This is a genomic window from Microcoleus sp. T3_A4 (assembly GCF_036700465.1).
Classification (GTDB): domain Bacteria; phylum Cyanobacteriota; class Cyanobacteriia; order Cyanobacteriales; family Microcoleaceae; genus Microcoleus.
In genome coordinates this window covers 1-115,343 of record NZ_JAUBOY010000022.1, presented here as the reverse complement: position 1 = coordinate 115,343, position 115,343 = coordinate 1, and the positions used below count along the sequence as shown (strand labels likewise).

General features: G+C 46.7%; 83 protein-coding genes and 5 pseudogenes (1 of these 88 running past the window's edge). 44 read left to right on the top strand and 44 right to left on the bottom strand.

What is annotated here, in order from left to right; all coding sequences use genetic code 11:
* Positions 1-782, bottom strand: the 5' portion of a protein-coding gene (locus tag QUA07_RS14355) for an NAD(P)-dependent alcohol dehydrogenase (protein WP_333326165.1). 226 nt of this gene lie to the left of the window's left edge; the window shows 782 of its 1,008 coding nt (coding positions 1-782); the start codon lies at positions 780-782; its stop codon lies off the left edge, out of view.
* A 176-nt stretch (positions 783-958) separates the two neighbouring features.
* A complete protein-coding gene (locus QUA07_RS14350; RefSeq protein ID WP_333326162.1) occupies positions 959-1,762 on the bottom strand; it encodes an SDR family oxidoreductase in 804 nt (267 codons plus the stop codon).
* Between the two features lie 448 nt (positions 1,763-2,210).
* Between QUA07_RS14350 and QUA07_RS14345 the strand changes: the two genes are divergently transcribed.
* Positions 2,211-3,137, top strand: a complete 927-nt coding sequence (locus tag QUA07_RS14345) for a DMT family transporter (protein WP_333326160.1) — start codon at positions 2,211-2,213, stop codon at positions 3,135-3,137.
* A gap of 163 nt (positions 3,138-3,300) precedes the next feature.
* Complete coding sequence (locus tag QUA07_RS14340) at positions 3,301-4,158, top strand: Hpt domain-containing protein (RefSeq protein WP_333326158.1); 858 nt, start codon at positions 3,301-3,303, stop codon at positions 4,156-4,158.
* A gap of 134 nt (positions 4,159-4,292) precedes the next feature.
* Here the strand turns inward: QUA07_RS14340 and QUA07_RS14335 are convergent, their stop codons facing one another.
* Positions 4,293-4,667: a hypothetical protein gene (locus QUA07_RS14335; RefSeq protein ID WP_333083474.1), complete on the bottom strand. Its 375-nt coding sequence runs from the start codon at positions 4,665-4,667 to the stop codon at positions 4,293-4,295.
* Positions 4,668-5,156: 489 nt separating this feature from the next.
* On the opposite strand from QUA07_RS14335, the gene QUA07_RS14330 reads away from it, so the two are divergent.
* The 3 genes from QUA07_RS14330 to QUA07_RS14320 all read left to right on the top strand — a co-directional run bounded on the left by QUA07_RS14330 (position 5,157) and on the right by QUA07_RS14320 (position 10,325).
* Entirely contained in the window at positions 5,157-7,682 is a 2,526-nt protein-coding gene (locus tag QUA07_RS14330; RefSeq protein ID WP_333326157.1) for an ATP-binding protein, read from the top strand.
* Between the two features lie 122 nt (positions 7,683-7,804).
* On the top strand, positions 7,805-9,268 hold the full coding sequence (locus QUA07_RS14325; protein ID WP_333326155.1) for a CIA30 family protein: 1,464 nt from the start codon (positions 7,805-7,807) through the stop codon (positions 9,266-9,268).
* Between the two features lie 178 nt (positions 9,269-9,446).
* Positions 9,447-10,325: a sugar ABC transporter permease gene (locus tag QUA07_RS14320; protein WP_333068427.1), complete on the top strand. Its 879-nt coding sequence runs from the start codon at positions 9,447-9,449 to the stop codon at positions 10,323-10,325.
* 197 nt (positions 10,326-10,522) lie between these two features.
* On the opposite strand, the gene QUA07_RS14315 is transcribed toward QUA07_RS14320, so the two are convergent.
* On the bottom strand, positions 10,523-11,224 hold the full coding sequence (locus QUA07_RS14315; RefSeq protein WP_333326153.1) for a DUF4079 domain-containing protein: 702 nt from the start codon (positions 11,222-11,224) through the stop codon (positions 10,523-10,525).
* A gap of 453 nt (positions 11,225-11,677) precedes the next feature.
* On the opposite strand from QUA07_RS14315, the gene QUA07_RS14310 reads away from it, so the two are divergent.
* Positions 11,678-11,953 (top strand): winged helix-turn-helix domain-containing protein, encoded by a 276-nt coding sequence (locus QUA07_RS14310; RefSeq protein WP_333326151.1) that lies wholly within the window; start codon positions 11,678-11,680, stop codon positions 11,951-11,953.
* Between the two features lie 94 nt (positions 11,954-12,047).
* On the opposite strand, the gene QUA07_RS14305 is transcribed toward QUA07_RS14310, so the two are convergent.
* Complete coding sequence (locus QUA07_RS14305) at positions 12,048-12,470, bottom strand: DUF6335 family protein (protein ID WP_333326149.1); 423 nt, start codon at positions 12,468-12,470, stop codon at positions 12,048-12,050.
* 238 nt (positions 12,471-12,708) lie between these two features.
* Positions 12,709-12,915, bottom strand: coding sequence for a hypothetical protein (locus QUA07_RS14300; RefSeq protein ID WP_190740439.1), 207 nt, complete (start codon positions 12,913-12,915; stop codon positions 12,709-12,711).
* 165 nt (positions 12,916-13,080) lie between these two features.
* Here QUA07_RS14300 and QUA07_RS14295 point away from each other — a divergent pair, with 165 nt between their 5' ends.
* Complete coding sequence (locus tag QUA07_RS14295) at positions 13,081-13,494, top strand: peptide chain release factor 1 (RefSeq protein ID WP_333326147.1); 414 nt, start codon at positions 13,081-13,083, stop codon at positions 13,492-13,494.
* A gap of 247 nt (positions 13,495-13,741) precedes the next feature.
* On the opposite strand, the gene QUA07_RS14290 is transcribed toward QUA07_RS14295, so the two are convergent.
* From QUA07_RS14290 to infC, 3 genes are all read right to left on the bottom strand, one after another.
* Positions 13,742-14,218, bottom strand: a complete 477-nt coding sequence (locus QUA07_RS14290; protein ID WP_333326145.1) for a Crp/Fnr family transcriptional regulator — start codon at positions 14,216-14,218, stop codon at positions 13,742-13,744.
* Positions 14,219-14,396: 178 nt separating this feature from the next.
* Positions 14,397-17,441 carry a HEAT repeat domain-containing protein gene (locus QUA07_RS14285; protein WP_333326143.1) on the bottom strand — a complete coding sequence of 1,015 codons (3,045 nt, stop codon included), beginning with the start codon at positions 17,439-17,441 and terminating at the stop codon, positions 14,397-14,399.
* A gap of 107 nt (positions 17,442-17,548) precedes the next feature.
* The gene (infC, locus tag QUA07_RS14280; RefSeq protein ID WP_006635262.1) at positions 17,549-18,085 is read right to left on the bottom strand and encodes a translation initiation factor IF-3; all 537 of its coding nucleotides are present in this window, start codon (positions 18,083-18,085) and stop codon (positions 17,549-17,551) included.
* 417 nt (positions 18,086-18,502) lie between these two features.
* On the opposite strand from infC, the gene QUA07_RS14275 reads away from it, so the two are divergent.
* From QUA07_RS14275 to QUA07_RS14255, 5 genes are all read left to right on the top strand, one after another.
* Positions 18,503-19,525 (top strand): alpha/beta fold hydrolase, encoded by a 1,023-nt coding sequence (locus QUA07_RS14275; protein ID WP_333326141.1) that lies wholly within the window; start codon positions 18,503-18,505, stop codon positions 19,523-19,525.
* 697 nt (positions 19,526-20,222) lie between these two features.
* The gene (locus QUA07_RS14270; RefSeq protein WP_333326139.1) at positions 20,223-20,666 is read left to right on the top strand and encodes a hypothetical protein; all 444 of its coding nucleotides are present in this window, start codon (positions 20,223-20,225) and stop codon (positions 20,664-20,666) included.
* A gap of 456 nt (positions 20,667-21,122) precedes the next feature.
* A complete protein-coding gene (locus QUA07_RS14265) occupies positions 21,123-22,919 on the top strand; it encodes an N-acetylmuramoyl-L-alanine amidase (RefSeq protein ID WP_333326137.1) in 1,797 nt (598 codons plus the stop codon).
* A gap of 135 nt (positions 22,920-23,054) precedes the next feature.
* The gene (murI, locus tag QUA07_RS14260) at positions 23,055-23,894 is read left to right on the top strand and encodes a glutamate racemase (RefSeq protein ID WP_333326135.1); all 840 of its coding nucleotides are present in this window, start codon (positions 23,055-23,057) and stop codon (positions 23,892-23,894) included.
* A 180-nt stretch (positions 23,895-24,074) separates the two neighbouring features.
* The gene (locus QUA07_RS14255; RefSeq protein WP_015176151.1) at positions 24,075-24,629 is read left to right on the top strand and encodes an NYN domain-containing protein; all 555 of its coding nucleotides are present in this window, start codon (positions 24,075-24,077) and stop codon (positions 24,627-24,629) included.
* 690 nt (positions 24,630-25,319) lie between these two features.
* On the opposite strand, the gene QUA07_RS14250 is transcribed toward QUA07_RS14255, so the two are convergent.
* The 3 genes from QUA07_RS14250 to QUA07_RS14240 form a co-directional block, all read right to left on the bottom strand.
* Positions 25,320-26,525: a glycosyltransferase gene (locus QUA07_RS14250; protein WP_333326133.1), complete on the bottom strand. Its 1,206-nt coding sequence runs from the start codon at positions 26,523-26,525 to the stop codon at positions 25,320-25,322.
* 591 nt (positions 26,526-27,116) lie between these two features.
* On the bottom strand, positions 27,117-28,745 hold the full coding sequence (locus tag QUA07_RS14245) for a polysaccharide biosynthesis protein (RefSeq protein WP_333326131.1): 1,629 nt from the start codon (positions 28,743-28,745) through the stop codon (positions 27,117-27,119).
* Positions 28,746-29,315: 570 nt separating this feature from the next.
* Complete coding sequence (locus tag QUA07_RS14240) at positions 29,316-30,599, bottom strand: PilT/PilU family type 4a pilus ATPase (protein ID WP_333326128.1); 1,284 nt, start codon at positions 30,597-30,599, stop codon at positions 29,316-29,318.
* A gap of 281 nt (positions 30,600-30,880) precedes the next feature.
* Here QUA07_RS14240 and QUA07_RS14235 point away from each other — a divergent pair, with 281 nt between their 5' ends.
* The 3 genes and pseudogenes from QUA07_RS14235 (at position 30,881) to QUA07_RS14225 (ending at position 34,094) form a co-directional block, all read left to right on the top strand.
* Positions 30,881-32,050: a DUF58 domain-containing protein gene (locus QUA07_RS14235; protein WP_333326126.1), complete on the top strand. Its 1,170-nt coding sequence runs from the start codon at positions 30,881-30,883 to the stop codon at positions 32,048-32,050.
* 139 nt (positions 32,051-32,189) lie between these two features.
* Positions 32,190-33,461, top strand: a pseudogene (locus tag QUA07_RS14230) (IS701 family transposase).
* Positions 33,462-33,638: 177 nt separating this feature from the next.
* Positions 33,639-34,094 carry a TerB family tellurite resistance protein gene (locus QUA07_RS14225; RefSeq protein ID WP_333224981.1) on the top strand — a complete coding sequence of 152 codons (456 nt, stop codon included), beginning with the start codon at positions 33,639-33,641 and terminating at the stop codon, positions 34,092-34,094.
* Between the two features lie 27 nt (positions 34,095-34,121).
* On the opposite strand, the gene QUA07_RS14220 is transcribed toward QUA07_RS14225, so the two are convergent.
* From QUA07_RS14220 to minC, 6 genes are all read right to left on the bottom strand, one after another.
* Positions 34,122-34,607, bottom strand: coding sequence for a zinc-dependent metalloprotease family protein (locus tag QUA07_RS14220; protein ID WP_333326123.1), 486 nt, complete (start codon positions 34,605-34,607; stop codon positions 34,122-34,124).
* Positions 34,608-34,877: 270 nt separating this feature from the next.
* Complete coding sequence (locus tag QUA07_RS14215) at positions 34,878-35,480, bottom strand: TerD family protein (RefSeq protein WP_333326121.1); 603 nt, start codon at positions 35,478-35,480, stop codon at positions 34,878-34,880.
* A gap of 12 nt (positions 35,481-35,492) precedes the next feature.
* Complete coding sequence (locus QUA07_RS14210; protein ID WP_333083448.1) at positions 35,493-36,068, bottom strand: TerD family protein; 576 nt, start codon at positions 36,066-36,068, stop codon at positions 35,493-35,495.
* Positions 36,069-36,689: 621 nt separating this feature from the next.
* Positions 36,690-37,061, bottom strand: a complete 372-nt coding sequence (minE, locus tag QUA07_RS14205; protein WP_333083446.1) for a cell division topological specificity factor MinE — start codon at positions 37,059-37,061, stop codon at positions 36,690-36,692.
* Between the two features lie 206 nt (positions 37,062-37,267).
* Positions 37,268-38,074, bottom strand: a complete 807-nt coding sequence (gene minD, locus QUA07_RS14200) for a septum site-determining protein MinD (protein ID WP_006635273.1) — start codon at positions 38,072-38,074, stop codon at positions 37,268-37,270.
* A gap of 331 nt (positions 38,075-38,405) precedes the next feature.
* Positions 38,406-39,209: a septum site-determining protein MinC gene (minC, locus tag QUA07_RS14195; protein WP_333326118.1), complete on the bottom strand. Its 804-nt coding sequence runs from the start codon at positions 39,207-39,209 to the stop codon at positions 38,406-38,408.
* A 129-nt stretch (positions 39,210-39,338) separates the two neighbouring features.
* Between minC and QUA07_RS14190 the strand changes: the two genes are divergently transcribed.
* From QUA07_RS14190 to QUA07_RS14180, 3 genes and pseudogenes are all read left to right on the top strand, one after another.
* Positions 39,339-40,268: an ADP-ribosylglycohydrolase family protein gene (locus tag QUA07_RS14190; protein ID WP_333326116.1), complete on the top strand. Its 930-nt coding sequence runs from the start codon at positions 39,339-39,341 to the stop codon at positions 40,266-40,268.
* Between the two features lie 102 nt (positions 40,269-40,370).
* Positions 40,371-40,901 (top strand): annotated as a pseudogene (locus QUA07_RS14185) (hypothetical protein).
* 284 nt (positions 40,902-41,185) lie between these two features.
* Positions 41,186-42,916 carry an NAD(P)H-quinone oxidoreductase subunit 4 gene (locus QUA07_RS14180; protein ID WP_333083440.1) on the top strand — a complete coding sequence of 577 codons (1,731 nt, stop codon included), beginning with the start codon at positions 41,186-41,188 and terminating at the stop codon, positions 42,914-42,916.
* Positions 42,917-42,983: 67 nt separating this feature from the next.
* Here the strand turns inward: QUA07_RS14180 and QUA07_RS14175 are convergent, their stop codons facing one another.
* The 4 genes from QUA07_RS14175 to QUA07_RS14160 form a co-directional block, all read right to left on the bottom strand.
* On the bottom strand, positions 42,984-44,606 hold the full coding sequence (locus tag QUA07_RS14175; RefSeq protein WP_333326114.1) for an NB-ARC domain-containing protein: 1,623 nt from the start codon (positions 44,604-44,606) through the stop codon (positions 42,984-42,986).
* A gap of 421 nt (positions 44,607-45,027) precedes the next feature.
* Entirely contained in the window at positions 45,028-46,992 is a 1,965-nt protein-coding gene (locus QUA07_RS14170; RefSeq protein ID WP_333326113.1) for an ABC transporter ATP-binding protein/permease, read from the bottom strand.
* A 221-nt stretch (positions 46,993-47,213) separates the two neighbouring features.
* Complete coding sequence (locus tag QUA07_RS14165; RefSeq protein ID WP_333326111.1) at positions 47,214-48,053, bottom strand: DUF1361 domain-containing protein; 840 nt, start codon at positions 48,051-48,053, stop codon at positions 47,214-47,216.
* Between the two features lie 249 nt (positions 48,054-48,302).
* Positions 48,303-52,580 carry a PAS domain S-box protein gene (locus QUA07_RS14160; RefSeq protein WP_333326109.1) on the bottom strand — a complete coding sequence of 1,426 codons (4,278 nt, stop codon included), beginning with the start codon at positions 52,578-52,580 and terminating at the stop codon, positions 48,303-48,305.
* 520 nt (positions 52,581-53,100) lie between these two features.
* Here QUA07_RS14160 and QUA07_RS14155 point away from each other — a divergent pair.
* A complete protein-coding gene (locus tag QUA07_RS14155; protein WP_333106075.1) occupies positions 53,101-54,468 on the top strand; it encodes a TldD/PmbA family protein in 1,368 nt (455 codons plus the stop codon).
* Between the two features lie 556 nt (positions 54,469-55,024).
* Positions 55,025-55,183 (top strand): hypothetical protein, encoded by a 159-nt coding sequence (locus QUA07_RS14150; RefSeq protein ID WP_333085104.1) that lies wholly within the window; start codon positions 55,025-55,027, stop codon positions 55,181-55,183.
* A gap of 193 nt (positions 55,184-55,376) precedes the next feature.
* On the opposite strand, the gene pirA is transcribed toward QUA07_RS14150, so the two are convergent.
* Positions 55,377-55,526, bottom strand: coding sequence for an arginine synthesis PII-interacting regulator PirA (gene pirA / locus QUA07_RS14145; protein WP_172185012.1), 150 nt, complete (start codon positions 55,524-55,526; stop codon positions 55,377-55,379).
* Positions 55,527-55,803: 277 nt separating this feature from the next.
* Positions 55,804-56,976 (bottom strand): 8-amino-7-oxononanoate synthase, encoded by a 1,173-nt coding sequence (gene bioF, locus QUA07_RS14140; RefSeq protein ID WP_333326107.1) that lies wholly within the window; start codon positions 56,974-56,976, stop codon positions 55,804-55,806.
* Positions 56,977-57,042: 66 nt separating this feature from the next.
* On the opposite strand from bioF, the gene QUA07_RS14135 reads away from it, so the two are divergent.
* On the top strand, positions 57,043-57,978 hold the full coding sequence (locus tag QUA07_RS14135) for an exopolyphosphatase (protein WP_333085106.1): 936 nt from the start codon (positions 57,043-57,045) through the stop codon (positions 57,976-57,978).
* 123 nt (positions 57,979-58,101) lie between these two features.
* Here QUA07_RS14135 and QUA07_RS14130 read toward each other — a convergent pair whose 3' ends face one another.
* Both QUA07_RS14130 and QUA07_RS14125 read right to left on the bottom strand, forming a co-directional pair.
* The gene (locus tag QUA07_RS14130) at positions 58,102-58,335 is read right to left on the bottom strand and encodes a hypothetical protein (RefSeq protein ID WP_333326105.1); all 234 of its coding nucleotides are present in this window, start codon (positions 58,333-58,335) and stop codon (positions 58,102-58,104) included.
* A gap of 11 nt (positions 58,336-58,346) precedes the next feature.
* On the bottom strand, positions 58,347-59,468 hold the full coding sequence (locus QUA07_RS14125; protein ID WP_333326103.1) for a glycosyltransferase family 4 protein: 1,122 nt from the start codon (positions 59,466-59,468) through the stop codon (positions 58,347-58,349).
* Positions 59,469-59,521: 53 nt separating this feature from the next.
* Between QUA07_RS14125 and QUA07_RS14120 the strand changes: the two genes are divergently transcribed.
* A complete protein-coding gene (locus QUA07_RS14120) occupies positions 59,522-59,737 on the top strand; it encodes a hypothetical protein (RefSeq protein WP_333326101.1) in 216 nt (71 codons plus the stop codon).
* A gap of 768 nt (positions 59,738-60,505) precedes the next feature.
* Here the strand turns inward: QUA07_RS14120 and QUA07_RS14115 are convergent.
* The 3 genes from QUA07_RS14115 to QUA07_RS14105 all read right to left on the bottom strand — a co-directional run bounded on the left by QUA07_RS14115 (position 60,506) and on the right by QUA07_RS14105 (position 64,917).
* Positions 60,506-61,633, bottom strand: coding sequence for a type II secretion system F family protein (locus QUA07_RS14115; protein ID WP_333311836.1), 1,128 nt, complete (start codon positions 61,631-61,633; stop codon positions 60,506-60,508).
* A gap of 87 nt (positions 61,634-61,720) precedes the next feature.
* Positions 61,721-62,818 carry a type IV pilus twitching motility protein PilT gene (locus QUA07_RS14110; protein WP_333085111.1) on the bottom strand — a complete coding sequence of 366 codons (1,098 nt, stop codon included), beginning with the start codon at positions 62,816-62,818 and terminating at the stop codon, positions 61,721-61,723.
* Between the two features lie 92 nt (positions 62,819-62,910).
* The gene (locus QUA07_RS14105; RefSeq protein WP_333326099.1) at positions 62,911-64,917 is read right to left on the bottom strand and encodes a GspE/PulE family protein; all 2,007 of its coding nucleotides are present in this window, start codon (positions 64,915-64,917) and stop codon (positions 62,911-62,913) included.
* A gap of 1,656 nt (positions 64,918-66,573) precedes the next feature.
* On the opposite strand from QUA07_RS14105, the gene grpE reads away from it, so the two are divergent.
* The 8 genes from grpE (at position 66,574) to QUA07_RS14065 (ending at position 75,435) form a co-directional block, all read left to right on the top strand.
* Positions 66,574-67,368 (top strand): nucleotide exchange factor GrpE, encoded by a 795-nt coding sequence (grpE, locus tag QUA07_RS14100; RefSeq protein ID WP_333326097.1) that lies wholly within the window; start codon positions 66,574-66,576, stop codon positions 67,366-67,368.
* A 296-nt stretch (positions 67,369-67,664) separates the two neighbouring features.
* Entirely contained in the window at positions 67,665-69,770 is a 2,106-nt protein-coding gene (gene dnaK / locus QUA07_RS14095; RefSeq protein WP_333326095.1) for a molecular chaperone DnaK, read from the top strand.
* Positions 69,771-69,902: 132 nt separating this feature from the next.
* On the top strand, positions 69,903-71,033 hold the full coding sequence (gene dnaJ / locus QUA07_RS14090; protein WP_333224957.1) for a molecular chaperone DnaJ: 1,131 nt from the start codon (positions 69,903-69,905) through the stop codon (positions 71,031-71,033).
* A gap of 291 nt (positions 71,034-71,324) precedes the next feature.
* Positions 71,325-71,615 (top strand): sulfurtransferase TusA family protein, encoded by a 291-nt coding sequence (locus QUA07_RS14085; RefSeq protein ID WP_333326093.1) that lies wholly within the window; start codon positions 71,325-71,327, stop codon positions 71,613-71,615.
* The gene (gene rsgA / locus QUA07_RS14080; RefSeq protein ID WP_333326092.1) at positions 71,612-72,862 is read left to right on the top strand and encodes a ribosome small subunit-dependent GTPase A; all 1,251 of its coding nucleotides are present in this window, start codon (positions 71,612-71,614) and stop codon (positions 72,860-72,862) included. The genes QUA07_RS14085 and rsgA overlap by 4 nt, the downstream gene beginning before the upstream one ends.
* Positions 72,863-73,103: 241 nt before the next feature.
* Positions 73,104-73,889, top strand: coding sequence for a MotA/TolQ/ExbB proton channel family protein (locus tag QUA07_RS14075; RefSeq protein WP_333326090.1), 786 nt, complete (start codon positions 73,104-73,106; stop codon positions 73,887-73,889).
* A gap of 15 nt (positions 73,890-73,904) precedes the next feature.
* On the top strand, positions 73,905-74,633 hold the full coding sequence (locus QUA07_RS14070) for a biopolymer transporter ExbD (RefSeq protein ID WP_333326088.1): 729 nt from the start codon (positions 73,905-73,907) through the stop codon (positions 74,631-74,633).
* 604 nt (positions 74,634-75,237) lie between these two features.
* Positions 75,238-75,435: an NblA/ycf18 family protein gene (locus QUA07_RS14065; RefSeq protein ID WP_006635253.1), complete on the top strand. Its 198-nt coding sequence runs from the start codon at positions 75,238-75,240 to the stop codon at positions 75,433-75,435.
* 438 nt (positions 75,436-75,873) lie between these two features.
* Here the strand turns inward: QUA07_RS14065 and QUA07_RS14060 are convergent, their stop codons facing one another.
* From QUA07_RS14060 to QUA07_RS14035, 6 genes are all read right to left on the bottom strand, one after another.
* Positions 75,874-76,323: a hypothetical protein gene (locus QUA07_RS14060; protein ID WP_333042233.1), complete on the bottom strand. Its 450-nt coding sequence runs from the start codon at positions 76,321-76,323 to the stop codon at positions 75,874-75,876.
* Positions 76,324-76,403: 80 nt separating this feature from the next.
* The gene (locus tag QUA07_RS14055; protein ID WP_333326086.1) at positions 76,404-77,606 is read right to left on the bottom strand and encodes an anhydro-N-acetylmuramic acid kinase; all 1,203 of its coding nucleotides are present in this window, start codon (positions 77,604-77,606) and stop codon (positions 76,404-76,406) included.
* A 76-nt stretch (positions 77,607-77,682) separates the two neighbouring features.
* Positions 77,683-78,414 carry a protein phosphatase 2C domain-containing protein gene (locus QUA07_RS14050; RefSeq protein WP_333326084.1) on the bottom strand — a complete coding sequence of 244 codons (732 nt, stop codon included), beginning with the start codon at positions 78,412-78,414 and terminating at the stop codon, positions 77,683-77,685.
* Between the two features lie 416 nt (positions 78,415-78,830).
* Positions 78,831-80,597, bottom strand: coding sequence for an AarF/ABC1/UbiB kinase family protein (locus tag QUA07_RS14045; RefSeq protein ID WP_333326082.1), 1,767 nt, complete (start codon positions 80,595-80,597; stop codon positions 78,831-78,833).
* Between the two features lie 111 nt (positions 80,598-80,708).
* Complete coding sequence (locus QUA07_RS14040; RefSeq protein ID WP_333326080.1) at positions 80,709-81,041, bottom strand: DUF6825 family protein; 333 nt, start codon at positions 81,039-81,041, stop codon at positions 80,709-80,711.
* 519 nt (positions 81,042-81,560) lie between these two features.
* A complete protein-coding gene (locus tag QUA07_RS14035) occupies positions 81,561-83,132 on the bottom strand; it encodes a serine/threonine-protein kinase (protein WP_333326078.1) in 1,572 nt (523 codons plus the stop codon).
* 787 nt (positions 83,133-83,919) lie between these two features.
* Here QUA07_RS14035 and QUA07_RS14030 point away from each other — a divergent pair.
* Together QUA07_RS14030 and QUA07_RS14025 are read left to right on the top strand one after the other, a co-directional pair.
* Positions 83,920-84,534 carry a hypothetical protein gene (locus QUA07_RS14030; RefSeq protein ID WP_333326076.1) on the top strand — a complete coding sequence of 205 codons (615 nt, stop codon included), beginning with the start codon at positions 83,920-83,922 and terminating at the stop codon, positions 84,532-84,534.
* A gap of 489 nt (positions 84,535-85,023) precedes the next feature.
* The gene (locus QUA07_RS14025; protein ID WP_333326074.1) at positions 85,024-86,682 is read left to right on the top strand and encodes an ABC transporter substrate-binding protein; all 1,659 of its coding nucleotides are present in this window, start codon (positions 85,024-85,026) and stop codon (positions 86,680-86,682) included.
* Between the two features lie 52 nt (positions 86,683-86,734).
* On the opposite strand, the gene QUA07_RS14020 is transcribed toward QUA07_RS14025, so the two are convergent.
* A complete protein-coding gene (locus tag QUA07_RS14020) occupies positions 86,735-88,813 on the bottom strand; it encodes an SBBP repeat-containing protein (RefSeq protein WP_333326072.1) in 2,079 nt (692 codons plus the stop codon).
* Positions 88,814-88,842: 29 nt separating this feature from the next.
* Between QUA07_RS14020 and QUA07_RS14015 the strand changes: the two genes are divergently transcribed.
* Entirely contained in the window at positions 88,843-88,977 is a 135-nt protein-coding gene (locus QUA07_RS14015) for a hypothetical protein (RefSeq protein ID WP_333326069.1), read from the top strand.
* A gap of 87 nt (positions 88,978-89,064) precedes the next feature.
* Positions 89,065-90,075, top strand: coding sequence for an ABC transporter permease (locus tag QUA07_RS14010; protein ID WP_333326067.1), 1,011 nt, complete (start codon positions 89,065-89,067; stop codon positions 90,073-90,075).
* A gap of 11 nt (positions 90,076-90,086) precedes the next feature.
* On the opposite strand, the gene QUA07_RS14005 is transcribed toward QUA07_RS14010, so the two are convergent.
* Both QUA07_RS14005 and QUA07_RS14000 read right to left on the bottom strand, forming a co-directional pair.
* A complete protein-coding gene (locus QUA07_RS14005; RefSeq protein ID WP_333326065.1) occupies positions 90,087-90,497 on the bottom strand; it encodes a hypothetical protein in 411 nt (136 codons plus the stop codon).
* Positions 90,498-90,601: 104 nt separating this feature from the next.
* Positions 90,602-90,911, bottom strand: a pseudogene (locus tag QUA07_RS14000) (IS1634 family transposase); the annotation flags it as partial.
* A gap of 503 nt (positions 90,912-91,414) precedes the next feature.
* Between QUA07_RS14000 and QUA07_RS13995 the strand changes: the two are divergent.
* The 3 genes and pseudogenes from QUA07_RS13995 to QUA07_RS13985 form a co-directional block, all read left to right on the top strand.
* Positions 91,415-91,693 carry a hypothetical protein gene (locus QUA07_RS13995; protein ID WP_333326063.1) on the top strand — a complete coding sequence of 93 codons (279 nt, stop codon included), beginning with the start codon at positions 91,415-91,417 and terminating at the stop codon, positions 91,691-91,693.
* Positions 91,690-92,325 carry an acyltransferase gene (locus QUA07_RS13990; RefSeq protein ID WP_333326061.1) on the top strand — a complete coding sequence of 212 codons (636 nt, stop codon included), beginning with the start codon at positions 91,690-91,692 and terminating at the stop codon, positions 92,323-92,325. The genes QUA07_RS13995 and QUA07_RS13990 overlap by 4 nt, the downstream gene beginning before the upstream one ends.
* Positions 92,326-92,616: 291 nt before the next feature.
* A pseudogene (locus tag QUA07_RS13985) lies at positions 92,617-93,765 on the top strand (IS5 family transposase); the annotation flags it as partial.
* Between the two features lie 71 nt (positions 93,766-93,836).
* On the opposite strand, the gene QUA07_RS13980 reads toward QUA07_RS13985, so the two are convergent.
* Together QUA07_RS13980 and QUA07_RS13975 are read right to left on the bottom strand one after the other, a co-directional pair.
* A complete protein-coding gene (locus QUA07_RS13980; RefSeq protein ID WP_333326060.1) occupies positions 93,837-94,748 on the bottom strand; it encodes a transposase in 912 nt (303 codons plus the stop codon).
* Between the two features lie 8 nt (positions 94,749-94,756).
* Positions 94,757-95,146, bottom strand: a complete 390-nt coding sequence (locus QUA07_RS13975; protein WP_333326058.1) for a transposase — start codon at positions 95,144-95,146, stop codon at positions 94,757-94,759.
* A 239-nt stretch (positions 95,147-95,385) separates the two neighbouring features.
* Here QUA07_RS13975 and QUA07_RS13970 point away from each other — a divergent pair.
* Positions 95,386-95,739: pseudogene (locus QUA07_RS13970) on the top strand (transposase); the annotation flags it as partial.
* Positions 95,740-95,799: 60 nt separating this feature from the next.
* Here the strand turns inward: QUA07_RS13970 and QUA07_RS13965 are convergent.
* The 3 genes from QUA07_RS13965 to QUA07_RS13955 all read right to left on the bottom strand — a co-directional run bounded on the left by QUA07_RS13965 (position 95,800) and on the right by QUA07_RS13955 (position 101,198).
* Positions 95,800-96,774 (bottom strand): hypothetical protein, encoded by a 975-nt coding sequence (locus QUA07_RS13965; RefSeq protein ID WP_333326056.1) that lies wholly within the window; start codon positions 96,772-96,774, stop codon positions 95,800-95,802.
* Between the two features lie 80 nt (positions 96,775-96,854).
* On the bottom strand, positions 96,855-98,633 hold the full coding sequence (locus QUA07_RS13960; RefSeq protein ID WP_333326054.1) for an ABC transporter ATP-binding protein: 1,779 nt from the start codon (positions 98,631-98,633) through the stop codon (positions 96,855-96,857).
* A 6-nt stretch (positions 98,634-98,639) separates the two neighbouring features.
* Positions 98,640-101,198, bottom strand: coding sequence for a glycosyltransferase (locus QUA07_RS13955; RefSeq protein ID WP_333326052.1), 2,559 nt, complete (start codon positions 101,196-101,198; stop codon positions 98,640-98,642).
* 277 nt (positions 101,199-101,475) lie between these two features.
* Here QUA07_RS13955 and QUA07_RS13950 point away from each other — a divergent pair, with 277 nt between their 5' ends.
* The 5 genes from QUA07_RS13950 (at position 101,476) to QUA07_RS13930 (ending at position 111,062) form a co-directional block, all read left to right on the top strand.
* Positions 101,476-103,344 (top strand): efflux RND transporter periplasmic adaptor subunit, encoded by a 1,869-nt coding sequence (locus QUA07_RS13950; RefSeq protein ID WP_333326050.1) that lies wholly within the window; start codon positions 101,476-101,478, stop codon positions 103,342-103,344.
* A 221-nt stretch (positions 103,345-103,565) separates the two neighbouring features.
* Positions 103,566-104,783, top strand: a complete 1,218-nt coding sequence (locus tag QUA07_RS13945) for an ABC transporter permease (protein ID WP_333326048.1) — start codon at positions 103,566-103,568, stop codon at positions 104,781-104,783.
* A 117-nt stretch (positions 104,784-104,900) separates the two neighbouring features.
* Entirely contained in the window at positions 104,901-106,121 is a 1,221-nt protein-coding gene (locus QUA07_RS13940) for an ABC transporter permease (RefSeq protein ID WP_333326046.1), read from the top strand.
* 320 nt (positions 106,122-106,441) lie between these two features.
* The gene (locus tag QUA07_RS13935; protein WP_333326044.1) at positions 106,442-108,169 is read left to right on the top strand and encodes a chemotaxis protein CheB; all 1,728 of its coding nucleotides are present in this window, start codon (positions 106,442-106,444) and stop codon (positions 108,167-108,169) included.
* 682 nt (positions 108,170-108,851) lie between these two features.
* Positions 108,852-111,062 (top strand): S8 family serine peptidase, encoded by a 2,211-nt coding sequence (locus tag QUA07_RS13930; RefSeq protein ID WP_333326042.1) that lies wholly within the window; start codon positions 108,852-108,854, stop codon positions 111,060-111,062.
* A 274-nt stretch (positions 111,063-111,336) separates the two neighbouring features.
* Here the strand turns inward: QUA07_RS13930 and QUA07_RS13925 are convergent, their stop codons facing one another.
* Positions 111,337-114,360: a glycerol-3-phosphate acyltransferase gene (locus QUA07_RS13925; RefSeq protein ID WP_333326040.1), complete on the bottom strand. Its 3,024-nt coding sequence runs from the start codon at positions 114,358-114,360 to the stop codon at positions 111,337-111,339.
* Between the two features lie 211 nt (positions 114,361-114,571).
* Between QUA07_RS13925 and psb35 the strand changes: the two genes are divergently transcribed.
* The gene (psb35, locus tag QUA07_RS13920; protein WP_333326173.1) at positions 114,572-114,784 is read left to right on the top strand and encodes a photosystem II assembly protein Psb35; all 213 of its coding nucleotides are present in this window, start codon (positions 114,572-114,574) and stop codon (positions 114,782-114,784) included.
* Positions 114,785-115,343 lie beyond the last annotated feature (559 nt).

Sequence of the window (115,343 nt, the reverse complement as noted above, 5' to 3'; positions counted from 1 at the left end):
GGAACTCCCACAAAAGCAAGCGCCCCGTCAGAATCGAGAAAATCAATGTACGGAACCCAATCTAAAGCAGCAGGAACAGTGCTCAACAAAATATCTAATTTGCTGCTAGGCGCTTGAGGAATTTCGCCTTTTCCTACTACAATAGCTTCGTCCGCCCCCATTTTTTCTGCAAATTCTGCCTTATCTTGGGAAGTAGTAAAAACTGTAACGCGGTTGCCTAATTTTTTCGCAAATTGCACCGCCATGTGTCCCAAACCGCCGATGCCGAGAATGCCAATTTCTTGCCCTGAACTCATCCCCGCATTCCGCAAACCGGCGTAAACCGTAATTCCGCCGCACAACAGCGGCCCCGCTATTTTGGAATCGATGCCTTTGGGAATAGGAAAAGCAAACCGGGAATCTACCATCAAATAATCGGCAAAACCGCCCGGGCCCGTAACAATTAATCCCTGATTTTCATCGCAGAGATTTTCGTTACCGCGCAAGCAGTCGCGGCACTGCAAACAAGACGACCTTTGCCAGCCGACACCAACGCGATCGCCCACTTTTAAGTGAGTCACTTGCGGCCCTATTTCTGCCACTTCTCCGATAACTTCGTGGCCCGGAACGAGGGGATATTTTGATTGACCCCAGTCGTTGTCAATCATGTGCAAGTCAGAGTGACAAATGCCGCAAGTTAAGACTTTTATCAGACATTCATGTACTTTTGGAGATTCGACATCGAATTTGTATTCTTCAAGCAATCCCCCTGTTTTTTTAGCTGCTAGTGCTTTGATTTGCATGGTGGTGTTTCCTGGTTTGTTTGCCATTATAGTGTTCGGGCCGGGTTTAACACTCTCTTTCTTGAGTTGTATATATTCAAGTGGAGGGACCCCTAGGACTCAGGCGCGTTACTAATAATTTTTCCGGTGCGCCCTGGGTACTTTACTAATTACCAATTATCCATTACCACTTAGGATTATAACTTGCCCTTTTCCATTGCCCACTGCATCAAACCGGGGAACAACCGATAAGCTTCCGATGCCAAAAAAGCAGGGCCGACGGTAACTTCTGCACGCTGATTTTTCACAGCATCCCAGATAGCTTTAGCAATATCTTCTGGCTGAGTTGCCCACTCAGATTTCAGCATTTTGCTCATTTGCTGGCGGCGCAATTCGACTGCGGGTTCGTCTCGATCGCGAAATTGAGCTCTTTCTAAAAAATCGCTGTTAATCAAGCCCGGATGCACGGCGCAAACGTGAATACCTTGAGGCGCTAATTCCAATCGCAAAGTTTCTGTTAAACCGGTGACTGCATATTTGCTCGCACAATAAGCAGTCATTTGAGGCAAAGGCATTTTGCCGCCAATGGAACCAACATTGACTATTGTCCCTGTTTTTCGTTGCAAAAAATGTGGCAAAATTTCTTGAATTGTGTTAACGCATCCCCAAAAATTGGTATTCATTAATTGCTGCCAGTCTTCGGAGGTAGTTTGCTCGATCGCCCCCGTGAGACAAATGCCAGCATTGTTAACTAAAACATCGATGTTGCCGCAGGTATCTAGGGCTTTTTGGACGATCGCGCGCACTTGATGAATGTCGCCGACATCGCCCGGAATAGCTACAGCGGAAGTGCCTTCTCGCTGCACTTGAGCCACTGCTGCTGCCAATCTCTCTGGCTGGCGAGCTACCATCACTACATCGTAACCTTTACTTGCAAATAAAATTGCTGTTGCTTTGCCGCTTCCTTGAGAAGCGCCTGTAATCAAAACTGTAGGAGCCATAGATAGTTATAAATTGTAATATCAATTCCGGCTGAACCGGAATGAGTGTTGACTGTTGACTGTTAACTGTTGACTGTTAACTGTTTGAATAATACCGATGTAACCGGAAACGAGATGATTCGGACTTGTTTGATGTTGAATTTTGTAGGGCGGGTTCGCAAACAATAATTGCCCGTAATATACAATTTCATAAACCCGCCCTGCCCCTACTATACATTAATATTTCTTGGAGATGGGAATTTTTTAAGAATGGCGATCGGTTTTTTTTAAACGAACCACGAAGACGCGAAGGACACGAAGGAAGAGAGGAGAAGAGAAGGGAAGAGAAAGTCTTCAGAAAGTGTTCAGCATTATGTGAAAATTGCTATATAAATTTTCCCGATGCCCGATGCCCAATGCCCAATGCCCGATGCCCGATGCCCAATGCCCAATGCCCAATGCCTAAAAAATGAATCTTCCGAAACAACCGCCTAATTGGTCGATCGCCCTAGTGTTAATTATTGGGGTTTTAGCCGTCTCAACTTCCTCAATCTTAATTCGGCTGGCTAACTTTTCCGCAGGGGCGGGCGGTTTGGGTTTCAGTCTGGTGCTCGCGGCCTCTCGTCTGACTTTATCTGCTTTAATGCTGCTTCCGGCTTGGCGGAAAATTCAGTGGAACGCCCTGCAACCGGGAGCTCGGCGCTATGCGGCTGCTGCGGGTTTGTGTCTCGCCCTGCATTTTGCCCTTTGGATTACCTCACTTTCTTATACTTCGATCGCCGCCTCGACTGCCCTCGTCACCACTAATCCTGTCTGGGTAGCGCTGTTGTCGCGCTTCTGGTTCGGGGAAAAACTCAGCAAAATGTCGATCACTGGCATTACTATAGCCCTGACTGGAGGAATGGCGATCGCTGTGGGAAGTGCGGGCGCAGCGGATGCTGGCAGCAGCCAACTGCTGGGCGATTTCCTGGCTCTGACTGGTTCCTGGGCTGTCAGCTTGTATTTGCTGCTGGGCCGGGAAGCTCAGCGGCGGGGACTGGGAATTGGTGGCTATATCGCGATCGCCTATACTGTTGCTGCGATCGTACTGCTGCCTCTCCCCTTCGCCTTCGGCACTACTTATACTAATTACCCCGACATTGTATATTTTTATATTTTGTTAACGGCCGCTTTGCCTCAGTTAGTCGGCCACACCATTTTGAACTGGGCCGTAATGCAGATTTCCCCAACTCTGGTAACTCTTGCCATCTTGTTTGAACCGGTTGGGGCGAGTTGGTTGGGTTATTTGCTGTTTGGGGAAGTGCCTGCGCCGGCGGTACTCGCAGGTGCTGGGGTGCTGCTGTTGGGGGTAGCAACCGCTACCGTCGGAGCAAAAAAAATTACTGTCAACAGTTAAGAGTTAACAGTTTTCGACATTGCCACTACAGTTGCCGTGAGTCAGAATAAAACAAATTAGGGCTTAAAAATCCCAATAACTGATCGGTGAAATATCGATTCAGGACTATCAAAGGTTTGAGTAATGACTAATAATACTCGGTTGCCTTTAGGAGAATAAAATTATGCTGCCAGAACAACTACAGCGGATCATCGGCTACTTTATCGAAGAAGCCACAGAACAGATCCAAATTATCGAACCAGGCTTGCAAGATCTGCAAAATACCGTGCCAGATCCCCAAAGAATACACCAGCTCATCCGAGCCTCGCACTCGATTAAAGGGGGAGCAGCTATGCTCGGATTTAGCAGCATTCAGCGCATTGCTCATCGTTTGGAGGATTATTTAAAGCTGCTGAGAGAATGTCCGATCGCCATTGATAGCAGGCTACAATCCCTCTTAAGCGAAGTTTTTGATATTTTAGTAGCCCTTGTGTCAAAGGTTTCTAAGGGTTTTGGGCTCAAGCACGAAGACGCAAACCAAATGCTATCAATCGCCGAACCAGTTTTTGACGAACTCGACGCTTACCTGAGATTGCGAATTCCCACTCGCCTGACGGTGAGAGCTACTACGGACGAACATATTCACGTTTTCTCCGGTTACTGCACCTCCCTGAGCGAATTTTCCTCGACTATCGCTTCGCGCGTCGGTTTGCTCGGAGGCACTATTACCCGCCACGATCAGGATAGCCAGGGTCTACGCCTTTGTATTGACATTTACCTGCCGCCTTACACCCGGATCGAAAACATCCGCCAAGCTGTCGAACTCTCCGGCGCTATTATCGGGAATGTTCAGACGCAGCGGGACTTTTCGCTGCTGGCGACTGCGGATTATCCGGTTTACCAAAGTGCGATCGAACCTCCCGCAATTTGCATCGGATGCCGCTACTATTACGGCAGAAGCGATGGCGGCTACCTGCTCAACTGCACGATCCATCCCCGTGGCCCGGAAGCAGAAGATTGTCGCGATCGCGAACCGGAATAAGCGCTGAAAACTCAGCCCTCAGAAGCACGATTTGTCTTCCGACAAACTCTTCTGAAGCCCATATTTTCCCTGATTTTTTTCACATTACCCCCTGCCATTTTTTGTTGAGTTCTAGATAGCTATATCTGTCTCTCTTAGACAACTACATCCTTCTTCCTTCTGAAATATCCCCTAACAACTGATACCGCAACTCGAATTAATTGCATCATGCTTGCAGGATGAGCGATCGCCCAGACATTAATTGTCAGACAAGTAATTGCCATAACTAGCAAGATGTATGTCGGAGGCATTACTACCCCGATCGCGAACCAGGTAAAAACGTGAAATATCATTGCTGTAGCCCAAAGGCTGGCCACAGCGACAGACGCCCAAATTTGCATTCGAGGTCGGTTTAGTCCTATCAAAATCGCTGTATGCAAAGTAGTCAGCAAGTTTGCCGGAACTAAAAAGGCACAGATAGCTATGCAGTAGGTATGAGAAAATTCAGTAACTGTATTGAAGTCGATCATCAGTCTAATTGTCGGGCCTGTTGGGTATACTTAAAGAGCTTAGCGTGACTTGACTTTCAGATCTTGTCACCCTTACCTTAACTTAATATTTCAGTAAGTAGGTCGCTCTGGAGACGCATTTCTCTCCCCCTTTTCCAGCAGGCAAAATTTTACCACAAATATTAAAGTTTTGGGAAATTATTAAACATACTTGAAGAATGGCAACAATTGCTATGATAATTAACATCGGGAAGGGATAGTATAGAAGAGCCAAGTCGGTAAAAATTCTAGAACGCTGAGGCGGCTTAAACAGCAACACATACTGCAGGCTGGTTTTCGACTAAATCATTTTTGATTCGCTGAGTATCGGGTGATTGATTCTCCGTGTCCGTCAAGGGATCGAGCCATTATGCGATCGAACAATATGAGATTATTATGGAAAAGCCAATTTGCTCTCAAATCTCAAATCAATAGAACCCTCTCCAAATTTCACAGCGGAAGACAAAGCAAATGGATCAACAAATCACAATTCCCGCACTCGAAGAAGTTGACTTGACAAACTGCGACAGAGAACCAATTCACCTATCGGGGCACATTCAGCCACACGGGGTGCTACTTGTTGTACGAGAACCTGAACTAGAAATAGTCCAAGTCAGCGAAAATACGCAAGATTTGTTAGGAATTGATGCAGCAAGTGCGATCGGTAAAAATTTGAGCTTATTATTCAATCGAGTTCAATTAAAAAAACTCAAGCTTTGTTTGCTTAATGAAAACTTAAAAACCGTTAATCCCATTAAACTCACTGTTGTCAAAAACCCAGGTAAATATTTAGAATTTGACTGCATACTTCACCGAGTAGAAAAAGTATTGATGGTCGAATTAGAATTAGCCACCAACCCAGAAAATCTTTCTGTTTTTAGCTTTTATCATTCAGTGAGAGCCACCGTCAGCAAAATTCAAAGCGCCCAAACTCTCAAAGAATTATCTCAAATAACTGTAGAAGAAGTCAGAAAAATATCTGGTTTTGATCGAGTTATGCTCTATCAATTTGACCACGAAGGCAACGGCGCTGTGATCGCTGAAGACAAAGCAGAAAATCTAAGTCCTTTCTTGGGATTAAACTACCCTAGTTCAGATATTCCCAAACAAGCCAGACAACTGTATGCGTTAAATTGGCTGAGGTTAATCCCAGATATTAATTATCAACCCGTCCCCGTTGTTTCAGGAAACAATGCTGTTACCCCCCAGCCCCTAGACCTGAGTTTCAGCGTGTTGAGAAGCGTTTCTCCCATTCACATAGAATACCTCCAAAATATGGGCGTTGCAGCTTCGATGTCAATCTCGTTAATCAAAGACAAAAAACTGTGGGGATTGATTGCTTGCCACAACTATACACCAAAACACCTTAACTATGAATTGCGCGCCGCCTGCGAATTTATCGGGCAAGTAATGTCCTTAGAACTGCAATCAAAAGAAGGCAACGAAGACTACGACTACAAACTACACTTAAAATCGATTCAAACCAAGATTTTTGAAGACATATCCACGTCCGACAACTTGTCACAAGTGTTAGTTAAATGTCAGCATAATTTGCTAGAAGCAGTCAACGCGCAGGGAGCCGCAATAGTATTTGGAGACAATTGCTATCAAGTAGGGCACACACCTCACGGAGAATCCCTCAAATACTTAACTCAGTGGGTGCAAAAGCATTTAAATAAAGAAATTTTTTATACAGACTCGCTCACCCAATGCTATCCAGAAGCTGAGGAATTGAAAGACACAGCCAGCGGGTGTTTGGCTATAGCAATATCGCCGACTCAGAAAATATACGTTTTGTGGTTTCGCCCGGAAGTAATTAAGACGGTGAATTGGGCGGGCAACCCCAACAAACCAGTTGAAACCGATGAAGATGGCAACCCTCGACTGTCTCCTCGGAAATCCTTCGAGCTGTGGAAAGAAAATGTCAGGTACAAATCGTTGCCTTGGAAACAATGCGAAATAGACGCTGCATTGGAACTGAGAAAAGCAATGATTAATATAGTGCTGTGCCAAGTCGATAAACTCGAAAAATTAAATACAGCACTAGAAGCATCAGTCGCCAGAGAACGGGAAAAAACTGCTAATTTAAAAACAGCGATGTCCGAGCTGAAGCGGGCGCAAACTCAATTGGTGCAAAGCGAAAGAATGTCAAGTTTGGGACAGTTGGTGGCGGCGGTTGCTTATGAAGTCACTAACCCGATTAACTTCATCTACGGCAATCTTAGCTATGCTAATGAATACAGTCAAAAAATGATCAATTTATTGCAGCTTTACGAGCAGCACTATCCGTCGCCTTCGCCAGAAATTCAAGCACAAATAGAAGCAGTTGAATTAGAGTTTATAGTTGAAGACTTACCGAAGTTACTGGGTTCAATGAAAGTAGGAGCTAACCGTATCCGCGAGATAGTTCAGTCGCTGCGAAACTTCTCTAGAATTGACGAAGCAGAGATTAAACCAGTTGACATTCACGACGGATTGGACAGCGCTTTATTGATTTTGAGCAACCGGCTCAAACCGAAGCCCGATCGCCCCGCAATTCATCTCATCAAAAAATATGGTTCTCTGCCTTTGGTTGAGTGTTACGCAGTTCAAATCAACCAAGTATTTATGAATGTGCTGACAAATGCAGTTGATGCTCTCGAAGAGGCCTTTATCAACAAGAATTTATCGTCCCAAGGCGGGGACAAAGAAGAGCCAGTTAAGTACGGACAAATTCGGATCATGACTGAACTTTGTCCCGGAGAAAAAGCCGTAGCAGTTCGGATCAAGGACAACGGTTGGGGCATGGAAGAAGAAGTTCGCCAGAAAATTTTTGAGCCTTTTTTTACCACAAAACAGGTAGGCAAAGGTGCAGGGATAGGTTTGGCGATTAGCCACGAAATTGCGGTAGAACAACACGGTGGCAAATTGACTTGCATTTCTGCCCCCGGAGAGGGAACCGAGTTGATTATTGAGATTCCCTTGAGCCAAACTCATCCCACACCCATTGTCAAGTAAACAAAGTCCGCGCTAGCGAAGCTATCCCGAATGGTAGGGAATCGCCCAAATTCAAAAATCGAAAATTCGATTAAAATACAAAAGCAGCTAAGTAGATTTGAGCCAATTCAGAGGAAGCTAGTATGACTGAAAAAAAGACCGCCCAATGGGATGCCGGCCGGTTTCTCAAAACCTTGGCTTATTTCGGCGTCATTCCCTTCATTGGCAGCATTAGCTGGCTGCAACAACTCTTGGGAAGCAGCAGCAAAACTAAAAAAGACCAACCCAAACTGATACTGGTAGCCGGTGCTACCGGCGGCGTCGGGAAACGAGTTGTTAAGCGGCTGCAACAGCGGGGATATAAAGTACGCTGCCTCGTCAGAGATGCTAAAAGAGCAACAGAAATTCTCGGCAATAATGTCGAATTAGTCGAAGGAGATATCACTCTGGCAGAGACGCTAACACCGCTAGTAACCGAGGGTGTGGAAGCAGTTATCTGCTGTACCGGCACTAAAGTTCAACCGATAGAAGGAGACACCCCAACGCGGGAAAAATATTATCAAGGCATCAAATTTTATATGCCGGAAGTTGTGGATGTTCCCGAAATAGTCGAATACAAAGGCCTTAATAATTTAGTCCAAGCTGTTCGCCGCCAGCTAATTCAACCAGGCGACAAAACAATTTTTGACTTCACAAAACCCAGCCAAGATTTAAAAGAAACTTGGGGGGCCCTGGACGACATCGTGATGGGCGGCACTAGCGAAAGTTCGATCCGGCTGACAGACAATACAGCTATATTCACAGGCAATGTTTCTACTGCCAACTCGGGTGGCTTTGCTTCGGTGCGTACCCGCAACTTTGATCCTCCGCTCAATCTCACAGGATTTAGCGGCCTCCACCTGCGCGTCAAAGGAGACGGCAAGCGCTACAAATTGATTGTTCGCAACGAAGCTAAATGGGATGGAATTGGCTATTGCTATTCGTTTGATACTGTTTACAATACCTGGATTACTATCACCGTTCCTTTTGATGAGTTAATTCCAGTATTCCGCGCGAAAACTGTTAAGGATGGCTCTAAATTTGATGGCAGCAGTATTTTTTCTTTTCAGTTAATGTTGAGCAAGTTTGAATATGATGGCGCGCTCAACCCGAAATTTACACCGGGTATTTTTCAACTGGAGTTAGAATCTATTAAAGCTTATGGGGGACAGACTTTGCCGCGATTTGTGATGGTGAGTTCGGCAGGAGTTACCCGCCCGGGCCGCCCTGGAATTAACTTGGAAGAAGAACCGCCGGCAGTCAGAATGAATGATATGTTGGGGGGGATTTTGACTTGGAAGTTGAAAGGGGAAGATTGTGTGCGATCGAGCGGCATACCTTATACTATTGTCAGACCTTGCGCTTTAACTGAAGAACCGGGAGGCAAAGCTTTAATATTTGAGCAAGGAGACAATATTAGGGGCAAAGTCAGTCGGGAAGATATTGCAGAATTGTGCGTGGAGGCTTTGGAACAACCGCAAGCTTGCAAGGTTACTTTTGAGGTGAAAGAGGGGGAAAATGCCAGTTCTCCCGGAGACTGGCAGGGTTTGTTTGCGGGAGTTAAATAATTATTATTTGTAGGGTCAAAGTCTAGATCCCCCCTAACCCCCCTTAATAAGGGGGGGACAAGAAATATTTTCAAGGACTCAGCGCAGGTGCGCCGAATAGCACCCTACAAATGCGAGTTTTATAACTGGTTCCCAGGCATAGCCTGTTAACGAGTAAAGTTACCAATTACTAATTACTATGTCTGTGACTTTTTCCCGACGCTCCTTGACGCCTTATTTGTTTTTGCTACCTGCTTTATTTATTTTGAGTTTGACTGTTTTGTGGCCTGCGGTGCAAGCTTTTTATTTGAGTTTTACTAATTACGAATATGATTTAACTCAAATGCCGCAGTGGGTGGGTTTGAAGAATTTTAACAGGTTGTGGGGCGATCGCACATTCTGGCAAACTTTGACGAATACGCTGCTGTATCTCACCTGCGTTGTGCCTGTATTGGTTGTTCTACCGTTGGGAATGGCGATTTTGTGCAACCAAAAACTTAAGGGGATGAACTGGTTTCGAGCAGCATACTACACGCCGGCGGTGATTTCAATGGTTGTCGCCGGGATTGCTTGGAAGTGGCTGTTTGCTGAGACTGGACTGCTGAATCAGTTGGGGGAATTGTTGGGTTTGCCTCCTGTTTCTTGGCTGGCTAATCCGAAGTTAGCAATCTTTAGCGTCATGGCGGTTACTATCTGGAAAGGATTGGGTTATTACATGGTGATTTATTTGGCAGGGCTGCAAGCTATTCCTGCAGAACTTTATGAGGCGGCTGCTATTGACGGTTCTGATGGTTTGGGAAAGCACTGGGATATTACTGTGCCGCTGATGAAGCCTTATTTAGTTTTGGTAGCCGTGATTTCGGCGATTTCTGCTACTAAGGTTTTTGAAGAAGTTTATATTATGACTCAGGGCGGGCCGCGAAATAGTTCTAAGACTGTTGTTTATTATCTTTACGAACGGGCTTTTAAGGATTTGGAAATTGGCTATGCTTGTACGATCGGGCTGGTTTTGTTTTTGCTGATTTTGGGTTTGTCGATTTTGCAAGTTAGCCTTCAGGGTTTGACTCGCAATGATTAAGATTGGTGACTGATTGGTAGTGACCCAGATATTGCAACATTCTCGTCTCAAGAACAGGCAAGATGCCTGCTCCACAATACATAAAATCTCAAAAACAGGCAAGATGCCTGTTCCACAATACATGAAATTCCTTGTGGGGTGTCCCGCCCTCTCTAATTTCTACTAATTTTAGACTTGAATATCGATAAGGCCATCGCTCACGACTTTGGGCAGGTCTTATTGGCGAAATCACAGGTATAAATATAGGGTTTCTGCCAGTTCAAAGGAATTTCTAATAAATCCCTGGTTCCGGTCATTCCCTGTCCCAGAAAGAGCAGCACAGCGATCGAGTTCAATATCACATGGATAGTGCGCCAGCGATTTGAGCGGTCTTTGTAAATGTCTTGAATGATGGCAAGGGAGAAAACCATAATTAGCGCCGCGGCGATGCCAATGTAGTAGTGAGACCAATACCATTCATTGGTTCGCCGATAAACGCCATCTTGAGTGCCAAGAATCACCAAACCAGTACCTGTTAGGGTCGCAAATATGCCGCGCCATAAAGCGGGTGTCGCTCGATATAGCATGACCAAAGAGGCGATCGTTGCAACAAACATCAGCACAATGAAAATGACCTGAAACGAGTTTTTGCTCCAAACATCCTTGCTCAAAATATGCTCAAAAATCGGGTAGGCTAGACCCACCAACGTCACTCCTACCACAGAACCTGACAGAATTCGACCTGCTTTGACGTGTTCTGGACCGACTACAGGTGGAATTTTGCTCTTGGTGTCGATCGCAATTTGCTTGCGACGCTGCATGGTTTGCCACGCCATATTGAGAACAATACCAAGCATAGGAAAAACAATCGCTACAGCTAAAATAGGATGCAGCAAAGCCAGAAAATCTTTAAATTCCATACAGCACCTTTTTGTTAAGGAGGGTTGGCTTCATCAACCCGGTTTTTGCGATACATAATATCATACCCGGTGATCTAAGCACAGTAAGTTTGTAGTCAGGACTAATAGTGATTATTCACCCGCATATAGAGGGCTAAAGTCCTGACTACAAACACACTTTATGAGGGGTAATTCACCGGAGATGTTGAGCAATAAGAAGATATAGCAGTTGTCAGTTGGGTGAGGTACAGCTTTCTCAATTACGCAAGGGAGGAATTACAATTACCTTGTTCTCAGGGAAATGAAAACTGCTGGCGGTAAAGTCAGTGCCGGTTAGCCACTAATTCCCTGCATCACTTTGAGCCTATATTTTACTAGCCTTTCAGTATTGAAGAACTCCTAGCGAGAGTCAAAGCCCCTCGGCGCCAAACTCAAGCAAATGACCCGGGTAATTTACAATTTGAAGACCTAATATTGAACGGTTTAACCCGTGAAGTTTATCGAGGCAGTCAACTAATTGAACTCACTGCCAAAGAGTTTGATTTGTTAGAATTTATGCTACAAAATTCCCGTCAAGTCGTTACCCGTAACCGAATTTTAGAAAAAGTTTGGGGTTACGATTTTATGGGAGAGTCAAACATTATTGAAGTGTATATTCGTGCGTTACGGATTAAGTTAGAAGCAAGTAACTCAAAACGCCTACTGCATACTTTTCGGGGAGTTGGATATGTGTTGCAAAAGCCAAAGTGAGGAGGCGCGGATTTACAAATACTTCGGATATGAAGTATGGATACTGGTGAACCCGCTCCTATTATACTACCTATTTTTTTTGTACCACATAGACCTAAAAATCCGGTCGTTCCTGATAATCTTCCGCAGAACTCGGGTCTAATTCCCACCGATTTTCATCTCGATGTTCAAGCATATCTGTTGTGTGCAAAATAGCGCCATCTGGCATTTCTATGCCCGCCGCGGCTCCGAGCTCGTCAACAATATCCAGGTCGGGAGTAGGCGCGGTTCCGCCCACCGATTGTTCGCCAGTGGCACTTTCTTGTTCCGCAGCAGGATCGCCATCCTCGCTGCCGATTTGGGAACTGGTGGAAGAGTATTCCGAACTGATGTCCTGCAGGGTTGTTATGTCGTCTTGGCTCAATCCCGGTTGATCGATGACGCCGGTACCGTAAGATTCGGTAATTTCTTGAGGCAATTCGCCCAAATTATCACCATCTATTGTTGTTTTTGCCTTGCGTTCCTTTTGCTGTGCCACGAGACTTGCTCCTGTTTGTTTTTGAACTCAATTAAATTAAAAATGTCCGAATTTCACTTGAGCTGAATTATTTTTAGTTATTGCCAATGGGTGTCATTAACTGGCATCATAATTGCTATTTAAGCTCAAAGCTTCTATCCCAGGAAATATATGGATTACGATCGGCTATTTCATTGGGAATACAAAAAGCGATCGCCATTTTGCAACGGGCGATCGCTTTTTAATGTGGATGTTAATTCTATTCGGGAAAATCAGGAATTATCCATTTGGGGGGTTCCGTCCGTTTCCTTCTCACCGCTTCCTCTGCTATTTCTAGCATTTTATCCAGAGAAGTATTTTCAATAAAGTTGGACGTTGCTTCTGCGTATTCCCGCTTCGGGCACTTGTCGCCCAGAACGCAGCCATTGACGCAAGCTACAGCACAATCGACAGTGTTCTCCACCATAACTTTTTTCCTTTCACGGTTCCAACAACTAATAGGCAGGTACTCTGGGTGAATTTGTCAAGAGACTGCTCTATATCTTTATTTTACTTCACAAATTGTCATCAAAGGTCGATCGCCAGGGCAAAACTGTTATAAAATCAAAGCAACCTACCTAATCTGCCGATCGTGAGTAATTTTCTGCGGCGCTTAAAACTTTTACCTTGGCGAGAAATGCTGCAAATTGCCGCCCTCGTCAACTGCATCGTGATTGGATTGGAGCTATTTTTAGCCTGGGGTTTCACGCAATCGCGGCCAATCCGCAACGTCGTGACGCTTCTTTACGGCTCCTCCCTGGGGACATTGATACCTTTCGCTGCGGCAGTGGGAATGGGAGCTTTAGCAGTGTACTTTTTAGAGTATTGGCAACAACAATTTTTGCTCAACCGAATTAGTTTGTGGGTTTTAGTTTTCTGCGTACTCTTGGGTTTGGTGTTAAAGTCATTCCTACCCATACCTCCTTTATTAGCAAGTTTATCGGAAACTGCACTAATCGGAGTTACGGTAGGAGTTTTCTGGAAGGGCCGGCCTTATTGGCGATAGTCATGCCATTTTAGATTTTAGATTTTAGATTTTAGATTTTAGATTTTAGATTTTAGATTTTAGATTGGCTATGACTGATGAATATTCTGGTTTGGGGGTTGTCTATAGTTACATTTTTTTGTGACTCTAGTATAAGGTGCCAATAGCGGACACTAGCCCGAGAAATTGTGCGCTATTAGCACCTTACAGAAGATAAATTGTGCAGAATTACCGATCGACTAAAAACACAATTCTCAATTCCCCAATTTCATCGCATTTCAGGAACTCTCACAGTCTCTGTAGGAGGCATAGTTGCCTCTTTAGCATTCAACTTTTGATTCAACTCCCGAATCCGGCGCGACAGCAAACGAATAATATTCACCGCAATTCCCGGCGTTTCATCAATCGCATCGTATAGCTGCATTTGAGTCAGCATCAAACACTCGGATTGTTCGAGAGTAGAAATAGAAGCCGATCGAGGTTCTGCATCAAACAGCGACATTTCCCCGAAACAAGCCCCCGCTTTCAACTGTGCCAAATCCCGATCGCCTATATGCACGCGCACCGTTCCCGATACCAAAATATAGAGAGACCGCCCTTCTTGTCCTTCCGTAAAAATCCTGTGCTTGGAAGGAAACGAAAGTTCATCCATTACCGATGCTAGACGCACGAGAAAATCATCCCGCAGTTCCTTAAAAATCGGAACCTCCCTCACAAACAATAGGCGTTCGACGCTGGTTAACATAATAAGATGCAATGATTAATTTAAACTTAAACAAAGGAAGAGGAATTGGGGATTGGGTATTGGGCATGGGGCATGGGGCATTGGGCATTGGGCATTGGGCATAGTTTCTTTTTGTTTTCTCTTCCCTCTTCCCTCTTCCTTCTTCCTTCTTCCTTCTTCCTTCTTCCTTCTTCCTTCTTTACCTTTTTCCCCCAGCACCCAACTCTGCCATCATCTCTTCAACTTGAGCGGATACCAAATTATCGGGGTCATTTTGCAGCCTGGGCAACAATTCGACCAAAGCCCGTGGCGATGCTATTTTTAAATAGGCTAACACTGCTTCGCGGACAAAACCCGTCGGGTGTTGCAGACAGACGAGAGTTTGTTGAGCCGTAAGACTCCAGCGCGCTTCCCTCGCCAAGTGAAAGCAGCAGGCCAAGGCCCAATCCGAAAGGAAGTGGCGCAATTCTAGCAAGCGGCGCAAACGATCGCTAGGCGCTAGAGGTTTGTAAACCATCAATTCTGAGAGATTGCTCAATTTTTCTCTTTCCGAGTGTTGATCTAACAAATTGATGAGCGATCGCTTCCTAGCTATATCCACAGTATTGTCGAGAATTTCCAATCCCCTAGCAACCAAAGAAGGTTGGCCAGAAGCGATGTTGAAAGCAGCGGCTTGTACCGTGTCCAACGGATAAAGAAACTTCATCAGCAAAAAACACCGCTCCCTAGCATCAGCTTCCAACCCCGCCAGAGCCCGCTGCAACAATTGAGCCGTATCGTTCCCAGATGCCCCGGTGCTGTTGGCTTCCCGATCCGAGAAATTGCCGTAGCTCGTTACCCCAGACAAATCTACCAAACCTGCATAAATTTGACCGATAAACATTAACTCCTGTTCGATGAGAGTTTCCAAGCCGCTACGGCCGATGCGGTCTAGAACCCCTTCTATCCCCGCTTCCGAAGGCATTTTCAAGAGGATGCGGAGAATATTGCGCCTGGTAGTTCCCCAAGCCGTCATCAAATTGCTGACCAAAATGTCGATCGCCTCCACAGTTCCAATTTGACCCAGAGCCGTCCAAGCTTGCAACCTGACCAAATCCGACTTGTGGATGTCCTCAGCCAAATACACGAGCAAAGGAATCGCGTCGTTGTGAAGTTTGACTATAGCCTGCAAAGCCGCTTCCCTAGTCGATTTGTAACCAAGTCCGCGCAGCAGCGAAGGATAATATTCTTCCGAATGAGTAGACGAAATCACGTCTAACAGAGCGCAGCGCACTCGCAGAGATTCGTCTTGCAACAGATTGGGGATATGCAGCCGCAGTCCTTGCAAATAATCAGCTTCTCCCAGAGCCCGCGTCCCCATAACACGTTCCCGCTCTTGCTTGTGTGTCAGCATTTGCCGCAGCGTATTAGTAGCCTCTGCCTTTTGCTGGCGATCGCCCCTTCTCATAATTAAAGCAGCCGCCGTACCCCGCACCACCGGATCGACCGTCGGCTGCAAGTAAGGCCGCAAGCTCTCAATATTCGGTTCAGATTCCGTCAGCCAGATGTAGCGCAAAGCCAAGGCCAGAACCTCCGGCGGCAAGGATTGCTGCGAGAGTGCGCGGACAGCTTCTAAATATGCGGGGTTCGGGTGTTGCAGCATCGTTTCCAAGCTCTGGCGCTGCAAACCTGGGGACAGGGAATCGAGGATGGGAGCGAGAACTTCTCCGACATTTTTGGGGTCAATTTGCGTCAGCAGTTCTATGCAAGAGCGCTTTTCATCTTCGCCCCCCGGCTTTTGTAGAGTTTCCACCACGGCGCGCTTGAGAGCTTTGAGGTCAACGTCTGTAACGCCCAAGCGCCCCCGCTCCGCACTTTTGACCAACAAACCCACGTATTGAGAGCGGATCAACCATACGACAAACACCCACAACAGTGCCAATATGACGATCACGCCAATAAATATCAAGCTTTGCTGGTCGTGAAATACATTTTCGTCTTGCTGGGGGAGTATCTTGCCTGTCACCCACAGCATAATCAGGATGCCTACTCCTGTAGCTCCGCAGGACAATGGTTCGCCCACACCGTTGACCAGAGTTTGAATGCCCGATCGAATATTGTCGGGAATCGGTTGAAACAAAACCGGGCTAACGGTTTCCAACAGCGTGTAGTGCAGCAGTTCGTCTAAAAATCTCAGCAATATCAGCCCGATGAACACAGACACTAGCTGGCCCAGGGATGCTCCTAGGGTCAGCACCCCGAGTATAGCGATGCCCGCCGGCAAAATCATCGCCGTCACGAACACACCGATTCTTTCCACCAACCTGCTCGAAGCGAACCACTGAGTCGCCACTTGAAACAGGCCTTGTATGCCTTCATAAATGCCCAGGAAGCTAGCGATCCAGCTAGCTCCGTCCCCCGGGTTTTGGTATTCTAGCTGGCTGTAGAATTGGAAATCTACCAGCACGTAGACGACTTCTGCGAGGATGAAGAAACTGACTAGAGGTACGGCGTATTTTTGCAGCGGGCCTGTAACTTTGCGGGCGGTAAATTCTTCTTGGTCGTCGTCTTCGTCGTCATCCGTCCAGTGAGCCGTTTCCGGGAATGCTTGGCTGTATTTTTCCGTGAGGTAGTACAGCAACACCGAGCCTGTCGCCACCATCAACCCCGATATGAGGGTAACGTTTTTGAGTCCGACTACGTACAGCAAAACAGGCAGAGAAAATCCGCTGACTACTCCAGCTACTAGATAGCCGCTACTGACTAGCGGATAGGTGCGCTTGATTTCTCTAATATTAAACAGTTGGTTGGAAGTGATAGAAGTGTTGAGGTCATTGAGGACATAGCAAGCTTCCACCCACAGCCACATCAAAAAAATAGTAATAAAAGCGATGCTGATGCCAGCTATCTTAGTATTTTCGTAGCCAATTCCGAATCGAAACAAAAATAGCGGTACCGACATCATGCCCAGAACCACTACGACGGTGCGCCTCAGCGGCAGGATTTTTTGCAGCCACGAGTAGACAAATCCCAAGCCAGAACCGATAAAGGCGCTGGCTATGTAGATAAAAGGCATTTTGTCGGCACCGTACTCGTCTAAAAACAGACCTACTGTGCTGAGTTCCAGCCAGATCAGCCCGACGGAGGTTAGAGTGTAGACGAGGAACATCAGTAAGGTTCGCTCTACTTCTTCCGATCGCAGGTTGAGCGATCGTAGCACTCCTTGTCTTACTCCCGCCGAACCGCTGATTTGAAAATTTTCCATGCAGCGTTGATTTCCCTGTGTGGTAGCTTATTCCTGACTAACTTCCGAAGTCATCAGCTATCAGTCACCAGTTTATGACTGATGACTGCTCACTAATGACTATCTATTTATACTTTCTTTGGCGACAGCAGCATCATCATACTGCGTCCTTCTTTTTTGGGGGCTTGCTGCACTTCTGCGATTTCCTGCAAATCTGTGGCCATGCGCTTAAGCAAGTCCTCTGCGAGGTTGCTGTGTTGGATTTCCCGACCTCTGAACATGATCGTGGCTTTTACTTTGTCCCCAGATTTGATAAAGCGGTCTGCTAGTTTGAGGCGCACTTGGTAGTCGTGTTCTTCAATTTTGTAGCGCATCTTCACTTCTTTAACATCGGCAGTGTGCTGCTTCCGCTTTGCTTCTCGCGCTTTCTTTTCCTGCTCGAATTTGTACTTCCCATAGTCCATTACCCGGCATACGGGCGGGTCAGCTTTGTCGCTGACAAGTACGAGATCGAGTTCTTTTTCTTCTGCCAGGCGCAGCGCTTCTGCAGGCGTCAATATCCCTAGTTGCGCGCCGTCGGTATCGATTACCCGGATTTTGGGGTATCGAATATTTTCGTTGATCTGGGGTAGGTTGCGATTTTGTCTTCTTTCAATCACAGGCATGAATGGTTTTACAAGCAGTAGTTTAATAGCGAAGCTTTTTGATAGTTACAGGTTTCATCGGTCAATTTTTCACGATTGACGATCGAACTGTTTTATAAGGTGTTACCCTTACCGGACGTACTACCGCGCCCTGTGTCCCCTGCGCTAAAGCCTTGGGGAATATTTGGACGATCGTAAATGAATTCTTACAATACTTGCTATTCTACTCAGTCTGGCTGAGTTTCTGCCTAGTTTTATTTTAACTTCACACACGATCGCCCCCTCCCTTACCCGATTGATGACAAAACCGTCAAAAATTCAGGGTAAAAGCTTAAGGATGAGGTACAACCGCTTTTCTTAGCCCATCTCCCCCGGTCTGGCCAGTCCCCCAAGTCGCCTGATTTGCCTTGTAGAATAGGTATAAGCAAGTGTAAATTTATGTTGCGAGCTGAGGCAAAATTGACAAATTCTCTGCTGTGGCACCAACGGGTGGGAACTCAACGAGACTGGATGTGGCGGGGTTGGCAAACTCGCTACACTTATTTGCGGCCTGATGGGGTACGAAATCAAGGCGCGCCGGAATTTCAAGATTCTGTGGCCAAACCAATAGCCCCGCGCGCATCGGGAACGCCGATTATTTTACTGCACGGGTTTGGAGCTTCGATCGGTCACTGGCGACAAAATCTCGCCCAACTCGCCGAAAACCAAACGGTTTACGCCTTGGATTTGTTAGGATTTGGCGCTTCCCAAAAAGCTCCGGTCAACTACTCTGTGTCTCTGTGGGTTGATCAAGTTTATGATTTTTGGCTAACTTTTATCAGAGAGCCAGTAATATTGGCAGGAAACTCGATCGGCTCACTAATTTGTCTGGCCGTAGCCGCGGCTCACCCGGACATGGTGGCCGGCACGGTGATGATTAGCCTCCCAGACCCCTCTGTGCGAGCCGAGGCGGTGCCCGGATGGCTGCTTCCGGCGATCGAAACGGTTGAAAGTTTGTTTGTTTCTCCGATCGTACTCAGGCCTCTGTTTTATTTGGCCCGCAAGCCTTCCTTTGTCCGTCGCTGGGTTGGCTTTGCCTACTCCAACCCCGAAGCTGTTACCGACGAATTAGTGGAAATTCTAGCAGGGCCAGCGGGCGATCGGGGAGCCGCCCGCGCCTTCTGCGCCTTATTTAAAGCTGTAGGCAGTTCACAGTTTTGCCCCAGTGTCAAAATTGTGATGCGAAATTTAACAATCCCGATGCTGTTAATTTGGGGCAAACAAGACCGGATGATTCCCCCTCGGTTCGCCAGACCCCACCAATTTGTCGAATGCAACCCCAATTATGTAGAGCTAGTTGAATTAGACAATGCGGGCCACTGTCCCCAGGATGAATGCCCGGAACAAGTAAATCAAGCAATTTTGAACTGGATGAGCCGGAATTTTGCACCTAGGGGCGAGAGCGAATTTCAGCACTGTTGAGTAGACATGGGGCCGTGGATTACTAGGGAAAAAAATAACTTGCAGGTGTCGATCCCGATTAAAAATAAATTTGCTATAACTCGATCGCACCGGTGGTATTGTATAGCAGATGTTGAAAGCTCTAGGGGCGAAGCAAAGCGGGTAAAAAGAAGTCCTGCAAGAAGGCGCAATCGACCGCTTAGGTTTCAAAAATTAAGAACGTCCTCACCGTCAGGGCAGTTGCTATAGTACAAAACTTCCCTATCTTGAGAGTCAGTCGATTTGATCTTCGAGATTGACTCCCCAGCGGCTATCTACAGGCTGGAGCTAACCTAAACCACTGGTTTGCTGTGGACGACTCCTGCAGGAAAGTAAGTCTCCGTCTTTCTGTGATGTCATGTATCTACTGTTATTGATTGCCATTTTTTTAGAAGGTCAATCGATTTTAGATTTTAGATTTTAGATTTTAGAATTGAAGCATTGACCCCACGGATCAATTCGAGGGCTTCTTTATCGGATACAGGTTTTTTATTTCTGGGTCCTGAGTCTGCGAAGGAATGAATCCGAGGGCTTGTATCCTGGATGCTTTCGGTCAGAGATTGACACAATCACCAAGATAGTGTATCTTCTCTAACTGGTAGTACACATCCAAGTTATGCAGTTAGTCGAAAGGCAAGTCATTAAACCAAATCACAGGTTTTACCCAGAAGCCGATCGATTGTCTTTGCTGTCCAACAAACTTTACAACTGCGATAACTATTATATCTACGGTCAAAACTTTTTCTCAGGTCAACCAACCAATGCTCTGGGTGTCGATCGTTCACTCAAAAAGAGTCGAAAGTACAAAGCATTGCCGACCCAAGTAACACACAAAACTCTCCCGTTACTGCTGAAAACATGGACTAGCTATCATAGTGTAAAATTGGCGGGCGCGATTACGATCGCCCCACTAAGTGTCAAGCAGCACCGAAAACCACTGATTAAAAAAATCCAGAAAAAAAGAGAGCAGGGGCGATATGTAGTTGTATTTAACTGTCAATCTCTTAGCAAAAAAGTAGCAAAAAAGCTTTTTTCAAAGAATATGTCAGTTGGTCAGGGACTAACATTTGGTGACCTTGAAAAGTTACCTCAATCTTGGAAATCCGGATTGTTACCGAGGTAAGTTGTTAAGTTATTGAGGTAGTTTAGGAAAAGTTAGAACAAAACGCAAGTGTAAAGCGGATTATAACCCTTGCCGTAACGAGCTTCGCCAACATTAAAGAGCTATGAAACCCCTCCCTGGAAGAACGGTAAAATTCTACCTTCTAACTTGTACCTTCTAACTTGTATCTTCTAGCTTCAAGAAACACCTTGTTTCTTGCTCCTAAAAATAAATACCTTCCCTTGTGCCAACAATCTTTCAGTCTGCTTATAACCGATCGCCCCCAAGTATACGGGAAAGTTCAAAAATGCCCGTATCTGGCATTTGGGAGCCTGTTAACGCATAAAAAAGTCAATTTAGCCAACAACTGAGGGCTCCCGTGCCCCCGGTCTGCTGGCGGCTAACTGCTGAAAGCCTCTGAGGGCAAGCAGCGCCCTTCCAGCTTTTGGCAGTAACGCAAACGAGGAAAAAACTGTCGTGAAATTCCACTGGCTACTACCGAGTTTCTTAAGTGTATTTTTGCTCGCCGGAGCCGCCGAAGCAGCTAGACTGCAATCTTGGCGGTTTGATGCTTCAGAGAACCGGCTTTACATTACAACAGACGGGGGAGTACAACCCAAGGCTCAACTGATTTTCAACCCGATGCGGTTGGTAATCGACTTGCCGGGGACGAGTCTGGGTCGTCCATCGGTCAGCAGACCGCTCTCAGGGGCGATCGAATCGGTGCGGGTAGGGCAGTTTGACAACGATACGACCAGAATTGTGGTCGAGATCAGAGACGGGTTTAGTATAGACCCTCAGCAAGTAAAATTCCGGGGGATTTCTCCGAGCGAGTGGACAGTGGATTTGCCAACGCCGGTGCGGGGAGAAACTCAAAATCCGATTTCAGAGCCGGGGGGAGAAAGGTTATCGGTTGAATCTTCAGCACCCCAAGCCCAGTCGGCCGAGGCGACTGTAGTTCAGAACGTTCAGGTGACGGCGGACGGTTTTTTAGTCCGCACGGAGGGCGGTCGCCCCCAAATTAATTTTCAACAAAGTCGGGCTGGGGACATTGCCACCCTCGATATTGAGGGAGCGAGTTTAGCTCCAAGCCTAAGCAGCCAACAGCCTCAAACGAACGGTCAGCACGGGGTTGACAAGATTGAAGTCCGGCAACTGCCAACAGACCCGCCCGTTACCCGCGTGACTTTGCGGATGAAGAGTCCTAATACTCAGTGGCGGGCGTCAGTGAGCAATTTGGGCGGGGTTGTGCTATTGCCTGGAAGTGTAGTACGACAGCCCTCGGTTCCCCGCCGCCTGACTGTAGATCCTCCGGCTAGACAAGCTCAAGGAAATTTAGCGAGAGTTCAGTCAATTGATTTAGCCAGTAACGGCACGCAACTGGTGGTGAGAACTGACCGCCAAGTCTCCTATACCAGCGGCTGGGACCAGGGGTCGAGATCTTACTGGATCAGGATCGCTTCTGGTGTCCTAACGGGGGAAATTCCTCAGCTCGATGCCAACAGTCCTGTATCGTTTACAGCCAGCCAAGAAGATGCGGAGACTGTGGTGATTTGGGTGCAGCCGCGATCGGGGGTAGAGGTAGGTAGGGTGACGAGACCAAACCCGCAGTTGCTGTCTTTGCAGTTGCGATCAAATGCTAGCGCGCAGCAGCCTTTCACTCGCACTCCCAGCCAGCAGCAGCCTTTGCCGAGAAGGACTTTCGGAACCGATGAGTTGCCCCAAGCTTCAAACCGCCGCGCCGTAGTAGTGATCGATCCTGGTCACGGTGGCCGCGATCCGGGGGCAGTCGGGATTCAGGGCATTCAGGAAAAGGAGATTGTTTTGGATATCTCGCTTCAGGTGGCGAGGCTGCTGGAACAGCAAGGAGTCCAGGCGGTGATGACTCGGACTGACGACAGGGAAATCGACCTGGAACCCCGAGTTTCTTTGGCGGACCGGGTGAATGCTAGTTTGTTTGTCAGCATTCACGCTAATGCGATTAATATGAGTCGGCCCGATATCAGTGGGATTGAGACTTATTATTTCAATAACGGCCAAGATTTGGCGAGGGTGATTCACGCCAGTATTTTGGAGGGGACGGGGGCGAGTGACCGCCGAGTGCGGCAGGCGCGATTTTATGTTTTGAGGAAGACTTCTATGCCTTCTGTTTTGCTGGAGGTGGGTTTTGTGACGGGTGCTGAGGATGCTGCTAGGCTTTCTGACCCAGCTTACCGCAGTCAAATGGCGGCTTCGATCGCTCGCGGCATTGTGTTTTATCTTCAACAAAGATAATAGGCAGTGGGCATCGGGCATCGGGCATCGGGCATCGGGCATCGGGCATCGGGCATCGGACAACGGCCAATTGCTTTCATGTCAACTGACAACAGCTTTCCTGACAACTGCCAACAGATAACTAACTATTAACAAATGACAACAGACTCTGGACAACAAAGAATCGGTATTTTTGACAGCGGCGTGGGCGGTTTGACTGTTTTGACCCAGTTGTACCGACAATTGCCCAACGAATCGATACTTTATTTTGGAGATACGGCGAGGCTGCCTTACGGCACTCGCACGCCGTCAGAAATTGTGGAGTTTGTCCGCGAAATTATGGCCTGGTTGGTGGAACAGGATGTGAAAATGGTCATTATGGCTTGCAACACCAGTTCTGCTTTGGCGATGGAGATGGTGCAGGCTGAATTTGATATCCCGGTGCTGGGAGTAATTCTGCCGGGGGCGCAGGCTGCAGTGCAGCAAGGCAAGCGGATCGGGGTCATCGCAACTCCTGCTACGGCTGCTAGCAATGCTTATCGAAATGCGATTTTGGAGATGGACGATTCTTGCCTGGTGTGGCAGGTTAGCTGTCCGGCTTTTGTGCCGCTGGTGGAGCAAAACCGGATTCACGATCCTTATACTTGTGAGGTGGCTAGGGAATATTTGGCTCCTTTGATTCAGCAGCGCATCGATACGCTGATTTACGGCTGCACTCATTATCCGCTGTTGGCTCCTGTGGTTCGCTCGCTTTTGCCTGCTGGGGTGACATTGATCGATCCTGCGGTACGGGTGGTGGCTGCTGCAGCCAGAGAATTGGAGCTTTTAGGGCTGCGGAATCCTGGTACTGCGCTACCGACTCGTTTTTGCGTGAGCGGCCCCCCGCAGCAGTTTGCCCAGTTGTCGGTGCAGTGGCTTGGTTGTACTCCTGCTGTTGAGAAAATATCCCTGCCGACAGTTGTACGATCGCCCGTATCGTTGGAATCGGCCGAATAATCCGGAAAATTTATCCGTTAATCTAACCCCCCAAAACTCAGGTAAAGCTGGGTCTGGGGGGTTTAATTATTGCGATGTAACCTAGCAATTACACATCAATAGGTAATATTATTGAACAAAAGCTTTGATGAACAATGCAAATAATGTCCTATACGTGCTGGAGCTCTTCAGCCTTGAACCATGTCACTCTATGTATCACAAGCAGTTTTACTTGTAGACGGCTATAACATAATTGGACTTTGGCCTCGACTCCGAGAGAAGCGCGATCGCGATGAACTCGAAACCGCTCGCCGCGAGTTAATAGAGGTTTTAGTTAACTACAGCGCCGTTCAAGATTTTGAGGCCAGGCTGGTGTTTGACGCGCACTATCGAGATACTCCCGGCGTTAAAGAAATTATTACTAAAAATTTATCAGTGCACTACACTGACTTCGGTCAGACAGCAGATACCTATATTGAAAAATCTTGTGCTAGTTTGCGCTATGAGTTGCGATCGGTCAAAGGCAAAGGCCGCATGATTGTCGCCACCTCAGATCGAGCGCAGCAATTGACCGTAGTCGGCTACGGTGCCGAATGGATGTCCGCCGAACAACTAGCGGCTGACGTAGAATCCACCGCCCGCCGCAGCGAGCGGCGACACAAATCCCGCAAACAAAATTCCAGTCGCTTTCTCGCCAGTTCCCTCGATCCAGAATCCCAGCAGCGCCTCGCCAAGTTGAGAATGGGGCTGCATTAGCTGCTGAAACCCGCTCGCTGTCTGATAAAAAAAAAGTTTCTCAAAGGCCTTGCCAAATCGAGTAAGTTCAGCTATTGTTAGTAAATGTGGGTAACAAAAACCCCCAATCCTCGGTAGCTCAGTGGCAGAGCGGTCGGCTGTAATGAATGCAAGCCTTTGGCATCAACCAAAAGCCCTAGTGACATAGCAGCTCTATCCGGTAACGGGTACTGAAAAATCGGGTGAATTCAAGGAAACCGCAGCACTTCGGGTGGCGGCAATCTTGAGCCAAGTCTGGCGAAAGGCCGTGGTTTAAACCACAAGTAGCCGGAAAGGTGCAGAGACTAGAGATGAGGAGCCTAACCAATAAATCTCATAGCGCCTGACATCCGACGACAGATCACAAACATGATTTGTAGGGATGATGAAATAGTCCGCCCCCTTCGGAAACGTTGGGATAAGTGTAACCGATTGGTCGTAGGTTCAAATCCTACCCGGGGAGTTAGTAAAAGTCTGAAGTTGGAATTTTCCAGCTTCAGATTTTTTGTGTTTATTTTGTGTTTTTACTTTGGGCGTTTCTTAATCGGAACTTACCCCCTGCGGGGAGTTCCGATTAAACATGGCGTTTTGTCCGCACCAGTTTATTAAATATGCTGCAGAAACGAGATTGTAGAGTTGCGTCAAGTATCTGAATGACTCACTCTACAAATACTAAACATCGCGTTCTGTCCGCACCCATTTAGTTTGCCGCTTCAGGATAAAACCTAGATACAAAGGGATTTTCCAAAGGATGTAAAAAGGTACAGATAAAAGGGTTGAACCGGAAATATCGGCACGCCCGAATTTGGCCCAGGCGCTGACAATTGAAACTAAAATTAGCAGTCCTTGTACAGCTAACAATATCGCAGGAATCAGCGATGTTCCGATGGTTACTGCTAGTAAGGAGGCGGCAAAAGCAGCTAGCCAGATAGCTACTAACAGCGATAGGGGTGGGACGGATAAGTCGAGGGCGATCGCCAATAAGTCAAAACGTTTTTGCTCGACTGAAGCTGCTGTCAGCCGGGGAGTTTGAGTTAACAATGTCTGTATGTGACCGTGTTCCCATCTGGTTCTTTGACTTTTAGCTGCTTGCTGCTGCTGTGGCAAACACCCGGTGACGTTGGCTTCCGGGCAGAATACTGTTGGGTGTCCGGCGATCGCCAAATCCAAACTCATCTGCATATCTTCAACAATATTGCTGCTAGCTAGGGAAACCGATCGAATTATCGACCAGGGAAAAGCCATGCCAGTACCCGTTAGTAATGATGGGAATCCTAACTTTTTTAATCCGCTGGGACGGACTAAGTTTTTCACAAGAAATGCTAAAGCAGAAATGGAATCTTTCGGAGTAGGATTTGGTGGCTGTTCCATGAGATAAGTTGCTTGCACGGGTCTTTGTTCAGCAACTGCAACCCGGGCTAATTTTTCTATAGAGTCTGGCTGACAGATGCAGTCTGCGTCAACCATGATTACTACTTCTGGGGGGTCTGATTCGATCGACTGCAAGCCGAAATCCAGTGCGTATCCTTTGCCCTTGCGTTGTGTGTCTTGGCGCTCGATCGCACTTGCACCGGAGTTACGGGCGATTTCTGCCGTTGCGTCCGTGCAGTTGTCAGCAATCACTAACAGGCGGTCTTGAGGTGTTAGCTGCGGTAATATGGTGGAGATGGTGGCGGCAATTCCTGCTGCTTCGTTGTAAGCGGGAATTAAAACTGCTACTTTGGGGCGGGGTGCTTTAGTTTCCGCTGTGGGGTCGAAGTCGGAGAAGAAAGCTGCACTGCATTCTAGAAATAGAACTGCAACGGGAATTAGAAGGATCAGGGCGATCGCCAATAGCACAACATCTATCAATAGGAAGAGTAGCTGATTAATTTCCACAATTCTAGTACCTTAATTTAATTTTATTGGTTGCGTTCATTGAGTTTATTTAATCTAATTGCACCTTTGTTAACTCACAGCGCCACTCTATCTCAAGTATCATCCTATCATGCCTGCAAAAAATCACCGTTATCACCTTTGTTGTGAGGACTTAAGTCCTCCTAAAACTACTAGGACTAGCGTCATCACTACAAATTAATTTGATTGCGGTTGTGCGATCGTAACTAATATCATATCATGTCTATTCTGACAACGTTAAGTCACTCAATTTAATTAAACCTCAAACAAGCCCAGACTGAAGAAACCCGGTTTCTTTTAGAAACCAGGTTTCTGGGTATTCTATTTTTAATCAACTAAACACTTAGTCAATGTTTAACATCAAATCCGGTGGCATCGGAATAATAAAATCCAGTCAAGAGTTAACACTCAACCATTCAGTTTTTTGACCCGCCCGTCAACTGTCAACTGTCAACTGTCAACTGTCAACTGTCAAAAACCATTTCTCTCGTGCAACCGGAATTGATATAACTCATTCATCCCCTGTGGGTGGCTACTCAGGAAACAATCTCCCAACTCAAAACTATGTTCAAGCTACGCTGCATCGGGCATAGCAACAGGTTCAGATTTTTTGGTGAACTGTGCGGGGGGTGCAAATTCTCTGAGATATCTCGACACCGATCGCAAATATCCCACTTCTGCTTGAATCAAATCCAGGGTAGAAAGACTCTCAACTAAGTCATCAAACTCATCTGCCGTAACTCCAGCACTGTGCAAGACTTCTTGGTTGAGCCGCCCGCAGATTCCTTGCAGGAGGAGTTCGATAATCTCGCGATAGTCAGCGATTTCCGTTCCGTAACCTTGCAATTTCTTGGGATTGATTCCCCACTGCAAAATCTTCAACAAGTCTTCAGGGGCACTCCATGCAAAAGAGGAAGCAATCACTTCTTTTTCCGCTGCGACAAGAGCGTGCTTGATTTGCACTTCGGGGAAATCTGGATCGATGATTAAGCTTTCGAGCTTCGACACTTGTTTATCTAAGACAGGCAAAGAAAAAGGAGCTAATTCTACACTCACCATGTCGCCTGTATCGTTAATACTTCTAAAAGGATCTTCCAACACATTAATTAAAAGGTGAATTTCTGTAGGTTTTTTCCAGTCAAACTGTCCAAGGAAAAACGGTTCTTCGTATCCCGGCAAAAGTCCTTGAAAATAAATCGGCAGATTTTTGCCGGATTCAAGAATTTTATAAAGAGCTACTTCCAAGGTTTCTGTCGGCCAACCGAGATTACTCACGGCGACAAATTTCAGTTTTCCGGGAAGGGACACAATCAGAGAATTCAGCAATAAATGTACGGCTTCAAAAAGATTTTGAGCAGTTACGTAGCGGTGGGGAGCGTGAACGTTGACAGTTTTACCTTGCTCTACTTTTTTGGACATTTGCTCGCAGAACAAGCTATTTTCCAACATATGAGTAAAGCGAACCATCCCGTAAGTGACATTTCCTTCTTGAGCTGCTTTGGCAAATTGCCATTCGGCAAACTTCTTCGATGCCGCGTAAACTTCGGTTGTAAAATATCGAGATGTTTTGCCTGTAGAAGAGAAGATGCAGTGTTCTACGCCGTATTCTTCGCAGAGTTGGATGACGTGTTTACATCCTAACAGGCTGGTTGTAACTGTTTCTCGGATTTTGATTTCAGCTAGTCCGGGTTGGCGCTGGGCTGCTAGGTGAAAAACAATTTCTGGTTTTTCTACCTCAAATATGTGTTTGAGCGCGTCGAGGTTGCGAATATCGGCGGCATAGAAAGTTACTGCACCTTCTCTGGTAAAAAGCGGGAGATTTTCTTCGGGGTTTTGACATCGGGCGTTGTCTGCGGAAATGATTTTAGTTGCGCCTAATTCGAGGAGTTTTGCGATTAAGAAACGACCGACACATCCTTCTCCTCCGGTGATTAATATGGTTTTTCCTTTGATTTGGCTGCTGACTGCCGATGCGTATAGGTGAATAGTGCGACCGCGCACGTCGCTAAAAGGTTCGCTTTCTAATTGTCCGTCGGCTTGATAGGCTGCGATTAGCTGTGCGGTGAGAGTTTGGAGAGCCGCGAGGATTTCAGGATCTTGGGGTTCCGGGGAACCGGGCGGAACTAGCTGCTGGATGCGCTCAATTATTTCCGCTTTGCTGGCACCTTCAAACAGTTCTCTTTGGTTATATGCACTCTTCACTTTTTTTGCTCCTTTAAATTCTAGAAATACCGTTGCTGATAAGCGCGTTGTTAAACAAATTTTCGAGGGACAGAATCTTTAAAAGTCTGCTTGGTTTTAGGATTTTTTCGACTAAAAGCTACTTAATTGGAAAAACACGGCATCGGCTCTGCTTGTAGTTTTATTAAGCGCTTTTGTAACCTGCTTACTTCTGCGATCGGCAAATATCGGCAAAGTCGGAATGTTCTCTGTCCAAAATTTGTCACTACAACTATATACTTAAATGACTGAGTGTTGGCAATACTCCGAACATATCTTTACTATTTCTTTGCAATAACCTACGAGTTTTCACGCAATTTTAAAGTTTATGTAAAGTAGGGTCTACGTTTAAAAAACTTAACAATACACTCGACATTATTGATTATAGCATTTTACTTTTTAATTAAAATGTATTTTTGGTTACTAAATATAGTTTTATATTAAGTAAAAATACGCACAAAAGCCTTAATCAAATATTTCCGCCTGCTAAAAATCTTGTTACTTGATGGGTGGGGTAGTCCTGCAGTGCCTACCCCTGTATGTGTGCTGCTATTAGGCGCGAACTGTGCGTTCTTTTTTGCTGCCTTCAAAGCCGCGAGCGTCCCCAACATCGTAGCCCCCTGTCCGCAAGCGGCGGTCTAAATCGCTGGCTTCAGGAGAAGTTTTTGCTGCTTCTTCGATCGTCACTCTGCCTTCCAGCACCAGTTTGTAAAGACCCTGGTTGATAATCTGCATTCCTTCGTAAGTATCATGTTCCATTAATCGGAAAGCTTCATCATCATCACCTTTCATTAAGTAATCGTGCATGGCAGGTGTATTCACCAAAATATCGTGAACTGCTACCCGACGGTTGTCAACTGTTGGCAGCAAAAGTTGGGCAATTACTGCTACTAAAGAATCGCAAATTTGAATCCGCATCGCCTGTTGTTCCTCGGGTGGGTAGAGGTTCAACAACCGATTAATAGCGTTAATGGCGCTGCGAGTGTGGAGAGTTCCCAATACTAAGTGACCAGTTTGAGCTGCTTGCAACGCTGTATTGATGGTAACTCGATCGCGCATTTCCCCGATCAGAATTACATCTGGATCTTCACGCAAAACAGCCCGCAAAGCCTGCTGAAACTCGTGGGTATGCAAGCCGACTTCCCGCTGGCTGACCAAGCATTTTTTAGAAGGGTGAATGAATTCGATCGGGTCTTCAATTGTAACTACGTGCTTTTGCTCCATCTGGTTGAGGTGGTCGATCATCGCAGCTACTGTTGTCGATTTTCCCGAACCGGTAGGCCCCGTAACTAATATTAATCCCTGCGATCGCAAAATGATATTTTTGAAAACTTCTGGCAACCTCAAGGAATCGATAGTAGGTATTTCCAAACTAATCAACCGCAATACCATCGCACCGCCGCTGAGGGAATCAAAACAGTTTAGCCGACACCGCACGAAGCCAGGGTAAAAAATTGCTGAATCTAATTCCTTGGTAGTTGCAAACTGTTTTCGCTGTTCGGGGGTGAGAATTTCGGCTAGGTAATTTTCAAAAATTTCTGGGGTTACTTTGGGGTGGTTAGTTGCTACTTGCATCACGCCCCGAATCCGAAATCGAGGTACTTGGCCGACTCGAATGTGAATGTCGGAAGCCGAGACGCTATGGGCATCTCTGACCATTTGTTCGATCGTACTGACGGGTGTCTCAACAGGCCGCTGCTGCTGGGCTGCGGGGGGCGCACTCGGCGCGGGTGGAGGCGGCGCGGGAGTTGCAGCCAAGGGCGGCGGCGGCGGCGGTGTTCGTCGGCGGGCTTGAGCCTCTGGTTGAACGGGTGTAGGATTGTTTAATGGGTTCATTTTTGGGTCTCCAGTCAGTCTATTTTAGATTTTAGATTTTAGATTTTAGATTTACTCCACAGATTCATCTGGGAGCAGGAACTAGAGTCTAAAATTTTGGGATCGACCCTGACTGAGTGTCGGGGGCTTTTGTCCGTTTTTGGGCGGGTCAATGTAGATTTATTGCGAAAAAATGCCTGATTTCTAATCTAATCGCTCGCAGTTAATTCGGTGTTAAATGCTGAGAATATTTTACAATTAGGCTGGATGGGGCGATCGAGTAATTAACAATTCCAACTCCTATGAACATCGGTCACAAAATCGCCGACTGGCTTGAAAATCGTGCTGTCACCCCTGCCTACGCGGGTTGGCTGCTGTCGGGGATGACGGTTTTCTTTTTTGGGTCGGCGACTAATACAATGTCTGGATGGCTGTACGTACTCAGCGGTGGGGGTTTAGCGCTGTTGGGAGTAGCGGCGGTTTTGCCGGGAAAATCCCTCCGTTCCTTGGAAGTCCGTCGCCGGACGATCGAACCGGTGAGTGCGGGCGATCAAATCACCGTTGAACTAGAAATCGAAAATCGCGCCCGCCAACCTAAGACTCTGTTGCAAGTGATAGACATCTTGCCGTTTGTATTGGGAGAACCGATCGTCCGCCCGATCGAAGTCATAGAGCCTAACAGTATATACAGGGATACATACTATCTGGAAGTCCGGCAGCGCGGCGTCTATCGTTGGCAAGAGGTAAACTTGAGGACGGCGGCACCTTTAGGGTTGTTTTGGTGCCGGCGCAGTCGCGCAGTCAAAGCGGTGGCGGTTGTCTATCCACAAGTTTTGCCGTTGAGCACTTGTCCTTTGATCGATCGCATCGGTCAAGAAGACAGCCCGCAATTTTACAATCGCAGTCGATCGCAAACTGCTACCGAAGGCCTCACTCGCAACCTGAGACCTTACCGCCACGGAGACCCCACCCGCCTGATTCACTGGCGCACCAGCGCCCGCTACGGAGAACTGCGGGTGAGAGAGTTAGAAGTTGCAGCCGGCGGTCAAGAAATTATTATTGCTCTCGACAGCGCTGCGGCGTGGCAGCCAGAAGAATTTGAACGAGCGGTGACAGTAGCTGCCTCTCTTTACTTCTATGCTAGCAAGCGCCTGTTAAACGTCAAACTTTGGACTGCCGGGACTGGACTTGTATCGGGGAACCGGGTAGTTTTGGAAACTTTAGCGGCGGTTAATGCTGGGGAAGATGCGCTTGAGAATCGGCCGAAACTGCCGATAATTTGGCTGACTCAAAACTCTGCAACTTTAAGCACTCTTTCCCCTGGCAGCCGCTGGGTACTCTGGCCGTTGGCAAATGCTGAAACAGGCGAAAAAATGTTAGTCAAACACGATTTACCCGGTTTAGAAATTCGCTCCGGCCGACCCTTAGAACTTCAGTTACAAGATCCTCTGGAAAGAGCGATTAGCTATTAAGTAAGATAGGCCACGAAAAAACCTGTGAAAGAGCGATTAGTTATGAAGATTGACTTGATTAACGGGACTTAAACAATAAATCAGAGATAAGTAAGCTATAATGTAAGTAGGGTAAGCATTTAACGTTCCCGTCACACCCATGAAAGAAACCACGCCCGACGCCATGCCCCCATGCTTTGAGAAATGGTGTCATCGGTTCGATGAGGTCTTCAGGCATCAAGCCCAAAAAAAAGGGTTTAGACACTATTTGGGAGGATTATTAGGGGAAAGCGAGCGAAAAAACATCACTCAGATGTCTAATAACGCGCCCTGGTGTGGTTTACCACCGATTGCACCATTTCTTAACGGAAGCGACCTGGGATGCCGAGCGGCTTAACGAACGACGCAAAGAAGTGATGCAGGAATGCAATCAAACAAAGCTTAAAAAGGGTTTTACTCTAATAATAGATGATTCGGGACATCGAAAAAGTGGTAAGGAAACTGCTGGAGTCGGTCGACAATATATAGGAGAAGTAGGGAAAACAGACAACGGGGTAGTGGTAGTGACGACCCATTTATATGATGGAGTAAAAAGCCTACCATTAGACGTTGAATTATATCAACACGCGAGTTCACTAGCTGGAGGTAAAGCCGACCCATCATTCATAAAAAAACCAGAGCTAGCATTAAAATTGGTAGAGAAAAGCCTGGAATTAGGCTTACGACCAGGAGTAGTATTAGTAGATGCCGGCTATGGGAACAATAGTACATTTTTGAAGCAATTAGAATCAAAGAAGTTAAAATATGTAGCCGGCTTAGCGAAAAACCGCAAAGTAATTTATCACTTAAAAAGTAATGAAATAAAAGTAGAGACTAGACTAGACGAACTAGCGAAAAGACTTCAGGCACAAGCATTTACAGCGATTCAATTAGATGCGAGAAGTCGCAAGAACAGTGTGGGTGGCAACGGTAGAAGTAGAAATGTCAGCCTTTTCAGGAACTAGAAGAATAGCTATCGTAATGAATGCTGCTAGTTTATCTGAAGCGACAGAGGTTGACTATTTAATTACTAACGCTGCGGTGACTCAAGCAACAGGGGCATGGATAATTACAACTTATTCTCAACGTAATTGGGTGGAAGTGTTTTACCGTGAGGCAAAAGGCTGGTTAGGGCTAAAAGAATATCAAGTGAGAAGCATAAAAAGCCTTCACCGACATTTGATATTAGTTTTTTGCGCTTACACTTTTATTGTTTGGCAACAGTTGACAGGAGGATTGAGACGGCGTTGGGCAAACAAACCTTTAAAGACTTTTACGCTCTGCTTTGTTAGCTTTTAGAACGGCTATATCTTATAGATTTGTCGCTTGGCTCCAAGATAATGGTGACGTATTTGCCATACACCTAGCAGGTTTGGGCTATGTTTGGGCTTGAATTTTGTTCAAGTCCCGTTAATCTAAAACCTCAAGAACCATGATACACTACAGGAGTGTAATTGATAAAGTTAAGGGTCTTACGGGGTCTGGCAATTGCTTGACAAGTTAAGAGCAGCTTAGATTAATGTGACTCCGGTCATAAACATCATATCTCATTCACCAAACAGGAGAAAAAATGACTTTCTGGGAGAAATTAAAGCAGAACGTATCACAAATCAATGATTCTCTGCAAACCAATATTTCCAAGTTTAAAAATAATGATTTTGCTGATGCCTCAATGGCAATATGTGCATTGATTGCGGCTGCTGATGGCACTATCAATACCGAGGAAAGACAAAAAACGGCGGCTCTAATAATTTCCAATGAAACCCTCCAAATTTTTCCGGCGTCGGAGTTGAAGCAAAAATTTGATTTTTATTGTGAGAAGCTCTCACAGGACTTCGATTTTGGTAAAATTGAGGCTATCCAAGCGATAGGGAAACTTAATAAAAAACTAGACCAAGGTCGTGCCGTCATCCAAATTGGCATTATTATCGGTGGTGCCGATGGTAATTTTGACAAAGATGAAAAGAAGGTTGTCAAAGAAGCTTGCCATGCTGTGGGCATTAATCCTGGGGAATTCGATCTCTAAATTCAGCTATTTTATGGTGGTAGCCAATCAATTATTCAAGGCTTTATATCTGCGAATAGCATTGTTCATTGAGTTTATTTGCTCTGCATGAAATGAGGGAGGCATTAAGCTATGAACAGTATGAACGAGTCCATTGTGCATGACATCGGTCGGAAGTGCAGAATGATCTAGTCCTAGTGTATGTCCTATTTCATGGGCAATGGTATTTGCAATTAAGTTAGATAGTTGATTGAGACTAAGGCTGGCATTGTAAGAAGCATAGAATACTTGATCAATCCGAATAATCGCCCGATCTGTAACCATTCCCGATTTGAAGCTAGCCACGCCGAGATAGTCAACCGGCTGGCTATCCACGAATATATAAACATGGGTAAAATCTTCGCCCCACTCTTGGCGATCGGGGGGCTCAGATGTCAAAAATACTTTGATGCTTCTAAATGCGCCGTAGAGTTTGGAGAAAGCGTCCATCAGTAGGGAAAAGATCGCTTCTTTATTTTCGGGTGCGACATCCATTCCTGATACATCTACCCAAATGCAACGGCGAAAATCGCTATCATTATCAATTAGAACTATTCCACAGGAAGGGCAAAACTCCCACTGAGGCTGGATACGGGAACGACAGCTCTGACAGCGGAGTTTGGGGGGTTTAGTCAGGTTTAGCCGTTGAGAAAGGGGGAGTTTTAGCTTGCGATTGTGTTTGGTTAGGTCTAGGCGATCGTACAGAGACATTGATTCAGTGTCGGATTCTAGCAAGTAGAAAGCATCTAGGTATTGAGCGAGTTGTTAAGCATAGGTTTTCACAAGTTCCTGCAACCCATTAACCTTAACACCGTTACCGGTGGCTGCCATTTTCCACTCTTCATTATGCTTGTAGATTTCTGCCATGAGCATCCCCGTCATGCCTTTGTATTCAGAACCTGATAGGTTATATTTTGCGAGTTCTTGATTATTAGACGTATTAACCAAACGCACAAACGCATTTTGAACTTGTCCGAAGTCTTGCTTGCGTGCAATGCAATCGTAAATATTAACTGTAAAAACCAGTTTGACAATTTGCGAGGGAATTCGAGATAAATCGACGAGAATTTGCTCGTCATCTCCCTCTCCCGCTCCAGTCAGATTATCACCTAGATGCGTAATAGCTCCTGAACGGTGGGAGAGATTGCCAAAATAAACGATATTGGTCATATCATTCACTTTGTCATTTCGATCTAAACAAATCACTGAGGCATCCAAGTCATAATCTGGAGCACTGCTAAAAGCCCCAAACAAACCTCCACCGGAGCGTTTCGCCACATCCCAGCCTAATCCGCAGATCAGTTTTGTTAGCCCGGGCGCTTCTTTGGAAAGCGAGATGCGCTGTCCTTTTTGTAGGTTAATTCCCATGTGTTTTACCTTTTAGCTATAGCGATCGAGTAATGCTTGTAAACCACCTTGATAGCCGGCTCCCACTGCATTGAGACGCCACTCACCGTCTTTCCGGTAAAGTTCAGCCATGATCAGTGCTGTCTCTATGGAATAATCTTCTACCAGGTCATAGCGAACAGCTTCCTGTTGTGTTTGGGCATTAACGATCCGCACGAAGGCATTTTGCACCTGACCAAAATTTTGACGGCGTTGCTGTGCTTCATGGATGGTTACAGTTACAAGAATTTTTTGGACATCATTAGGCACTTTTTTGAGGTTGATTTTGATAACTTCATCATCCCCCTCGCCGGCCCCCGTGAGATTATCTCCCATGTGCTGCACGGATTTGTCTGGATCTGGACTTGTGAGATTGTTATAAAAAATGAAGTGATTGTCAGAAATTAATTTTTCATTCGCACCTAAGAGGAACAATGATGAGTCTAGGTCAAAGTCAGAACCCGTGTCTGTAGCTTTAACGTCCCATCCCAGTCCTATGAATACTTCTGAGAGACCGGGTGAAACTTTCTCAAGCGATACCCGTTGTCCTTTGGTCAGAGATACTGCCATGATTCAATCTTCCTCTTTTTTATTAGAAGTGGTTATGGAGGGAGCCGCGGACTTGAAAACTTTGTTTAAGTTTTTGCTGGAAATAGTTAGAGAATTTTAAATCTTAAATACAAAGAATATTAGCTAACTGTGCCGATGTCAATAGCGATTACAACTCTTAATTATTTTTTGGGTGTGGGTATAAAGCAATCATGCCCTGCCTCCCACAGTTGTGTAATCTCAGCTTGGGTTATTGTGCTTGTGTATTGTGACAAACTCTCGGAACTTGACCGTGTTTTGTGATGCAAGTGACCCTTACCAGGGCGTTTCCACAAGGCCCTCCGCTTGGAAGTCTCCTGTGTTGCAATACCATCGACTTGTGGCGTCGATGGTGTTGCGACGGATTCCCAACGCTTGAGTAGCTTCGATTTTCTTCATGCCATTTAACTCGATCGCTGGGATGACCTGATGAAGGAGGTATAAATGTACAGTTTGTGCCCAAAAGTCGGCGCGATCGATCTGCAAAACTGGCGACTAATTGTAGTCTATTTTCTAACCGAGGAAAGCGGTTGCTATAGTTTAATTTAAATGGCGATCGGCTCGAATCGAACTCTTTGCCTGACAATAAAAGCTCAATCCCTGTTAATCTCTAGTGTCGGGGAGAATTTCGACTACATACTCCGGTACATATTCGAGTCGATTTTCGGGCAAATTCGCGGGCAAATTCTGGGGCAAATTCTCCGGTGGATGCTCCAGCCTGACTCGCCGGATCGGGAGATTCGCAATTAGTGCTGTGGCCCGCTGGTCGCTCTCCAGCGAGAACTCAGACCCGGTGGTATCGATTTCCACGTAGCGAGACACCACCTCTAGAATTTCTCGGCGCATAGACTCAACCATTTCTGGGCTGAGTTCTGAGCGATCGTGGGCTAGAACCAGTTTGAGGCGCCGTTTTACCTCGTCGCGGCTGTTGTCAGGGGTGCGCGGGAAAAGTCGTTCGAGAAGTGTGTGTATCATGGGTCAGGCTGATTTGTCAAGGGTTAGGCATAGAAAACGTTATACGATTTTCGATTTTCGATTGGGGAATCACTCATTCCCTAATGGTTTGAAGTTGACCTACAGTTTCATTCTTTTTGGGAACTGGTGTCACGGGGAGAAAATTTGGGCTAGTTTATGTGATGCGGTCGCTGCTGTTAAAGATCGATCGCCAATATTGCAGCACATCACATAATTTTAGTATTTAAGAACTTGCGGAGGCGAGTAAAAAAGTTTTCTCGACGGGGATTGAGATCTAGAAAATCAACTTTTTCGCCTTCTAAGCGGCGGGCAATATTGTCGAAGGCAGTTCCAGCTAAAGAGGCCGTTTCCGACAATACTAATGGTTCGCCTCGGTTGGTGGAAACGATGACGCGCTCGTCGTCGGGAACCACGCCTAACAGCGGAATGGCGAGGATTTCCCGCACGTCTTGCACCGACATCATATCATTTGCCAGCACCATTGCGGGTCTGATCCGGTTGACGATCAGGTTGATTTTCTTGACGTTGTTGGCTTCCAGCAGGCCGATGACTCGATCGGCATCGCGGACCGCAGCGATTTCGGGAGTAGTGACAATTATCCCTTCTTGAGCCGGGGCGATCGCATTTTGAAAACCTTGTTCAATTCCAGCAGGAGAGTCGATCAAAATATAGTCGTATTTTGCTCCCAACATCCCCACAAGCTGCTTCATTTGCTCAGCGCTGATGGCATCTTTCATCCGAGTTTGGGCAGCCGGCAACAGCACCAAGCGCGGCTGCCGCTTATCTTTCACCAAAGCTTGCTCTAATCGGCACTCTCCAGCAAGAACTTCTAATGCCGTGTAAACAATCCGATTTTCTAAGCCCAGCAGCAAGTCTAAATTTCTGAGACCGAAATCGGCATCAATTACGGCAACGTTGCGCCCCCGCTTAGCTAAAGCCATGCCGAGATTGGCTGTGGAGGTGGTTTTTCCTACCCCGCCTTTCCCTGATGTAACAACAATAATGCGAGCCATAAGCGATTTTAGATTTATTGGTAATTAGTCAGTAGTCAGTAGTCAGTAGTCATTGGTCATGGGCAATTAATCTTATTATTTGTTGTTCGTTGGCAATTATTTTTTGAGAATTTGGCAGCCATCTGTTATTTATTGAATCAACTCAACACTCAAAACTCATAGCTCTCATTGTTATACGAATTCTCTCTGAATTTGCACTGAAATTTTAAAATTTACTTGACTAACTAATTTAGCCAATACAAAATTATCAAGCGCCCACTTAAAGAGAAATAGTATTACTAATGACCAATGACCAATGACCAATGACTAATGACCAATGACCAATGACTCATTACTCACTACCCCCGACTAACTGCGATTTGTCAAAATCAGAGGCTCTACCGATCCGAATCCCTTGAGGCGTCACATAGGCGACTTCCGGGAAAAACTGAGCGGGTGAGGTTTCTGGGCCTCTGGCAACATACTTAGCAATCCTAATCACCATCGGTTCCATCTGCAAGGTCATAATCACGCTTTTGGTGTTGCCACCGGCACCGGCGTGCACGACTCCCCGCAAACGGCCCCAAACTAGGATATCGCCTCCAGCGATAACTGATCCGCCGGGATTTACGTCTCCCAAAAGTACGACGGTGCCCGGATGGCGAATTTCTACGCCCGATCGCACTGTCATCTGCAAATATAAAGGTTCCGCCAGGGATTGCGGTTTTTCGGCTGCGGCTTTATTCAGGGAAGAAACCGGAGGCTGCTGTTCTACACAATAGCCTGCCGTAGCTGCGGCAACGGCGGTTTGGCGGCGACTGGTGTGGACTCGTTTGAGTTGCAGTTCCACTTCGGAGAGGGCCTGGGCGATTTCTTGTAGTTGGCGGATATCTAAAAGTCGATCGTTCCCCATCAATTGTACTTCTGCGTTTGGCTGCCAAAAGCGTTCTCCCGCATTCAGCCTGACTTTTAGCTGCTGCCAAAGTTCAGTCCAAGTCGAGGCGGAGGCTGTTCCCGGTTCGCTGTTGGTTTCTGGGGGGAGTAGCAACAGTAGCTGTCCATCTTCGGTTTTGAGTCGGACTTGCAGCTCTAAGCTGACTTCGGGTGTTGATTGAGTGGCGGCAGCAGCGGCTCCGGGGGAGGCATCGGGTGTCATGGGACAGTTTGATATCGGGTAGGGACAGGTTAACATCAATATTAGCTCGATTGTTGACTGTTAACTGTTGACTGTTAACTGTTCACTGTTCACTGTTGTTATTTGTTACCAATTCCCAATTCCCAATTTATGCAGCAAATAGAACGTTATCGCGGTAGTCTTCTGGGTTTGGCAGTTGGTGATGCTTTGGGTACAACTTTAGAGTTCCATCGCCCCGGAACATTTACACCTATTAACGATATGATTGGCGGCGGCCCGTTTCAACTGCAACCGGGCGAGTGGACAGACGATACTTCGATGGCGCTTTGTTTGGCTGAAAGTTTGATTGAAAAACAAGGTTTCGATCCAGTCCATCAGTTAGAAACTTATTTGCGGTGGTGGCGAGACGGACATTTGAGCAGCACTGGTGAATGTTTTGATATTGGCAATACGGTTCAACAAGCACTGTGGGAGTTTAAAAATACAGGAAAACCTTTCTGTGGTTCTACGGATGTTGGGACTGCTGGAAATGGTTCGATTATGCGCTTGGCTCCCGTGCCTTTGTTTTATGCTAAAAATCCTTTAGAAGTAATAGAAAAATCTGGAGAAAGTTCGAGAACTACTCACGGTGCTGCTACTTGTGTGGATGCTTGCCGTTATTTGGGTGCTTTAATTGCGGGGGCGGTGAATGGAGTTGCTAAAGATGTGTTGCTTTCGGAAAGATATTGTCCGATTTCTGGATATTGGGAAGCTAACCCGCAGGTAGCAGAGATGGATGAAATTGCTGTGGGTTCTTTTAAGCGGCGACAACCTCCTGAAATTAAGGGTACTGGTTATGTTGTCAAGTCTTTGGAGGCGGCACTTTGGGCGTTTTACAACAGTGATTCTTTTGCTGAAGGCTGTTTGTTGGCTGTGAATTTGGGCGACGATGCGGATACAACTGGTGCGGTTTACGGACAGTTGGCGGGGGCTTTTTATGGGGAGGGGGGTATACCGGAAAAATGGATCTCGCAATTAGTCGATCGCACTTTAATTGCATCTTTTGGCGATCGGCTTTTGACTGTATCTAGATCGCTCTGAATATTTACATCAGTTTTCAACCTTCTTTGTTTTTACAATAACTAGCAACTTGAGTTAAAATAGACCAATTTACACACACATTTCTGGTTGAAGGTTAATACAATGGTACTCGAAGCCCCGTCTATCAAAGCCAAACCAACCGTCACCTGGGAACCCCTACCAGCTAACTTCGTATTACCCGACGATCCGGTAGAAAATACTCAACAACCTTCTCTCGCGGCTGCTCTTACCGATGCACTGGGAGCCGCAGGATGTATCTAGCCAGAAATGCTGATCTGCTCTAATTTGGGGCTAGTCGCAACTATCAATAAAAACATTGTCGTCAAAGCTCCAGACTGGTTTTATGTGCCGCAAGTGCATCCTTTAGCAGAGGAAGTAATTCGCCGTAGTTATACTCCTCCTACTGATGGTGCTAATGTGGCGATCGTGATGGAGTTTCTCTCGGAAGCATAGCAAACCATGAATTGGCTGCCCTGGTGGGATGATCGAGGTAATTTGTTGCTGTGGAGTTCAGAACAAGCTGAGCAAGAAAGGCAAAGGGCTGAACAACAAAGCCAAAGGGCTGACCAGGAAAGCCAAAGGGCTGAACGATTGGCGGCTAAGTTGCGCGAATTGGGAGTTGATCCAGATTGAACGCTGATTGAAAGCTAATTTGCGATCGCCCTTAATACACAGGACTTACCCAACCATCTACCACAATAGGCGCAACCCCAGGCAGATTGCGCCTACAAAACGCTATATTTTGTTGTTCGTAAGTCCTAAATCGAAAATCAAAAATCAATTGACGTGTGTAGCAACTCGTGATATTGTAACCCCCATTTATCTGGATATAAAAAATATTTATGAATAAATCTTAAGTTTTAATTAAATTTAGTATTATAATTTTGGTAACTTCCCACTAAGTATTTATTCTCACTATGATAGCGGATCAATTTCCTTGGCTGACCGCAATTGTCATCCTACCCCTCCTCGCTTCCCTCGCCATCCCTTTTCTGCCGGATACAGACGGCAAAACCATTCGCTGGTATGCCCTAGGCGTAGGCATTGCAGATTTTGTATTAATGTGCTGGGTGTTTTGGACTCATTACGATCCAAGCATCTCTAGTTTCCAAATCGTAGAACAATATCCCTGGATACCTTCTTTAGGCCTCAACTGGTCTGTTTCGGTTGACGGACTGTCTGTGCCGTTGGTACTGTTGGCGGGATTGGTGACGACACTATCAATCTTTGCAGCCTGGGAAGTCGATCGCAAGCCACGACTCTTCTACTTCTTAATGCTGGTGATGTACTCCGCACAAATAGGAGTGTTCGTCGCCCAAGACATCATGCTGCTGTTCATTGTCTGGGAACTAGAACTAATTCCGGTGTACCTGCTAATCTCGATTTGGGGCGGACAAAACCGTCGCTACGCAGCTACCAAATTCTTGATTTACACCGCAGGCGCTTCCATCTTTATTTTGATAGCTGCCTTAGCAATGGCATTCTACGGCGGAGGCACCCCCACCTTCGACATGGTAGAACTAGGCTTGAAGGACTACCCACTGGGTTTAGAATTACTGCTTTATGCGGGATTGTTAATTGCCTTCGGTGTAAAACTGGCGATTTTCCCCTTCCACACTTGGCTACCTGATGCCCACGGCGAAGCATCTTCTCCCGTGTCGATGATTCTGGCCGGCGTATTGCTGAAAATGGGTGGATACGGACTGATTCGCCTGAATTTGGAACTTCTTCCCCAAGCACACGTTTACTTTGCACCGATTATGGCGGTGCTCGGCGTGGTCAACATTATCTACGGCGCGCTGAATTCCTTCGGCCAATCGAACATGAAGCGCCGCTTAGCGAATTCGTCGATTTCTCACATGGGATTCGTGTTGTTGGGTATTGCTTCCTTCACGGATTTGGGAATCAACGGGGCGCTGTTGCAAATGATTTCCCACGGTTTAATCGCCTCAGTATTGTTTTTCCTGGCTGGCGTTACTTACGATCGCACCCATACAATGATCATGGACGAGATGGGCGAGATTGGGAAAGTCATGCCGAAAGTGTTTGCTTTGTTTACCGCAGGCGCGATGGCATCCTTGGCACTCCCCGGAATGAGCGGTTTTGCTAGCGAATTGTCAGTGTTTGTGGGCGTCGCAACTAGCGATATGTACAGCGGTTCTTTCCGCGCGGTGACAGTGTTCCTGGCGGCAGTAGGACTGATTTTGACGCCGATTTATTTGCTCTCGATGCTGCGACAGTTATTTTACAACTGTGGGACACTCGCGGCTTGCGACCTTGAGGATCTAAATTTGCAGAATCAGAGAAACAATCTGGATGAAGCGGTTTGTTTTGGTAATAGTTGCGTTTTGCCTGGTGATGCACCGTTTATTGATGCTAAACCTCGGGAAGTGGCGATCGCATTTTGCTTTTTGATACCGATTGTCGGCATTGGTTTTTATCCCAACATGGCGATGCAAGTCTACGATGCCAAGACTGTCGCAGTCAACGCAGAAGTCCGCCAATCTTACATCCAAATTGCTCAACAAAATCCTCGGATTTATGCGAATCAACTTTTGGTTCCCAAGATTGCCCAAGCTCAAAAATCGCCTGCTTTGGACAAAATTACACGGTCTGAATCTGCATCGGTTTTTGGCATTGTCAAATAATTTTATCGAACTCTGTTTGTGTTGAAAATTGGGCGATCGCTTTTGTCAAAAGGCGATCGCTTTTTTCTTATCGCTGAATTTCTGAAATAATCTGCGCCAGATTCTCCCTAGCATATCCCACCTCAAGGATCGATTTATTTTCCAGATCAGAGGCAACTTTCTTCAAGATATTTAGAGGTTCTTCAGAGCCTGTCGTCTTCAAAAACAACACTTGCAAGCGATTTTTTACTAAGACTAAAATAGAGCTACTTTGTGCGCCTTTATCCCCTTTCCGTTTAGCAATGTTGATGCTCAATTGGTGAGTTTTCAACAGTCGCATTCTTTCTATTCCTTGGGTCTTAACCGTCTCCAAAACCTCAGCTCGAATCTGATCCACTAATCTGTCGGTTACATATTGCACGATCAAAGGCTGAAGCATAAAAACAGTTTCCCCGCCCTCACTGATTTTGTCAATCAGCGACCGACGACCCATAGAATCGAGATTTTTCAGCAAATCTGACAGCGATGAATTGACCAACATCTGCTCTCGTAAAGTTGCCAGGGAAATCGGGCTTTGAGCAATAGCAATCCAGTAGGCAATATCTTGTTCGGAACTCGACATTCGATCGAACTGCTGCGCCAGCAAATTGCTGATATGTTCTTCAATAAATAACGCCGTTGCTTCCAAAAGCTTTAAAACATTTCCCTCGAAAAACTCGTTAATTGTTGTCGCTACAATCTTTAATGCTAACAGATTGCCTCCGTACCTGGATAACAAGATTTTCAACTCTTGCTCTTGAGGCGACAAACCTTTTTCTTGGAAAATTTCCCGCGCTATTTCCTCGGAAATAGCAGGTTTTAAAGACCGCACTTTTTCTCCCGCCAGCAAAGCCAGTTCCGTAGGTTCTTCCGAACTAACTAGGACTAAACAGCTATTGTGATTGACCTCACACAGCCGCACAATTAAATCTCGATATCCTTCGCAGCCTTCCCGGTAGTGTCCCGCTAATTCTTCGGGTTTGAGAACCGCTTCAAAATCGTCTAAAATTACCAGACAGCGGTGTTTCCGCAGATACTCGACCAAGCGCGAAATTTTGCTGTTGAGGTCGATGGGCACATCGGGTTTGTGTTGGTTAGAAAAAAGTTGAATTAAGCTTCCTAGGAAGTCGGATGGTGCTGGTGCCGATCGCAGCGATCGCCAAATCACAAAATCAAACTCATTCTGTACCTGTTTTGCCAACTGCACCGACAAAGTTGTTTTGCCGCTACCTGCCAAACCAAGCAGGGCTACCACGCGACAATTATCTGATACAATCCACTGCTTTAAAGTAGTTAATTCTTCAGTCCGTCCGTAAAAAACCGAAACATCCGGTGCTTGGCCCCAATCTTCCTGTCGGTGTCCAATCGCCATCTTCAATAGAGAGCCTTTACCTCCACTAAAATCGCTCGTTCCCTGATCGATGTGGTATGAAAACAGCAACTGATGCCTCAATTCCGAAAGCTTTCCAGGGCCGTTCCCCCCGATCTGAAACTTTTTGTAAACTTCGCCGAGTCTTTTGCGAACGGCGATGTCGCTAATGCCAAGCTTTGTGGCGATGGTCGCTGTAGATTGACCGTCGAGAGCCATAAACACAGTTTCTAACTCGGCATCTGTGACACCGCGCTGTTTGGCGATCGTTTGCACAAAGTTTTGAGGAATCGGAGTAGTCAAGGTAGGAATCTCGTCTATACTAAAAATCTATCTTCTATTATATTGTGTGAGTTCTCGCAGGCGAGCAATTGAATCGAATCTACTAACGTTCAGCTTGCTTTTTGTTGTTTGGGCAGTTTTAGATATTTATACCCAATTATCGATTGTGATACCAGTTTAAAAAAATGCAACTCTAGGCCCCTGATCCAAACCAATACACAATCAGTCATTCTCAATTCTTTAATCCTTTAATCTAAGATGGTATGAGAAAGGGGGGAGTTAATCTGCATTAATTGTTGCTATTTCCCTACCCCTAAAACCTATTGTAGAGTGGAGGCGCGACGCTTAATTTATAGCACCCAACCATAAATCTCCAACCGCACCACAACCCACCGCGAACCAACAACCGGGTAAATTCACAATTCTTGAAAGCAGGGCTGTATCAGCTAAAATTTGTCGCACTAGCGCGGTATTCTTGGGCCGAAAGCAGCCGCCAACTCCCATCGCCCAGAAGTTCCAAAACCTGCTGGTGATATTTCACTAAACTCAATCGGTGGCCGACACTCACAAACGTAGTTTTAGTGGCTTGCAACTGCTCGTATAAATGTTGCTCGTTCTTCAAATCCAAAGCACTGGTCGCCTCATCTAAAATAGTGTATTTCGGTTCCGTCAATAACAATCTAGCAAAACCTAAACGTTGCTGTTCTCCCAGCGACAAAATCTCACCCCAATCTAAATCCGCCTCAAAACCGCCCAATCTGTCCGGCAAATCTGCTAAGTTTACTGATGCCAAAACGCGGCGCAATTTTTCTTCATCAACCTCGCTGCTGCTGTTGGGATAGAGAAGTTGCGATCGCAAACTCCCCAAAATCATATAAGGACGCTGTGGCAAAAACAGCATTTCCTCCAATTCCGGCCGCGCCAAACGGCCGGTTCCCGATTCCCACAATCCCGCAATTGCCCGCAGCAAAGAACTCTTCCCAGCACCGCTTTGACCGACAATTAACAGTCCTTCACCGGGCGACACGGCTACCGACAAATCCCTAATCAAAGTCTTTTGATGCTGCGGAGTATCTAAAGTAACGTGTTCCAGTGTCAATGGCGAACTTATAACTGTATCGATTGTTCTGAAGTCTAGTTTTACAGCACTTTTTTCATCTCTTAGAGCCTCATTGAACGTGGCTAAACGATTAATGCCTGCTGCAAAAAAACTCAAACTTTCAATCCTATATACCACCAAAGAAAATGCTTCTGAAACCTGACGAAAAGCAAATTCAGCTTGAGTGATATCGCCGTATCTGATCTCACCCGCAAAATAGATAGAAGCCAGGAATAAAGAGGGGATAATATAAGTTGCATATCTATAGCTAACTCTAAAATATCCCAGACTTCGCTGCCAACCAATTAGGAAATTAAAGTTCCGAACTGCTGCTAAAAATCGGTGTTTTACCTGAACCGATTCCTGTGCTTCTCCCCGGTAAAAAGCAATTGATTCTGCATTATCCCGAATGTGAACCAATCCATAGCGAAAGTCAGCCTCTGTGGAGAGCTGATTGAAGTTCAAAAATATCAATTTTTTGCCAAAAAATATCATGACTGTCGTGCCAAAGACAGCGTAAATAATTAGTCCGATCGAAAGACCTTTGGAAATAGACCACAGAATGCCGGTAAAAGAAATAATATCGATAATTGCCCCCAATATCAGCAGCAAAAACTCTAAACTTGTGCTAGTGAAAGATTTGATATCTTCAGCAATCCGCTGGTCGGGATTGTCAATTTTCTTCTGAGAATTGATTTCGTAATAAGCGCGGTTTTGAAAATAACTACCCAGGAAACTATCAGTCATCCACTCTCGCCAGTATAATCCCAGTTTATCTTGGGTATACTCGTAAATAACAACTATCGGGGTAGCGATAATAAAAACTCCAGCATAAACCCACATAAACCGCCAAAAAGTAATCTGATCTTTTTCAGCCAGCGCTGTCGTGAAAAAATTACTAATATAGCTAATAATTACGTTAATCCCGCTAACAGACAGCGACAAGAATACCAGCAGAGCTAACATGATCCACTGTTTCCAGCGCGGGATCAACTTGCTTCTAAAAAAGACAAAAGCAGCTAGCGGGAGGATTAGCATTAAACCAACGATCGCAATTTTCGGTGAGTAGATAATTCCTTTGATTAAAGTAGCTAAACCAGCCGCAACTCCATTAAAAGCCTCTGGGAATAAGACTTGAGTACCCAAACATACAGCGCTGACGAACACAAACATCGCAGCGAAGAGAAATATCAACAACAGCGCTACTAATCCTAAAAAGATTCTGCCTCCCCCAGGCTCTAAAGGATAAAAGTAAGGTTGGGCGATCGCAATAAATCTCTGCCACAACTGACGGTCAAATCGATTCATTTTTGCTGTTTACAAAACTACTTTGACTGTTCTAACATATCAAGTTTTGTGACAAAATGCAGCAGTAATTTATTTGGGAGTTTGGCGAAAAAATTTGTCTCACCCACACACGGAAACTTGTTTTCCGAGTTAAGTGGTGGAGAGAAAAAATGGGGGAGCTTACTTCAAGCTCTTAGATTCATCTGTTGAATCAATTCTTTAATCTCAAATCTCAAATCGCTCTAGCTCGAAGAAGTTGCGCTATCGCCGGCCAAGTCCGACTGCAACTTACTGCTGTAAAATCGTTGGCTAATCCCTAAAATTACTTGTTTCATTAGCCAATACAAAACAGCAATTACTAAAAAAGTGACAGCCATTACTAAAACGGGACGCTTGCCTATCAAATCGTTCATTACTGTGTTAACTAGCGCATCGGGGTTGGTCAGAATGTCCCAAGTGTTGAAGCGGATAAATCGCCCTAAATAAATGCCGATCGCCGAAAGTGCGTGTATAGTTATCTCCGTTGCCAGGATAAATCTACTCAAACCCTGTTGCTTCAAATAGTAGCCCAAATTCATCACCGACAGCACGTAAGCCCCAAACCCGGCTAGCATAAACGCTAGATACTGCGGGATCAAAGCTAGAGTCACAGTCCACACCGAGTTTCCCTCTTTAATCTGCTCAATCAGGTGAATGATATCAGTTAAAACATAGGGGGCATTGGGTAAGAATGCGATAAACCAGAAAAAGCCGACCCACCACCGGAGAGAGCGAACTCCGCGCTGCCGCAGTACCCAGATGTCTACAGCCATCAATGCGAGTGTAATGGCGATCGCCCCCAAAACGTAAGTTGTGCCCACATCTTGCACAATGTGCTTCAGATAGCCTAAAACATGGCGCATACTGGGCAAAAAAGTAGCGCCCAGGAGAATGCCCGTACCCCACAGCAGCCAGCGCGATCGAGGTTTGCGGAACAGCCAAAAACTCAGGCCCAGCGGTACTAAACCCAAAAACAAATTCCAAGACATCCAGCGGACATTGTGTCCCATTGCTTGCAGGGCTTCCAGGATTAATCCCATCATGTCAATTTTTATACAATTAAAGGTTTGATGCAGCACCGCTTCGTTAGCAGCTTCAGTATATTTTAGTCGTTAACTTGTAGGGTGCGTCAGCTTATCGCGGCGCGCCTGAAAATCAATAACTGCTGACGCATACTAGCAGTGGGGACTCAATCTCAAATCTAAAATCGACTGACGAACCCTACCACTGTGGAGTTAATTCTAAAATCTCAAATCTCAAATCTCAAATCTCAAATCGACTGGCGCACCCTACTATTTATCAACTTTGTCGATCGGAATCTCAATCTTAAAAGTTGTTCCGCATCCTATGGACGAAATACAGTCAATCTTGCCCTGGTGCTTTTCCACCACAATCGAGTGCGCGATAGACATTCCCAAACCCGTACCTTTCCCCACAGCTTTTGTAGTAAAAAACGGGTTAAAAATGCGATCGACTATCCCCTCGGGAATTCCCGTACCGTTGTCCGAAATTTCTACCCTAACAGTGTTCTGGGGAGTTACACCTGTGGAAATAGCAATCCGTCCACTCTTTGTCTCTGATTGTGGAACCGATAACTGGTGATATCGTTCTTCAATAGCATCAATTCCATTAGCAATAATATTCATAAAAACCTGATTCAGTTGGCTCGCATAGCACTCCACCAGTGGCAGTTTTCCAAACTCCTTAACTACTTCAATTTCCGGGCGACTCTCCCGACTCTTCAAGCGGTGCTGCAAAATTAACAAAGTGCTTTCAATTCCCGCGTGAATATCGACCGGCTTCATTGCCGATTCGTCCAGCCGCGAGAAATTTCGGAGGGACAACACAATTTGCCGGATGCGCTCGGTTCCTACCTGCATCGAGCCCACAAGTTTTCTTAAATCCTCAGCCATGAAGTCCAAATCAATCTCTTGAATGCGATCGACAATTTGTGAATTAGGTTCGGAATACTCCTGTTCGTAAAGACTCACCAGATCGAGCAACTGTTTTGTATACTGGTTGAGATAATCAATATTAGCGTAAATGAAGTTAACTGGATTATTAATTTCGTGAGCAATCCCGGCAACTAATTGCCCCAAAGAAGACATTTTTTCAGTTTGAATGAGCTGAGTTTGAGTAGAGCGCAATTCCAGGAGCGCCGACTCTAAATCTCGAGCTTTTTCTCTTTCTCGCGCTTCGCTTTGTCGCAGTGCTTCCTCTGCTTCCTTGCGAGTCGTAATATCCTGGGAAACTCCAATTATTACCTTAGCCTGACCCTCCCCATTCCTACTAAAAATAGTATCGCGACTTTGCAGCCACAACAATTGACCGTCTACTGCCCGCACCCGGTACTCAATTTCCCTAGTTTCGCCATCTTCAATTCCTGCAAAGCTGGCGTGATGTTTCACAATTTTAGGCAAATCTTCCGGGTGTATTAACTGAGGCATCAGTGACGAATCCATCGCTGTAATGTCGTCGCTGGTATAGCCCAAAAGCTGGATCATTGAAGTATTAGTGTAGATATTTCGCTGTTCTTCCAAGTCGTAGAGATACAAAATACCGGGAGTAGCCGATGCTACTTTTTGAATGAACTGCTGACTTTCTTGCAAAGCTAACTCAGCTTGTTTGCGATCCGTAACATCAACGGCGATGGCGTCCCAAATAATATCACCGTTTTCTTTAGCTTCAGGACGCGAAATTATCTGAAACCATCGAATTTTGCCGGAAGGTAGTACGAACCGTCCTTCCCAGTGCCAAGGTTGCAAAGTTTGGGCTGAAATAGCAACAGATTCGTCATGATTTTGGCGGTCATCGGAATGAATTAAATCTGTAATCAAAGCCGCATTTTGCATAACAGCTTCGGCTTCTCGCTCAAACATTTCTCGGCAAGCCGGACTAATGTAAGGGAAACTGAAAGAGCTATCTGTACGCAATACAAATTGATAAATTACTCCCGGCACATTACCCGACAGCTTTTGGAATCTTGCCTCGCTTTCCCGTAGTGCTTCCTCTGCTTGTTTGCGCTCCGTAATGTCAGTAATTGAACCAACCATGCGGACTGCTTTTCCAGATGCGTCCCACAAAGCTTGTCCCCGACTCAATATCCATTTGTAGGCGCTGTTGTAGCACCAGCAGCGGTATTCGATGATGTAATGCGGCGTTTTCTTGTTTAAATGGTCTTGGAGAGCTTGCATTACTAAGGCTAAATCGTCGGGATGCGTACCCCTGTTCAATTCGTCAAAGTAATCGAGAGTTTCGCTGTGTTCGTATCCAGTTATTTGTTTAAATCTATCGGACAGGAATAGTTCCCCTGTTTGCAAGTTCCAGTCCCAAATGCCGTCATTGTTGCCTTTGAGTGCTAACTGCCAGCGTTCTTCAGTTTGCATCAATTGAGCAGTTCTATCTTTGACTCTATTTTCTAGTTCTTGATTGAGCTGTTTGAGACTTTCTTCTGCCTGGTTGCGTTCGATCGCAATTCCTGCTAAATTCATCGCCGCTTCTATCAATTGCAGATCAACAATTGGGGGGTGGCACGGTTGGGAATAATACATTCCAAAAGTTCCCAAAACTTGACCCTGAGATGAGAAAATAGGAGTAGACAAGCAAGCTCTCAGTCCAAAACTCAAGGCTAAATCTCGATAATTTTCCCACAAAGGGTCGCTGGCAATATCTGTAACGATCACCTGTTGGCGGGTAAACGCAGCAGTGCCGCAGGAGCCTACCTCCGGGCCGATGGGTCTGCCATGAATAGCAGCATTGTAACTGTCGGGTAAACTAGGCGCGGCTCCGTGGAGTAAATGTTTGCCGTCTGGAGCTAGAAGCAATATCGAACCGATGACATCTCTAGATTGCAGCTCCATAATTTCAACTAAGGTATTTAAAGTATCGCCAAGAGGAGCGCCCTTAGCAATCATTTCTAAAATTTGTTTTTGACCGGTTAACCAATTTTCAGCTTGCTTGCGCTCCGTAATGTCGCGGGCAACCCACAGAACCGTGTTTTTTTTCATTGGCGAAATGGTACCGGCAAACCACTTTTGTACGCTGGCAATTTCCAGGTGATACTCAAAAGTACAGGTTTGATTTGTAGCGATGGCGGTGCGAATTTGCTCCAGAAAAAATTCTCCCTTTTCTGGAGCGAATAAATCGTTAATTTTTTTACCGGCAAATTCCGCCGTCGGCTTGTACAATAATTGGGGATTGGTCGGGGCAACTTTCAGGAACCGTCCCTCAATATCGAGCTCAAAAATTACATCGTTCATGGCAGCGAACAAAGCTCGAAGTTCCGATTCAGAAGCTTGTAGAGCGATTTCAGCTTGTTTGCGATCGCTAATATCCGTCCCGATACAAAGCAGTCCTGCCACATTTCCCTTCGCATCTAGTAAAGGTTTATTTGTCCACGCTATCCACACCCTTTCTCCATTGCTGCGGATGTTTTTATTTTCGTTTTGGAAGTATTTTTGCGGGTGTGCCAAACAGTCTCGAATCTTTGTCGCGAGGTCACTTTCAAATAACTCTGTTTTCGGTATAATTGTGCCGATCGCACTTTTGCCGATGATTTCTGCTTCTGAATACCCGAAAAAAGTTTCAGCAAACTCGTTAAAAAAAGTAATCTTGCCTTCACTGTCTAACTGGACAATCATGCTGTTAGCATTCTCAACTAATTGCCGATACTTAACTTCGCTCGATCGCAGTTTCGCACGGCCGTACACCCAGTTAAAAACCGCCGCCCCGCTCAAAAGTGCCAGTAAGCCACCTCCAAAAAGCAGCCAGCCCCGAAACGGCGAATTCGCAGGCCATCCTCCCGCCGGAATTGCTGCCAACTGCCAGGAACCGTTGGGCAAAGTCACTTCCAGCAGCACGGGATTGTGCTGAAAAATTGACCCGTCACCGAAAAACACAGGGCCGGATGCTCCCTTCCCGTCTTTGCCCCGCAGAGCGTATTGCAGCTTCGCTGAGGAGTCGTTCAGTCCTGCTTCCTCAATCAGGGAATTTTTGTCGATGATCAAACCTGTCAAGCCCCAGTAAACTCCTGTTTCAGGCTCGGCGCCGGAGGGTGTGAGAAAAATCGGCGATCGGCTGATGAAAGTCTCGTCCCCCTCCAATAATTTCACGGGCCCGGCAAGCAAAGTTTTTCTGGTTCGGATAACCTCTTGGACCATTTGCCGCTGTTCGGGTAGCGCCGTCAAGTCAACCCCGATCACCGTTTCATTTCCCTCCCGCGGGTAAATGTAAGCGACCGTCGTGCCTTTAACTAAAGTGATGGCGCGAATGCCCGGTTGCTGTCCCACCAGAATTCTCGCCGTCGCTGTAAACTCGGCTTCGGTGATGTTTGGGTTATTGGAAAGGTAAGCCCCCAAACCCCGCATCAAAAACAGGCGAGAATTCAAAGATCCTTCCAGCTTAGAACGCACTGTGCTGAGGCGATCGAGCGTGGTAGCGCGGTTGTAGTGAAAAAACCGCCGCTGTTCCGATCGATCTAAAATGCCAACTCCGACCAAAATTGCTATTGATGCCGAAATAGCTGCTAAATACGGTGAAATTTGGAATTTTTTAACCTTAAAGTATTCCATCTGCCGGGGGTTAAGGTATTTTTTTACGTCTTTAGATAGATTTAGTTTAGTTTGATTTCTCTAGGCCAATCCAAAATTTTCGGCATACCGGGCTTTTCGCAAGCGGGCGCGAGTTTGTGGTGTTCGAGGACACCCGTCGAACGCGGGCGATCGCCAAGCCTCTCATCATTAATTCTATGGAAAAAGTTTTAAATCTACAATCGACTGACCGAAAGTAATGTGGTCATAAGCCCCCGGATTAATTCTTTCGCAGACTCAGGACGGAGACTTTAAAAAGCTTTGCATCTTTCCTAAAAAGCCCGCGGATTCATTCCTTCCCAGGCTGAGGACGGGATCAATCTAAAATCTAAAATCTAAAATCTAAAATTGGTTGACTCGCCCTCGATCGGGTAGGGCGCGCCATGCTCCCGCACCACAGCGGTGGGGGAACGCGCACCCGAAAGAGGGGAGTTATTAGCTAAAATAGGGTTAGCAATAATTTTTTTCAGCGCTACGGCTAATCATTCATAGGGGCAATTTGATGCAAGAACAGTTGATGGAAGCGATCGCACCTTACCGCGATCGCGTAGATTATCTAGAAGTTCGCCTCGAACAAAGCGAGTCAACTGCGATTAGTTTTCGCGGCCCTCAGTTAGATGCTGTCAACCGCAGTTTTAGTCTCGCCGGCGGCATCCGCGCCTGTCACAAAGGTGGCTGGAGTTTTGTAACTTTTAACGGTTTAGATGAGTTAAAAGACCGCATTGAAGAAGCTGTAGTGCAGTCTCGTTTGGTTGGCAGCGAAAAAACTTTACTAGCAGATGTCACCCCGATTCAAGATTATGTAGCGGTGGAATTGGGACGCGACCCGCGCTCTATTACTCTAGCCGAAAAGCGGAAATTGCTCGAATCTTACAACCAGTTGCTGTTAGATTATGACCCGCGAATTCAGACGACAATGGCAGGTTACAGCGACAGATTTGGGATTACTTATTTTGTGAATTCTCAAGGTACTTGCATCGCTCAAGAGCGCTTGGACGTGACGGGGCGTTTCGGGGCGATCGCCCGTGGGGAGGGTGGTGTCGTCCGCCAAGGGTTCGAGTCGATTCACTCGCGATCGGATTACGATGTGTTGACAAATATTGAAGATCGTGTTAAAAGTGCGGCCGTTCGAGCTGTAGGCCAACTAGAGGCAAAATCGGTGAAAGGCGGTCAGTATCCGGTGATTTTAGACCCTTATTTGTCGGGGGTTTTTATTCACGAAGCTTTCGGGCATTTGTCGGAAGCAGACGGCATTTACGAAAACCCAAAAATGCAGGAATTGTTGACTTTGGGCAAGCCTGTGGCGATCGAACAATTAAATGTAATTGACGACGCAACTGTGCCGGGATTACCGGGAACTTTAAAATATGACGACGAAGGCGTGCCGGCTCAGTGCAAGCATTTAATTAAAAATGGAGTTTTAGCGGCTCGAATGCACAATCGCGAGACTGCGGGCAAAATGGGCGAAAGTCCGACGGGAAATGCCCGAGCTCTGAGTGCTACTTTTATGCCTTTGGTGCGGATGACTAATACTGCGATCGAGTCTGGCGAACATTCTTTTGACGAAATGGTTGCGGACATTGACGAAGGAGTTTATGCAGTGCGGATGTTGGGAGGACAAACCAACGGCGAAATGTTTACCTTTGCGGCGGCTCAAGGATTCATGATTCGCGACGGCAAATTAGCCGAACCGGTGAGCGATGTCACTTTAAGCGGCAATGTATTTCAGACTTTAAAGGATATTGAGTCTATAGGAAACGACTCGGTTTATGCTTACGGCGGTTGCGGTAAAGGCGGTCAAAGCGGTTTGCCAGTAAGCGTCGGCGGTCCCCATTTGCGGATTAAAAATGTCGTCGTCGGAGGAAGGTAATCATTAGTCATTAGTCATTAATTATTAGTTCAAAACTTACGCAATTGGCACATGGTGAAGGCACGATCGCGCCCTCACGCCTTCACCATGTGCCAGTGCGGGACACTGACAAGTTGACAAACCACTGAAAATCTACTATTGAGGGCTTCAGCGAGGTCGTTCGGTGTTTGGGAGACTTCAGAAATTACAGAGAAATTGGGGAAGTGCGATCGCAATTATAGACTTTACCAGGCTTTCCCCTAATTTTTTGTTTAATTCCCCTTAAGTTTCTTTCATCTCTACCCGATTATTCTGCCTAATGGGAATCTCAATCACAAATTATGTACCCGGTTCTCTTGGCTGTGATAAACACTTCAAATCTCCGCCACGCTTCTCCACCACAATCTGATAGGTAATCAGATCATCCCAAACCAGTGTCTTGACCCGCAGGTTCAGTTGTAAAGAAAGGACTAAATAGATCGGTTCTTACCTCGCTTGTTATTCCCAGCCCATTGTCTTTCACACCGATTCTTACCCTATCCTAATTCAGCATAGAAGTACAAATCGTAATCGTACTATGGTCATTTTTAATTTGCTCCGAGGTGCGTTTTTGGTCATAGCAATTCAAGGCATGAATCGCATTGCTCAGCAAATTCATAAATATCTGATTCAACTTACCGACATAACATTCTATTTTTGGCAAATCTTTTTGGGACGAGGCGCACTCTACAGATAGAGTTTGTGCGTGCAGGAGTGTTCCCTCTTTCTTCTTCCTTCTCAATAAAAAATCCCGGTTTCTTGAAGAAACCGGGATTTTTCCTACCAACTAAGAGAGGAGTCAAAACTTCACAGGTAGCGGTTGCCGGAATTCTGCATTTCTCGCACAACCCTCTAAACCAAACTACGGGCAAATTCTAGTTGCAGCTTCTTTAAAGCTGTCTCATTTCCTCTTCAAGCACCCGAACCAAATCTTGATTGCCACTGGATCTCGCTACTTCTATGCGGTGCATCAGTTGCTTGTGAATGTTAGCGCGGTGGGTTTCTGCTACTTTTTTTACGTTTTGACGATTTGTGTTCATGGTGGACGTTCCTTATATTAAATTTGGTGTACCTGCTACTTCTCTAATATAGCGCTAAATTCCAAAAAGTATCTAAATTTACAAAAAATTTACAGTTATTGACCGATCGACCAAACTCCTGTATAAGATTGGTCATAAGTCAATAGCGATATCTTGACAATCAGAAGTCATTAGTCATTAGTCAGTAGTCATTAGGCCGATGCCCGATGCCCGATGCCCGATGCCCGATGCCCAACATTTACATTTAGTCAAGCGGTGCGCGGTACGTACCCAACATTTACTCAAAACTCAAAACTTGCTTCAGCGCCTCTACCAACTGCTGAAGGTGTGCGAGCTCGTGAGTTGCCATCAGCGAAATCCGAATTCGACTCACGCTTACAGTCGGAGGCCGAATCGCCGGAGCAAAAATACCCATCTCCTTGAGTTTGCTGCCGACTGTTAAAGCGGAGGCTGCATCTTTTAACGGAAGACTGAAAATTGGGGAGAGGGAATGGCTAATTGGTAATTGGTGATTGGTAATCGCGCAATATTTGAAAGTTTCGATATTTTGTCGCAACCGAACTCGGCGTTCTGGTTCTTGCTGTACAATTCTCACAGCTTCCAAAGCAGCCGCCGCATCAGCAGGCGTCAATGCTGTAGTATAAATCCAACTCGGAGCTCGATTACGCAGAAAATCAATTAAAGCAGCAGAGCCCGCAACGTAACCACCTAAACTTCCCAAAGCTTTGCTGAGTGTCCCCACTTGAATCAGTGGTGTTCCCGTACACCCGAAATGTTCTGCACAACCGGCACCGCTAGCACCGAAAACTCCTGTAGCGTGAGCTTCATCTACTAATACCATGCAGTTAAAGGTTTCGGCCACAGCCAACAACTGCGGTAGCGGACACAAGTCCCCATCCATGCTAAAAACGCTATCGGTAATAATTAAACACTTGCGGTATCGGGCGCGATTTTGCTCTAGCTTTGTCTTTAAATCCTCAAGATTGCAGTGACTGTACTCTATGGCAGTTGCACCGCTGAGTGCGGCTCCGTTTTTCAGGCTCGAATGGTTGTACTTGTCAGATAATATCAAATCGCGCTTGCCGACAACGGATGCGATCGCCCCTAGATTCGCCAAATATCCCGAACTGAATACTAAAGCATCTTCAGTTCGTTTTAAATTAGCAATAGCTTGTTCTAGCTGTCGGTGCAAATCGCGGTGTCCGCTGACCAACCTCGAACCCGTCGCACCCGTACCAAATTCCTTAGTTGCAGCCATAGCAGCTTGAATTAACCTGTCATCGCCGGCAAGTCCGAGATAATCGTTGCTGGCAAAGTTAATCAGGCTGTGGCCTGATAACTTTACCACAGGCCCAGGGGAACTTTCGATCGATTGTGGCGATCGATACCAATCGGCACGGCGAACTGTGTCCAGGGCCTTCTCTATCCAAGCGTAAGGGTCTGTGTTCATATTGGAAAGCGATCGGGTAATACGTTATATTAGCTGGTGATCAGTTCCTCCCTATCACAGAAGCATATGCCACTCACTAAAAAATACAGATTAGTCACCCGCAGCGATTTTGACGGTCTTGTCTGTGCCGTTTTGCTCAAAGAACTCGATATGATCGACGAGATTAAATTCGTGCATCCTAAAGATATGCAGGATGGGAAAATCGAAATAACAAATAACGATATTAGCACCAATTTACCCTATGTTGATGGAGTTCATCTAGCTTTCGATCACCATTTCAGCGAAACTCTTAGACACGAGAAAATCAAAATTAACCACATCATCGATCCCTATGCAGCTTCAGCAGCTAGGGTACTGTACAAATATTATGGAGGCCAAGCAAAGTTTCCTGATATTTCTGAGGCGATGATGGCAGCCGTTGACAAATCAGATTCCGCTCAATTTGCCCAAGAAGAGGTTCTGCATCCACAAGAATGGGTGTTGTTAAACTTCATCATGGACGCCCGAACTGGCTTGGGAAGGTTTAAAGAATTTACGGTTTCCAATTATCAGTTAATGATGCAGTTAATCGATTACTGCAAAAATCATACCATCGATGAGATTTTGCAGCTTCCTGATGTAAAAGAAAGAGTAGACCTCTACTTCGAGCAAGAAGAAAAATTTAAAGAGCAAATACAGCGATGCGCCAAAGTTTATAATAATTTAGTTGTTTTAGATTTGCGTAACGAAGAGGTGATTTACGCGGGGAATCGTTTTGTAATTTATGCTTTGTTCCCTCAGTGCAATATATCGATTCACGTACTTTGGGGACTGAAACAACAAAATACTGTTTTCGCAGTTGGCAAGTCAATCTTTAACAAAACTTCTAAAACTAATATTGGGGAGTTAATGTTAAGGTATGGCGGCGGTGGACACCAGAATGCCGGAACTTGTCAGATTGAGAACGATCAAGCTAGTCAAGTTTTGAAAGAGTTAATTGCCCAGATAGAGCAAAATGGTTAAATTGGCTTTATCTTTTTTGCAGTCAGGACTTGAGTCTTTGATTATTTATTTTAATTTTCAGCACTAAAGTCCTTACTACAAACAGGGATTTTTAGGACTGAAGTCCTTACTGCAAACGGGAGTTTAGTCCTCAAGGTTTTGATCTGGCTGGTTCTGGGCATTGAGATTTTCGGAACTGTTGCCTTTTACTCGTGGCAAATGGTCTACCAAACCCATATCAAAAGCAATATCCGGCAACTCATCAGCGTTATATTTTCCTGGCTCAAACAATCGCCCGGGAGTAAAACAAGGCTGTTTCAATCGTACCACCTCCCCCGGTGAAAACATTCCCCTAAACATTTTGCGTTCGAGTCCCATAATTTCTGATCCTAAAACAACTTTCGCATTAATCTTAGCAATTTTTGAGCGGCAGTTTCCCAATTAAATAAATCCGCCGTCTCTCTAGCTTTTTGAGCTACGTGAAAACGCCTCGGGTCTTCAACAATTTTTCGCAACTGTTCGCGAACAGACTGAACATTTGGTTCTGCCCAATGAGGAGCATTTCTGATTTTTAGATACTGAGTATCGTAACAGTTTCCTACGGGAGTTAGATCGTAAGCAATGGGATAGCAGTTTTCAGCATTGGCGTACTCAGTCGGGCCGCCGTACATAGTCATAGCAACGGGCAAACCTGCTGCAAAGGCATCTAAAATTTTAATTGCAAAACCCTCCCCGCGAAACGGAGCTAAAAAAGCATCGGCTGACAAGTATAAATTAGCTAGTTCTGCTTTATTATAAAATTTAGGGATGATCAGAATTTTTGCCTTTAACTTGCCGAGCTGCTTTTCGATATTGGCGAGATGTTCCACTATAACATCGGGATTTTTCCCTCCATCTTTGATTATTAACTCTACCTTAGAATCATCTTTAAACTCTTCACAAAAAGCTTGAATAGCCAGATCCGTGCCAAATCTATAGAAATCAAAAGAATTGGTCATGTGCAGAATATACTTTACATCTTTTTGGTTTTTTTGCGGTCTGGGCAAATAGAGGTGCGAGATTAAAGGATTGAAACCTAGAGGCATGACGGATACGTTTGCTGGCGGACAGCCAGCTTTTATTAAAACGTTTTTAGAGTATTGGCTGACGGCTAGTTTGTGGGATGAAGTGTTAACAGCATCGTAAATCCAGTAATCATAATCATCATGGTTTTGGGCGAATTCGTAATTGATAGCAAAAAGTTCTAAGTTGAGATGTCCGTTGAGTTCTTTTAAAAAATAAGGTTTCCAATAATGAGACCATTTGATCTGAAATAAATCTGAGGGTGTGGTGCTCATCCACTTCGCTAGCAGGTCGTTTTCTTCTGCGGTGGAATTGCGGCTAAGATGAGAGGCTATTGTTGAAGGTGGGACCGAAATAGGAATTCCCATTTGGTGTAAACTTTTCGCCAGGGATAGGGTAATGTCGGTGAAGGAATTAAAGTGTTGAAAACCAACGTTAAAGTGAACCATATTTATTGGTTATTAGTGCAGGGTAATCGCATCTGATTTGGTATAAATTGTACTTGACAAATGACAGAAAATGCACCCGCCAGAGGCAGGGCTGCGGCGGAGACGCGATCGGCGACCAACAAGCAGTTAAACTGGGAATGGACTCCCGGCAGGTATCCCTCACTCAGGCAGATGGAAAAAGGCTGCCGTCAAATCTAGCGCCAACGGAACATTCTGGAACGTGCTATCAAGCGACTCAAGTAATGGAGTCGGATCGCTATTCGATATAAGAAGCTGACTGCCAATTATACAGCCATGATTACGATCGCCTGGATTGTGTTGTGGTTATAGTTTGAAAACACGCCCTAGGCAAAACCACGTGATGGAGATAAATCAACGAGGTGGAACCCCAGCGAGCGTGCTTAGCTTGCTATCAGCATCACACTCAATTTTCATTCCTTAGTTTATGAGCTGCGCTTGAATGATGCTGTCAAATATTTTAAAAATTTCCCTGATCATTATAGATTAATTAAGATGCGATTACCCTGTAAAATCTCTGAATATTTTTTTATTCTTTATATTCTGGGATCGTTCAAATTGGCAAAATTTTCTTCTAAAAAACTGGCATTTAATATATTCGCCCCAGGCAATGAATTTGTTTGTTTTGTTGGTGATTTAAAGTTTGGGTCAAACCTTTTTCCCTTGATAGCACCCATAAACTACAATAACTACATTGAAATTTATTCGGATTTAACTGTAGCATATTTTGGGTTCAAATTAAGATGCGTTTACCCTGAAGCGTAAAGCCAGGATTAGGCAGCATTTAAATCTGTCTGCTTATCCTACTTGACTTTTGTGACATTTTCGTAACTTGTCACCAATGGAAAGACCCTGGTAAGGAAGATTTGGAGGCAGAGCCTCCAAATTGTTTTCTCCTTTTAATCGAGGATGTGCCTCCTCCAAAAGTCTGGCCAGGCAGAGCCTGGGGACGATTGAAATAGTCATTGGTCAGGCGTTAATTGCTACTAACTAATAACTAATAACTCATTAGCCCTTTTTTACAGCTTCTGGAACACTGCGAACATAGGCAGATACATCGACAGCAAAATCGAACCTACGATGCCACCGACGACAACAATCATCAGAGGTTCTAGCATACTGGTAAGTCCTTTTACTGCTTCTTCCACTTCCGTTTCGTAGAAAGCGCCAACTTTCATCAGCATCTTGTCAAGTTCCCCTGTCTCCTCGCCAATTGCCATCATTTGAATGGCCAAAGACGGAAAAACAGCTTGTTCTTGCAAAGCAATACTGATCATGCCGCCGCTTTGAATTTCCTGTCTCGCATATTCGATCGCATTAGATATCGCCTGATTCCCCGCCACATCTCGCACAATTTCCAAAGAATTGAGAATTGGCACGCCCGATCGCGTCAGCGACCCAAATATTACGCAAAACCGAGCCACAGCAGATTTTTCGATCAAATCGCCAAAAATAGGTAATTTCATGGCAATCCTATCAATTTGTAGGCGACCTATTGGAGTTTTGTAGTACAGATCGAAGGCAATTTTTAGCGCTATAATCACCCCAATAACTGTTATCTGTTGGATGGGAGGCCAAGCCGTACAAAATGCACTAATTGCCAGCATAAACACCGTAAAAGCCGGCAAATCTGCACCAATATCCTTAAAGATTTTAGCGAAAGTTGGTAGCAAGAATATGGTCATTGCGAAAAAAATCACGATCGCAATAAAGAACACAGTCTTCGGATAAGACATCGCCGAATTAATTTCAGCCTCCGTCTTGTGATTTTTTTCCATCATCACGGCCAGACGGTCTAGGGTTTCATCGAGCACCCCGCCGACTTCACCCGCCGCCACCATACTGATAAACAGTTGGTCAAAAACATCAGGAAACTTAGCCATTGCCTCTGCCAAGTTTATCCCCTCCTGCACGTCAGCATTCATGCTCCTGAGCGCTCGCTTCAGTTTAGCATTAGAACACTGCTCGTGCAGCACGGAAAGGCATCTAACGATCGCCACCCCTGCATTAAACATAGCCGCAAACTGACGAGCAAAAATAGCCATATCCTTAACAGTAAGACTGGTAAGGTTATATTCAATTTGCTCCTGAATCTTACTGAAATCAAAGCCACCTTTCGGTTTTTGGCGGATAACGTTGGTAGCCACAGCTCACCTCTGAAAATTTATTAAAAGTTATGACTCATCAGTCATTAATTCAGCCTGCGAACTCCTGACTAATGACTGCTGACGGAACTAATGAGCTTTTACCGGGGCGCTACCAACAGGTGCCGGGCCGATCAAGCGTTCGAGTTCGTCAGCCTTAGAAGCCTTGGCCATTGCCGATTCCCAAGTGACTTTACCGCTCTTGTAAAGTTCAGCGAGGGCCATTTCCATCGTCCTCATACCCAATTTTGCCCCCATTTGGATTTGAGAGTAAATCATGGGAGTTTTGCCCTCCCGGATCAAGTTAGCCATAGCTGGAGTATTTACCATGATTTCCATAGCGCAGCAGCGGCCGCCCCCAACTTTTATTACCAAATTTTGGCTGCAAATTCCCACCAAAGAGTTAGACACCTGGGCGCGAACTTGAGGTTGTTGAATGGGCGGGAACACGTCCAAAATCCGATCAATCGTTGCAGCCGCCGAATTAGTATGCAACGTTCCCATCACCATGTGACCAGTTTCTGCCGCCGAAATTGCCAGACCGATCGTTTCCAAGTCCCGCATTTCCCCCACCAGAATTACATCAGGATCTTCGCGCAAAGCAGCTTTCAGCGCATTAGCAAAGCTCTTAGTATCTTCGCCCTTTTGGCGCTGGTGAAACAAACTCTTGATATTAGGAAACACATATTCGATCGGATCTTCCACTGTTAGAATGTGTTCCGCCCGCGTCCGGTTGACCAGATCCAACAAAGCCGCCATCGTAGTAGTTTTCCCGGAACCCGTTTGTCCCGTCACCAACAGCATACCCCTGGGTCTTTCCGTCAGATCCCGCAAAATTTGCGGCACGCCTAAAGCATCTGCGTTAGGAATCTTAGAAGCTAGAGCCCGCATACAAGCAGCCCAAGCACCCCGCTCCCGGTAGACATTGACGCGAAACCGAGCCAATCCCCGAACGCCGTAAGCGCAGTCGAGTTCCCACTCCATTTCCAACTGCTTGCGCTGCATATTGTTGAGCATTTGGAAAATCAGGATCTGCACTTCCTCAGCAGACAGAATGTCGCCGTATTGCGTCTGAGGAGTTAGTTTACCGCTGACTCGGAAGAATATAGGCGCGCCCGCTTGGATGTGTATGTCCGAACCCCCTTGCTCTACCAGGGACTCCAGTACGTCTTCAATCATCAGACCCATAGATACCTCTCCTCGATCAAATTGATAGTTATTGACCAATCTAGCTCAGTTAACAGTCAACAGTTAATAGTCAACAGTTAACTGCTGCTGAATCAATCCAAAAAGCGTGGGGTCAAGCAGTACGGACAATCCAGCATCTCCGGCTTCAATTCCGCCTGACAAGTTTTGCAGGTAAGTCCCTGCTTGCGTTTGGCTTTCATTTCCGCCTCCAGCCCCGAGTCAGTAAACGTCACACGCTCGACTTCTTCAAAGGTAGTCGCGCCTTCCCGCACCAATTGCAAGCTGTAAGCCAACAGCGTTTTCATCCCTTCTTCTACTGCTGCTTCCTTAATTTGCTCTGTGGGAGCTCCTTGAGTGATCAGAGTTTGAAGCCGCTCAGTATTTTTCAGGAATTCGTAAACCCCTACCCGTCCTTTGTAGCCTAGGCCGGCGCACTTCCGACAAAGTTGCTCGCGTTCTGCGAGTTCCTTCCTTTCCTCCACGGGTACAACGTTGGCTTTGTAAACAGTCAGATCAATTTCTTGAGAAGCCGACAGACCGTACTTGCCGAGTTCTGCAGCAGTAGGCTGGTAAGGAATGCAGCATTTGTCGCAAACGCGCCGCATCAGACGCTGAGCCAACACGCCCAACAGAGCGGCCGAAACCATGAACGGTTCTACGCCCATTTCTGCCAAACGCGCCACTGCCCCCGCCGCGTCGTTCGTGTGCAGCGTCGTCAGCACCAAGTGTCCCGTCAAAGCAGCTTCCAGAGCAGTTTTGGCCGTTTCCTTGTCCCGCGTTTCCCCCACCAGCATCACGTCAGGGTCTTGCCGCAAAAATGCCCGCAGAATGTTGGAAAAAGTCAAGTCTTTTTCCCGAATTACTTGACATTGGGTAATTCCTGGCAAAGCATATTCGATCGGGTCTTCCGCCGTACTGATATTAACCCCCGGATCGTTCCGTTCCGCCAGAATCGAGTACAGAGTAGTTGACTTGCCCGAACCCGTCGGCCCCGTCACCAAAATCAGTCCGAACGGACGGCTAGCACTCTCTCGCACTAAAGCCAGAGTTTCTTCGTCGGAGATTAACAAACCCAAACCCAACTGAGTGCTGGAACTGTCCAAAATCCGCAGCACGATTTTTTCGCCGTACCGGGAAGGCAAGCTATTCACCCGGAAATCCACCGTGCGTCCCTCAAATACCCGGCGGATGCGGCCGTCTTGAGCTTGTCGGCGTTCGGCAATATCCAGGTTGGCAATAATCTTGAAACGAGCGGTAATCGATGCGACTACCTGCTTGGGAAACCGGAAATACTCTTGCAGCACCCCGTCTTTCCGCATCCGAATCCGCATGAACTCTTCTTGAGGTTCTACGTGGATGTCAGACACCTTTTCCGACAAAGCTTTAGCCAAAATGATATTGACCGCCTTAATTACGGGAGCCGCCTCAGCATCGTCCAATGTGTTAGCGAGGTCTTCTTGGTCGCTACTCTCCTCTTCTAGGGAGAGCTCGCCAAAATCTCCCTCCCCTAAATCCATCTTTCTCTGTTTTTCGATTTCAGCTTTTTTAGCTTCCCTCTTAACTTGTTCGTCTTGGTAAGCAGAAGTAATGTCCTGGTAGTCGTCCGGCGTAATCACTCGCCGCTGCAAAGCCAAGCCATGAGGCTGTAAAATCCGCCGCAAATCTTCTATGGCGTTGAGGTTGTCGGGATCTACCATTGCCACTAAAACCGCCGCCGGCTCAGTTTCCGTCTTCGCTACGGGTAAAAACCGACCTTGGTGACAAATGTCGAGCGAAATCTTCAACGTCTCGAGCATAAGTCCCAGTTGCTCGTTAGACATTTCGCTCATCTCCGGGTCAAATGCTTCAACCCCGTAGACTATCTTCCGTTCAAACATCTGCTGCTTCTTGTAAAGTCGCAGCAATTCTGGGGGTAACGGCTGCCCGGTAAGTGCTTCTAATACCTCCGTCAAACGCTTGCCCGACTTCTGGCTTTCAATTTGAGCTTGCTTGACTTGCTCGCCGTTGACGTAACCCGACTGAATCATCTTGGTGAGAGCCGGAGTAAAAACGCTTAGAGCAACTATCGATGTGGATCGAGGCGCGGATGTGCTAGTCATAAAAAACACTCAATAGGTGGGAAACTCAGTCACAAAGAGTGCTGAGAGGAAAACCAACGCGGGGTTTTAACCCCCGTATTCTTTGCTTATGGATCAGCTATCATGTTGTTGCTCAATCCCTATCTCTCAAGTGTAAGCTCGTAGTCACCTCTAAGCTTCGTCCACAAATTGACGAGACATTGGAGGGGTTTGCCGATGCTTGCCATCAAATCTTGTTCGTTGAGTGCTAAGTTGCTTACTTATTTGATTAACTTGCGGGATACTCTCGTTATAGCGTCAGGGCACATCACTTGGGGATTCCCCGTACCGGGAGAGAAAAGCGGGGCGGGGTGTGCCCCCTTCCCAGGCTAATTCTATTTTCCCAAATTGTTTGCTCAAATTACACCGTCCGTGGTGGCGCGGTTAGCTGTACTAAATTAAAGATGAGCTATGTTCTGTGATGATAGCTTTTACGAAAGCCTCGATCGCCCTTGTGAAATATATTTTGATTAATTATCTGCGATCGGTCACTGCCCGATCGTCGGCTGCATGAGTTCCCAGGGCAAATTTTGAGCTACTCTAGTTTTGGGTCAGTAAATATTACTTTGATTCTACCCTGGTGTCCGAACCTTTATGACGTAAGCTTGACGGTTCCAAAATCTTGGGAAGAGGCAAACTAGATATCAATCGTACTTAAAGATGAGCACCTCCGCCACACCAGCTAATGTCTATCATTTGACTGGCCAAAATTCGAGATTTCAAGCGACTTCGGCGGTATCGAATCAGAAAAACCACAGCCCCAATTCGCATCAAGATTAACAACCTAGTATCTGAGTTACACAAGCACACAGTTAACTACTTACTCACTCAATACAAATTCCTTTTTCTCCTGACTTGGAAAACTCAGCAAATGGTAATAAATGCCAGCATCAGCTTGCAACTAAAACAGCCTGATCGATGATAATTTAAGTCAGTATCGTTTAAGCAAACCTTGAAACATCAAGCCTCCTAGGTGGGAAATATTGTAGTAGACTTAACAGCAAAATATACTTATAAAAATTGTGGCAAAGGCGATCGCGTTAATGAAAAATGAGGAACCAACAAACGTTGGGTTGCCTCCATTGCTGCCATATTATACGTAAATATCTAAACGGGTCTTTGAATATTTTATGGAAAGCTTTGAGCAATGTCTCCAGAGCTGGCGAGTTTTCCTCTTTTCACATTGTGCCATACATAGTAAATTCCAGTCCTCTAGATTTACCGGGTTAACTGTATCTGCTAGAATTGATAGGGTTCTGTCGCGCAGCTTTTGTCAGGAACTCAGGGCTAAAGCCACTGAGCTTGTAAGAAATTACAAGCTGTTCTGACCAGACCCCTCTCAGGAGGAGACGTTATTCAGGTCACGACACCGGAGAGTGCGACGCCAGTTTTCCGCTCTGTCATCTGCAATTAAACAGTTTTAAAGTCACTGAAACAGTGTTGCAGGTCTAACAAGCCTTTATAACCAGGTCGAGGCGAACATTACCCCGCAAGGGAGAAAGGAGACAACTGTATCTCCATTGGAGGGGCAACCATACCCCTCTAACCCCGAAAGGGGATTCAAGGCGGTTGAAACCGCCGAGTCGTTTTCCTCTCAGGTCTAAAGACTCTGAGTTTCCCACTTACCGAATATTTTTTATGATGGACGAGGAAAAACAGCAAGATCAAGATCCTAACTCAACTGGGGAAACCACCCCAGAGGGTTCGCCAATGGCAAGCGAAAATCCGGCGGCATCAGGAAACTCGAACGAATCGGCGGATTGGGAGCTCGAACTTGCTCGAGCTTATCAAAGTGCTCAGGGCGATCGCACCCCAGCAAACGCATCGGGGCCAACCGTCACCGGCAGTTCAACCAGCATTCCGACTGCAGACGCGGCGGAGCCTTGGAAGAAGGAACTGGCCCAGGCAAACGAGGAAAAAGAGGCTTTAAAAACTCAGTTGCAAGCCGCATCCGCTCAACTAGAAGAACTGAAAAATCAAAATCTCCGCCTAGCAGCAGATTTTGAAAACTTCCGCAGGCGTACCCAAAAGGAAAAAGAAGAGCTAGATTTACAGGCAAGGTGTCTCACGATCAAACCCCTGTTGCCGGTAATTGACAATTTCGAGCGCGCTCGATCGCACATCAAGCCGCAAACCGATGGCGAAATGAACATTCACAAAAGCTACCAAAGCGTTTACAAGCAAATGGTAGACGGCCTCAAGCAAATCGGGGTTTCTCCGATGCGCCCCGAAGGCGAACAGTTTGACCCCAACCTCCACGAAGCTCTGCTGAGCGAGCCAACTGACGAACACGAGGAAGGAACAATTATCCAAGAACTAGAACGCGGCTACATTCTGGGCGATCGCGTCTTGCGGCACGCCAAAGTGAAAGTTGCAGCGGCTGGGCTATCTGTGGTAGCCTCAGATGAAAATCCCGATAGTTCAGAAGGTTAATCGGGAGATAAGCTACTGCATTCCTCAAAGTCACTGACCCCCGAATAGAATTCGGGGGGTCCAAGGTGGCCGACTCACCAACTTCTTTTTAATTAAAGATGACTAAAAGCAGGTCAGCGCTTTATCCAAAAATTCTGAAAAATGTTTTTAGCAGTCTTTGATACTGCTTTAGGACATCAAGTTTATTTCCTACAAATCTAGTCTGGGAATGCTTGTTTAAACAAGCTGAGTCGTTTTTCATCTCCCAACCTGTAGTTGGAGATTTCCAAACATCCCACAAAGTTTTATGAGGCGCTATGGGAAAAATTATTGGAATTGACTTAGGCACAACTAACAGTTGCGTAGCTGTGTTAGAGGGCGGTAAACCCGTCGTGATCGCCAATTCCGAGGGCGGCCGTACAACTCCGAGTATAGTAGGATTCGGCAAGGCGGGCGATCGCTTAGTAGGTCAACTAGCCAAGCGGCAAGCTGTAACTAATGCTGTAAATACTGTCTACAGTATCAAACGATTTATCGGACGGCGGTGGGACGACACGGAAGAAGAACGAGCGCGGACTCCCTATACCTGTATAAAAGGCAAAGACGATACCGTTAACGTCCAAATTCGGAACAAGGTTCACACTCCCCAAGAAATCTCGGCAATGGTACTCCAAAAGCTCAAGCAAGATGCTGAAGCTTATTTGGGACAAACTGTTACCCAAGCCGTGATTACAGTGCCAGCCTACTTCACAGACGCCCAACGGCAAGCTACTAAAGACGCCGGTACGATCGCGGGCCTAGAAGTCTTGCGGATCGTCAACGAACCGACGGCGGCAGCCCTTTCCTACGGGCTCGACAAGCAAAATATAGAACAGAAAATCTTGGTATTTGACCTGGGCGGCGGTACTTTCGACGTTTCTATCCTGCAACTGGGAGACGGAATTTTTGAAGTCAACGCCACCTCCGGTAACAACCATCTGGGAGGAGATGACTTTGACGACTGCATAGTCCAGTGGCTCGTAGAAGCTTTCCGGACTCAAGAAGGCAGTGACCTCTCACAAGACAAAATGGCTTTGCAGCGCCTCCGAGAAGCTGCCGAAAAAGCGAAAATCGAACTCTCCAACCGGGAATCCACCTCAATCAATCTGCCTTTCATCTCTTCTGACGAAAAAGGGCCGAAGCATTTGGAAATGGAACTCTCCAAAGCTCAGTTTGAAAAACTGGTGGCTCATTTGGTGCAAGCGACGATCGATCCGGTGACTCAAGCCCTCAAAGACGCAAGTTTGACCCCCAAAGACATAGACAGAATTATTTTAGTGGGAGGCTCAACCCGGATTCCGGCAGTTCAAAAGGCAATTAGCAAGTATTTTGGGGGCGTTTCTCCCGATAAATCGGTCAATCCCGACGAAGCTGTAGCGGTAGGCGCGGCAATTCAAGCCGGGGTGTTGGGTGGTGAAGTCAAAGACTTGCTGCTGCTCGATGTGACGCCGCTCTCCCTGGGACTCGAAACCTTGGGCGGGGTATTCACCAAAGTTATCGAGCGCAATACAACTATTCCCACCAGCCGATCGCAAATGTACAGCACGGCGGCAGACGGGCAAACCTCGGTAGAAATTCACGTACTCCAAGGCGAGCGGGCATTGGTTAAAGACAATAAAAGTCTCGGCAAATTCCTGCTCAAAGGCATTCCCCCAGCCCCCCGCGGCGTACCTCAAATCGAAGTTACCTTTGAAATCGATGCCAACGGGATTCTCAAAGTGGCTGCTGAAGACAAGGGAACCGGAAAAGAACAAAGCATCCAAATTTCCAATACAGGGGGATTGAGCGAAACCGAAGTCGAACGGATGCGACAAGAAGCCGAACTTTACGCCGACGAGGACATCAAGCGCGCTCTACTCGTCGAACTCAAAAATCAAGCTGACTCCCTCGTCTATAATTGTGGTGTAACTTTAAAAACCAACGCGCAACTGCTGAGCGACGAGCTTAAGGCCGAAGCGGAAACAGCCGCAGCAGCCTTACGGGCAGCGATGACTAACCCCGACATCACAGTCGAGGAACTCACGCCCGCAATCGAATCTTTCAAGCAACTGCTATACTCGCTGGGGACAGCAGTCTACGACCAAGCCCGCAGCGGGGTAGCCCCGTCAGGAGCTGTTGTTGAAAGCGAGATGATGTCAGAAGTAGAATCATCAGAACCAGAAGAGGTTAAAGCGGACGACGACAGCATTTTGCTGAAAGAAGAGCTGCTGGTGGTGCCGGAATCAAAACCGGAACCAAAGCCGGAACCAAAGCCGGAACCAAAGCCGGAGCGACAGTCAAAACGACAGTCGAATCCACAGCCAAATCCACAGCCAAGTCCACAGTCAAAACAAAAACAGAAGGTTCCCGAACCAGAAGTTGATGATATGAATCCTTTCCTTTAAAACAGAAAAGCTAAAAATTAAAAGTTAAAAATTAACAATGAGAATTTTTGATTTTTAATCTGTAGTTTCAGGAAAGGTAGCCCGTTTCTTTTTCGTACACTTTTTGTTATTTACCTCCAGGCAAGCAGCTCTATGGCCGGTGATTACTATGAAATATTAGGCGTTTCTCGCAGCGCAGACAAAGAAGAAATTAAGCGTGCTTACCGCCGCCTAGCTCGCAAGTACCATCCAGATGTCAACAAAGAATCCGGTGCCGAGGAGCGGTTTAAAGAAATTAACCGCGCCTACGAGGTACTCTCAGAACCAGAAACCCGCGCCCGTTTCGATCGTTTCGGCGAAGCAGGCGTCAGCGGTGCAGGTGCACCTGGGTTCCAAGACTTTGGTGACAGCTTTGCCGATATTTTTGAAAGCTTTTTTCAGGGCTTTCAGGGAGGCGTCGGTGGCCAACAACAGCAAGGTCGCAGGCGCAGCGGACCGGTGCGCGGAGACGATTTGCGCCTCGATTTGCGACTGGATTTTCGGGAAGCAGTGTTTGGTGGGGAAAAAGAACTCCGCATCAAGCATCTAGAAACCTGCGAGACTTGCACCGGGACTGGCGCGAAACCGGGAACCCGACCCCAAACCTGCTCGACTTGTACCGGCAGCGGTCAAGTCCGACGCGCTACCCGCACTCCTTTCGGCAGCTTTACTCAAGTTTCAGTTTGCCCTACTTGCAACGGCACCGGGCAAGTGATTGAGGATAAGTGCGAAACTTGCGGCGGCCGAGGCCAGAAAGAAGTGATGAAAAAGCTTAAAATCACAATTCCGGCTGGGGTTGACAACGGTACTCGCTTGCGCGTTTCCAATGAAGGGGATGCCGGCAAACTGGGCGGGCCGCCTGGAGATCTTTACGTGTTCTTGGCGGTGAATGAAGACCCGCTATTTAAGCGCGACGGCACTAACGTTAGCTCGGAAGTTAAGATTAGTTATTTGCAAGCAATTTTGGGGTGCCGGTTGGAAGTTGAAACCGTAGACGGGCCGACGGAATTGTTGATTCCTAGCGGAACTCAGGCGAATACTGTTCTGACTTTGGAGAAAAAAGGGGTGCCTCGGTTGGGAAATCCAGTCAGTCGTGGCGATCATTTGATTACCGTGTCGATTGACATTCCGACTAAGGTGACGGCCGAGGAACGGGAATTGCTGATGCAGCTTGCTAAGCTGAAGGGCGATCGTACCGGTAAAGGTGGCTTAGAAGGATTTCTGGGCAATTTGTTTCAGAAATAAGCAATTTTTGACACCAATTGGTGTCAAATTTTCCTGTTTCAGGATTCCCCAGCCATTTGTTTTAATATCTGTCAAAAAATTGTGTGCAATTGCTCACAAAAATCTCAGGTGGGACGCTTCCTGGGCATTGCGTTTCAGCAGCGCTCAAAAAAGTGAGCGCAATTGCGCTCACTTTTTTCAGAAAGAATAATATTCTGTGTCCAATGGGACACAAAATTTTAGATTCTCCAGTTTCCAGGCAACTTGTTTAAAAAACTAAGGCTTTCAGGATTTGAGATTGCCAAAAACATTATGAATTCAAGATCCAAAATTGAAAATCCCAAATCCCCAGATGCCAAAATCGATCTGCGGGGTACTCCGTGTCCTCTGAATTTTGTCCGCACTAAACTGCGCTTGGAGCAAATGGCACCGGGAGCAGTTTTGGAAGTGTGGCTAGATGCTGGGGAGCCGATCGAACAAGTGCCCGATAGTCTCAAAATGGAAGGGTACCAGATTCTGGAAACGCAATTTGTCGCGGATGAGCCGGAGTCGGGCTTTTTTTCAATGAAAGTGCAGCGCCCAGAAGACAAGGAAGCAGGATGAGCCTGAATTCACCCTCGATCGTCGGTACTGTAATTGCTGTTCAGGCTAACTTCTATCAAGTGAGGTTAGATCCCGAAGTCTCCATTGACGGGAAAAAAGCTCCCCTCGCTGATTCTCCGATTCTCCTGTGCACTCGTCGCACTCGACTCAAAAAAATTGGCCAACAGGTGATGGTGGGCGATCGGGTGGTGGTAGACGAACCGGACTGGACTGATCGCCGTGGTGCAATTTCTGAAGTATTCCCGCGCCAAACAGAACTCAACCGCCCACCTGTAGCTAATGCCGATCGCATTCTCCTTGTTTTTGCCCTTGCTGAACCAGACTTAGATCCCGCATCATTAACTCGGTTTTTAGTCAAGGCCGAATCTACAGGTTTAGAGGTGAGTTTGTGCCTGAACAAATGCGATTTGGTCACGCCCGATGAGTTGGAACAGTGGCGCGATCGACTTTCAGGCTGGGGCTACGAACCAATGTTTATTAGCGTCCGCAGCGGTGCAGGAGTTCAGGAAGCCCCCGCTAATGGTCAAAATGAAGTTTTTAAAGCGGAACCAGCTTTCCATGAGTTAGTGGAAAAAATAGAGCCATCTCTGCTGAGTTATGAGGGCAACCCCCAAGTTCCAAATTCGGTCAAGCCGTTACATCCGTTAAACCCCGTACATAGCCCGTTGCCGAACTTGCTTCAAGACCACCTGCAAGGAAAAATAACGGTAATTTGTGGCCCTTCTGGGGTTGGCAAGTCCAGCTTGATCAACCAACTGATCCCGGCCCTGAACCTCCGAGTGAACGCTGTTTCTGGCAAACTCGGCCGCGGGCGCCATACGACTCGCCACGTTGAACTATTTGAACTCCCCGGTGGCGGACTTTTGGCCGATACTCCGGGCTTTAATCAGCCTGCTCTCGAATGCGACCCCTCAGAGTTAGCGGAATATTTCCCAGAAGCGCGCCAGAGGCTGGCTTTGGGTAGCTGCCAGTTTAGCGACTGTTCGCACCGAGATGAACCTAACTGTGTCGTGCGGGGCTCTTGGGAGCGCTATGAGTATTACTTGAATTTTCTCGAAGAGGCGATCGTCCGCCAGCAACAAGAGCAAAACTCTAGTAGCGCCGAATCGAGTTTGAAGCAGCAAACCAAGTCGGATGGTACGCAGCATTACGAACCGAAGTTGCAAACTAAAAAATATCGCCGCTCTTCCCGCCGCCTTCAACACCAGTCACTCCAAGATATGTGTCAAGACTTAGAGGAATTGTGAGGAAGTCGCCGCCCATCGCCCGTAGGCACTAGAAAACAGTACCAAGACTTACCCAGAAACCGGGTTTCCTCGACGAAAATACTTCGTTGCACCCCAAGGCCCTGTTCGCAAAACCGGCTTTCTTTACTCACGAGTGCGTAAGTCCTGAGTACATTAATCGCTAAAATTAAATGGCCTTAGATTTGTTAAAAAAAGTAGAACAGAAGCAAAAGTTAGCGGGTACTGCAGGAGCAAAAATATTGTGAATATTCAAGAACTGTTTCAAAAAGGCGGCCCCGCCATGTGGCCCCTGTTGGTGTTATCGATTTTATCTTTGAGTACCATTATCGAGCGCTTGTGGTTTTGGGCAAGCCTTCTGAGCAAAGAAAAGCAGATAGTTAACCGCATTCTGGAAGCGGCTCGCAGCGATTGGGGGGCAGCTAACGAGATTGCCAGACAAGCTAACCGACAGCCGATCGGGCGATTTCTTTCTGCACCTCTGCGACTCTACAATCCCGAACCAGATTTATTTCGACTCGCACTCGAAGCAGCAGCCGATGAAGAGTTGGCTTCGATGCGCCGCGGCGACAAAATCTTAGAAGCTACGATCGCTCTGGCGCCTTTGCTGGGCTTGCTGGGAACAGTTTTGGGCTTGATTAACTCGCTCAGTTCCATCCGTCTGGGCGACATCGGCACGGCGGCAACAACAGGCGTAACTTTGGGGATTAGCGAGGCGCTGATCACGACTGCTAGTGGGATGGTAGTAGCAATTTTTACCTTGGTGTTTTATCGGATATTTCAAGCTTTTTTGTTCAACCAGGCAAAAATATTTCGCAAAGCGGGAAATGAACTGGAATTGCTTTACAGGCAATACTGGCCTGCTGCTAATGCTAAGGGTCGAGCACCCGGTGCAGAATACAGCAATTCTTCTTTTGGTTCCGATGGTTTGAACAGGCGTTCTCTCAATTCTCAAGAACCGGGAGAACGGAATCGGGAGCCGAAATTGAAAGGTTCCGATCCGGCTGAAGATTCACCTTCTAATAATTAAAACTCCTGAGAACTGATGAAGATTAATCTAGATACTCCTGCTGAAGAGGCACGGATTGAGCTGGTGCCTTTAATTGACGTGATCTTTTGCATTCTGACGTTTTTTCTGCTGGCGGCTTTGCAACTGACTCGCCAGCAAGCCATTAATGTCGATTTGCCTAAAGCAAAGACTGGACAAACGCAGATGCGAGAGATGCTGATTGTCAGCATTGACGATTTCGGGCAAACTTATATCGATCAATTGCCTGTTAATTACCAACAGCTCGATCGAGTTTTAAAGAGTTTCCAAAGCCAAAATCCTACGGGGTTGATGGTACTGTACGCTCCTCAAAATGCTAGATATGCCAAAGTTGTCGAGGTTTTAGACAAATTGAGAGAGGTAGGGGGCGATCGAGTTGCCCTGGCAACTCTTCCTAGTTCGGCTTCCTCCCCATTGCCCAATACCTCGCTTCCCAATTCTGGCATTCCTGCGGCACCTGCGATGGGCAATTCCGGTCAACCTCTTCCTTCTCCTGTGCCTCCAGGGCAGCAACAGTTCAATCCAAATCAGTTTCAATCTCCTCTCCCGGCTCCAGGGCAGCAGCAGTTCAATCCAAATCAGTTTCAATCTCCTCTCCCGGCTCCAGGGCAGCCTAACAACTCTGGGGCCAATTTGGGTATTCCTCCTGTTTCGCCTGCACCCGCTGCTCCTAATTCAAGACCCGGAATCGCCATTCCACCGCAGGATGGCGGGGTCTCGAATTAGTGACAAGGAATAAGGTTCGGCAACGGATTGTGTAACGGATGTAACGGATGTCCGTCGGAAGAAGAAAGAAGGGAGAAGGAAGAAGGAAGAAGGGAGAACAGAGAAATAGAGAAATAGAAATTTTCCCAATTTCCTCATCTCCCGCTCTTCCGCTCTCCTCATCTCCCCCTCTCCTGATATCCTCATCTTTCAATCTCCCCCTCTCCTCATCTCCCCCTCTCCTCATCTCCCCCTCTCCTCATCTCCCCCTCTCCTCATCTCCCCTTCTCCCCCCGCCTTTGAGAATCTCCGCCGGATTTGGTATAAACGGCTTCAATTCTTTTGGTTCGTACTGAGCCTTTTTTCTCTTGACAAGTAGATACACTTGTATATGCCTGCGGAAGGAACTTTTGCAGACATCTCCCCATCTCTATCCCTAAATAAGGTATTTCTTAGGACAGATGGTAATTTTGTCAAATGATTGTTACCTTTTGTAATATACACGAAAGCCAAATGGGCAATCGGGCATCCCGAAACCAACGGTCGATCGCTGAAACAACTTACAAATCTGGTTAATCCAGGTGTTCACTTTTAAGTCACCTTTACTTACAGAGGAGTCAAAGTCATGAGCCAACCAGCAGAATTGTCTTTGGAACAGCAATTTAGCCTGTGTTCCTTCAAAACACAGGTAAGTGACATGAGCCGCGAACAAGCTCAGGAGTTTTTGGTCAAGCTTTACGAGCAAATGATGCTACGAGAAACCATGTACCGCCATTTTCTGAAACACCACTGGGGTTTAGAACCTAACCCAGGTGTTGAGTAACCAAGAGTCGCAGTCGGCGACCTCCGTCTCTTACTCACTTCCCTCAGGCGGAAAGGAGTTGGGGGTGATGGGGCGTCACTCGAAGGCAGAAGCTAGAAGACCTGTGTAGAGACTTGAGGAAAATTGGAAAGTTTCTTTGTGGAGTTCACTCGAATTGGGGAGTCGAACTCAGCAGTTTGTCGCTCGACACCACTGGAGAGTGCAAAGATAATTTATCGCGCCTCAACTTGAAAATTGGATAACTATTAATAATAAGTAAGTGTTAATTTTTTAACCAACTAAAATTTTTAACAAATTAAATATATTTGTGTTTATTTGCAGCGGATGAGGTTTGACAACAATGGCCCTAGTCGGACATCTGAGCGCGACCTCCGACTAGCAAAACCTTCAGTTTTCACATCAATCCCTAGAACTGGCAACTGTGGACTCTAGAAAGAGTTATTCCGGCTGACGTTCCAGAGTCGCCTCCATTGTACTCGTCAAGTAATGACCAGACATGATGCCGCTAGATTGGTAGTAGCGGTTGTCATCAACCCGGTGAAGGGTATCAAAACCCGTCCGCCGCTGGCGTTCGTCTCCCAATACCCAATAACGCTGGACGATCGACTGGGGAGCAATCCAACCTTCCCCCTCGACGCGGGCGAGTTCGCTGTGTTGGAGTACAAAAGTATACTGCCGTTCATCGCTGTTGAGGTGTCCTCGATACTGCAAAATAATCTCTTCGCGATCGCCTCCAGGAAATACGAGCTTGGTCACCATACTGAACCAATCTGTTCGGTTCCAGCTCACTAAAGTTTTGCCCTTAACCGTAATTGGCACGCCATTGCGCTCAATCCAGCTTCCTTCGAGCGTCCATTGGCCAGATTCCATTAAAAACGTGTGAGCCACAGTGCTGTTCCTATGCTTTTCCTGCTGGCTACAATGCTGGTGCAACAACGCACAGCCGTTGTCCCTCAGACTCTATGCTATCACGCCCAACTGTGCCAACAAGAGTTAATTTCTCCTAAAAGTACCGATGTCCGGGCACCAGTAACTTGAGGCAGATTGCCGGGAATGCCCCGAACCCGCCATGCGGCTAAAACCGCGAAAGCGATCGCCTCTTTAAAATCTACATTCAAGCCTGCCTCAGAAGTAGTCAACACTTGTACTGGATGCAATTGAGATTGCAATCGGCGTTTTAAGTAGAGATTGTGGCTGCCGCCCCCGCATAGTAAAACTCGATCGGGCATAGCCGGTAAGAAAGTTTGGTAACTGTGAACGATCGAGGCAACAGTCAGTTCTGTCAGAGTAGCCAGCACGTCAGCAGGACTGAGGTTGTAACCTTGGGCCTCGACCAAACACCTGTCAAAATAGTCTACACCAAATAACTCTCGCCCCGTTGATTTCGGCGGTGCTTGGCGGAAGAACTCTGATGCGAGCCAATCCTCAACTAAAGCTTGACAGGGAGTGCCCGATGCCGCCCAAGCTCCACCTTCGTCGCAAGTCTTAGTGCCGCCTGAGAAGTGCTGCACTGCCAAATCTAACAGGGAATTCGCCGGGCCTGTATCCCAGCCGGATATGCCATCCCCAAGACTGAAAATCTCAGACTCGTCATTGTCTTCCCCTTTTCCCCTGGCCGGAAGATAGGTAACATTGCCAATTCCACCCAAATTTTGGATGCAGAGGCTGATATTGGGTTCCGCCAGCAGGCAGGCATCAACTATTGGCACTAAGGGTGCTCCTTGACCCCCGGCAGCAATGTCTGCAGATCGAAAGTTACTCACAGTAGTAATTCCTGTCAATTCCGCAATTAGCGCGCCCCGCCCCAGTTGCAAGCTGTAACCCATTAACCCACCGGCGCTGTGTTTCTGGGCTTTCCCAGCAGGTCGGTGGTAGACGGTTTGACCGTGAGAGCCGATTAACTCGGCTATATCATATTCTGCTTGAATTGTCAATGCCGCCGTGGCAAATTCTTGGGCGATGGCATCATCTAATTCGGCTAGTTCAGCCATTGATAAAGCTGAGCCACTGCAAACTGAGAGAATTTGCGATCGCAAATTAGCAGGATAAGGGAAAGTCTTGCCGGCTACCAATTGCACTTTCAAGTCTGTTTGGGAACCAACCACATCCACCAAAGCAGCATCAATGCCATCCACCGACGTGCCGCTGATCAAACCGATAACGCGGGTCATTCAATTTTAGATTTTAGATTTTAGATTGTTCAATTTTTCGATTTTAGATGGTCGGGTGGGAGCGGGCGATCGAATATTATTTGAGGTCGATCGTTACGATCACCACAGTAATATTATCGCGTCCACCTTTATCCTTAGCTGCTTGAATTAAAGCATTTGCAGCGCCCTCGCAGGCGCGAATCGACTTCAGAGGCGAAGCTATCAAAGGATCGGAAAGTTCCTCAGTCAAGCCATCGCTGCAGAGCAGCAAGCGATCCCCAGGCTGCACGTCCACCGGCAAAATATCTATCTCGCGCACATCATCGCGACCCAAACACTGGGACAAAACGTGACGCCAAGGATGACTGCGAGCCTGATCGGGAGTTAGGGCTTTTCTTTTAACAGCCTGAGCCACCCAAGTCTGGTCTTCAGTAATCTGCTGCAAGCGAGAGCCGTGCAGTCGATACAAGCGAGAGTCGCCGATATTAGCGCACCAAGGTCTGTCCTCATCCCTAAACATCAAAACCACAGCCGTAGTCCCCATATCAGCGCGATCGGGGTGGTCGAGCTGATCCGTCAAAATTGCTTGATTGGCAATCAACAAAGCCTTTTCCAACAACAGCGGAGAATCTTCAGGCCCTTCCCAATGTTCGAGCAAATAAGATTGAATCGCCTGAGTCGCTATCCGGCTGGCTTCTTGACCTCCGGCGTGTCCTCCCATTCCGTCGGCCACTATGAAAAATCGCCCATCAGAGTCTATATAGTACGAATCCTGATTTACGGAACGAACTAGCCCTGTGTCTGTCTTACCTGCGAAAGAGCGTTTCATAGATTGGGTGATTGGACTCATCGAAGTTAAAAGCTTAATTTAAGTGGTGCAATGTTTTATGCCAAAAATTAAATCCCGAAGGGGACTTTAAATTTCTGCCACCTGCGATCGTGAGTTTTGGAAAAACTGCGCTTCCTTGACCTCATATTGTAGATCCTATGATGGTAATCCCGTCTTAAAATTTCGGTAAATCGAGTAAATTAAGCGACGCCTGCAAAAAAAAACTGGATTTCTACCAAAAAGCAGAGGTTTAGCTGGCGATAAAAATAGGGAGCAAAAGGGTTGTTAGCATCAAAGCGTGTAATTATTGTAAATTTCAGCAATCTGTGGTCAGCCAGCCAAAACTTAACATTCGAGGTCAACTTTTGGCTGGCGGGAAATCTCAAACCTGAAATTTCAAATCCCAAATTGCACAATTATGACATCCTGTCTAAACGATCGATCCGCTTGAACAAACGCAGCAGAGCAAACCCTGCACCCGCAGCTAGCACGGCAACCGCGACCGCCGGCCAGACTTGATTGCTGACAAACAAAATTGTCGCCGACAAAGTAAAAGCACTCATCAGCAAAGCATAATTCGTGCCCATTTGAGCGCTGCTCATGCGGCGAAGCAAGCGCTCTGTTTCGGCAGAACGGACGCGAATCCGCAAATCTCCCTGTTCGAGTTTGTCAATAGTCTCCTCAATCCGGCGGGGCAAACCCAAAGCACTCGAACTCACCTGAGCCGCCTGACGGCCGATTTCGTTAAAAATGCTGCTACTGGTATCATGGCCATTTCCATTAGTCATAAGCTGCATGGCAAAAGGTTGTGCCACCTCCATAAAGTTGAACTCGGGATCTAAACCTCGGCCCACCCCTTCGATGGTGGAAAAAGCTCGCATTACAAAAGTAAAAGTAGCTGGGAAGCGAAAAGGTTGGTTGTAGGCAATATCGTAAAGGTCGTCGGTAATCGCGCTCACAGACTGATTTTCAAAAGGCTTGTCCATGAAGTTGTCCAGCATATACTGGATGCTGCGGCGCACCGGACTCATATCACCCGTCGGCACCAAAGCTCCCAAATTGATCAGAGAATCCATAATCCGCTGTCCATCCTTGGAAGCAATGCCGTAAAGCGTCTCCATCAGTCCTTCGCGGACGTTGGACTGGATTTGCCCCATCATGCCAAAATCGTAGAAAATCAGACAACCGTCAGCACTAACAGCGATGTTGCCGGGGTGTGGGTCTGCGTGGAAAAAGCCGTCGTTGAGCAACTGGCGCAAATAAGCTTTTGCCCCCAACTGAGCGATTAATTTACGATCGATACCGGCCGCTTCCAAAGCTTCGTAGTGGCTGATTTTAATCCCCGGCAGGTATTCCAAAGTCAGCACTCGCGGAGCCGCGTACCGCCAATAAACCCTCGGCACCCGCACCCAGTCGCAGTTGCTAAAATTGCGCCGAAAAGTATCAGCATTGCGGCCTTCATGGAGATAGTCAATTTCCAGCCACAGAATGCGACAGCATTCCTCATAAATTCCCATCCAATCTCGGCCGCGGCCCCACTTAGGATGGTTTTGAAAGTATCGGGCAATTCCCTTAAGAATTTGCAAATCGATCTCGAACAGCTTCCGCAGTCCCGGTCGCTGCACCTTAACCACCACTTCCGGGCCCGAATGCAGTTGAGCTTTGTGTACCTGACCCAGACTGGCAGCGGCCAAAGGCACCGGGTCAAAGCTGCGGTAGAGTTCTTGAACTGTCTTGCCCAAATCTTGCTCGACAATTACTTCTAACTGCTCGTAGCTAAAAGCAGGCACTTTATCTTGCAGCTTAGAAAGTTCCTCGACAAACTCTGCCGGGAACAAATCGGCGCGGGTAGAAAATAACTGCCCAACTTTAATGAAAGTTGGCCCCAAATCCAAGAGTGTTTCTCGAACCCAGATAGCTTGAAAGCGCCGTCTGGCAACTTTCTTTTCTTCAGTCACGCCTCCCCAGTAGCTCCAATTTTTGCTGTCGAGCCACAGCGAAGCCAGCCAGAGCAAAACAAAGGCCCAAATGTCGAAGAAGCGCCGCTTCCGGGAGTATTTTTCGCGATTCCAGCGATAAGCTTTACTTTTGTAGGATTTACTAGCAGTTTTTGGCTCATCGGCTTCGCCAGTGTGCTTGGGGGAGCGCTGGCGATTAACAGAGTCATCAATGAGAGCAGACACTTGGGTTCCCAACTTGCTTATTTTATGTTGTTGCTTTGATTGAAAGTAGGAGCGCAGGAGCGCAAAGCCATGCGCTCACGTAGTAAATAATAGTTGCGGTCGAATCGATCGCTATGGCAAACTGCTGCGGTAACGCTGCAATTCCGATCGCACCAGAGCCACTTCGGCGCGCAGCTCGTCAATAGTCGCTTGCAAATCTGCAGGATGGATGTCTTGAATGGTGGTGGTGCTTACAGTGCCAGTTCTGGTCTGCATCGCCTCATCCGAAGCTCGATTGGCGCGCTCCACAACTCGATCTGTGAACTGCCGCAGGCGTTCTCTTTGTTCTGCGTCAAATTTGCCGAGTTCAGAGAAAGCGTTGGTTGCTGCGCTTTCTAATTGCTCGTACAATGCTTCGGCAAGTGCTCTGCCTACAAAAAAAGCATGAACTGGGGGTTTACTCATAAAAAATCTCTGTGCGCTTCCGCAACAAATTATAACTTGCTTGTCCCCAATGATGCTTGCTCCCAAAGGAAGGAAGTTTGGGGGAATTGACACTCACACCCCATTGTCGGGGATGGGATTGTTGAGAGTTAGAACAGTCTAACGCGCCCCGGCTTAGCCCAAAAGCCTCGTTTACACTGGCTCAAATTCGAGGTTTGGGTTGCTTTGTACCAAAATGTTTGCAGCTTGGCAGTATTAATACGCGACATCACACCACCTCAGCGTCGCGCACATATTCTAACATAATTTAAATCAAAATAGAACATAGTCCTGCATTTTTTTGCGGGCATTTGGATTGCAGAGGGAATAGGAAATATTCGATAAACTCAGACGGCGACTGTTGGGATTTTCAGATTAGACGGAAGTTTTTGGAAGATAGTCGTTGGTTAGGTATGGCCTTATTATCTCAACTACTGAGCGGATATTTGCTGACTCATAAAACCAAGTATTTGTCCCCACTTTGAACCAACAAAAACCATACTAATTTGTCGCAGGTTCGGGAAAAGGCATCGTGGGATCTGCCACAGGGGGTGGTGAATCAGGTGCGATCGAACTATCTGAATTGTTGCCACTGCGGCTCGGTATCGCAGGCTCAGGCGATCGCTCGATCGGCGAGGCTATTACTGGCGACGGGGATTCCGACGGCGGCAAGGTTTCAGCGCTAGCACTCTCAGGGGCAGGCGGGGCGGGTGTGGCGGGCGGATCTGGCGGCAGGGGCGCAACTTCAGGTACTGGTGCGGCTTCTGGTTGGGGAGCTGACTCGATTTCTGTTTGAGGCTCTCGAATGGGGGGCTCAGAAGGCTCCTCTGCGGGCTCGGGCGTCGGCGATGGCTCAGGTTCCGCTTCGGGCTCTGGGGCGCGAGTTTCCTGGCTTGGGGACTCAGAAGGTTCGGCGCTAGTTTCTGAGGGTTCGTCGATCTGTTCGGGAATGTTGCTGCTGTCTAAGGGGGGTTTGGGACGCTTGTTGAGTTCGATCGGGTAGAGAGGGGTGCTTTCGACAGACGGCTGTCCGAACATCGGCTCTGACAAATCGCGGGATTTGAGCAAATCTTCGAGAGATGGGAAGGATTCACTTTTGGGACGATTGCTGAGACTGGTGCTGTTGTAGTGGGATGCTAGGTCAAAACCCATCCAGCCTGCAATTGCAGCCGTTACCACAAACGCCACAAAAGTCAACTGTGGCGGGGGAGGTGCGGGCAATCTGAGACTTTGCTTGCCTTTTCTTTTTACTGATACTCGCTCTGTTTCTTGCAGCATGGTGAGCCAATTTTCCACTGTCTGAGGGCGGTTGTGGGGGTCGATTTCGAGTCCTTGAAGAATGGCTCGCTCGATTCCCGGGCTGAGGTTGGGCTGAAATTGCCGCAACTCGGCCAAGGGAATGCGATCGCGCAGGGGTCCAGCTACGGGGGCCACGCCGGAGAGTAAGTAGTAGAGGGTGGCTGCGATCGCGTAGATGTCAGTGGCCGGTGTACATTTACCGTCATAGAGGTATTGTTCGATCGGCGCGTATCCGGGGGAAAGCAAGTTAGTGTGGGTTTGTTTGGTGCCGACGGTAAAGCCACGGGGAATTCCGAAGTCTATTAACATTACTACGTGAGAATCAGCTCGCCGGATAATATTTTCTGGCTTGATATCTCCGTGCAGCAATCCGCTGTGATGAACTGTACTTACGGCTGAGGCTATTTGCCGAATATAGTGCAGGGCCTGGGCTTCTGGCAGCGGCTGATCGGTTTCGACTATTTGGGCGAGAGTTTGGCCCGGAATGTAGTCCATTGCAATAAAAGACTGTCCGGCTTCTTCAAAAAAGTCGATTACCCTGACTATGTTGGAATGCTGACACCGCGACAGGCGTTGGGCTTCGGCAATAAAGTGCTGCTGAAATTGGGCAGATTCTGGGTGTTGGCGCAGACTTTCGTTGAGGGTTTTGAGTACGACGGTTTGGTTTAAATGGGTGTGGATAGCTCGGTAAGTGATGCCGAATCCTCCTATCCCTAAAGTCGCGTTAATTGTGTATTTGCCCTGTTGCAGGACTGTTGCTGGCGCTAAGTTCATCTTCAGTTGATGCCGTTTCCCAAACTATGCTACCGCCTTTGGGTTATTTCGCAGAGTTAGGGGTGAGGTTTGATAGATCGGCGTCCTAGTTTGAGCTTTAGCTCTGCTATATCTTTAATCTTGGCATCCCCACGTCATTTTATCTGTAGTAGCTATTGTGAAACTTAACGCTCCGGCTTTCCAATAATAAAAATCCCGTTCTTGTGGAACGGGAAAGCCATCAGGGTGCATCTATAATATCTGACTCTAAATCCTGGGGGGTACAACCCCTCATTGCTTTAACAAGTCTTTAAAATTAGCCGATTTTTGTAAAAATTTAGGTTTTAGGTTGACTTATGAGCAATCTTATGATTTATAAGATTGCTGCATGGCGATCTTGAGCTTGGGGAATTGACGGCAATTCTTGCAATCTCGCTGCGATCACTTCAGTTGAGGCGAACTCCCAGAATCACACCTTACATACCAGATTACCTTTTTGGCTCACATGAAGTTCAGGCGAGCGGCATAAAATAACAAAGAGGCATTGTATCGGGCTTAATCTTGAGACGGCAAATGGCTCCAACCTTGTAAATAAAAATGCTGTAAGCATTCTCCAGACATTGGTAGCCCATGGCCATCAATGCTTCAATCGCTGTTCGCGTTACACACTAAGGTCTGGAGGCAATATCCAGTTCCCCGAAGGGGGGAACTTGAGCTTAAGTTGTCACCAATGGGGTCTTCCTAGTAACGAGAAGCGATCGATTAGCAATTAGCAGCAATTAGTAATTACTTATTCTTTGGTTTGAAAATGTCTGTTAAACAATCACATTACGAGACTTTACTAGCAGAGTACAGCGAATCTTCGGCCGCGATCGCCCTGCTGAAAAAATATCGGGTTTACATGGAAATGATTCCGAGTATCCGCCGCGCCCATGAGAGTTTAATCACAATTCCTTTGCCAATTGCGCGCTTGCGGGACGGGGTTTCTTATGCGGGAAGCGGCGGCACTAGCATATCGCCCGGACAGGCAGTTTGTTTGCCCTGCGATTTGGCGATTTTGATGTGCGATCCTGAATGGAAAGTTAAAATTGGAGTGGAAATTTTGATTTTCATTCATCGTCCGGGCGAAGAGTTTTCTGAGTTGCTTGGCCGCTGGCGACAGTCTCAGGTTTGGCTGGATAAAGGTTACGAATGGGTGATGCCGTACCGCTACAGACATATTTACAGCGATGAAGCTGAGGCTGTTCATCCGCTATTTGTTTTGTTTGAGGAAACGCCGGAACTGATTCAACGGGGTTTGATGGCGGCTGGTTTGCCGTTTGTAGTAGAAAGTTTCGACTCTGGGAGTGAGGAGGTAGAGGAGGAAGAGTTGCTGGGTAGCGGGGAACTGGGAAGTATTGGTGAAGAAAGTTTGGATTTGTAGGGTGGGTGCGATCGCATATAGCCATCGTATTGCTTGAAGTGTAAATTTTTTTCAACGAACCGCAGAGGGCGCTCTTGGCGCAGAGAAAGATAAAAATATTGATGTTGGCGAATCCTGAATCGGGTTGTTATAGGCAGATATTCAAAAATATTTTGGGTGTCAAAAGGAATGTTTAGGCTCCCCCCAGATTCATGGAGGAAATCTAAAATCTACAATCTAAAATCTAAAATCGAATGACCCCTCTAGCTGGGGCGTAAACGTTGGCTTTCATGCTGGTTGCGTCACCTAATGTAAATGTGTGGGTTGAGATTTTGCCATCCAGCATGATATCATCAGGGTGCTCTATTTGGTTTGTTAATTTAGATGGGTTGTTAATATAGAATTTACTAAATGAACCGCAGAGAACGCAGAGACCACAGAGGGGAGAGAAAGAGCAAATTAGAATTTATTGATATGAGTACAATTTACTATTAAACCGGAGCTATTGAAATGAGATTGTTAAAATCCTGGCGTTTAGTTTTATTAGGTTTATTTTTTGGGAGTGCTGTAATTTTATCAAATTGCGGCACTCCTTCAAACACGGTTAGCAATAATTCTCCAACTGGGCCAACTCCTGCTGCGGTTCCGGCTGGGGCTTTAGTTTACGGTGCGGGCGGGCCGCCGGTAAATCTGGAACCGGGAAATATTACTGATGGCAATTCGGTGATTGTTATCGACCAAATTTACAATCGCTTGACTGATTTTAAACCGGGAACTGTCGAACTTGAACCGAGTCTGGCTACTGAATGGTCAAGTTCTAAAGATGGTAAAACTTGGACTTTTAAGTTGCGTTCCGGGGTAAAGTTTCACGACGGTACGGATTTTGACGCGGAAGCTGTTAAGTTTAATGTGGATCGCTGGTGGGATGCCAAAAATCCTAACGGTTTTCGAGAAGTGGGCAAGAATTATCCGATTTGGAAAAATTTTTTTGGCGGGTTTAAGGGAGAAACAGATTCTTTAGTAAAAGATGTGGCAGTTGTTGATAAGTCTACAATTAAATTTGTTTTGAATCGACCTTTTGCTGCTTTTCCGTCGGCGATAGGTTCCGCTTATTTCGGGATGGCTAGTCCGGCGGCGGTGATAAAAGCGGGTGCTAAATACGGCACTCCGGGGTCGCTGGCGGTGGGTACGGGGCCTTTTGTGTTTCAGGAATGGCGATCGGGCGATCGCATAGTTTTGGAGAAAAATCCGAATTATTGGAAAACGGGTACACCAAAAGTCAATCAATTGGTAGTTCGTTTTGTTGACGATCCGGCGGCGAGATTGGCTCAGTTGCGAGCTGGACAACTTGATTTTACTGTGGATTTAACGCCGGATCAATTGAAAGAAGTTCAGGGAGATGCTAATTTAGAAGCTGTTGTGCGACCTTCTTTTAATGTCGGTTATTTAGCCTTAAATCCGAGTTACGAACCTTTGTCAAAACCCGAAGTCAGGCGGGCGATCGCCCAAACAATTAACAAGCCAGCAATAGTCCAAGCTTTCTGGGGAGAACTCGGAAAACATGATTCCCAATTTATCCCCCCTGCGCTGAATTGGGCGGGGTCGGATAAAGTTAAAGATTATGAATTTAACCCGCAGCAAGCTAAAGCAATGCTCGCGAAAGCCGGTTATCCGAACGGTTTTGATTTGGATTTGTGGTATATGCCCGTCAGCCGTCCCTATTTTCCCACGCCGAAGCCGATCGCTGAGGCTTTGGCGGCGGATTTGAGCGCGATCGGGATTCGGGTAAAATTGCTGACAAAGGATTGGTCTGCTTATTTAGCCGATCGGCTCAAACCTCCCGGGTTTCAAGCTTTTATGTTGGGTTGGACAGGAGATTATGGCGATCCGGACAATTTTTATTATCCTCACTTCGGGCCGGGTTCCACGGCGGATTTGGGAAATTGGAAAAATCCGAAAGTTCTGGAACTTTTGGATCGGGGGAGGGCGAGTGGGGATAAAGCAGCTAGGGCGAAAATTTATGCGGAAGTTAGCCAGATTTTGCACGAGGAAGCTGTACGTTTGCCGATCGTACATTCGCAGCCGCTTTTAGGCAAACGCAAGAATATTCAAGGTTGGATTCCGAGTCCTTTGGGGTCGGAGTCTTTTGAGGAAGTGAGCAAAAATTGAGAAGTTAGAGCGAGATGTACCCTACAGATAGAGTTTATGGGTAAGTCATGTTTTAGAGGAAAGTGAAGTCGGCAGCATTAATTTGACTCGCCGATATCGTACTCAGAGATGCCAAGATTTCTCGTGTTGGCACAAACTGGATTAAAGTTGCACTGTTACTTTGAGTAATTGCTAATTGAGAGAAGGTGATACCGCTAGCAAGTGTGAGTAAATCTTTCTCGTCTTCAAAATCTAAAATGGTATCCGTTCCGACATCAAGTCCTAAGAGGAATCGATCGCTCCCCAAACCTCCAATTAAACAATCATTTCCCAAGCTGCCAAATAGGGTATCATTTCCTTTACCGCCGTAAAGAGTATCATTCCCTTCACCGCCAATGAGACTGTCAGAAGCGCGATCGCCAAATAAAACATCCTCACCGTTATTGCCAAGCAAAGTATCATTGCCCTTGCCACCGTAAAGGCTATCATCCCCATTACCACCTTCGAGAAAATCATTTCCTTGATGACCATACATTCCATCATTGCCATCAAGATCACTGAGAGTATCATTTCCCTGTTTGCCACTGATGGTATCGTTGCTGCGATCGCCTGCAAGCATATCGTCGCCATCAGTACCGATAATTGGATCAGAATTGGACTGCGTTAGTGTCGGTGTGACAGATGGCGTTGGCGTTGATGTCGGCGTTGGTGTCGGCGTGACAGATGGCGTTGGTGTTGTTGTCGGAGTGGGCGTTGGCGTGACAGATGGCGTCGGAGTTGATGTCGGCTTTGGTGTCGGTGTGACAGATGGCGTTGTTGTTGTTGTAGGAGTTGGTGTAAAACTAGGCGTCGGCGTTAGTGTGACTACCTCTGTGATTGTGCCGAGTTTAGCAATCCAAATATCTTGACCGCCTGCATTGGGACCTCCCAAAGCGCCATTAGTTTGTCCCGTGAGATAGAGATGGCCAACGCTATCGAGTGCTAATTCTGAGGAGGAGTCAGATTCAGCAGTCCCGAATTGCTTCAGCCACAACTGGTTGCCATTGCTGTCGTACTTAGTTGCCCAAATATCTTGACCGCCTGCATTGGTGTCTCCCAAAGCGCCCTCGGTTGAGCCCGTGAGGTAGACATTACCAGCGGTATCGACTGCTAAGTCTGAGGGGGAGTCAGATTTAGCAGTCCCGAATTGCTTGAGCCACAACTGATTGCCATTGCTGTCGTACTTAGTTGCCCAAATATCTTCACTGCCTGCATTGGGACTTCCCAAAGAGCCGTTGGTTTCTCCAGTCAGGTAGAGATTTCCAGCGCTATCCACCCCTAAATCTGAGGGGGCTGTGATTTCTCGGTAGTCAGAGTCAGCAGTCGGGAATTCCTTCAACCACAACTGATTGCCATTGCTGTCATACTTGGCTGCCCAGGTGTGAACATCCGGTGGATAGCCTTTTGAAAAGTTATAGTTTGTGCCTGTCAGATAGACATTGCCACTGCTGTCCACTTTTATGCAATCGGAGATGTCGTGGGTGTCAGCATTGACATCCTTCAACCACAACTGGTTGCCCCTGTCGTCATACTTAGCTACCCAAGCGCTTTTGGGGCCTCCACCTGCACCTGAAGTTGTATAGCCACTTGTTCCTGAAATGTAGACATTGCCGACACTATCGACAGCGAGGTCTGAGGGATAGTCATTAAAATCAGGGGTTGTGACGACGAACTGCTTGAGCCACAACTGGCTGCCGGTGTTGTCATACTTAGCTACCCAAGCGTCGGAATCATTAAAAATCCCCTGCGGTGAAGCGGCAGCAGTGTTTCCTGTCAGGTAGACATTGCCAGCACTATCCACTCTCACTTCCGTCGCCAAGTTATCCCCTAACTGCTTAAGCCACGACTGACTGCCACTGCTGTCATATTTAGTTACCCAGGCATTTGTACTTGGATTTGTGCCGCTCAAAAAGTCATAGGTATATCCTGTCAGATAGAGATTGCCTGCACTCTCAAGTGCTGTGCTGCTGAAGCGATCGTCCTTGGGTGTGCCGAATTGCTTGAGCCATTCAAAGTTAGGCGCTAGTTTTCCAATAGTCAGTGTGGTTTCAGGCATTGTACCCGCAACGGCACCTGCGATCGCGCGTGCTGATATTGTTGAGGAAGGCATCATACACCTCACCAATTAATTTATGTCACAAAATGCGTAGATTGCAGTTAAATGTGCGATCGCTCGTTTGTGTCTGGTGCGATCGCCTGCCAGATTTACCCCAAAAGAAAATAATTCTTACAACAGCCTATGTCTACGTAAGTATGTACGTAAGTATGTCACTGTAGATCAAAATATGTTCTCTTTGGTTCCTCATCCTTTACATAAATTTACTTTTTTATTCATATTCTTGTTCTCAAATCTCCAATTTAATTATGACTAAGTATATTGTTAAACGTTTGCTGGGACTATTGCCAGTCCTTTTCGGAATCACTCTGCTAGTATTTATATTTTTGCACTTGATACCGGGAGACCCAGCTACAGTGCTTTTGGGAGAACGGGGAACTCCCGAACAGGTGGAAATTTTGAAAGCGAGATTAGGTTTAAATCAGCCTTTACCTTTGCAATATTTGGCTTTTTTATGGAGTTTACTTCGCTTCGATTTGGGAAATAGCATTATTAGCGGTATTCCGATAATTGATGAAATTACAAGTCGCTGGCCTGCTACTTTTGAACTGTCTGTGGTGGCGATGTTGGTGGCACTGGTTATCGGAATTCCGGCGGGGATTTTGGCTGCTGTTCGGAAAAATAGCTGGCTGGATAATATCGCCATGAGTGGTTCGTTAATTGGCGTATCTTTGCCAGTGTATTGGTTGGGATTGATATTGATTTATTTGTTTGCTGTTTATCTGAAATGGCTGCCTCCTAGCGGGCGGATGAGTGTAGATTTGGGGTTTGGTTTTAAGTCGATTACGGGTGTTTTTATTTTGGATTCTTTGCTGAGGTGGAATTTAGTGGCTTTGCGGGATGCGATCGCCCATTTAATCCTGCCAGCTTTGACTTTAGGAACTATTCCTCTGGCGATTATAGCTCGCATCACTCGTTCTGCAATGCTGGAAGTGCTTTCTCAAGATTACATCCGCACTGCGAGGGCGAAAGGATTACCGGAATATTGGGTGATTTTGAAACACGCTTTGAAAAATGCGTTTTTGCCGATCGTCACAACTATCGGTTTGCAGTTCGGCACTCTTTTAGGCGGCGCTATTCTGACTGAAACGATTTTTTCCTGGCCGGGAATTGGTTCTTGGATTTATAGCGGTATTCTGACACGGGATTACCCAATAGTCCAAGGAGGAGTAATTTTTGTGGCTGTAACTTTTGTACTGATTAATCTGGCTGTTGATATTTCCTATGCTTTTTTTGATCCCAGAATTCAGTACGGTTAATGAAAAGGAAATCAGACACGAAATGCTTGTTTAACATCCGGCCGCAGCAGGTAGTAAATGCTAGCTACTGCAAAACCCAGAGTTAAAAAATTGACTGCTGTACCGCCGCTGCCCAACATTTTGGCAATTTGCGCGAGGGTGGCGATGATATGGACAATTAACGTTCCCGTCCAAGCCCAATTTTTGAGTTGAAACAAGCCCCAAGTTAAGAGTAAGGAGAGGAGGCCTAAGATGAAACTAATCGCAGCAAAAATTCCAATGAAGCCGCCGATTACAGCGCCAATTTTTGCCCCGCCGAAAGCCGCACCGAGACCGCCAAAAATGCCTGCAAAAAGTAAGATGAACAAGCCGTCAAGCAGACTGAAAATGCCGCTAATTAGCTGCAATATTGCCAAAACTGTAACGCTTTGAGGACGATTCATTGTTTTGATTTTCCATTTTTAACGAATTTGAAACATATTTTAACCCACATTGCGCAGGTCGCGATATTCCGCGAAGAATTGTTCAACTAAAAGTGCATAGTAGCTCAAGAGAGAAGGTAATATTTGCGGCAAGCAGCACCCAAGAACTGGACAATCCACAATCGCTCAGATGTCAAATTGGTAATCTGCTTGACACCATCAACCGTCAACAAATGAATCGACATGAAACATTTAAACACCCACCGAGCAAGTGGGTTTGGCCGTAGGCTTACCGACTTGATTGTCAATCGTCTGTTTAGCACGCTCGAGAGCATGACGAAGTGACCGTTGACCCAAACTATAAACCAGCAAACACAAACCCATTAACATTGACCACAAAGCCACTCGTTCAGGAGTCTTGAGAAAGACAACAAATGGGAAGTCGTAAGCATCGCGGACAAAACCCAGACTGCGTACCACGGGTTCCATCACGGGTTCCATGATTAGTGTAGCCACCACCGCTACCTTAATGATCGGCTTCTCATGATCTGGGATAATCGCCTCAGCGATCGCGTCTTCAATTAAGATGTTGACGCAGTTGGAAGTCTAACAACATAATGCCGACACCGTTATTCCACCCACTTGTCCCTGGCGCATCGCTTCCCGGCGACTGGTATCACGGCAGCATTCCCACCAACATTGAAGTGGGAGAGAACTCAGTGATAGATTCTTCCTTCTGCTTCAAGCACTACTACGCTGCTGGCTCTGTTGGTCTGCGTGTTGGGAGCAATGTCACGATTTGGCGTGCTTCCTTGGCTGTTGACGCCGAGGCTGTCATCGAGATTGGTGATTATTGCTACATTGCCGACGCCTCTCTAGTGTGCTCCGCCCGCATCACTCTGGGTGCCCATGTCTGGGTCGCGGGTGGCGTTACTATTGTGGATTCCGATTTTCACCCTATTACCCCCGCTGCTCGGCTGGTCGATACGATCGCTCTTTCTCCAATTGGCGATCACCAACGCCGCCCTCCTATTGAAGTTCTTCCCGTAGTTATCGAGGACGATGTGTGGATCGGCTACAATGCAACCATCCTCAAAGGGGTATGGGTGGGAGCTGGTGCCGCGATCGCGCCTGGTGCTCTGGTTAACCGCGATGTTGCTCCCGGCACCTACGTTGCAGGCAATCCTGCCCGCCCAGTAGAGCCAGAAGCAACATGAATGACGCACGGACTTATCTAGAACATGACTGGTACGCAGGCGGCATCCCTGCCAATGTGGTGGTCGAGAAGGATGCCTACATTGAGACTTCTTACGGATTTGATCGCCTCTTCTCTGAGCGCCAACCAGGGTTAATCCTGGGCAATGCGAGTGGTGCATACCACCGCACAGTCTTTGCCCTGGGTCCGAAAGGTCGGATTGTCGTCGGAGCCTATACCTGTCTCAATGACACTAATCTGTTTTGTAACGACAGCATTACCATTGGGGCGCACTGCCTTCTCGCTTGGGGTGTTGTCCTGACCGATACTTGGATGGAATCGGATGTGCCTATTACTGTTCGCCGTGCGGTTCTTCAGGCTGCTGCTAGCGATCCCTACCGTCGTCTGCCTCCTATCAGTACACCTCGACCCATCACCCTAGAGGATAATGTCTGGGTCGGTTTTGAGGCTGTCATCTTGCCGGGAGTCACTTTGGGTCGTGGTTGCGTCGTCGGTTGCAAAACTGTCGTTGCTGAGGATGTCCCCCCCTACGCTGTAGTGGTTGGGAATCCAGCCCGGATCATCCGCTTCCTAGAACCGGATGATACCGATGCTGTCCGCGATCGGGCACTGCGGGAGTATGGTCGTGATTGACAGTTGTGCGCGGCTCATCGTTGTCTGTTAGATCCTGCGTGGATGTTAGGCTGTTTAGTTTAGCTGCAATATGTGATGGGTCTAACCAGCCTTGGACATGATGTGTAGTTCATTACAGGAGATTGTGACATCATTAGGTTTTGCTGAAGCCTCATGTAGAAGTTAACTAGGGCTTGCTGAATATATCGCCCGCGTGTTACGTGGCCTGGGTTATTTGATCGCGCGCTCGAGAGTAAAGTGCAAGATAAACAGGTAGAATAGGTCAAAAGCCGTGCATCACCACCTGCGATCGTGTACAGAAAAGCTGAGCTTGCTCCCCTCCCAGCCTTAGACTTTGAACTAGCCAACGGCTCTAAATTGTCAGCGGACAACCGTTGGGTAAAAATGGCTCAACTAATCCCGTGGTCAGAATTTGAGTCAGAATATGCCCAAAACTTCCCCACCGAAAAGGGCGCACCAGCTAAATCCTTTCGGATGGCGTTGGGGGCATTAATTATCAAAGAAAAATTGGGAATTAGCGATCGGGAAACAGTAGAACAAATTCGGGAAAACCCCTATCTACAGTACTTTATCGGTCAATCAAACTACAGCAATGAACTCGCATTTGACCCCTCTCTATTAGTACACTTTCGGCAACGAATTAGTCCCAACCTAATCAATAAAGTGAACGAACGGATGGTTGAAAAAATGCGAGAAACCACGCCAATCAAACCCGAAAAAAAAAAGGATTCGGACGCCAAAAATGAGTCACCCAATCGCGGAAAATTAATCATAGATGCAACCTGTGCCCCAGCCGATATTAGTTATCCGACCGACTTAGGACTATTAAACAGAGCCAGAGTTCATACAGAAAAAATCATAGACATCCTGTATAAACAAATCAAAGAAAAAACCCATAAAAAACCAAGAACCTACCGTAATCTAGCGAGAAAAGACTACTTAGCAGTAGCGAAACAAAGACGACCCACCCGCAACAAAAGAAGACAGGCAATTAAAAAACAACTTCAATATATCAAAAGAAACCGGGATCATATTGAACAGCTAATTGATGCGGGTGCGAGCCTAAAAAGTCTGACTAAAAAGCAATATAAAACCTTGCTAGTCCTCACAGAAGTTACTCGCCAACAACAGTGGTTATTTGATAACGATAAACAGAGTATTGAGGATAGAATAGTAAGTTTAAGCCAACCCCACATTCGTCCCATAGTCAGAGGAAAAGCCGGAAAAAGCGTAGAGTTTGGAGCCAAACTATCAGCCAGTTGTTTTGAAGGATATGTATTTTTAGACCGGATGAGCTGGGATAATTTTAACGAATCAGGGGACTTGAAAGCCCAAGTAGAAGCATATCATAGGTTCACAGGATATTATCCAGAATCAGTTCATGCCGATCGCATTTACCGAAATCGGGAAAACCGAGCATGGTGTAAAGAAATTGGAGTTTAGACTAAGCACAAATTTACTCAGCCTTCGCTGAGTAGAAGTTATGGTGAATTTAGACAGAGCTGATCAGGTTAACTAATCGATTTTGACGAGTTTTGGAACCTACCTTTACCCTTTTTGACCACAGGATAGCGGCATCTTGGAGTGCGAGGTTTTCCTGTTTGCCATCCGTCTGAATTTCCTCGCCGTTTCGGAGCAACAGCCGGACTTCCAATCCTGACTAAAAGTGGAAGCATTGATTGTACAACCCTTCCCGGCGTCAATTCAGGGAGAGACTTTTGCCAGGGCAAACGAATTTCTGTGACGACATCTTTAGCTAACCATAATTGCCATGTTAGCAATGGCATTAAATCACTCCATCGTTCGCATTGTTCAGGAGTGCTTAGCTTCGGCACAGTCCAATGCAAGGTTTGTTTAGCTAACCGATACCAATGCTCGTCGATCGTAAAACGACGTAGATATAGTTGCCAAATTTCAGCCAGAGACGGCATTTGGATACCAACCCACACTAACCACAAAGGTTGACTGTTTAATCGACGCGTTACAGTTTCTAGACGTTCGACTAAAATCAGAGTCATTGGATGTTTGGGACTACCTCGAAAGTGCAAGTCATCCCATTTTCTTAACCGAATTTTTCCGAGTTTGGGTTCAACAGATTCGAGGGTTTGTTCTGGTTCCCACCAGCTTTGAGAGTCGTTGAGCTTAAACTGTTGACCGTGAATTTTGGGTCTGCCTTTACCACTATAGGCTGGGGGCGTTGACCATAAGCAACGATTGGAGCGAATACGCATTAGTTTATCAGCAGCGATTGCAGCGGTGGCTTTAACCAAAGGGGCGCACCCATATTCACTATCAAATAGAGCGATCGGTCTATGCTGAAGATATTGACATACTTGTGCCAATTGTTCAGCGCCTTTACCGATTGGGTTGTCCCAACTGGTAATACGTTCATGTCTTAACGGCAGTGCCCAACTGCCGCTCATCGAAGGTATCAGTGCGATCGTACTATATCCCTGACCGATGCCGACAGGTATACCGTGGGTAAGGCTGTGGGTTGATGTTCATAGGTACGTTCTTTGAGGGTATGTGCATGGGGTCTTAACCATGCCGTATGATCGATCGCTAATAGTGGACGTTCTACTTGTGACATCTGTTCGATGTACAGTTGCATCAATTTTTCTTGATCGGGTCTACAATCTTGTAGCGCTTCATAGGCGCTCGACCACTCACGCCGAAATAAGGGATTGAGGGCCAAATCTCCTAAACATGAGACGTGGCGCGTCGTCATCACCGCATCCGCTAGTTCAAAGGTGGCGTCTTTGGCATTGCCGAGACATTCATAAGCAAGTTGACGAAATTCCCGTAATTGTTCTAACTTCATTGCAGGTAGATTTGAGATTTTTAGCTGAATTCTCAATCTTCTACCCTTACGCTGTCTGTTGAAACTATCGCAGACAGTTTTTTTCTCGAATTCCAAGTCTCCGAGAACGTCAACGGTCGCTGGTATCTATTTTATGGTTGAGCCTGATAGCTTGTCGTCAGCGACCATTGCCGTTCTTGATAAACGTGAGCTAGTCTCACAGCGAGCGCACTTTTTGACCTGCTTAGTCTAAACTCCAAAAAGAAAGAGGCATTAGAATTAGTGGGCCACCTCTAGGAAGACCCCCAGCAAATGTGAGTAAAGCAAAAAAGAAGCAAGCTAAAGAAGATGAAAGAATTAGAAATGCAATAGAGGGAAAGTTTGGGCAAGGGAAAAGAAGATTCGGTCTCAATAGAGTTATGGCTAAACTTGATAATACCTCTGGTACGGTTATTGCAATTACTTTTTTGGTAATGAACCTTGCTACCTGGTGGCGCCGGGTTTTTTGTGTGTTTTTCTGTCTCTTTGGAAACAGAACACCTGTTTTTAGGTTGAAGATAATCCCCAATTATAATTGGGGGGACTCGCTCCAGAAAAAACTTATCTTTAACTGAGCTTTCAGATATCGTGAGCTCCTGCTCTTGGGTGGCGATCGATTATTCAGCAAACCCTAACTAATCATTGGCACTGATATACCACCGTGTGGGGGCAACATCTTCATTAGGAATGGTTGGGTCTAGGATGTGGACAATTAGGGGAAAGTCGTAAGCATCGCGAACAAAACCCAGACGGCGTACCACTGGTTCCATGATTGGCGTAGCCAACACGGCTACCTTAATAATCGGCTTCTCCCGATCTGGGATAACAGCCTCACAGTGAGCCACATTTGTAACCGCACTCAGTGTATTGCGCAGCGAGTCCTCAGCATCGGCGGTTAGCAAATCGCAAATCAGCCATTGACGATCGCCCCTCTGCTGGGAGGCAACCAAGCCTACCATCTCCCCTTCCCGCTCGACAGCCGTTACTGTGTAGTCCCCTGTGCCAATCTTCCACCGCAAAGTCTGTGAGTTGCGGACAACCTGGCAACCATGCAAGCACGATGCCTTGTGCCAAAGCTTGTCCACCAGTTGATCCCACATTTCTAATGGCTTCATTGTATAACCATCATCCAGCGGCAAAGGCGCAGCCAGAGGCATCGGCAAGCTCCACAGCGGGAAGGAGCCGCCTGTCAGGAAAGGGAACATACGGAAGAAGCGCAGCCAACGCGGATCGGGAACCATATAGATCAAGCTGCCGCCGCGTGCTTGCAGCCCCCTAACTCCGTGCCAGTACATCTCTATGATCGGGTGAGCACCGCTGAGAAAACCACGTGCAGCCTTGGTTATGATCGGGGCAAAGGGTCGAAAAGCCAGTACATCCCGCCCGTTTACGCATACTAGGCAAGGAATAAAAATAAACTGTCCGAGAATCTGTCCGGTATCGGCGTTGGTAGCAAGGGCAATGGACGCTTCACCGTATGGAGTGTCTATGAACTGCTGACGCCACTTTTCCACAGTGATCTTTCCCCAATTTGTTTCTTGCTCCCAAAACTGCACCAGGGTGAGCAAATCCTCCTCCTGATAAAGGCGATAAGTCAGATGTCCAACCATTCCATCTCTCTCCATCAATCTCAAATGATTAATCCTTACAACCTCATTTATTGAAAGCATAAGTAATCAGTGCTAACAACTTATGGGGTCGTTTTTCCTACCTGTGTCCTAAATTGGGCACGGTATAGCGAAGCAAACGCCCCTGATTGGCGCATCAGCTCGGCAAATGTGCCTTGCTCGACGATTTCTCCAGCACCCAGCACTACAATCAGATCGGCCTGGCGCACGGTGGAGAGACGGTGGGCAATGATCAACGTAGTTTTTCGAGCCATCAGTCTCTCTAACCCTTCCATTAGGAGCGCTTCAGTCTCGGTGTCCATTGAAGAAGTAGGCTCATCTAAAATTAAAATGGGGGCATTTCGCAAAATCGCACGGGCGATGGTGAGGCGCTGTTTCTGCCCTTCTGAGAGAGTAGCTCCCTGTTCCCCCAATACAGTGTCGTATCCCTGGGGAAGCAGCGCGATAAAATCATGGATGCAAGCCAATTTAGCCGCTGAGATAATCTCTTCCAGAGGGGCTTCAGGGCGACCATAAGCGATGTTCTCTCCCATCGTTATAGGAAAGACAAAAGCAGGTTGAAGCACCATCCCGATTTGGCTACGCAACGATTTAAGTTGAAACTCCCGAATATCAACACCATCAATAGTTATCTGACCAGATTGGGGGTCATAAAAGCGGGGTAAAAGGCTGACAAAAGTCGATTTACCCGCTCCCGTAGAGCCAACTATTGCTACTTTCTTCCCTGCGGGGATATTCAAGCTAATATGCTTTAAGACTGGCTGGCTAGGAAGATACTGAAAAGAAACTCCTGTCCAGTTAATATCGCCCTTAGCTCCATCTGGGGGGAAAACCCTTAGTCCTTCCTTGACATCGTTCTCCATCTCTAGGAGCTCAAATACCCTACCTACCCCCACTTTCGCCCCCTGAAGCAGTCCCCAGGTTTCGCTAATTTTATTGAGCGATAGAAACAGAAAAGCCAGATAGGAGATAAAAACAATTAACTCACCTACTGTAAGGGTACCTTCCAGAACGTGGCTACCTCCTATCCACATCACTAGCGCTCCCCACAAGCCAATCACCACACTGCTTACCCCACCGTAAAAGGTCTGGAGGACGTAGAACCGTAAATTAGCAGCTAGGCTTCCCTGGCTAGCCTGCATAAAGTGCCTATACTCGTCTTCCTCCTTAGTAAACGCCTGGATGACACGCATTGCAGACATGGCTCTCTGTACAAGGGAGTAGACCGCACTCTCCTGTTGGCGCGCATGGGTAGCAGCAGAGGTAATCCGAACATTGAGGGGCGAGAGCAAAATTAATAAAGCTGGACAAACACTTAAAGCCAACAGGGTGAGCAGTGCATCAAGCCGTAGCAGGATAATGAACATTCCAGCCCCCAGTAGCAGTGCTGAAAGTATGGGCAGGAATCCGCTAGTGCTGAGTGTTTGGATAGCATAGGTGTCGGCAGTAATGCGGTATAGGAGATCCCCCGTTGGCCAGCGACCATGAAACGCAAGGGAGAGACGCTGTAGGTGGCTATAAAGATCTCCTCGCAGATCGTTAACTACCTTCTGACCAACCTTAACGGTGGTGTAACTGTTGAGGAGAGTGCAGCACGCTGAAAGCAGATAAGTCAACACTATTCCCCCGCAGGCACACAGGAGAAGAGTTTGGGGTGACATTGATGCTAAGAATTTCCACGGCAACGGATTCTTACTTAGAACGTTGTCGATAATCACTTTGAACGGCCAGGGTTTGATTAGTTCACAGCCACTGATCAGAAAAACCTGCGCCAAAGCCCAGAGAAATTGCCAGCGATAGGGCAAAAGGTAGGAAAGAATCTTGCGTCTAGTTACAACCATAATCGTTTAGGGTGCAACCCTATCATTCATAGAGGGCGCTGGCACTAACTGTAATTTCTTAGCTACAATCTCTAGTACGTGGTACATAGTGCGCCCTAAGCAGAAATTTTGATACATCATGATAGTTCCGCTAACTATACCCCCTACTCCCGTAGTGAGCGCTACTTTTGTTAGACCTAGAAGCAGGGAGATGATGGTCACCAAAAACCAAACCCACAGAATCGTAGTACCCATTCGCGACAGCTTCAGTGCCGATTCCACTCTCAGGAGTCTCTTATTACTCCCGTGGTTCTCGCTACAAACCTTAATCATCGCTCTGGGAAAAAATCCTTGATGAATCTTTAGATCCCAGTTGCTCCAACCTTGATCGACGGTAATAAAATACTTGCGGGGTAGGAGGAAGTCCATGATTTCCTGAATCAGGCTCTCCTTTTCCAGCCCGATTTCGGTCCAATAGGATAGGGAAAACGATCGCTTTGGCCAAGAAATATCAGGTTTTTGCACTAGCTCGTCAAACTTGATCGGCTCCACCTGGGTAAGTCCCTTCCTCCGCCAAAAGTAGCGCTCCCAACTGCGTACAAGAGGACCTAAGTAAATCAGCAATGCCACTAGCAAACGACCTTGCAGTCCCTGAAAACGACTATCCATCGGGGCCCGTAGCGAACCGGATATACAGTAGCTCCATGATAAAAAGAGCGGTGCTATACCTAACCACGGGTTGCCACCCGACAAGACTAAATAAATAAACAACAAGGCAGCTCCGATATTCCATTCCAGCGTCAGAGGGAGATAAGAGAGGAAGGAGGCGGGAGGCTCATACAGGGTTTGAAACAACCCGCGACCAAAACCCCCAGAGTAAATAACAGGCTGACCGGAGAGGAAACTAGAGGAAAGGTCGCCGTAGATCCTGCCTAGCCACTGGGATTGTCCCAGCAGGTTAAAGCGGTAGGGATGTTTGAAATATACGAGAGCTTCTGCTTTACCATAGCCGCGCTGCTGCTTAAGGTAGTCTTTAACTGTGTTACGCCGAAAGTGCCACACTACTGCTGCTGGGCTAAAGCCAATGGTATAACCCTTGTCTTGCAAGCGCCAGCAGATATCAACATCGTCACCCGCTGCATGAAACATGGGGTCAAAGCCTCCTATTTCCTCTAATACCTCACGGCGAAAAGCCATGTTACAACCTGGGATGTGTTCAGCGACTTCATCACTCAAAAGGACGTGAGTTGGCCCACCTGGAGACACGGCAACACAGGAGGGGACAAGAGAGTTCTCTGGGGGAGGGAAGTTGGGTCCACCCACTGCCGAAAGTCCTGAAGACAGAAACTTGGCAACCATATAAGTAAGCCAGTCTGGATCAGCTACGCAGTCCGAGTCGGTATAGGCAATAATTTCACCTGTTGCCTCTGCTAGACCCACATTGCGTGCCACGCTTAGCCCTTTATTATCCTGGCTGATTAGTTTGATATAGTCATAAGATTTGGCGATTTTGAGAGTGTTATCATTCGATCCATCATTGATTACTATAACTTCGTAGTTCGGATAGTTGAGTTCTTTGAGAGAAGCTAGGCAACTGTCGAGAGTGCGATCGGCATTGTACGCGCATACCACCACCGAGACGCGAGGATACTCAGGTAATGCTGGTGGCAGAGGTGCTGCGTAATACTGTTGCACTGTCTGGAACGCAGTTTTCTTACTCCGTTGGGCATCCACTAGACCAAAAGCCCAGTCCTCGATAGCAGACCCCCCCGTAAACCACTCGTCAGTCCAAGAAAACACGATCGTCCCCGCTGCTCCCATATCCAAACTGGTTGACAATTTTTGAGCGAGAATTTCGGCTTGGGATTGGGTACCCTCACGGATTGAGTCAACACCAAACTCGCTTAACACCAAAGGTTTATCTTCTGCCAGGTTATGCAGTCGGGAGACGTAGCTGCGGAAATCCTTTTCTCTATGTAAGTAAACGTTAAAAGATAAGAAATCAGTAAAGTCAATATTGAGATACTCAGTACAGGGATAATTGGCATAGCTCACAAGCGCCTTTGGATCTGCGTCTTTTACCACCCCCATTAACTCCTTAAGAAAAGTACGGATTTGCTTGGGACCGTGCCACCGCACAATATCCGAAGGAATTTCGTTACCAATCAAATAGCCAAAGACACCCGGATACTCTCGACAGGCTTTCACCCCTTTGGCAATTGCCTGACGAATCTCTGCTCTAGTAGAAGAGGAGTCAAGGAAGGCTATATGCTGAGCCCAAGGTATACCAATAAGTATTCTGAGACCGTATGTTGCCGCTAGATTCAAAAGCCAATCGGGTGGAATGGTATAGGTGCGTATACAGTTTGCCCCTAACTCTGCCATCAGCGCAAAGTCTTTCTCTACCATAGGTTTTTCTGGAAAAGGCGCACCGTGACTACCGAGCGAGAAAGTACCGTAGGTCACTCCCTTGAGGAAAAATTTTTCTTCTCCAATAAAGAAAAACTTTCCCTTTACTGTAACATTGCCAGGGTTGGGCAATGGTGTAGGACGACAGTCTAAATTTGGGAAAGAGATAGTTTCCACGAAATTCTTTGGTTTGATGTTTAGAGCAACTGTTCTTAATTGTTGTCATCAATGATAGAGTACAATATCTAGGGCTTGCTGAATAATTGATCACATTTTACGCGGAAAAAACTTAACATTATTTAATAACTTGCAAAGATTAGCTATAATTGTTTACAGGTGCTGGTTGGGGAACTTTTTTTAAATCACCCGATAGGATGAGTCTGAAAGACGATGCCAAGCATCAGCAAAAATTTTACCTTTAAGGTAATCCTGAGATTAAATTAGGTGAGTCGGTATGATCGTTAGCCCTAAAAAGGAAACTGCTCAGGTCAAGGTGGAAGATACTCAGACTGTAGACACCAAGACCGCAGAGACTAAAATTGCAGATAACAAAACCGCCCAAAAGCAGTCTCCGAAGAAACCCGCGCGCAAACCGCAGCGGTGGGCGATTGGGTTGGTTGCAGCCGGGTTGCTAGCTGTACCGACCACCATATATATAGCAAAAAGTCGATCGCAGCCGAAAGTAGATGCGATCGCCACTATGACAGTGCCGGTGGAAGCGCAAAACCTCACGGTGCGGATCACGTCGAGCGGCACCGTGCAGCCGGTACAGCGCGTGAATCTCAGCCCCAAAGGCTCCGGCCGGATCGCAGAATTATTTGTAGAACAGGGCGATAAAGTCGAAGCAGGACAGATTGTGGCGCGCATGGAAAGCCGCGATGTAGAAGCTCAACTCGCTCAAGCTAAAGCCCGCGAAGCCAGCGCGCGAGCTAGACTCGCCAAAATCGAAGCAGGAAATCGATCCGAAGACATCGCCAGCGCCCGAGCGCGTTTAGAGCAAGCCGAAGCCAGTCTCGCGCAAGTCCAAGCCGGCAGCCGCGTGGAAGAAGTTGCAGGAGCCAGAGCCCGCTTGCAGCAAACTCAAGCAGGCTTGCAGCGACTGCGAGCTGGCAGCCGCGTTGAAGAAGTCAGCCAAGCGCGAGCTCGTTTAGCCCAAGCTCAAGCTCGTTTAGCAGATGCTCAAACCGGCAGTGTCAAACAAGAAATTGCCCAAGCACAAACGCAAATTGACTCGAGTAAAGCCCAAGCCGAACTAACTGCTCAACGGGTGGAACGCAATCGACCGCTAGTGGAAGAAGGTGCTCTGGCTAAAGATAAACTGGATGAATTAATTAAAGAAAATCGTACAGCGCAAGCTAAATTAATAGAATCTCAAAGACGCCTGCAACAACTACAAGAAAATCGGCTGTCGCAAATTCAGCAACTGCAAGCGGCTGTGCAAGTCGAGCAGCAAGCATTGAACCAATTGCAAAACGGCACGCGCTCGGAAGAAATTGCCAAAGCCGAAGCAGAAGTTGCCGAAGCTAAAAGCAAATTAGCGCAAGTAGAAAACGGCAACCGTCCAGAAGAAATCGCCAAAGCCGAAGCAGCAGTTGCTGAAGCAAAAAGCCAATTGGCGGCACAAGAAAACGGTTCTCGCCCGGAAGAAATAGCTCAAGCTCAAGCTGAATTAGCCGAAGCTCAAGCTCAAGTCCGCTTTCAAGAAGTGCAGTTAGAAGATACGAAAGTTCGCGCTCCTTTTGCGGGCGTTATTACCCAAAGATATGCCATCCAAGGAGCTTTTGTAACTCCGGCAACTTCGGCATCGGAAGCTACTTCGGCAACTTCGACATCGATTGTCGCTCTCGCAAGAGATGTGGAAGTTTTGGCGAAAGTCCCGGAGGCTGATATCAGTCAAATTAAACCGGGGCAAGAAGTTGAAATAGTAGCTGATGCTTATCCAGATAAAGTGTTTAAAGGTCGCGTTAAGTTAATTGCGCCGGAAGCTGTTAAGGAACGGGATGTGACGCTATTTCAAGTGCGAGTTGCCATTGATACGGGCAAAGACTCGCTGCAATCGGGGATGAATGTAGATTTGAGATTTGTCGGTCAAAAGCTGAGCAATGCTTTAGTTGTGCCGACGGTGGCAATTGTGACTAATAAAGGTCAAACGGGTGTGCTAGTTCCCGATGAGAAACAGCAGCCGAAGTTTAAGCCTGTTACGGTTGGATCGACTATTGGCAACAAGATTCAGATTTTGGAGGGTGCCGCAGCGGGCGATCGCGTTTTTACGGAACTTCCTCAAGGTAAAAAATTAGAGGATATTATCAAGAATCAGAAATAGGGCATGGGAGGAATATCCTAATAACTCACATTTTGCACCATTCTTAAGAACAGGCAAGATGCCTGTTTCACAAAGAGTGAATTTGATTCTTAAGAACAGGCAAGATGCCTGTTCCACAAAGAGTGAATTTGATTGTGGGGAGTAGGGGTTGGGCATCCTGCCCGCCCTCCAATAACCAAAATCGAATCCCAAATCTAAAATTTAAAATCCAAAATTGAATTATGGATATTGTTGAAAGCGTCAAAATGGCCGTCACAACTTTGATGGCAAACAAGCTTCGCAGCACCTTGACGATGTTAGGAATTATCATCGGCAATGCTTCTGTCATTTCGATGATCGGTATCGGGGAAGGAGCTCAAACATTTATCGAGGGACAAGTTAACTCTCTGGGTTCAAACTTGCTATTTATTATTCCCGGTAGTCCTGAAGCGCAAACCCGCCCGGTGATTCCGCCCCAGACTTTAGTAGTGGAAGATGCAGAGGCGATCGCATCTCAAGTTCCTTCTGTCCAAGAAGTAGCACCAACTCTCAATGATAGTCAAATCGTTACTTACCGCAATAAAAACGTTTCGTCTTCCATTGTCGGAACTACTCCAGAATTTCTGACAGTCAGAAGCTTTGATGTGGGTCAAGGTCGTTTTTTAAACAAATTAGATTTAGAAAGACAAGAAAATGTGGTTGCTTTAGGATCGGAAGCAGCAGAACAATTGTTTGGCAATACACAGCCAGTTGGTCAATACATTCGCATCAAAAATTCTAGCTTTCAAGTGATTGGAGTCATGCAGGCGAAAGGTTCAAGTTTTGGCGACAATCAAGATATGAACGTTTATTTGCCGCTGACAACAATGGCCAATCGAATTGTGGGTCGCTCGTCTCCCTACGGTACAAAAGTAACATTTATTTCGGTGGCTATTAAAGATGAAACTATGATGCAAGCTGCCCAATTTCAAATAGAAAATTTGCTCAGATTGCGTCATAAAATTACTAAAGAGGATGATTTTACTGTCCGAAATCAGAAAGAGTTAATGAAAACTTTGGGCAACATTACTGGTGGTTTGACGTTGATGTTGGCTTTCGTGGCGGCAATTTCGCTGTTTGTCGGCGGCATTGGGATTATGAATATTATGCTGGTTTCTGTTACCGAACGCACTAAGGAAATTGGACTGAGAAAGGCGATCGGAGCTTCTCAGCAAGATATCCTGATTCAGTTTATGATAGAGTCTGTGATTTTGTCAGCAGCAGGCGGGGCGATCGGCACTGGATTCGGTATCGGCGGCGTGCTTTTAGTAGCTGCTTTTACTCCCCTGCAAGCTAGTGTTTCCCCAATGGCGATCGCACTTGCAGTCGGTGTTTCCGGCAGCATCGGCTTATTCTTCGGCATCGTACCCGCCAAACAAGCTGCTAAACTAGACCCGATTGTGGCACTCAGAAGTGCTTAATTACTTTGTTGACGGTTGACGGTTTGCTGTTGACTGTTGACGGTTGACTGTTGACTGTTAGAAAAATAACTCATAACTCATAACTCATAATTCATAACTAATAACTCATAAGAAAGTATGAATTTTATTGAAAGCGTCAAAATGGCAGGCCAAACACTACTAGCAAACAAAACTCGCAGCAGTTTAACCATGATTGGCATGATTGTGGGCAATGCGTCAGTAATTGCAATGATTGGAATTGGACAAGGAGCTCAAAAATTTGTAGCAGGAGAAGTTCAATCCCTCGGTACAAATGTATTAATCGTGAGGCCGGAAGTACCGAACGCTAGGCGAAGTGCCATCTCAAGTGCGCCTCAAACTCTCGTATTGCCAGACGCAAAGGCGATCGCAACTCAAGTCCCCTCCGTTCAAGGCGTGTCAGCAGAACTTAACAGTTCAGAGATTGTTCGCTACAGCAACAAAAATGTTTCGGCTCTAATTTTCGGCACAATTCCAGAATTTCTCACTGTCCGAAACTTTGAAATGGCTAAAGGGCGATATTTGACGGATCTCGATGTCAGACGAAGCAATCAAGTTGTAGTTCTCGGTTCAGAATTGGCTGAGAAACTGTTTGGCCATGTTAACCCCCTCGGCGAACAAGTGCGGATCAAAAATGTCAGTATGGAAATAATTGGAGTATTGGCGCCCAAAGGGACATCTTTTGGTACGAATTACGATAACTCGGCCACTGTGCCGATCACCACAATGGCCAATCGCATAGTCGGGCGCAAATCTCCCTACGGTTTGGCTGTCACGTCGATATTTATTTCGATTAAAGATGAATTGCAAATGGACGCCGCACAATTTCAGGTAGAAAACCTGCTGAGATTGCGCCACAAAATTACTAACGAAGATGATTTTAATGTCAGAAACCAAAAAGATTTAATGGCAAGAATGGGGGCAATTTCCGGCGCTTTGACTCTTATGTTAACTGCTGTTGCCAGCATTTCCCTATTAGTCGGCGGCATTGGGATTATGAACATTATGCTTGCGTCTGTCAGCGAACGCACTCAGGAAATTGGGCTCAGAAAGGCGATCGGCGCATCCCAACAAGATATCTTGTTTCAATTTATTGTCGAAGCTGTAATTTTATCCGCTGCCGGAGGGATCGTCGGTACTGGCGTAGGTGTCGGGGGTATCTTGCTGGTAGGTAATTTCACGCCATTGCAAGCTGGAATATCACCCGTGGCGATCGCCCTTGCGGTCAGTGTATCCGGTGCAGTCGGCCTCTTCTTCGGCGTTGTCCCCGCCCGCCAAGCCGCCAAACTCGACCCGATCGCAGCTTTGAGAAGTGCTTAATCAACATATACTTATTCAGTTACACAATCCGCACCTTTTATGCTGGTAAAAATTATCTTTAGATAAAGATAAAAAAAACCGTTTGTTTATAAAAAATTAACAACGTTGCAGTATCTAATGCAGTTTCAACGTCTGTATTTTTACGCAAATTCAAAGCGCAAAACTTCATAAAAAGCCCGTTAAATATTAAATAAACCTTGGTTGTGGCGTTTACTTATCAACCAGAAAGTTTAATACTATTAAATCAGGGGTAAATACACCTAAGCATCTACAGACGGTACGAACCTTTGCGCTTTAATCAAAATATCCAATAAATAAACATGGCATCCCTGAACCCCAGTTCTAAATTTGACTATCTCGAAGGAACCATCCAACCAGACAGATTTAACGCCTTGGATGGCAACGACATAATTTATGCCAACAGCGGAGACGACTATCTCGAAGGCGATGCAGGCAAAGACAAAATCTGCGGCGACCAAGGCAACGATACGATTGTTGGTGGTGCAGACAATGACATCCTCTGGGGAGGCAAAGGCAGCGACCTAATTAGTGGCGATTCCGGCAACGATCTCATCTACGCAGGCGTAGGTAGCGATACCATCAGCGGCGGCACAGGCGATGATATATTTGCCATTGCTAAAGGCAGCGGTGGCCCAACTGTAGCTACAGCCGACTACATCGCCGACTTCGGCAACGGCAATGACAAAATTCGATTGCTAGACGGCCTCAGCTTTGAAGATTTAAACATCCAGCAAGGCACCGGCGCCAACAGCAACAGCACTATAATTCAAGACAAACTCACGGGCGAGTATTTAGTAGTATTGGCGGGAGTCAACAGCAACACAATCAACCGCGACCAATTCACAAATCAGCTATCGGGAAACCCTGTCATTGAGTGGAACGGAGTCATGCTGAATGCAGTGCGGACAGCCAGTACCGCGCCTCCCCTCGCCTCCCGCAACATGGCAATGGTTCACGCAGCCATTCACGATGCTGTTAACTCGATCAGCAAAAAATACAGCCCTTACCGGGTCAACATAGATGCACCAGCAGGCACATCAGCAGAAGCCGCGACAGCAGCCGCAGCCCACCGCACCCTAGTCAGCCTCTACCCAGCGCAAGCAGCCACATTCAACGAAGTATACGCATCGTCTTTAGCTAAAATTACCGATGGCAAAGCTAAAGAAGACGGGATTGCCCTCGGACAGCAAGTTGCTGACCAAATTATCAGTTCGCGGAGTACAGACGGCATCACGCAAGTAGTGCAGTACACCCCCAAAACCGAACCCGGTAGTTGGGTGCCGACTCCCCCTGCCCTTGCGGCCGCGCTGGCGCCACAGTGGGGAGAAGTTACTCCCTTTGCCATGACTAGCGGTTCTCAGTTCCGCCCGGCCGGCCCGCCTGCCCTTGACAGCGCCAAGTACGCAGAGGAAGTTAACTACGTCCAAGAAATCGGCAAAAGTGACAGTCTTACGCGCACCCCAGACCAAACTGTGATCGCCAAATTCTGGGCTAACGGCGCTGGGACGTTTACGCCTCCGGGCCACTGGAACCAAATCGCCGAAGAAACAGCGACTCTCACCGGCACATCCCTGGAAGATAGCGCCCGCTTGTTCGCCCTGCTGAATATTGCTCTGGCCGATGCAGCTATTAGTTGCTGGGATACCAAGTATGAGTACAACTTGTGGCGGCCGGTGACAGCTATTCGCCAAGCAGACACAGACAACAATCCCAACACGACAGCCGACCCCCTATGGACTCCGCTGATAACTACTCCGCCGTTCCCTGAGTACACGTCTGGTCACAGTACCTTTAGCGGTGCTGCAGATCCTGTTATGAGTTCTGTATTTGGTTCGGATTACGGCTTTGCCGATCGGGGAGATCCATCTGTCAACAGTTTGCGAACCTACGAGAACTTCAGCGAAGCGGCCGACGAATCGGGCATGAGTCGCATTTACGGAGGCATCCATTTCATGAGTGCTAACGTAAATGGCTTGAGTGCGGGTAGAAATGTGGGGAACTATGTTGTCCAGAATTTCTTAGTGTAGGAAAGTAGCAGTTCCCGATAGTTTTGTAGTGAGGACTGAAGTCCTCACTCTACTGTTTAGTTTCTCAGAAAAAAAATCCTTACTACCCTCGCAACGTTGCTAATTTTATGGTGAATTTAGTAGCAAGCCTAATTCTTATACATACCCAGCTCAAAAGCTATGTATGTATGACATAGAGGCTCCTATTTACACTTTTAATTAATTCGGATTTCCGCCGTCAAACTCACCTTCAGAAACAGTCTATGTTGACCGTTACACTCGTCCGCGTCGAATTTGCGTTATATAGCGTTTTGTATGGCAATTCCCTGTGGTTAAACCCACATTCCGCACTTCTTAACATAGTCAAAAATATGTTGACGATCAAACGTCATCCTAGGAATTTAATTGCCAACATATTCTCGATAGTTAATGACTATTGAGAACAAAGAAACACTCCTTAATAAAAACTCATATTTCTACATATCAGCGCAATAATTGTAGACAAATAATTACAGCCATTTCTTACCAAAAAATCCCCAATTAGTGTTAAAACCTGCGGAATGTGGGGTTAAACCTATCCATAGGATTGTTGCCTGAGTCCTATGAATTTTCTTTGAGTATCATTAAAAAACTTTGCGATTTCAGGGTTGAAACTTTTTCCCTAGTAAAATGTACCTATTGAGCTGACCAGGAGCATCTGATTATGAGTGGTTCCAGCAGTGACGGTAATTTTTTCGATCTAACTCCCAATTCTGATTACTTCAGGCTAACCCCAGGACTTTTAAATCCCTTCACCAGAGGACTGCGGGCTTTAGAAGGTAATGATACTGTGATTGGTTCGGTATCTCCAGAATCGATCGATGGCGGTGGCGGTCAGAATTTCCTCTTAGGAGGTAGCGGTAACGATGCCCTATTGGGCAGGAACTTTGATGACTTCATCTCTAGCAACTTTGGGAACAATACCCTCGTTGGAGGTCAAGGAACAGACTCGCTGCACGGTAGTCAAGGCAGCGACATACTTACAGGTTCTGATGGCCAAGACAGTTCGGTTAGCAATGTGGGTGGAGACACGCTAATTGGTGGTAGCGGTAATGACGGATTTGTACCCCAAACCGAACGAAAAGCAGCAGCAGTAGGAGTAACAGACCTCGGTACCCTGAAAAATTCAATTAGCCGGAATGGCTTCGTAGGTGAAAACGACATCCAAGATATTTACACTTTCACCACTGACACACTCAGTAGTCTCAAGTTGAAACTCAACGGTTTGAGTGCGGACGCTGATTTATTCTTGGTGAGGGATGCTAATGGCGATGGTGAACCGAATCCAGACGAAATCGACTCTGGTTCTGGCTCCCTAAATTATGAAACTCAGTCAGAAGTAATTGAAAATCGCTTTCTTGTACCCAGCAAATACTTTGTCTCCGTTGAACAGGGTGTACCGGGAGCTAACACCAGCTACAACCTGGATATAACTGTCAAGCCAATTCAGTTATTGCTGAACCAAGCTACTCCTCTTGTTGGCGCATTTAGCGGCGAAATCAAGTATTCGTTGGACAACGTTGTTTATGAAAACCAACCTGCGAAACTCTACAAATTTGATCTCCCACAGCCCAGCAACCTTCAAGTCAACTTGCGGGGAATGGGGACAGGTAAAGATGCGGATTTAGTGCTGTTTCAGGATGTCAACAAAGACAACAAGGTTGATTTTGGTGAAATTCTTAGGGTTCCTGAACAGCAAGGCAACAATCCAGAGGAAATTTCCTTTAAAGGTTTGTTGGCAGGTACTTATTTTCTCGGAGTCAATTCTTTTGAAGGCAGCACACCCTACAACCTCAGCATCTTAGCTGCACCGACAACAGATAAGTTGTTCAACAGCTTGTTTGGCTACGGACTGGTGGATGCAGCAGCGGCAGTTGCGAAGGCCACTGGTAAACCGTTGGATGCTGCTAACCCGCTCACCAGTGCAGCTAAATTGAATAACATAGGAGACTTAAACCTGATCAATGTTGCCCCAGCCTGGAAAGCAGGATACACGGGTAAAGGTGTTGTAGTTGCGGTACTGGATACTGGCTTTGACTTGGGTCATCCCGATTTACAGAGCAATATCTGGCGGAATCCTAAAGAAATTCCGGGCAATGGTATTGATGACGATCTCAACAACAAAACTGATGATGTAAATGGGTGGGATTTTGTGGATGGCGATGCTACTGTCTCCCCAGATTCAAACGATCAGCATGGGTTTCACGGAACTCACGTAGCAGGAATTATTGGGGCGAAAAGAAATGGAATTGACATCAATTCTCCCAATGACAGCTACGAAATGAATGGGGTTGCTTATGATGCTCAGATTATGCCGATTAGGGTGTTGGGCAGCAAAGGTGGGGAAGATAAAAATATCGCTGATGGCATTCGCTATGCGGTAAACAATGGCGCAAAGGTGATCAACATGAGTTTGGGCGGACCAACGGCCAACTGGCATAAAGTACGACAAGCCCTAGAATATGCCAAGCAACGCGGAGTTTTTGTGGTGATGGCAGCGGGCAATGAGCGGGACGAACTCAACCCTAGCGAACCAGCTTTTCCAGCATTTTATGCTTTCGATAATTTGGGAATAGCTGTCGGAGCAGTAACAACTTTTCCAGGCAAACAGGTGACAGTTTTTTCCAATCCTGCTGGTTCGATACCAACAAATTTTGTGGTTGCTCCGGGCCATGAAGTCTTATCTACAATTCCGATTACGCAGAGAAGCGTAGATAGTTATGGCTTCCTGCAGGGAACGTCTCAGGCTGCTCCCTATGTTGCTGGTGTAGTTGCTCTAATGCTTCAGGCGAATCCAAAGTTAACTCCTGACCAAATTTTGGAATTTCTGACGACAACAGCAAAACCTGAAGGAATTACCCCGGAAGTTAAGTAGACATAATTAACAATCACTGGGAAATTTCTAGAGCCCCGGTTTCTCCAAGAAACTGGGGTTTTGAAGATGTACACAGGACTTACGCACGGCCCAGAAACTGGGTTTTTTCGAGTCTCTTCGCTGTCGCCCGCCGAAACCCTAAAAAACCCGGTTTCTAAGCATTGCAGCGGGTGGTCGGAAACCGGGTTTTTTCCCAAGAATATGTTACAGATGGCAGAAGCTGCCAAAAACCCGGTTTCTTGGGTTTTTATGCGTAAGTCCTGGTACATTATTTTTATTCGAGCAATTCTACAGTGCCGAGATACCCATCCACTCGGACTTTTTGACCGTCTCGCAAGCGAGTTGTAGCTTCAGAAATATTCATAACGGCGGGAATTTTGTACTCGCGAGCGATAATTGCTCCGTGAGACAATTGGCCCCCAACTTCGGCGATAATTGCTTTTGCTCCTAATAGCAGCGGTGCCCAACCTGCATCCGTGTATGGGACTACTGCGATCGCATTTTCTCCTAAATCCGTGCTCGCGGTGCGGCAAATCTTGACAAAGCCTTCGACACGACCAATACTTGCCGGAATTCCCTGGATGATATTAGTTTCCGATGTTGCGGAGTCGATCGCCCTTTTCTGAGAATTTGGCAGCAAATTGCCGTAGACTACAGGGGGAATCGGGCGATCGCGATCGGCTACCAGGCGATCGCGCCTTTCCCTAATTGTATCCTGAAAAGAAACACTTGCGCCACTGCGAATCCACTGCTGAATTTCCCCAAATTCCAGATAAAAAATATCCCCGCTTTCCTGAAACACCTGCATTGCCAATCCGCAAGCTTCAATCTCCAAAAAAGTCCAGCGCAGGTGAGCCAACAACCGCGCGTAAATTTCGCTAATTTCGTTTTTGACAAGCGCTCTTTCTTGACATTTATCTAATCGCCAATTCTGCGAAAAATTTAATCCTATTTCACGCTTTTCAACTAAATTAGTTTCGGCTTTTTGAGCCATAGTTATTAGCAACTTTTGATAAATTTCCGGTTGTTCTCGCCAAGTAGGAACAGCAATATCCGTTCCCACCTCGCTCAAATATCCGTAAGTATCAAGCCACTTTTCAAACTCTGCTTGTAAACCCGGAGTTTCCGCAAATGTCTGTGCTAAATGTGCGACTGAAACAGTTGCGTTAGGCTGCGAAACAGCAGCTTGCCGCAGTTTCTGAGCCAACTGCTGTAAAGCTCGCACCGAAGCAATTTCAGGAGCGCTGTCATTAGCCAGCCAGTCATCATTAACACGAAAAATTGCCTTGCGAATAGCCAGTCCTATCGGCCCTAATATATTGTAGTAAGTAATCGGTTTCAGCCACTCCTGAATTTGCTCCGCTTTCTCCAACAATTCCGTTAAATATTGATAATCGGGCATTGGGCATTGGGCATTGGGCATTGGGCATTGGGCATTGTTACTACTGTCAACTGTCAACTCCCTACTGTCAACTGCCAACTGCCAACTGACAACTGACTTCTCTATTTTTTGCAGTGCCGGGAGGAAAATAGAAGTATGATCGCCCTTAAATTCTGCATTCAGCGCCCTCTCTCGCTGCAGCAGACGCCATAAACCAGGCAAATTCGGCAAAATCTTCCCCAAAGGTGGCTTGCCCATTTTTTGCCCTCTGAGCAAAAATTCCAAACCCTGCTCCGGCAATCCCATCATCCGAAAAATTTCGCCCAACAAAGTCGCATTAAAATAGGCGTGAGAACCCAGCAAAGTTGCCGTTTCATTAAAGTTTAAGCCACTGGCGCGATCGCCCAAAACCACCTTAAAAATCTCTCCCCAAACCCCGCAAGTCAGCGGCCGATTAATCGACCAAGTTAGGGGACGAATTGCACCGGGAATCACTTCTGCTGCAATTGTTCGCGTCCAGAATGGCTGCAAATTAGTAATCGGGCGACTTTGCAAAATCCAAACTTTTTCCCCGTCCCAACTCCACTCAATATCCTGCGGTATTCCGTGAAAAAATGCTTCAATCGCTTGGGCTTGTTTCACCAATTCTGTTAAAATCGATTGAACACTAATTGAATTACTTTGAAGTTCAGTTAATTTTTTTTCTAATAATTCAGGTTGACTAAAATCAATTTCTAAATGAACCGGAGTACATTGTCCGCCGACAACAGCTTCGGCTCCTCCCGGTAAAGCTTCTATAATTACCTGGGAACCACCATCTAAAGGATTGCGGCTGAACATGACTCCCGCAAATTGGCTGTCAATATAAGGCTGAATTAATACAGCCATTTGGGTGTCGGGTAATTGTCGCTGTCGGCGGTAAGCCACAGCTTCGGAAGTCCAATAAGACTGGCGGCAGCGATTAATGCCGTCGAGCAATTCTGCTTCAGTGAAAACAGGGCCAATAGTTTGATATTGTCCAGCCGCTGAACTAAGATCGCCGTCTTCTCCCGCAGCAGAAGAGCGCACAATCATTCGATTTTGGATTTTGGATTTTAGATTTTGGATTACAGAATTACTGATTAACAGTCGATCGGCATTTTCGTCATCTCTTCTTCCTTCTCCCCTCTTCCCTCTTCCTTCTTCCCTCTTCCCTCTTCCCTCTTCCTTCGATGGCAATATAAAACCCGCAGGTACGTTAAAACCTGCGCGTTTGAGTTGAGACAATTTAGCCGCTTTATCACCGCAGATTGCAGCATCTAAGGAGTCATCAAGAGAAAACAATTGCTCTGATTTAGATAAAGCCATATCATCACCCTGATTGAAATTAATTGCTGCTAACAACAAAGCTAATCCTGTTGCTGCTAAAAATTCGGGCATTGATTGTCCCCACACCCAAACCCAGATAGGAGTACACAGACACCCGCAACGGGAAGCAAAGAGTCTCGCCCGATCGCCCTCACCCCACCAGCGCTGTGCCAAACCCCACACCAGCAGCCCCCAAATGCCCGATGATACAGCCACCGGCGGCGAAAATACCAAAAGACCCCAAACAGCGTTGGTCACGCCTCCACCTCGGGCGATCGCATATCTGCCCGCCACTAGCGGAATTAACAGGGCGATCGCGATCGCAGGTGCATCCGGGAAGCAAAATCGCCCCGCCAAAACCGGCAAAATACCCCTGGCAATTTCCGCCAACACCGCAGCAATTCCCGCTAATTTCCCGCCGTGAATGAAAGCAGCAGACACACCCACATTCCCCGTACCCAGCGCCCTCAAATCTCCGCGGGTAAACACTCGCACCGCCCATCCCGTTAGCGGTAAAGCACCCAGGCTGAAACTAGCAGCCAACAGCAATGCTATTGTCGGCAACGGCATAAAATCAGCTCTCCTATTTTCAAGCTCTAACCATTATGACGGCAATTCTGTCACTTTTTCTGTCTTCAGATATATCAACAAAAGGGCATTAGCACTTAAGATAATGTAAAAGTAGAGTAGATAAGGATTTAGCCTAATGATAGATATCAGCTTGACCACCCCCATAGCAGTTGTTGTTGCACCCATCAGGCAAGTAATGATTGAGCTGCTGATGCAGCAGCCAGTGCCGGAATCAAGTGTCAGCTTGACGGCTCCAATCGCAGTTCTTGTTGTTGGCTTTATTGCCGCAGCTTCGATCGGCTCGATCGCCTGGTACAACTCTAAGCGCCCCCCCGGTTGGGAATCCAAAGAACGCCCTGATTTTGTACCCAAAGTTGATAAAGACGATTTGATTGCTGAAGTTTCTGAGTCACAGAAAAAATAGAATAAAGCTGTTTTAGCTCGAAAAAAGCTTTGAGAGGAATAGGAATTACCCTTGCAGATCGATCCCGTAGGGTGCGCCTTGGCGCGCCTTACGCTATGTAGAAAGGCTTTGAGTGAATCGTTTTAATTGGCCGAAAGCACTAATGTCAATAAACTGAGCGCTCATCCCACGATCGATCGCTTTATTTACATTGATGCAAGATATCATTAGATAGATTTAATCATAGAAATTTATAAGTTGACTACAGCTTGGAAGTTCTCTTGAGATTCAGCCTCTTTTGGGGGGCTGCGTTTGAGATATCTCACCACTTTTTCGTAAATTTGAATGATCAGGCGATCGCCCCGACGATTATTTTCCAGTTTTATGTCATAAGTTGGTTTTTTCGACGTATGGGCAATCGCTCTAAACCAATGCGGCGGCTTGATGTGGTGACTTGTTTTCTACGCCTAATTCCGTCCGCTTCAAAACCAACAGCGTAATATCCCACATTCCGCAGATGTGTGTGGAATTTTTTTATCAGTTGTGAAAAGTTGGAGTCAAAAAGTTTTTCCGTTTAACT

Excerpts from the sequence above, each read along its gene's own strand:
- QUA07_RS14210 (WP_333083448.1), bottom strand. The coding sequence starts at position 36,068 with ATGGCAGTATCTCTGACCAAAGGACAACGGGTATCGCTTGAGAAAGTT.
- QUA07_RS14190 (WP_333326116.1), top strand. The coding sequence starts at position 39,339 with ATGCAGCAAATAGAACGTTATCGCGGTAGTCTTCTGGGTTTGGCAGTT.
- QUA07_RS13990 (WP_333326061.1), top strand. The coding sequence starts at position 91,690 with ATGAATGACGCACGGACTTATCTAGAACATGACTGGTACGCAGGCGGC.
- QUA07_RS13960 (WP_333326054.1), bottom strand. The coding sequence starts at position 98,633 with ATGGTTGTAACTAGACGCAAGATTCTTTCCTACCTTTTGCCCTATCGC.
- QUA07_RS14275 (WP_333326141.1), top strand. The coding sequence starts at position 18,503 with ATGTTGCGAGCTGAGGCAAAATTGACAAATTCTCTGCTGTGGCACCAA.
- QUA07_RS14325 (WP_333326155.1), top strand. The coding sequence starts at position 7,805 with ATGACTGAAAAAAAGACCGCCCAATGGGATGCCGGCCGGTTTCTCAAA.
- QUA07_RS13925 (WP_333326040.1), bottom strand. The coding sequence starts at position 114,360 with ATGCCGTTGCCGACAATAGCATTGCTGTTGGCTGCTAGTTTCAGCCTG.
- infC (WP_006635262.1), bottom strand. The coding sequence starts at position 18,085 with ATGCCTGTGATTGAAAGAAGACAAAATCGCAACCTACCCCAGATCAAC.
- QUA07_RS14065 (WP_006635253.1), top strand. The coding sequence starts at position 75,238 with ATGAGCCAACCAGCAGAATTGTCTTTGGAACAGCAATTTAGCCTGTGT.
- QUA07_RS14330 (WP_333326157.1), top strand. The coding sequence starts at position 5,157 with ATGGATCAACAAATCACAATTCCCGCACTCGAAGAAGTTGACTTGACA.
- QUA07_RS14170 (WP_333326113.1), bottom strand. The coding sequence starts at position 46,992 with ATGAATCGATTTGACCGTCAGTTGTGGCAGAGATTTATTGCGATCGCC.
- QUA07_RS14315 (WP_333326153.1), bottom strand. The coding sequence starts at position 11,224 with ATGGAATTTAAAGATTTTCTGGCTTTGCTGCATCCTATTTTAGCTGTA.
- QUA07_RS14125 (WP_333326103.1), bottom strand. The coding sequence starts at position 59,468 with ATGGTTCACTTTAACGTTGGTTTTCAACACTTTAATTCCTTCACCGAC.
- bioF (WP_333326107.1), bottom strand. The coding sequence starts at position 56,976 with ATGAACACAGACCCTTACGCTTGGATAGAGAAGGCCCTGGACACAGTT.
- QUA07_RS13980 (WP_333326060.1), bottom strand. The coding sequence starts at position 94,748 with ATGAGCGGCAGTTGGGCACTGCCGTTAAGACATGAACGTATTACCAGT.
- QUA07_RS14340 (WP_333326158.1), top strand. The coding sequence starts at position 3,301 with ATGCTGCCAGAACAACTACAGCGGATCATCGGCTACTTTATCGAAGAA.
- QUA07_RS14290 (WP_333326145.1), bottom strand. The coding sequence starts at position 14,218 with ATGTTAACCAGCGTCGAACGCCTATTGTTTGTGAGGGAGGTTCCGATT.
- QUA07_RS14345 (WP_333326160.1), top strand. The coding sequence starts at position 2,211 with ATGAATCTTCCGAAACAACCGCCTAATTGGTCGATCGCCCTAGTGTTA.
- QUA07_RS14040 (WP_333326080.1), bottom strand. The coding sequence starts at position 81,041 with ATGAGTAAACCCCCAGTTCATGCTTTTTTTGTAGGCAGAGCACTTGCC.
- QUA07_RS13950 (WP_333326050.1), top strand. The coding sequence starts at position 101,476 with ATGATCGTTAGCCCTAAAAAGGAAACTGCTCAGGTCAAGGTGGAAGAT.
- dnaK (WP_333326095.1), top strand. The coding sequence starts at position 67,665 with ATGGGAAAAATTATTGGAATTGACTTAGGCACAACTAACAGTTGCGTA.
- QUA07_RS13930 (WP_333326042.1), top strand. The coding sequence starts at position 108,852 with ATGAGTGGTTCCAGCAGTGACGGTAATTTTTTCGATCTAACTCCCAAT.
- murI (WP_333326135.1), top strand. The coding sequence starts at position 23,055 with ATGACAACAGACTCTGGACAACAAAGAATCGGTATTTTTGACAGCGGC.
- pirA (WP_172185012.1), bottom strand. The coding sequence starts at position 55,526 with ATGAACACAAATCGTCAAAACGTAAAAAAAGTAGCAGAAACCCACCGC.
- QUA07_RS14240 (WP_333326128.1), bottom strand. The coding sequence starts at position 30,599 with ATGAACCCATTAAACAATCCTACACCCGTTCAACCAGAGGCTCAAGCC.
- QUA07_RS14085 (WP_333326093.1), top strand. The coding sequence starts at position 71,325 with ATGAATTCAAGATCCAAAATTGAAAATCCCAAATCCCCAGATGCCAAA.
- psb35 (WP_333326173.1), top strand. The coding sequence starts at position 114,572 with ATGCAGCAGCCAGTGCCGGAATCAAGTGTCAGCTTGACGGCTCCAATC.
- QUA07_RS14180 (WP_333083440.1), top strand. The coding sequence starts at position 41,186 with ATGATAGCGGATCAATTTCCTTGGCTGACCGCAATTGTCATCCTACCC.
- QUA07_RS14235 (WP_333326126.1), top strand. The coding sequence starts at position 30,881 with ATGAACATCGGTCACAAAATCGCCGACTGGCTTGAAAATCGTGCTGTC.
- dnaJ (WP_333224957.1), top strand. The coding sequence starts at position 69,903 with ATGGCCGGTGATTACTATGAAATATTAGGCGTTTCTCGCAGCGCAGAC.
- QUA07_RS14335 (WP_333083474.1), bottom strand. The coding sequence starts at position 4,667 with ATGATCGACTTCAATACAGTTACTGAATTTTCTCATACCTACTGCATA.
- QUA07_RS14035 (WP_333326078.1), bottom strand. The coding sequence starts at position 83,132 with ATGAACTTAGCGCCAGCAACAGTCCTGCAACAGGGCAAATACACAATT.
- QUA07_RS14010 (WP_333326067.1), top strand. The coding sequence starts at position 89,065 with ATGACTAAGTATATTGTTAAACGTTTGCTGGGACTATTGCCAGTCCTT.
- QUA07_RS14135 (WP_333085106.1), top strand. The coding sequence starts at position 57,043 with ATGCCACTCACTAAAAAATACAGATTAGTCACCCGCAGCGATTTTGAC.
- QUA07_RS14025 (WP_333326074.1), top strand. The coding sequence starts at position 85,024 with ATGAGATTGTTAAAATCCTGGCGTTTAGTTTTATTAGGTTTATTTTTT.
- QUA07_RS14300 (WP_190740439.1), bottom strand. The coding sequence starts at position 12,915 with ATGGTGGAGAACACTGTCGATTGTGCTGTAGCTTGCGTCAATGGCTGC.
- rsgA (WP_333326092.1), top strand. The coding sequence starts at position 71,612 with ATGAGCCTGAATTCACCCTCGATCGTCGGTACTGTAATTGCTGTTCAG.
- QUA07_RS14105 (WP_333326099.1), bottom strand. The coding sequence starts at position 64,917 with ATGACTAGCACATCCGCGCCTCGATCCACATCGATAGTTGCTCTAAGC.
- QUA07_RS14255 (WP_015176151.1), top strand. The coding sequence starts at position 24,075 with ATGTCACTCTATGTATCACAAGCAGTTTTACTTGTAGACGGCTATAAC.
- QUA07_RS14015 (WP_333326069.1), top strand. The coding sequence starts at position 88,843 with ATGCGTAGATTGCAGTTAAATGTGCGATCGCTCGTTTGTGTCTGGTGC.
- QUA07_RS14160 (WP_333326109.1), bottom strand. The coding sequence starts at position 52,580 with ATGGAATACTTTAAGGTTAAAAAATTCCAAATTTCACCGTATTTAGCA.
- QUA07_RS14155 (WP_333106075.1), top strand. The coding sequence starts at position 53,101 with ATGCAAGAACAGTTGATGGAAGCGATCGCACCTTACCGCGATCGCGTA.
- QUA07_RS14050 (WP_333326084.1), bottom strand. The coding sequence starts at position 78,414 with ATGAAACGCTCTTTCGCAGGTAAGACAGACACAGGGCTAGTTCGTTCC.
- QUA07_RS14220 (WP_333326123.1), bottom strand. The coding sequence starts at position 34,607 with ATGGATGTCGCACCCGAAAATAAAGAAGCGATCTTTTCCCTACTGATG.
- QUA07_RS14150 (WP_333085104.1), top strand. The coding sequence starts at position 55,025 with ATGGTCATTTTTAATTTGCTCCGAGGTGCGTTTTTGGTCATAGCAATT.
- minD (WP_006635273.1), bottom strand. The coding sequence starts at position 38,074 with ATGGCTCGCATTATTGTTGTTACATCAGGGAAAGGCGGGGTAGGAAAA.
- QUA07_RS14070 (WP_333326088.1), top strand. The coding sequence starts at position 73,905 with ATGAAGATTAATCTAGATACTCCTGCTGAAGAGGCACGGATTGAGCTG.
- QUA07_RS14030 (WP_333326076.1), top strand. The coding sequence starts at position 83,920 with ATGTCTGTTAAACAATCACATTACGAGACTTTACTAGCAGAGTACAGC.
- QUA07_RS13940 (WP_333326046.1), top strand. The coding sequence starts at position 104,901 with ATGAATTTTATTGAAAGCGTCAAAATGGCAGGCCAAACACTACTAGCA.
- QUA07_RS14165 (WP_333326111.1), bottom strand. The coding sequence starts at position 48,053 with ATGATGGGATTAATCCTGGAAGCCCTGCAAGCAATGGGACACAATGTC.
- QUA07_RS14215 (WP_333326121.1), bottom strand. The coding sequence starts at position 35,480 with ATGGGAATTAACCTACAAAAAGGACAGCGCATCTCGCTTTCCAAAGAA.
- minE (WP_333083446.1), bottom strand. The coding sequence starts at position 37,061 with ATGATACACACACTTCTCGAACGACTTTTCCCGCGCACCCCTGACAAC.
- QUA07_RS14285 (WP_333326143.1), bottom strand. The coding sequence starts at position 17,441 with ATGGAAAATTTTCAAATCAGCGGTTCGGCGGGAGTAAGACAAGGAGTG.
- QUA07_RS14320 (WP_333068427.1), top strand. The coding sequence starts at position 9,447 with ATGTCTGTGACTTTTTCCCGACGCTCCTTGACGCCTTATTTGTTTTTG.
- QUA07_RS13965 (WP_333326056.1), bottom strand. The coding sequence starts at position 96,774 with ATGGTTGGACATCTGACTTATCGCCTTTATCAGGAGGAGGATTTGCTC.
- QUA07_RS14055 (WP_333326086.1), bottom strand. The coding sequence starts at position 77,606 with ATGACCCGCGTTATCGGTTTGATCAGCGGCACGTCGGTGGATGGCATT.
- QUA07_RS14110 (WP_333085111.1), bottom strand. The coding sequence starts at position 62,818 with ATGGGTCTGATGATTGAAGACGTACTGGAGTCCCTGGTAGAGCAAGGG.
- QUA07_RS13945 (WP_333326048.1), top strand. The coding sequence starts at position 103,566 with ATGGATATTGTTGAAAGCGTCAAAATGGCCGTCACAACTTTGATGGCA.
- QUA07_RS13935 (WP_333326044.1), top strand. The coding sequence starts at position 106,442 with ATGGCATCCCTGAACCCCAGTTCTAAATTTGACTATCTCGAAGGAACC.
- QUA07_RS14225 (WP_333224981.1), top strand. The coding sequence starts at position 33,639 with ATGACTTTCTGGGAGAAATTAAAGCAGAACGTATCACAAATCAATGAT.
- QUA07_RS13975 (WP_333326058.1), bottom strand. The coding sequence starts at position 95,146 with ATGAAGTTAGAACAATTACGGGAATTTCGTCAACTTGCTTATGAATGT.
- minC (WP_333326118.1), bottom strand. The coding sequence starts at position 39,209 with ATGACACCCGATGCCTCCCCCGGAGCCGCTGCTGCCGCCACTCAATCA.
- QUA07_RS14005 (WP_333326065.1), bottom strand. The coding sequence starts at position 90,497 with ATGAATCGTCCTCAAAGCGTTACAGTTTTGGCAATATTGCAGCTAATT.
- QUA07_RS14020 (WP_333326072.1), bottom strand. The coding sequence starts at position 88,813 with ATGATGCCTTCCTCAACAATATCAGCACGCGCGATCGCAGGTGCCGTT.
- grpE (WP_333326097.1), top strand. The coding sequence starts at position 66,574 with ATGATGGACGAGGAAAAACAGCAAGATCAAGATCCTAACTCAACTGGG.
- QUA07_RS14350 (WP_333326162.1), bottom strand. The coding sequence starts at position 1,762 with ATGGCTCCTACAGTTTTGATTACAGGCGCTTCTCAAGGAAGCGGCAAA.
- QUA07_RS14130 (WP_333326105.1), bottom strand. The coding sequence starts at position 58,335 with ATGGGACTCGAACGCAAAATGTTTAGGGGAATGTTTTCACCGGGGGAG.